The organism is Ruegeria sp. N10 (assembly GCF_056531545.1).
On sequence record NZ_JBQFLY010000008.1, the window covers coordinates 55,789 to 166,951 of the forward strand.

A 111,163-nucleotide genomic window follows, 5' to 3' on the forward strand; every position below is an offset into this window, starting at 1 on the left:
AAATATGGTTTGCGCATTCCCGATGCGGGAGCATCATCCGACACAGTAATTGTAAACAGGCTACCACAGATCGGGTCGGGACCGAGTAGAACTGCCAACAAATCTAACGGCACATATTCCGGAGCCAGAGTTATTGAAGGCAGGGTTACCCATGTGAGAGACGGAGACACGATTGAGGTGTCTGGTACTCCGGTCCGATTTTCCAAACTTGATTGTGATGAACTCGGGACGGCGTCAGGGGAAAAGGCCAAACGCCGTATGGCCCAATTGGTTTCAGGAGAACAGTTACGTTGCGCTTTGTCCGGTCGGCGAAGCTATGACCGGATGATCGGTGAATGTACGCTTTCGAATGGACGGGACCTTGGTGAAGAGATGATCCGTGAGGGTGTGTGTCGCCGCTGGTGATTATTCAATTGACTATCCTTAGTGGAGCTGCGCGAACGTCTTTGCGCACAGCCCGCGCCAATCGGGCCGCAACTGATCCCGCCGCGCGCTGAACCGCATCGTCCGCGAGGTGCGCATATCGTAGTGTTGTTGTCAGGTTCTTGTGGCCCATAATCTCTTTCAGGGTAAAAGGGTCAATCCCGTCTTTCATCGCAACCGAAGCATAGGTATGCCGCAAGTCGTGTATACGGACATCTTCTAAACCTGCTATCTTACGTATACGCCGCCATGGCTTTTGCAGATTGTTAAGCGGCCCGGTATCTGACTCACCTATTATTACATAAGGGTTTCCCGGCTGCCGGGGCAATTCCATCAGAATGTCATAAGCTTCCCTCGGCAAGGGAATACGGCGACGCCCGGTCTTGCTATCCGGCAATTCCAGATGGTGGGATGTTACATAGTCCCAGCGCAGCGTCAGAATCTCGCTGAGGCGGCATCCCGTGTAAATCAGCAGCAGCAGTGCCGACACCACGTAAACGGTCTCTGTGCCGTCTTCCAGCGCCTCTGCCAGCACTTCGCCAAGCCGTATCTGTTCCGCGTCTGACAAATAGCGTTTCTTTTCTTCTTCGCGAAACTTTTTGATTCGGCGCGCGGGGTTCGATCCCGGTTGCCGCAAGCCCCAATCCTCGGCCAGATTGAACAGCTTCGACAACATCGCTGCCGCCCTGTTTGCCTGATAAGGTGTCTCGCGCAAACCGTGATGAAAAGCCACCACGTCGGCACGGGTTACTTCGGCCATTGGGATAGGTCCAAGTTTGGGCCGGATGAATCGGCGAATGACGCTGTGATAATCGCGGGCTGTGGTCGGCTTACAATGCTGATCGACATATTCCTCAAGGAACCGGTCACACAGCCCGGCAACGGTCGGTGCGCGCCGCTTGGCCTGCTTCTCGGCAGATGGGTCTGATCCGCGCGCAACGTCGCCCAGAAGCTGCTTGGCGTGTGTCCGTGCTTCCTCAGCCGTCAGAACGCCATGCTGGCCGATAGTGATCCGTCGCGTCCGGCGACCAACTCTATATTGAACCAGATAGGTCTTTTTGCCGGACGGATAGACTCGCAGCCCAAAACCGCGCATGTCCCGGTCCCAGACAAGGTATTCCTTGGCTTCAATTGAAAGGCACTCAACTGCGCGTTTTGTCAGTTTGAACATATCCAGAACACTCCTTGCTTCCGGCCTACTTCCGGAAGCTATACGGAAGCAAATGGCGGCGAATTCTGGAGTAATTCATGAATTCAAGGCGCAACGATGGTCAATGCAATATATTGTTTTTGCTTCATTTTTGTCAGTGTGGCGAATTTTGGAGAAATACAGCGAAATGGCTCTGGCCGTTCTTTTAATCAGTGGGTCGCAGGTTCGAATCCTGCACGGCTCACCACTTTTTAACAAAAAAATATATTGCGATGCGCATGCCATTGCTTTGCGGATAAGTACGTCCGGTTTTTCGAACTAATCACGTGCGACGCCGATGCGACGGGCCAGTATCACTTTGCTTACCGCTTTCTCCGGTGTCGGTTGGGGCTGCGCAATCCTCCTTGGAATGCTCAGAGCGAACCAGATCCATCCAGTGTTGGGGGTGGGGGTACCTCGTTGGTAGGATTTCCGTTTACAGATTCATCTCCTATGCCTTCAGACCGTGCGAAACCGTTTCTCAAAATTGCTGTCCTCGTGCTGAGTCACCCGCGCTTTGGTGATTTCACCGCGGGTTACAAACTTGCGCGTAGTCTCGCCACCTTCAGCGGTTCCACACCTTGCGAATACATCAACAAAATCTGGGGCGCGCATGCGCCAAAGAAACGATGATCTGACAGGTCGGGCGCTTGTTACCCGTGATAGGCGGCCACTGTCTTGAGTTGTGAAAAGCCATAAAGCGCCTCAAAGCCTTTCTCGCGGCCGTGGCCGGATTTGCCCACGCCGCCAAAAGGCAGTTCAACGCCGCCACCTGCCCCATAGTTGTTGAGGAAGACTTGACCCGCGTGCAGCCCTTTCGCCAACCGCATCTGCCGCGCACCGTCGCGTGTCCAGACGCTGGCGACAAGGCCGTAGTCTGTGCTGTTGGCAATGATTAGAGCCTGTTCCTCGGTGTCAAAGGGGATCAGAACCTGGACCGGGCCGAAGATTTCATCGCGGGCGAGCGGGTGATCCGGTGGCACATCCGCGAACAAGGTGGGCCGGACATATGCCCCGGTTTCTGGCGCATCCTGTGTGATCGTCCCTTCTGCCGCAATGGTCAGATCGGCGCCTTTGTCCAGAAAGCTGTTTACGATATGCTTTTGCCGCTCGGAAATCAGCGGCCCAACGCGAAGATCCTGCATCGCGGGCCCAACACTAAGCTGTTCATAGGCCGCGGTCATGCGGGATTTGACCTGATCATAGACACCGCGCTGTACCAGAATGCGGGAGGAGGCCGAGCAGGTCTGCCCCGCGTTTTGAATGCCCGCATTCACCAGAAATGGCAGAGCGGCATCCAGATCGGCATCGTCAAACACCAACTGCGGGGATTTTCCGCCCAGCTCCAGCGTCACAGGCACAACGTTTCGCCCCGCAGCCTGTTGCACCAGGCCCCCCGTGGCGACCGAACCAGTGAACGAGATATGGTTGACCCCCGGATGCCCGGACAGTGCGGCTCCGGCCTCGGCCCCCAGACCGGGCACAACATTCAGTGCACCTGCTGGCAGACCCGCTTGCTGTGCGAGATGGGCAAAGGCCAGCGCGGTCAGGCAGGCCTCCTCTGCCGGTTTCAGAACACAGGCGTTGCCCATGGCCAACGCCGCCCCGACCGAACGCCCAATAATCTGCATCGGATAGTTCCACGGCACGATGTGGCCCGTCACCCCATGGGGTTCGCGCAGGGTATAGACGGTATAGCCATCGAGATAGGGAATGGTCTCACCCATCACCTTATCCGCTGCACCGCCGTAGAATTCACAATAGCGCGCCAGCGCAATGGCATCGGCGCGAGCCTGCGTCAGGGGCTTACCCACATCCATCGCCTCAAGCCGCGCCAGATCGTCCACGCGCTCCAACACCAATTGTCCCAGCCGGGTCAGGATGCGACCACGCTCCAAGGCCGCCTTGCGCCCCCAGTCGCCCTTTAACGCAGATCTGGCGGCGGAGACCGCCGCGTCAATATCCGCGCCCGAGCCGCGCGCGATCCGGCAGATCTCGGTCCCGTCTGACGGGTTGGTCAACGGCAATGTTTCGCCCGATGCCGTAGGCGTCCAGTTTCCACCGATCATGCAAAGGGTGGGGTCAAACCAGAGTGGTTGGGTCATTTTGGCCTCCATTCAGGCTCTAACAAAGGGTTTTACGCCGACAACTTCCCGATTTCAGGCAATTGGGGCGCGGCGGCGATCAAGGTTTGCGTGTAGGGATGCTGCGGGTCCGAGAATACCTGTTTGGTCTTGCCTTGTTCGACAATTCGTCCGGATTGCATCACCAGAACATGATCGGTGATGGTACGCACCACACTCAGATCGTGGCTGATGAACAGGTAAGTCAGATCATAAGCATCGCAGAGTTCGGCAAGCAGATCGAGGATTTGGGCGCGCACCGAAACGTCGAGGGCTGAGACCGCCTCATCGAACAGGATCAGTTCCGGCCGAATGATCAGAGCGCGGGCAATGGCGATCCGCTGGCGTTGCCCGCCCGAGAACTCGTGAATGTATTTGCCCGCATCATCGGGGCCGAGGCCCACTGCCGTCAGCATCTCTGCGATCCGGTCCTGGCGTTCGGAACCCTTTGGTGGCGTTTCCAACAGGTGAAAGGGTTCGGTAATCAGGCGCGCGACACGGTGGCGGGGGTTGAAGCTGCCATAGGGATCCTGAAACACGACCTGCATCTTGCGACGCACCGCAAGGTTGGGCCTGTGGCCGGTGAAAACCGGCTGACTGTCCAGCAGGATCTGTCCGGATTGGATCTCTTCCAATCCCAGAATAGCCCGTGTTAGGGTCGATTTTCCGCAACCGGACTCGCCCACCAGCCCTAAACGCTCCCCTCGGTTGAGGGTAAAGCTGACACCATCCACCGCGCGGTGGTGGCGCGGCGCATCCAGCAGACCTTTGCGGGGAAGGCGGTAATCCCGGACGACCCGCGAAACCTCCAGAAGCGGGCGTTGCTGTGTAGGTTCAGGCAGGGTGACCTGATGACCAGAGGCTTCGAACAACATGCGAGTATAGGGGTGCTGCATATCTCGAAACAGGTTTCGGGTCGCGCCACTTTCGACGACCTCGCCGTGACGCATGACGACAATCTGATCGGCCATGTCCGAGACCACAGCCAGATCATGGGTGATCATCAGCAAGCCCATATCATATTCGCGAACCAGCCCTTTCAGCAGACCAAGGATTTGCGCCTGCGTTGTGACATCCAGTGCCGTCGTCGGCTCATCCGCGATCAAAAGCCTAGGGCGCAATGCGATGGCCATTGCAATGACCACACGCTGACGCTGCCCGCCCGACAGCTCATGCGGATACCGCGACAGAGGGAACCTGTCGGGCGGCAGGCCAACCCGAGTCAAAACCTCTGCGGCACGGGTCCGAGCCTGAGCAGGAGGCATTGCCTTGTGGATCAGGATGGTCTCCATCACCTGATCGCCGATGGTTTTCACCGGGTTGAGTGCCGTCATCGGTTCCTGAAATACCATCCCGATAGACGCGCCACGCAAGGCGCACATCTCGGCCTCGGATTGCGTCAGCAGGTCTGTGCCGTCCAGTCGGATTGCGCCGTCTGCCGTTGCCCCGTTTGGCAGAAGCTGCATCACAGCCAGTGCTGTCATGGATTTGCCCGAACCACTTTCACCTGTCACCGCCACGATCTGGCCTGGATCGATAGACAGGTTCACCCGTTTCAGGATCGGCACCCCGTGGATCGACAGGGACAGGTTTTCGACTTGCAGCAACGTCATGCCCGCGCCACCCTGATCCTTGGATCCAACCAGTCGCGCAGACCATCACCCAGCAGGTTCAAACCCAGCACGGTGACAATGATGGCCATGCCCGGAATCAGAGCCAAATGCGGGGCAAAACTGACCATTGTCTGCGCGTCCGCCAGCATCCGGCCCCAGCTGGGCGTCGGCGGCTGTGCGCCCAGACCGACATAGGACAGGCCCGCCTCGGCCAGTATGCCCAATGAAAATTGGATGGTACCCTGAACGATCAGCAGGTTGGCAACATTGGGCAGGATATGTTCGGCTGAAATCCGTGCTGCGCCTTTGCCCGACACACGGGCGGCAAGTATGAACTCGCGCTCCCACAGCGACAATGCGGCCCCGCGGGTGATGCGGGCGAAGACGGGGATGTTGAAAATACCGATCGCAATGATCGCGTTGATGGCACCGGCACCGAACACAGCCGTTATCAGGATGGCGATGACCAGCGAGGGAAAGGCAAAGACCAGATCGTTGCCACGCATGATCACCTCATCCAACCACGATCCTTTGCGCGCGGCGGCTGTCAGGCCAAGGGGTACGCCCAGCGCCATGCCGATCCCCACAGCCACCAGAGCCACCGCAATCGACGTGCGTGCACCGACCATGATCATCGAGAGCATGTCGCGACCGAAGTGATCCGTCCCGAACCAGTGCCGTGCATCGGGCGTCTGAAGTTTGTTGGGGATATCCAGCGCGGCATAGTCGTAGGGTGTCCAGACAAACGAGGCCAGCGCCGCCTGCACCACCAACGACGACAGCGCCGCGCCCAGAATCAGGTTGCGGCTCATGACCGGCTCCTTAGCCTTGGGTCAACGGCTGCATAGGCCAGATCCACCAGAAAATTCACGGTGATCACCGCAAAGACCAGCAGCATCACCACCGATTCAACCACGATCAGATCGCGGGCCGAAATGGCCTGAAACACCAACCGCCCGAGGCCGGGCAGGTAAAACACCTGTTCGATGATGATCGACCCGGCCAGCAGGAAAGAAAACTGCAAGCCGATGATCGTCAGCACCGGGATCAGCGCGTTTCGCACCCCATGCCGCCACAGAGCCTGACGACGCGACAACCCTTTGGCTCGCGCGGTGCGCATAAAATCCTCGCCCAGAATATCCAGCAGCGCGGATCGCATGACGCGGGCCAGGATCGCGGCCTGAGGAAGGGCTAACGCAATGGCGGGCAAAGTCAGCGAACGCAGCCCCGCCCAAACACCCTCGCCCCAGCCAACAAACCCACCGGCATTGAACCAGCGCAGGTTAATGGCGAAGATCAGCACCAGCATCATCGCGAACCAGAAATTCGGCACAGCGATACCAAGCTGTGTCGCCCCCATCACCGCCAGATCCCCGGGCTTGCCCCGGCGCGCGGCGGCATAGATCCCGGCGGGAAAGGCGATCAGCGTGGACAGCGTGAGCGCATACAAAGCCAAGGGCAGCGATACCCACAGCCGGTCCGCAATCATCTGCGACACCGGTGTGCGATAGGTGTACGAGGTGCCGAAATCTCCGGCCACCATCCCTCCGACCCAGTTGAAATACCGCTGCACCCTGGATCCATCCAGACCCAGTTCAGCCCGCAGCGCGGCCAACGTATCCTCCTGCGCGTTGACACCCAGCATGAACGAGGCCGGGTCCCCCGGCGCGACCTCGATCACGGCGAAGATAACCACCGAGGCGACGGCAAGGCTAGCAAGCAATGAGATCAGTCGTTTAAGGGTATAGCGAAGCATTGAGGCCACGTTAGGGTTTCAGCTGTCACGGGTCCAGCATCTACGGCACCGGCAGACCTACAAATGGACCTGCGAAACCTTTGTCCCTTTCAGCCTGTCAATCCGAATGCGGGCCCTGACCCCGATTTTCGCCATGTTTGTTGCGTGTTTTTTCGATTTCGCACGTTCCGTGTTTTGCTACACTTGTTCGAACCGTTTCCGCAGGCCAGAGCGGCCAAGGACCAATTCGGGCCGAACCGAGATTTTACTGATAGTGTAGCGCTCATGCTGACAGAAAATAGAATTGAGATCGGGTTTCTGCTGTTCGACGGCTTTCCGATGGCTTGCCTGACCTCGGTCATCGAACCGCTGCGCGCCGCAAATGAGATCGCCGGGCAAGAGGCATTTCGCTGGTCTCTTGTGGCGGAAAACGGGGGAAAGGTCAGCTCCAGCGCTCATGTGCGATTTGAGGCTGAACGCAACCTCTCAGACTGCCAGCCGATTGATATTCTGTTCCTGCTCAGCAGTCCGACCTCGGACTTCAGAAACCCGACCCAGGGGAATGGTGCGTTGCGGGCTTTGTCACGACACGGGACAATTCTGGGCGGTATCAGCGGCGGCGTTTTTCCGCTCGTGCGCTCGGGGGTCATGACCGGCCATCCGGTATCGGTGCACTGGTGTTACGAAGCTGCGTTTCTGGCCGAGTTTCCACAGATCGATGCGCGGCGCGAAGTGATCGTGTCGGATGCCACGCGGTATACTGCGGCCGGGGCGGCGGCCGCGTTTGATCTGGCCCTGCATCTGATTCAGGACCGGTTGGGCGGCGAAGTCGCACATGAGGTGGCCTGCTGGTTCCAGCATCCGATGATGAGAGGGGAGGGTGTTCAGCAACAGGTGCCCAGTGCAAGCAAACCTGCCACGGGTGAAAAGCTGCCGCCGCTTGTGGCGCGATGTGTCGACCTGTTCGCAAGCCGTATCGGAAATCCGATCTCGATCGCGGACATAGCGGATCAAACGGGCGTCACCTCCCGCCAGGTCGAGCGCGCCTTCAAACAGGCCACGGGGCAAAGCCCCAGCCATTATTTCCGGTCCATGCGAATGAAGGCGGCCCGTCAGATGGTTGTCTATACCAAGGACCCTATTGCCGACATCGCTGCGGCCATCGGATACAGCTCGGTCACGCCTTTGGTGACACACTATCGGTCCGCCTTTGGTTTAAGCCCCAGCGAGGACCGGCGACGGATCAACCGGTTTCGGGTCGAAGACAACGCCCCGCTGCCCTCAAGCTGACCTTGCCTTCAAAGCGCCGATTTCATTGCGGCCACAATCGCATGATGCAGTGACCCGGCAGACGATCTTGGCCCGTAGACGCTGAACGAACCAGAAGCACGGCACAGGACGAAACACCCCAGGTGATGGATAGACGTGCGGGATGCGGCACCGGCCGCCATTTTTCGGCAATCCAGACTGCTTAGCAATTCCAGCACTGCCAACACGCCCTCTCCGTCCAGATCAAACCTGACCCATGCGTCTGTCTGTTCGGAAACCGATGCGGAGTCCCCAGTGTTTTCTTTCACCAGATGCGCCAGATCTTCATGCGTTTCAAAAGGCGCTTCGATCATCCATTGATCAGGCCCGGTCCAGAAGGCAATGATCGGTCCGCCGGTAAATTTCCCGACGGCGGGCGTTTCAGCGCCGATCAATTGGGATACGGCATTCCGGGTTTTGTCTTCCCGACCCTGCCGAGCGGCGACCGAGGCCAGCGCCACACCCGGAGTTTCGGTACAGGTCACGCTTCCGACCCTGTCGATCTTGGGTTCGGTTCCACCCAGCGCGGTTATTGCTACAAGATCATGCACGGAGCCGTTCTCCCTCGGGGTCGACGAAATGGGCCGAGACGATTTCAACCTCGACCGTCAGATCGGTCACTGGCGACACAAGGCGCATCTTTTCGCCCTGACGTGTGACGCCGTTTTTCAAAAAGCCAAGGCCGATATGGCTGTCCAGCGACGGCGAATATGCTGCCGATGTGACATAGCCCTGATCATGGGCAGCATCCACGGGACCCGTGGCATTCATCAGATGCCCTCCGGCGGTTACCTTGTCGCCAGCGTTCACAGGCTTGATGCCAACCATCATCAAAGCATCTGGTTCGTTCAGCCCTTCACGCTCGGACAGGACTGAGCCGATGCTGTCTTTCTTCTTGGATACCATCCGACCCATTCCAAGGTTCAGGGCGGTGGTGGTTCCGTTCAACTCGTTGCCTGCGGCGTGACCCTTTTCGATCCGCATGACGCCCAGCGCTTCGGTGCCGTAGGGTACGACATCGAACTCTTCACCTTCCTGCATCAAACGCCGCATCAGCGCGTCGCCGTATCGCGATGGCACCGCGATTTCAAAGGCCAATTCGCCCGAGAAGGAAATACGGAACAACCGCGCGCGCAACCCGCCGCATAAGGTGATGTTGCCGCAAGCCATGAACGGGAAGCCTTCATTCGAGATGTCGAACTCGGGATCCACGATCTTTTGTAGAAGTTTGCGCGAATTGGGCCCGGCTACCGCATATTGTGCCCAGGCTTCGGTGGTCGAGATCAGTTGTACATCCATGTCCGGGAACAGGCATTGCCGGACAAATTCCATATGCTGGTAGACCTTGACCGCATTGGCGGTTGTGGTGGTGACCACGAAATGATCTTCGGCCAGACGCGCGGCGGTACCGTCATCCATCGCAATTCCATCCTCGCGCAACATCAGCCCATAGCGGGTTTTGCCGACGGCCAGTTTGGCAAATCCGTTGCAATAGACCCTGTTCAGGAAATCCGCCGCATCCGCACCCTGAACATCAATCTTTCCAAGCGTGGTGCAGTCGCACACCCCGACCGAGGCGCGGGTCTGGCGCACTTCACGGTCCACGGATTCCCGCCAATGGGTTTCACCGGGCAGCGGGAACCACTGTGCACGCAGCCAATTGCCGACCTCGACAAACACCGCGCCGCGTTCCTTGGCCCAGTAATGTGACGGGGTCAGGCGGGTTGGATGAAACTCCTTGCCTTTCATCCGGCCAGCAAAGGCTGCAATCGGAACGGGCGTATAGGGCGGGCGGAAGATCGTTGTGCCGGTTTCCGGAATGGACTTACCCGCAAGCTCGGCCATGATCGCAAGCCCGCCCATGTTCGATGTCTTGCCCTGATCGGTGGCCATGCCCAACGTGGTATAGCGTTTCAAATGCTCGACCGAACGGAACCCTTCCTGATGGCTGAGCTTCACATCCTTGACGGTCACGTCGTTCTGCTGATCCAGCCACGCGCGGCTGCAACCCTGAACATACCAGAACGGTGTCTGCGAGATCGGGGTATCCTCGGCCTTAGGCAGATCGGACAGCGGGCCTTTCAGGCCCAGCGCCTGCGCCGCACCTTCTGCCCCGGATTGCAGGGCACCATGGGTGGACATCACACCATTCGCCGCCCCTGCTACGGACAGCCCAGGCGGCAAGTCCACGCCGGGCACAAAGGCCGCCAGATCGTCGTTCCACGCGGGACGCCCCCGTTGATGGCAGGTCAAATGCACGTTGGGGTTCCAGCCACCCGAGACGCCAAGCGCCCCGCAGTCCAGCGTGCGCGACGACCCGTCTGCCAGCTCGACCTCGACAAAGGTCAGCCCCAGTCGGCCTTTGGTGTCCCTGACCTGCGCGCCGCGCAGAACTTCATAGTCATGGCTGGTCGGGGCGTCGTCACGGACGTCGACGACAGCAGTAATCCTGACACCCTTTGCGTGCAGGTCCGCAGCGGTGCGGTGGCCGTCATCGTTGTTCGTAAATATGGCGACACGTTGCGCCGCCGTGGTTGCAAACCGATTAGCATAGCTGCGCAACGCACTTGCCAGCATGATGCCGGGCCTGTCGTTGTTTTCAAACGCGATGGGCCGCTCGGTCGCGCCAGCGCATAACAAGGCGCGTTTGGCGTAGATGCGCCAGAGGATCTGCCGCGGTTTACCGGAAGGCAGAGAAGCAAGATGATCGCCCGTCCGCTCAACTGCGCCATAAATGCCGTGATCAAAGGCACCGATCACGGTCGTGCGCGACATCATGCGAACGTTGGGCATTGCAGAAAGTTCAGCGACACTCTGTTTAACCCAATCGGTCGCATCGCTGTCGTTCAGCGAAAAGGATTCGCTGTTGAGCCGCCCGCCAAGTGCGAAATCCTCATCCGCAAGAATGATCTCGGAACCGGCCCGGCCCGCCGTCAGTGCCGCCATCAGTCCGGCTGGACCCGCGCCGATAATCAGCAGATCGCAATGTCGAAACCCCTTGTCATACTCATCGGGGTCTTCCTGCATCGACAATGACCCAAGACCTGCGGCGCGACGGATCATCGGCTCGTACAGCTTTTCCCAGAACGCGGCAGGCCACATGAAGGTTTTGTAGTAGAACCCCGCCGTCAGAAAGGTCGAAAACCTGTCGTTGATTGCCAGAGCGTCAAATCTCAGGCTGGGCCATCGGTTTTGGGAATGGGCCTCAAGCCCCTCGAACATCTCAACGGTCGTGGCACGAGTGTTGGGTTCCTGACGGCTGCCCGTGCGCAGCTCGACAATGGCGTTGGGTTCTTCCGAACCGGCAGTCAGCACGCCACGCGGGCGGTGGTACTTGAACGACCGGCCCATCAGGCGCACGCCATTGGCCAGAAGGGCCGAGGCCAGCGTATCGCCCGGATGTGCATGGTAACTGCGATTATCGAATTTGAAATTCAGGGTTTTGGTGCGGTCGATCTGACCGCCACTCAGCCTATTGTCTTGAGTCATTTGGAACGCCCCTGTGCCCGGGCCACGTCACGGGCCAGTTCCACTTTGGAAATCTCATGTGTCGCGGTGTTGCGAGTAACAACCAGCCAAGATCGGTCGCCCCCCTCGTGGAACCACAACTCGCGGTGTTCGCCGGCTGGATTGTCGCGCAGATAGGCGTAGTCATAAAACGCTTCGGCCGCGTCTTCGGCCAGCCAATCGGGCCTGTTGATCAACGAAGCGTCTCCCAGATAGACGAATTCGGAACTGTCGCGCGGGCCCAGCAAGGGATGATGGATGATCATGGTGCTGCTCCCCTCAGTGCAGGTTGGGCTGGTTGCCCATACCTTTTTCGTCGATCATGCGGCCAGTGCGGAACCGGTCGAACCGATAGGCGGTGGCTGTCGGGTGCGGTTCATCCTTTGCCAGCAGATGCGCAAAGCAATACCCCGACGCCGGAGTTGCCTTGAACCCGCCGTAACACCAGCCGCCGTTGAAATAGAGGCCATCGATGCCGGTCCGGTCGATGATGGGCGATCCATCCATGGACATATCCATGATCCCGCCCCACATCCGCAGAAGACGCGCGCGACCGATCATCGGCATCAGGGCCATGCCGCCCTCGCAGACATCTTCGACCACCGGCAGGTTGCCGCGTTGTGCGTACGAATTGTACCCGTCGATATCGCCGCCAAAGACCAGCCCGCCCTTATCGGACTGGCTGACATAGAAATGTCCCGCGCCAAAGGTGATCACGCCGGGCAGAACCGGCTTAAGACCTTCTGAAACGAAGGCTTGCAGGACATGGCTTTCGATTGGCAGCCGCATACCCGCCATGCCCATGACACGCCCCGAATTTCCGGCCACGGCACAGCCAACCTTGCCTGCGCCAATGAACCCTTTCGAGGTCTCAACCCCCAGACATTTTCCGTTTTCGATCCGGAAACCGGTCACTTCGCAGTTTTGGATGATATCGACACCGTGGCTGTCCGCCGACCGGGCATATCCCCAGGCCACCGCGTCGTGCCGAACCGTGCCGCCGCGCCGCTGGGCCAGCCCGCCCTTGATCGGGAACCGGGCATCGTTGAAGTTCAGGAATGGGTATTCCTTGCGCACCTGTTCGGCATCCAGCAGCTCGGCATCCGCGCCGTTCAGGATCATGGCGTTGCCACGTCGCGTAAAGGCGTCGCGCTGGGCGTCTGTGTGGATCAGGTTGATGATCCCGCGCTGGCTGACCATCGCGTTGTAGTTTACGTCCTGCTCAAGACCTTCCCAAAGTTTCAGCGAGAACTCGTAGAAAGGTTCGTTGCCGTCCAGCAGGTAATTGGAGCGGATGATGGTTGTATTGCGCCCGACATTGCCGCCACCAATCCAACCTTTTTCAATCACCGCCACATTGCGGAGGCCAAATACCTTGGACAGGTAATGCGCCGTAGAAAGGCCATGACCGCCACCGCCGATGATGACGATGTCGTAATGTGGCTTGGGCTCTGGCTCGCGCCAGGCCGGTGTCCATCCTTTGTGCCCGGTAAGAGCCTCTTTGATGACCTTGAAACCAGAGTATCGCATGAATCGGACCTTTTTTTTTCAGAATCTGCGAAAAAACGGGTTTTGGATACTCTTGAATCCGACATCTGTTGCGTTGAATCAGACACCACGGCAATCAGCAGGGCATGGTTAATCTTGCGATTTTCGCTGTCGCTGGCAGCGCGGTGTCCGCCACCCTATCCTGCAACGCCGACAAGGGTCAGAACAGCCGGTAGCCAAAGCTATACACGCGATTTCAGAACCACATAGATGTGGGATTCGGCGCCTAAGACGTCATCAGAAAGACAACGACGGCATAGCCGATGATGGCGGCATATCCCAACGGGTAAATCCATTTGATCGCGTAATTGTCGAGCTTTCTGGCCGTCTCTTCCCGACCGGAAACTTTCAATTTACGCAACATCACGCTGAAGACGATAATCGTTCCTGTCATCAGGAACATGCATTGCAGAATGAAATCCAGAAACGTCAGATAGCCAAGCTTGGGCAAGTCAGCGGAAATGGCCCAGTTGAAGGCCACAAAGACCAATAGGTTGCCGCCTGCGATCTCGATCCGTTTTCGGTATTCATCCAGAAAGAAAAGCGCCCATCCCACTGTGATCAGCACCAGCATCGGCAGGAATATGCGGATGGTGTAATAAGTCAGGTGCCGGGTGCCTTCAAAGACAAGTTCGACCCGGTCGCTTTCGTCGCCCGACAAACCGGTCGTCGTTGAAGTCAGAGCCCTGGCATTGCCGAGTTTCCATTCCTCTTCGCCAAGCATGTCACCCAGACCGGAGTATTCATCAAGCGAGTGATAATGAACGAACTGCGAAGGAAACACCGATACGACTTCGAAGTGAAATTCCTGTGTATCGAAAGGATATTTGCGAAAGTTGAAATGCGGAGCCTGCAAAGTCAGCGAGGATTTTTCGACAAAGGTTACATGACCGTCATGTCGCACGGCAACTGCAGATTCATGAATCCATCGGTTGGATTGTTGGTTGTGGATAACAAAAGCCGGGGTTACGACGTCCAGTTCAGCGGCGTATTTCACGAAAGCGGGCGGTTCAAAAACCCGAAAATCACGACCAAGGCTTGCCGCATCAAATGCCAGTTCCGGGTCTGTCCATTCGAACCGCAAAACAACCACGGCACCATAGTTTTCCGATTGCTGATCGACGCTGGTAATCTGGTCGATCTTGATACCAACCCCGACTTGCAGCGGGTTGTCGGGGGTTCCCACTAGCGTGTCCTGCTGTCCTTGGAACAAGCCCTGCGCAAAACCTGCGCCTGGAAGGACAGACGCGAAAAGAAAAAGAACGATTCCGGCAACAAAGCTTTTCATGATCGTTAAGAAACGCATTTCGCAATGGTGAGACTGGGCCCGTCAAGCAGGCCCAGCCAACTGGTGTCATTCCGACCAGGAAATGGCAGTCAGGTCGATAGCCGCAGTTGGTGCGTTCTCCCACAGGCCCTGAACACCGGCCTTGGCGACGCCCAGCTTGGCCAGCTGGAACAGGTACCCGTTGACATAATCGTTCGAGATGAGGCGCTGCGCCTCACCCAGAAGACGGGTCCGTTCCTCGGGGTCGGTGGTGGTGTTCAGCGTCTCCATCAGTGTCTGAAAGTCGATGCTGTCATACTGGAAGTAATAGTCAGGCCGCGCGTAGATGCCGATATCCATCGGTTCGGTGTGGCTGACGATGGTCAGACCAAATTCCTTGCCCTTGAAAACCGATTCCAGCCACTGGGCCCATTCCACATTGATGATTTCAGCCGTGATGCCGACCTCGGCCAGCTGTGCGGCGATGATTTCACCGCCCCGGCGCGCATAAGATGGCGGTGGCAAGTGCAGAGTTGTCTCGAACCCGTTTTCAAACCCGGCCTCTGCCAGCAAGGCCCTGGCCTTTTCGGGATCATACGCGGACTGGCCCGTCAGATCGACATAAGCGGGGTTGTGTGGCGCAAAATGCGTGCCGATTGGGGTGCCGTATCCGAACATGGCGCCGTCGATGATGGCCTGTCGGTCAATCGCATGGGCCAACGCCTGCCGGACACGAATGTCATCGAATGGCGGCTGTTTGTTGTTGGTGGACAGGATCGTTTCACCCTCGGTCGATCCAACCAGAACCTGAAACCGCGGGTCAGCCTCGAACTGAGGCAGGTTCTCCGGTGCCGGGAAGTTGTCGAACACGTCCACATCTTCGGCCATCATGGCCGCAAATGCGGCGGTCGGGTCCGAGATGAATTTGAACGTCGCAGTCTCTAACGCCGGTTGGTCGCCCCAATAATTGGGGTTGCGGTTCAGTGTTATGCTGTCGCCCTGAACCCAGTCGCCAAAAGTAAAAGCGCCGGTGCCAACCGGGTTTGTCTTGATGTTCTCAATGCTTTCGGGCGCGACGATCACCGCGTCACCCCAGGCAAGGTTGAACAGGAAGTTGCCGTTCGGATCGGCCAGGGTGATCCTGACCGTCAGTGGATCCACGGCCTCGACGCTTTCGATCCCTGCAAACAGAGCTTTCTGCGCGTTGGCGCTGTCCTCGGCCGTGGCCCGGTCAAGGCTGAATTTGACATCCTCGGCATCCATAGTCGTGCCGTCATGGAAGGTCACGCCGTCGCGCAGTTTGAAGGTATAAGTTTTGCCGTCTTCGGAAATCTCCCAGCTTTCCGCAAGGCCGGGCACGACCGAGCCGTCGCCCATGAAACGGGTCAGACCTTCGAAGATGTTGGTGTAGACAACCGAATCGATGGCCTGAGCTGCGGCGCTGGTCGGATCCAGATGCGGGGGTTCCAACTGCATGGCGATGGTGATGTCGGATTTGGCCAAAACCTGCGTCGCCAACAGGCTGGCGCCAATCGCCACGGTCGACGCGAATGTTCGAAGCACGTGTTTTGTCATGTGAACTCTCCCAACTGAAAATCTGCGCCCATGTTTTCCGGGCCGTTTTATCGGCAGTGTTCCTTTAAACCTGAGGTCAATCAAGGGAATGTTCGCGCAACCGGGGTTTCTTTGGCCCCGGCCGATCTGCTATGCCGCACTGCAACATAAGCCCTGCAGGAGCCAACCATGAGCGCCACCGCCCGCAAAAAGGCCCCGAACGCCGAAGATATTCGCGCCCGAAAAGGCGGCGTGCCTCTGGTCTCGCTGACCGCATACACAACGCCTATGGCGCGCCTGATGGACACGCATTGTGACTTTGTTCTTGTGGGGGACAGCGTCGGGATGGTTTTGCACGGGCTGGAATCCACCCTTGGTGTCACGATGGAGATGATGATCCTGCACGGTCAGGCCGTCGCACGCGGGTTGAGCACGGCGATGATGGTCATCGACATGCCGTTTGGCAGCTATGAGGAAAGCCCGGCACAAGCGTTTCGCAACGCGGCGCGGCTGATGGCGGAAACCGGTGCGGGGGCAGTCAAGCTGGAAGGCGGTGCCGAGATGGCCGAAACCATCCGCTTTCTGGTCAAGCGCGGCATCCCGGTGATGGCGCATATCGGTCTGACCCCGCAATCGATCAACACGCTGGGCGGCTACAAGGTGCAGGGGCGCGACGAACAGGCCGAAACCGTCATGACAGATGCCCGCGCCGTGGCCGAGGCCGGTGCGTTTTCCGTGGTGCTTGAGAAAGTGCCGCAAGGTCTGGCCGACAGGATCACCGAACAGGTTGCCATCCCCACCATCGGAATCGGAGCGTCAGCCGGTTGTGACGGGCAAATTCTGGTCGTCGATGACATGGTCGGCTTTTTCACCGCCTTCAAACCCAAATTCGTCAAACGCTATGCCGAGCTTGGCCCGTTGGCTGAAGCCGCCATCGCAGATTACGCGGCCGAAGTGCGTGCGCGAACATTTCCGGCGGACGAACATGTGTTTGCTGATCAGGCTCCGGCGAAAGGACCAAAGACGTGACCGCGCCGATCCTGCGCTCGCTGGCGGAACTGCGGACCAAGACGACAGAATGGCACCGCGCAGGTGACGTTATCGGCGTTGTTCCGACCATGGGCGCATTGCACGAAGGGCATTTGTCGCTGGCGCAGGCCGCCAAGGAGAACTGTGACCGGGTGATCGTGACGATCTTTGTGAACCCCAAGCAGTTCAACAACCCCGAAGACCTGGCGAACTATCCCCGCACGGAACATGAAGACGCCCTAAAGCTGGCCCCTTATGGCGTGGATGCGATCTATGTGCCGGACCCTCAGGAAATCTATCCCGACGGCTTTTCCACCACGGTATCCGTGACCGGTTTGACCGACATGATGGAAGGCCCGTTTCGCCCCGGCCATTTCGAAGGCGTGGCCACTGTAGTGGCCAAACTGTTCCTGCAAACGCAGGCGGATCGAGCCTATTTCGGGGAAAAAGACTATCAGCAGTTGCTGGTGGTGCGCCGCATGGCCCGCGATCTGGACATTCCCATCGAGGTTGTCGGCTGCCCAACCGTGCGCGAGCCTTCTGGGCTGGCAATGTCGTCGCGCAATCTGCTTTTGTCGCCTGAGGGCGTAAAGGTCGCGTCCCGCATGAACGAGATCATGCGGCGGGTGGCAGATAAGCTTGCCGCTGGCAAGGATTTCGCGGCGCTGGCGCAAGACGCAAAAGCCGCATTGCTGGACGCTGGTTTTACCGAAGTGGAATATATCGATCTGCGCTGCGCCGAGACGCTGGAAAGCCTGCCCAATGCCAACAAACCCGCGCGCTTGTTCGTTACGGCCTGGGCCGATGGCGTCCGCCTGATCGACAATATTCCCGTCGATCCGGTCTGATTTCTGCTCTGGCCCCGGCGCCGTTGTTTGCGCTAAAGTCGCGCAAAATGACACCGGGGAGAGCGGACATGACCTTTATTCTGGCAATTGATCAGGGCACCACGTCCTCGCGCGCGATCCTGTTCGACGGGCAGATGAACCGTGTTGGCACCGCTCAGCAGGAGTTCCCCCAGCATTTCCCGCAAGAAGGTTGGGTTGAACACGACCCCGAGGATATCTGGTCCAGCGTTCTGCATGTGTGTCGCGAGGTAATGAAAAGCGTCGGTGTTTCGGCTGACCAGATCACCGGCATCGGCATCACCAACCAGCGTGAAACCACCGTGGTCTGGGACAAGCAGACCGGCAAGGCCATCCATAACGCGATTGTCTGGCAGGACCGCCGCACCGCCGAAATCTGCGCCCGATACAAGCAGGCCGGGTGTGAGGATGACGTCACCGCCCAGACCGGCCTGCTGCTGGACCCTTATTTCTCGGGCACCAAGGTCAAATGGCTGCTGGACACCGTTTCAGGCGCACGCGCGCGGGCTGAGGCCGGAGAGTTGCTGTTCGGCACCATCGACAGTTTCCTGATCTGGCGTCTGACCGAAGGTCGTGTCCATGCCACTGACGCCACCAACGCCGCCCGCACCCTGCTGTTCGACATTCACAAAGGCGCCTGGAGCGCTGAAATTTGCGAGTTGCTGGATGTACCCGTTCATATGTTGCCGAACGTGCAGGATTGCGCCTCGGATTTCGGCGCAACCACCTTGCTTGGTGGGAACATCCCCATTCTGGGTGTGGCAGGCGATCAGCAGGCAGCCACCATCGGTCAGGCCTGTTTCCAGTCCGGTATGATGAAATCAACCTATGGCACGGGCTGTTTCGCACTGCTGAACACAGGTGCGCAGCCGGTTGAATCGAAAAACCGTCTTCTGACGACAATCGCTTACCAATTGGACGGTCAGCGCACCTATGCGCTGGAAGGGTCGATCTTTATCGCCGGGGCCGCCGTGCAATGGCTGCGTGATGCGTTGCAGATCATCGATTCGGCCCCGCAAAGCGGCGATCTGGCGGCGCAGGCCGACCCGAACCAGCATGTGATCCTGGTGCCAGCCTTCACGGGTCTTGGGGCTCCTTACTGGAAGCCGGATTGCCGCGGTGCGATGTTCGGTCTGACGCGCAATTCCGGCCGGGCCGAGATTGCCCGCGCCACGCTGGAAAGCATCGCCTTTCAGACCCGCGACCTGTGGCACGCCATGCAGGGCGACTGGGGGGCCGAGGCGGATGTCATCCTGCGCGTCGATGGCGGGATGAGTGCATCTGACTGGACAATGCAAGGTCTTTCAGATTGTCTGGGTGCCCCGGTGGATCGCCCGGTTATGCAGGAAACGACCGCCCTTGGCGCCGCATGGCTGGCAGGTATGAAAGCCGGGATATACCCGGATCAGGCCGGTTTTGCCCAAACATGGGCGCTGGACCGCCGGTTCGAGCCCACGCAAGAACAAGCCGAACGCGACGCGGCCTATGATCGCTGGCAACGGGCGGTTCAGGCGGCGATGGCGTTCTAGCTGTGATCTTTCAACAAGCGCTGCTTTTGCCGTGACCAGTCGCGCTTGGCCTGGGTTTCGCGCTTGTCGTGGGTTTTTTTACCCTTGGCGATGCCGATTTTGATCTTGGCCAGTCCTCTGTGGTTGAAATACAGAACCAGCGGCACCAGCGTCATGCCCTTGCGCTGCGTCGCGTTCCACAGGTTCGACATCTGCTTGCGGGATACAAGCAGTTTCCGGCGGCGACGTTCTTCGTGCTTGAACATCTTGGCCTGCTCATACGGCGCGATATAGCTGTTGACCAGCCACAGTTCTCCGTCATCGACCGTGGCATAGCTTTCGGCGATGTTCGAGCCGCCCGCGCGCAGGGATTTGACCTCGGACCCCTGCAGGATGATGCCACATTCAATGTCCTCTTCGATTGCGTAATCGAAGCGGGCGCGCCGGTTTTCGGCGATTACCTTGTAATTCGGGTCTGTCTTCTGCTTGGCCATGACGCGTTGATTTAGGCGGCTTGAGCCGCCCTTGCAAGGCAGGGATTTTCGGAGTGCCTCAGGATTTAGCTGAAATGATCAGGTCCGGGCCGAAAATCGTGTCCGCATGGTTGTGCAGGTAGATCTTGAGCCACGGTGTAAACCGATCCGGGTGGCGGGCCACTTCGGCCAACAGGTCATGGTAGTCGATCCAGCGGATATCCATGACTTCGTCCGGATCAGGCGCGATTTTCAGCGGTCCGCGCACATGGGCCAGAAAAACGTCGACCACTTCGTTTTCCACCATGCCGTTCCCAACATCGGCGTGGTATTCCAAACGGTGACGGTATTCAGGATAAAGACCTGTGATCCCCAGTTCTTCGTTCAAACGGCGCACGGCGCAGGTTGAGGAGCTTTCGTCCCAGTCGGGGTGTGTACAGCAAGTGTTCGCCCACAGGCCGGGCGTGTGGTACTTGCCCAGCGCCCGACGCTGCAACAAAATCTCGGTGCCCCTAACGACAAACACCGACACGGCCTTGTGCTTGAGGCCCTTTTCGTGAGCTTCAAGTTTGTCTACCGGAGTCAATTCACCATTGACCCAAGCCGGGATCATAATGCCCATCTGTCCTCTCCTGTTGCCAATCCGCCTGACGGGCGCTGATGTTGGGTTTAGCTGTTGCCGGGTCGGCTTGGCGTTGCGGCACACTCTGCGGTTTGCCGTCAGATACCAAAGTGGCGCTGTTCTACACTGGTATCAATCGCACCAAAGGCCGCAGGGGCTGCGGCCTTTGGTCCTTGTGCGTGGGTGCACAATGTTAGCGTTTATTCGCCTGATACACTGACTATATAGGCAAAGACGTCTTCACTGCCACTTTTCAGCTTGAAGGTCATTTTCGACTTGGCAGCGGTGTCGTCCAGATAAGATTGCAGGAAGCCCTTAGGGTCCTGCGTGTATTCCACAAAGGACGTCTCATCCCAGACCAAACCCTTCTCACCGGCTGCGACGATGCTGTCGCCATATTTGAAGTCTTCGTAGGTTCCGGCAGTGCGGCCAGCGACGCCATAGAGGTTGGGGCCGGTTTTTCCGCCTTTGACGATGACTTCTCCGGCCGGATCAGCGATCATGTGGCAGGACTTGCATTTGTTGAAAGCTTTCTCACCGGCTTCGGCATCGCCTTCGGCATGAGCGGGCAGCGCCAGCAGGCCAGCGATTGCGATAGTGAGGATACGATTCATAGCTTGTGCTCCGATACAAATTGGCTGCACCGAATGGACCCCCGGCGCATAAAAGTGTCAACGCGCGGATTGCCGCGCGCATCTACAGTGCCACTGCGACACATGGTGTGTCCTTAACTTAAGTCATGTACAGTGGTCCAGCAGGGCAACAGGTCTCCTTCCGCCGGGGTCGCCAGATAGACCGCCCGCGCAATGGCCCGGGACAGGCACAGCGAGGCCGCGTGCCCGATCAGAGTTAGATCGGCTTCGGATGCGATGGGGCGGGCGCCGGTACTGACGCCAAAAACCAGATCACCGTCGCCGGGTGTGTGTGCGGGAAGGATCGCCCGGGCAATTCCGTCGTGGGCGGCAACGGCCAACCTTTGGCATTGTGGTTTGGTCAATGCGGCATCCGTGGCAACGATGGCGATGGTCGTGTTTGTCCGCTCGGGTTGCGCTGGCCTCATGGCCATCGCCTTGCGGCTGCGGCGGATCCGGCTTTGATCCGGCGACATATCGGGGCCCAGCCCGCCAAATTCATCGCCAACTTCGAAGGGGGCTGCCCAGAAATGCCGGTCACCCGGTGTTGTGACACTGCCCAGCGGGTTCGCCGCAACGAGTGCCCCGACCGTGACTCCATCAGGCAGAATGGACGAGGCAGAGCCAAGCCCGCCCTTCTGCATTGCGGCCAACGCCCCGGTGCCCGCCCCGACGGACCCCAAATCAAAATCTCTTGAAGCGCCCAGATAAGCAGCCCGCCCCAGCGCACGATAGGGGTTTTCCGCCCAATCCTTTGCACCGCCATTGAGCAGGTCAAACAGGATCGCGCCGGGAATGATCGGAACCTTCGCTGAACCGACGGGAAACCCGCGCCCTTCAGCCCACATCGCATCTGAAACACCCGAGCAGGCGTCCAGTCCAAAGGCCGATCCGCCGGACAGAACCAGCGCGTCCACCCCTGTGACGGTTTTATCAGGCGCAAGCAGATCGGTTTCGCGCGTACCCGGTGCACCGCCCATCACATGGACCGACGCAACGAACGGTTTATCTGCCGTGAGGACCGTGGTCCCGGACTTCAGCGCATCGTCCTGAGCGTTTCCAACTGCCAGGCCGGGGACATCGGTAATCAGGTTTCTTGGTCCAGGGATCATCTTGAACTCGGGATTGGTGCGGGGAAGCGCGCGGGCGCGCGCTGCCTCCGGCGGGGATATTTTTGGCCAGATGAAGATCGGATCAGATACATCGGCCGCCATCGACCTCGAGCGCGGTGCCGGTGATCATGCTGGCCTCGTCCGAACACAGGAAACAGGCGGCGTTGGCCATATCTTCGGGTGTTGAAAACCGTCCCAGTGGGATGGTCGCCAGGAACTTGGCCCGGATCTCGGGCGTGTCTTCGCCCATGAAAGATTTCAACAGCGGTGTTTCGCCCGCCACTGGGCAGATCGCGTTCACGCGTATGCCGGTTGGGGCCAGTTCGACCGCCATGGTCTTGGTTGCCGTGATCATCCACCCTTTGGACGCGTTGTACCAGTTCAGATTCGGGCGCGGTGACAGGCCCGCCGTCGAGGCTACGTTCAGAATTGCACCCGCGCCGCGCGCCTTCATATGGGGAACAAATGCCCGGGCGGTCAGATACACGGACTTCATGTTCACCTTGAAGACCCGGTCGAAATCATCCTCGGTGACATTTTCCAGAGGGGTTGGCAAGTGGGTGACACCTGCGTTGTTTACCAGAATATCGAGCGCCCCAAAGGCGGCGAGTGCGGTGTCCGCCATCTTTTGAACTGAAGCCCTGTCGCCGACGTCGACCTGGTGCGCCAATACCCCGGCCCCAAGTTGCCCCGCCATATCAGCGGCTGCGTCACCATTGATGTCCGCGATCATGACGCGTGCGCCTTCGGCCAGGAATTTCTGCACGATCCCCGCGCCAAAACCCGATGCACCACCGGTGACGATTGCGGTTTTTCCCTCCAGCCTCATGACGTTGCCCTTTTGCAGCCTTTGCGGGCCAGACTATCAACGCCCCGGCAAGATGCCAGATCAATCTTCAGACACCTTGCCCCGCAGCGCCTTGACGTCGCCACGCGCCTTTTTCGCGGCAAGCCGACGCTTGACCGAACCATAGGTCGGTTTCGTTGCGATCCGCCGTTTGGGTTTGACCAGCGCGCGGGAGATCAGTTCTGCCAGCCTTGCACGCGCGATTTCACGGTTGCGGGCCTGCGAGCGTGTTTCCTCACATTGAATGATGATTGCGCCATCTTTGGTCCAGCGTCGCCCGGCCAGTCGCTTTAGCCGGGCCTTGACCGGATCGGGCAAGGACGGTGAGCGTACCGCTTCGAAGCGCAGCTCGACTGCGGTCGACACCTTGTTGACATTCTGCCCTCCGGGACCGGACGATCGTACAAAGCTTTCGGTCATTTCCCAGTCTTGCAGAGCAATATCTTCGGTGATGCGCAGCATGTCAGTGTCAGCTTGGTGACTTGGGCGAATGAAAAGGAAGAGTCGCGATCCTGACCCGAGCCGTCGGAAACCCGCAACAAGCGGGCGGGCGTAAGCCATAGCGGCACAGCATTTCAGCAAGTCTCCTCATCCTCGGTGCCTAGCGCAGTGCATATGTGCGATCAAGCCTGCTTTGGCAGTTCGCGCAATTCAGAATCCTGGCGGTGGCTGGGACGTCCGTTCGCATCAGTTGCGTTCGCCGTCAGGTATTCCAAGCCCAGCTCATTTAACGTCAGGTGCCGCCAACGCTGTGGCCATATTGCGTTACTTATGCAGAATCGAACGAGCGAAGGGCTGCAACGATCTTTCGTGAATGTTGGTTGTGAAAGGGATCGTCATGGATATGAGGCGCGTGCTCGAAGACTTTGATGAAGCGTACAATCAGGCATTTAACCGAGGCGATGCTGCTGGCTGCGCTGCGTTCTTTACCGAAGACGTCATGTTGTTGTCGCCCGGAGAACCCCTGCTGCGCGGGCGCGAGGCGTTCATCGCAGCCTATCGGGAAAGAATGAAAGAAAACACCGGTGGAACGCATACAAATGAGTTGATCGATTTCAGTGTGGATGGCGATACCGCCTATCAGGTCGGGTCTTTTGCTATCGCTGATTCTGACCCGCCGGAGAAAGGGAAGTTTGTGAACGTCCTGAAACGCCAGACGGATGGCACCTGGAAAGTCAGCATTTCCATCTTTAACAGTGACCTTCCATAGCGGCCCTGAATGTAGAGTGAGCAGACATGGAACCGGGGTGTCAGGCTATTGATTGGCCCTGAGCACCGCGGGCGATGTCACGCAACACATTCAGCTCCAACTCGTCTTCCTCATGCACCCGTGCCAGGATTTCTTTACTGCTGACGATGGCAATTGCTTTTCCATTCTGAGTTACGACAAGATTTCGGATTTTGTGTTTGGCCATCAGATTAAGACCACTGGACAACTTCGATCCCAGCGCGCAGGTGACAGGTTTTTCCGTCATCCAGTCACCCACTGTCTGCTTGTAGAAAGCTGAGCCGGAATCCGCCAGGCACAGCAGCACGTCATGATCCGTGATTATCCCGACCAGCTTCCCTTCGCTGAGAACCGCCAGCGCGTTCACATCCAGCAACGCAATGGTGACGGCCGCATCGAACACCGTTGTGTCAGTGTCGCAAAATGGCGGCTTTTTAAGGTTCTGCGTTTTGACAATGCTTGAGATCGTCATGTCTTCCTCGTGGTTGAGCGCCCGACCCCTGTGTTGATCAGGGCGCATGAAAAACACTAATTCAGGAGCGGCATCATCGCTGTTGCAAGGCTCAGGACCAGGAAAAACCCTGCCATATCCGTGATCGTTGTCAGCAAAGGGCCACTGGCGACCGCCGGGTCCTGACCGATGCGCTTTAACAGCAAAGGCAGAACGCCACCGATCGATACCGCGATGATCGTGTTCAAACCCAGCGCGCCGCCAATCACCAAACCCAGAAACGGGTTTCCTTTCCACATCCAGGCAACGAGTCCGATCAGCAGGCCAAGGACACAGCCGTTGATGATGCCGACCGAAACCTCTTTTAGCCAGACCCGCATAGCATCAATGGGCCGGACCAGACCAAGCGACAGCTCGCGCATGCTGACCGCAACGGCCTGATTGCCGGAACAACCGCTCATATCCGAGACCATCGGCAGGAACACAGCCAGAGCGATCACGGCAGAAAGGGTCTGTTCATAGGCGGCAATCACGCTGGCCGCGATTACGTTGAGCACGATGTTGGCCGACAGCCATTGAAGCCGCCGCCGCGCCCTGAGCGGCAAAGGCATCGATCGCAGTTCGTCTCCAAAGACACCATGGCGTTTCAGGCTTGCCGATTCCGCGCGCTTCAGCAGGGCCTCATTCACGGCAGAGCGGGAAACGACACCCACAAGATTCCCGTCCGTTTCGACAACCGGCAACCCAAGAAAAGGGTGCTCATCGAAAAGGTCCTCCAGTTCTTCCAGCGGCATGCTGGCCGGAACCGTGATAGGGGGCACCATGATATCGGTGAGTTTGATGCTTCGCCGTGTGGACAGCAGGCTGCGCAAGGACAGCACCCCGACAGGCACGCCATCGGAATTCAAAACGTAGGGGTGCTGGCCACGGTAACGTTCAAGGTCGTACTCTTCATGAGCGAAACGCCGCAGAACCTTTCCGACTGTATCACCATCGGAAAAGGTAAAGGCTTCGGCCACCATCAGACCACCGGCGACATCGTCGTCATACTCGACCAGTCGTCGGACATCCGCCGCATCTTCCGGATTCATCCGGGCAAGGATCGCTTCTGCATCGGCGTCTTCAAGTTCCCCGATGACATCCGCCTGAATGTCGGAATCCAGCTCGAGGATAATTTCGGCGGCCTGTTCGGAAACCATGCGCTCAACAAGATCGACCGCCAGCGCATTTGGCGCTTCTTCGACCAGTTCGGCCGCACGTTCCGGTGGCAGCAACGAGAGCGCGGCGCTTCGCTGGTCAACGGGCAGGTTGAGCAATTCCCGCAAGGCATCGCTGAGCGAAAGCGGATCAAGCAGGTCTGCCAGCGCCGCCCCGTCGCGATTTTCCAACGCCAGCTGAAGCTGCGTCCCTGTTTCCCTTGGTAAGGAGTCCGTATCGCTCATCCGCCGACCTGTGGGGGTAAAAGTTTCTTACTTTCACCCATATAACAGAAAATATTTGCCTATAGACAAAAAAATTTCTGATTTGTAAGAAAGTGCATGCAGGAAAATGACTGGATATCAGCCGCAGCCGAACGTCTGGCCGCCTTGTACGATCAGGAGTTTGGCGGCAAGGTCAGCGGACGGTATCGCATTCCGGACAAGCTGGTGCGTCGGATCGCCAGGCGCAGGCGTTTGTATGAAACAGATATCCGCTCCCTGTCGATCGCGCTTTTTGAACTTGGGTATGTGTTAATCGATATGGATAGTTTTTACGTTGTGATGAGCGCGAATTCGTTTGTGAATTACCGGCGCGCCAATGATGACTGCGTGGCTTAGTCGCCATGGCTAAACAAACAGGATACCCCGAAGTCATAGGATGGCGCGAGCGGATCAGCCTGCCCGAGTTCGGGATCGAGCATATTCCAGCAAAGATAGACACAGGCGCCAGAACCGCGGCCCTGCATGCCGTGGACCAGACCGTGTTCGAGGTTGATGGCGAACGATGGGTCGAGTTCATGATCCCGGTCCATAACCGCCGTTCATCGGGTCGGGTGCGCACGCGGGTTGTAGACGAGCGGGAAATCAAGAACACTGGTGGCATTCCGGAACGCCGGTTGATTGTCAGAACGCAACTTCTGCTTGGACGGCATCGCTGGCTGATCGACGTTTCGCTGGCCAATCGCGCGAGGATGGAGTTTGATCTGATCCTTGGCCGTACCGCCATTCGACGGCGCGGGATCCTTGTCGATCCCGGCCACTCATATCTTCTGGATGCACGAAAAGACCCGAAAAAGATGAAGAGCAAGACAAGATCCAAGGACGCAGAAGGACGACATCAATGAAGCTTGTCATGCTTGCCCGAAATCCAAACCTGTATTCCCACCAGCGTCTGAAAGAGGCTGCTGAACAACGCGGGCACCAGTTGGATATCGTGAACACGCTACGCTGTTACATGAATATCGCGTCGCGCCGACCCGAGGTTTATTACGACGGCAAAAAGCTTGGGCGCTATGACGCGGTGATCCCACGGATCGGCGCTTCGGTCACATTCTATGGGCTGGCCGTGTTGCGGCAGTTCGAAATCATGGGTGTATTTCCGCTCAACGAGTCGGTTGCAATTGGCAGATCCCGTGACAAGTTGCGGTCCATGCAGCTGATGGCACGTGACGGGATCGGATTGCCGGTCACCACCTTCGCGCATGACCCGAAACAGACCGACGAAGTTCTCAAACTGGCGGGGGACGCTCCGCTGGTGGTCAAGCTGCTGGAGGGCACGCAGGGCATCGGAGTGGTGCTTGCGGATTCAAACCGGTCGGCAAAATCCGTGGTCGAGGCGTTTCGCGGCGCCAAGGTCAACATCATGGTACAGGAGTTCATCAAGGAAGCAGGCGGCACGGATATTCGTGCGCTTGTGGTCGGTGGAAAGGTGATCGCGGCGATGCAACGAAAAGGGGCAGAGGGCGAGTTCAGATCAAACCTGCATCGGGGTGGCAGCGCCAAGCCTATCAAAATCTCACCCGAGGAACGCTCGACAGCCGTGCGTGCGGCCAAGGCCATGGGTCTTAATGTGTGCGGTGTCGATATGCTGCGCGCCAATCACGGCGCCGTGGTGATGGAAGTAAACTCTTCGCCCGGGCTTGAAGGTGTTGAAAAGGCCACCGGCATTGATGTCGCGGGCAAAATCATCGAGTTTCTCGAAAAGAATGCAGCCAAAGGCAACACAAAGACACGAGGCCGTGGGTAAAGGTGATGCGCGGTCCCTTTGAAATCGGAGGTTTTCGCGTACCGCCCGGCACACGAACCACTCTGGATTTGCCGGTTAGCGTACTGTCGGATCACACGCCGGTAAGCATGTCAGTACACGTGGTTCACGGTCGCCGCCCCGGACCGGTCCTGTTCGTCAGTGCCGCCGTTCACGGCGATGAAGTGATCGGCGTGGAAATCGCGCGGCGACTGCTTCGGGCGCCACAACTTGACAAGCTTGCGGGTACCTTGCTGGTTATCCCGATCGTGAATGCCTTTGGTTTCATGACACATTCCCGATACCTTCCCGACCGGCGCGACCTGAACCGTTCCTTCCCCGGCAGCGAGGGGGGGTCGCTGGCCGGTCGGCTGGCGCATCTTTTCATGACCGAGATCGTCGAGCGGTCGGACCTGGGGATCGATCTTCATTCTGCCGCGATTCATCGCACCAATCTGCCGCAGATCCGCGTCTCTCCGGCTTCGGATGTCACCCTTAGATACGCGGATGCCTTCGGTGCGCCCGTGGTGATGATTTCAAAGCTGCGCGACGGGTCACTGCGCAAGGCCGCGCAAGAGCGTGGTGTGGATATCCTGCTGTTCGAGGGCGGTGAGGGTCTGCGTTTCGACGAACTGTCTGCGCGGGCGGGGGTTGCAGGCATCCTTCGGGTGATGAACGCAAAGGGCATGGTTGCCAAGCGTGGCATCGCCGCTGTGCGCGAAAAGCCTGTCCATGTCCGGTCAAGCTCATGGATGCGCGCGCCCGCCGGTGGCCTGTTGCGGACTTTCAAAGCGACCGGAGAATACGTGGCCGCCGGTGACCTGCTTGGACGCATTTCCGACCCGTTCGGAGAACTCAGGACCGATATCATCTGCGAAACCACGGGTATCATCGTGGGGCGCACTAATCTGCCTGTCGTTCATGAAGGTGACGCGTTGTTTCATATTGCGGAAACGACCGGCTCGGATGTCGAAATGCGGGTCGATACAATTGCCAGCCAGCTTGACGGCGATCCGATGTTCGATGAGGACGAGATCATTTAGACGCCGGAGCCAAAAGAAACGCGGGGCAGTTGCCTGCCCCGCGCCAGCCTACAGGATCGCACGCAATCTGTTGCTCGCCAGCGCCTCCCAAGCGGCGAGCGCGATCAGCGCAGATCCCGTGAGCCAAGCATTTGCCACTGCCACACCATGACCGGTAAAATGCAGCACCTCGGGCGCGGCGATCAGCAATGCCCCGACCGCCAATACCGGAGCCACCCGTGCGAGAAGGTGGCCCCGGCCGCTAGCGCCTGACATGACCAACACACCAATACCGATCGTCATGAAGGCGAGCGACTCACGGTCAGACGAACCGTGAGCTAGGGTTTTCTGGCTGAACAGTACAAATGGGGACAGCACTAACCAGATACCCATCCCGGCAAGCATCCACCTGTAGGGTGGAGAGGGGTTTCTCATGTTCTTGGCAACCCCGGCTTATTCGTCACCTTTGGGATCAGGAAGCAACTCGGCTTCGATCGCGGCGACCATTTCTTCGTCATTGACGAAACCATCGGCATCCGTGTCAATTTCGGCAAAGCTCTCACTGGTAATATCGGGGTACTTTGTCTGTAGCTCGGTCAGCGAAGCCAGACCATCACCGTCCGTGTCCAGTCGTACCGGCAAGGCAGCGGCCGGAAGGGCAAGGAATGACGCGAGCAGAGCAACAACAGAAACTCGACTCATTTTGTTCTCCATCAGGGAATGGGCGGTTTACCCATTGAGGGGTTGGTGCAGCGCTAGGGTGTCGGAGGCTTATCTAAGGCAGACAGATTGCACCTGTTCCGCAGATCGGGTTGTCCACTTTGCGATGAAAACTGTTGATTGGCGGTCCGATCCGGTGGGGGCACTTTCGCGCTACAAAGCGTATATCGCACATTCGCATAGCGTTGAATAACGAATTTATATCGCCAATAATATCGAATATTCAAATAGGTGAACGATGGATATTGAACTCGCCCGAACCTTCCTTGCGGTCGTTGAAACCGGCACTTTTCTTGATGCGGCGGACAAGGTCCATGTTACGCAATCGACCGTTAGCATGCGAATCCGAACGCTCGAACAACAGCTTGGACAGCCCGTGTTTGAACGCAGCAAGTCTGGTGCGACCTTGACCATTGCCGGGCGGCATTTCCTCAAACATGCACAGGTTCTGGTGCGAACGTGGACCCAGGCCAAGCTGGATGCCGGTCTGCCTGCCTCGATGGCAGCTGCTTTGGAAATCGGCGCAACACCAAGCCTTTGGGACGGCTATCTGATCAACGCCCTTCCCGAGTTGATGGCGGCACTACCTGACGTCGCTATCCGGGCGACAGCGGCCCCGTCGGAAACACTCACGCGCGAGATCGAGGAAGGCAACCTGGATCTTGCCATCATGTACCGGCCGCGAAACGCACCTGGCTTGACCGCGCTCCAGCTTTTCGAGGACGAGTTTGTCCTTGTCAGCAGCGGCCCGGAAGCCCTCCCCGCTGATCTGGGTAACGCTTATATCCTGATAGACTGGGGCCCGGAGTTTCGCGCCGATCATATGCTGAACTTTCCAGGGCTTGATGCGCCGCGCCTTCAGTTGGGCATAGGCACCCTCGGCCTGCAATATCTTCGGTCGGTTCCCTCGGCCGGATATTTCCCAAGGCGCGTTGTCGAACCGGAACTTTGCAACGGGTGGCTCAAGCTGGTCGAAACGGCACCCAGATTCGCTTATGCCGCCTATGTCGTGTTCGATGAAAGTGAGGAAGAAGGATATCCAGGTCAGGCCGCTCGGCAGCTTTGCCAGACATCAAGTGCACGCGGCCAGGCACCGAAGCTTTGACAACACGTATTCACGCCTTTGCCGCGATCGGGTTCTAACAATGGATCGAACTCATCCAGCCCCCGCGCATAGTACAATTTGATCGCCCTCAGAAGGTGACGGCAACAAAAAGGGCCGCCCCAGCAGGACGGCCCTTCGAAAGTTCAGGAGGTCGGGTCGGTTAGATCAATCGACCAGCCGGAGCGAGCGCTCCGCCAAGGGCTGCCCTAACGGGCGATCCCCCCGGTTGTTCCGACACCTCTCTCCAATCTCTTTCTTGACACTGGATCACCTCCTTTTCTATCTGTTGCGGTTGAAAAGAAGCGTGCCACAAGTTGTGCCATTCTCAAAGCGTTTTTTTACACAGGCTGCGCAGTCAGCCGCGCAACGATCACCTTGAACGGGATCAGGGCGATCAGCGCCAGTGAAAGCTTCACCATCCAGTCCGCAAAAGCCAGCGTCACCCAAAGCGGTGCCATCGGGCCGGACAGCATGAAAGGAACAGGTTCCCACGCCCAGTTGATTGCAGCGTCGGCATTGGCGCCGAAGAAGGTGACCGAAGCCGAAAAGGCAAGCGTGAAGAAGATCGCGGTATCCAGTGCCGACCCTACCAGCGTCGACACCAGCGGCGCACGCCACCAGCGACCACCGCGTAGGGAATTGAACACGGTAACATCCGTCAGTTGCGCGATCAGGAAAGCGGTTCCCGATGCAACGGCGATGCGCAGCGGTACGGCAGCATAGGTGAACCCGTCACCCTGCAACATGATCTGGCTGCCGATCAGCGAACAGATGACACCGGTGACAAATCCGGCAAACACGACCTTGCGGGCCGGACCAACGCCATAGACGCGGTTCATGATGTCAGTGACCAGAAAGGCCAGCGGATAGGTGAAAGCACCCCAAGTCAGCAGACCGTCAAGGATCAGGAACTGGACCAGAATGTTCGAGGCCACAACAATGGCGGCCATGGCAATAATGCCGGGAATAAAGTTACGTTGCATGTTTTGATGCCCGTTTTGACAAGGTAGCGGCGACTTGGCCAAGGGACCGTCCCAAGGCAAGCCGTGCCTTTAGACCTTTGCCTGCGCCCTGTCAATCGGGCAGCAGGTATTCCACAAGTTCGGTCCGCTGCACCGCCAGAAAGTTGTCATCAGAGATCATCGTGGCGCGCAACAGGCCCTGCCCGTCGCGCCAGACCGACAATCCTTCGAGGTTGTCATGCGCGCCCGTTCCGGTTTCGAACAGGGTTTCCTCGGCGCCTGGGTTCTCGTTTACCACGACCCATCGCCGCAGTCGTGATCGGAAACCGACCAAGGATACCTTGCGTTCCAAAACGTAAAACCGCCCATCGGGACCGAAATCCGCGGCAACGGGTTTAAAGCCGCCACGCTGTGGCAGAACAAACGGGGTCGACCATGTGTCGCCATTCCAACGGTAAACCGGAATGTCCCCCTTAGCGGTGCGGTTCTTTTCCGGCAAAGTGTAAAGCCAGCCGCGTCCATCAATGGCCAGAGCTTCGAAAGAACCATTTTCGGCAAGGTTCCGGAACGCATTCGGGCGTGGCAATACGCGCGCGCTGGAGCCCTGCGCAGGGTAATAGGCGACACGGTGCACCCCTTCGAACGAGATGAATATCCCGCTATCCGGCGTCACTGCGATCCCTTCGGAGTCACCTACGCCGCCTTTCATGATGTGTCCTTGGCTGGACAGCACCGGCCATTGACCAAGAACGTGAATATCCGCGATATGGCCTTCGCTCCGCTCAATCAGCGCAGTCACGATCCGCGCCCGGTCGCTAAGCGCAATCATATGGCGTCCGTCGTCCGAGATGTGAAGCGCTGAAAACCCGCCAAACCAGCTTGCTGGATGCCGCCAAACGAAACTATTCAGGTGGGCTGCGGATTTCACATCCAGCGCGGCGGCCACCGGGGCAAGAAACAGCGCTACACTCAGTTGGATTGCAAAACGGCGGAGCATTGTTGCGGCAAGTCGGACAGAACGTATTCCCGGCGTTTCTTCGGCGGCGGCGCATTCGGATCGGGTGGCGGCGGGTTCAGGATGTTGTGCACCCATTGACGGGCCTCAGCGCAGCCATCGCCCTTGGGGGGTGGGTCTTGATTCACACAGCCCTTTGACCCTCTGGGACAGTTCAGTCGCACGTGGAAATGATAGTGATGTCCCCACCAGGGCCTTATCTTACGTAGATAGTCGCGGTTCCCCTTTTCATCGTCGCACATCTGAACCTTGGCCCCGGGAAACACGAAGATCCGGGCGACGCGCTTGTCTTTTGCCGCTTCGCGCAATAGCGCATGATGCTGCTTGGTCCAGTTTCCGTTGACGTAAGCGCCATTGGAACGACGAAGAGAGATGGACGAGATGTTTTCGCGCGACTTGCGGCTCAGGCGCATGTTATCGCCGGGCAACATCCAGACATCGATGTCTAGCCCCAACTGATGACTGCGATGGCCCGAGGTCATCGGCCCGCCGCGTGGCTGGCTGATATCCCCTATATAGAGACCGTTCCATCCCGGCTGGCTGGCTGCAAACCTGCTGAGGTCCTGCACGTAGTCAATCGTCTGCGGATGCCCCCAGTTGCGATTGCGCGACAAGCGCATTGCCTGCCATGTAGGCCCCGTTTCAGGCAGTTGAATTGCCCCCGCAGCACATCCGCGCGAATAACTGCCGAAAGCGGCCGGTTTTTGCTGGGAAGCTTGTTTCTGTGCCCCGAACAACTGCTTTGCCAGCGGTTCTGCCGCCGCAGTGCCTGCAAAAGCAAGCGCAGCCAAAACGATCAAAAAACGTTTTATTTTCATCTGCTCTGATCCCCTTCAGGTCTCACCCAGCGCATCAGGAATAGACCCAGAATAAACAACAGAACGATGGGTGACACCCCCAGACGAGCGCTACCGGTCACCGTGGTGGCGATCCCGATCAGAAGTGGCGCAGCAAAGGCGGTGGCACGACCCGACAGACCATAAAGGCCAAAGCTCTCGACGGGGGTTGCCGGGTCCGTATGCCGGACCATCATCGACCGGCTACAGGACTGTAGAATGCCGCCCATGCCTCCGATCAGGATACCGCAGCCAAAGAAAACCACATCCGGCAAGCCTGACCCTTCGGACATGGCGATACCGAATATCTGGGACCGATCCATTGAGACGATGGTGATGCAGACAAGGATCAACACCCAGATCGCAACGATAATCACGGGCTTGGGGCCATATTTCTTATCCAGTTTGCCGCCCACCCAGGAAAAGGCCGCTGCGGCCAGAACGCTGACGATGCCGAAAACACCGATCTTGATCAGGTCCCATTCCAACACCAGCCGGGCATAGACCCCGCCAAAACTGTAAAGCCCGTTCAGCGCATCCCGATAGAACATGGATGAGCCCAGGTAACTGGCCAAACTGGTGCGATGGCGCAGGTTAGACACTGATTTTGCCAACAGTCGCAGCGCCTCGGCAACGCTGCCCTTTTTGTTTTTCGGTTCGTCGTCATGGACCCAAAGGAAGTAGGGCACCATGAACAGAATGAACCACCCAGCAGTAAACGGGCCAACAAAGCGCGTGCCCTGCTGTTGCGACGCATCCAGCCCAAACAAGGGGTCCATTCCGATCAGCGTTTTGCCGTTGGCCTGCTCCACAAACAGCGCAAGCATGATCGCCAGCGAGATCAGGCCACCGAAATAGCCAAAAGCAAAGCCCGAGCCGGAGATTTCGCCCACTTCGCTGTCATCACCCAGATCGGGCAGTTGGGAATTGATGAAAATCAGGGCGTACTCCGCACCGATGAAACCCAGACCGAAGGCAGACAGCATCAACCACATGTTCGAGCCATCGGGCATCGTGTACCAAAGCGCGCCGGAACCTACGGCGTACATCACGGAAAAGGCGAATATCCAGGGGATGCGCCGACCCGACACATCAGCCATCGCCCCCATCAGCGGCGCACCGAAGGCAATAATCAAACCGACTATGGTCATGCAGTTGGCCCAGACCACCTGTGCCTGTGCGTCTGCAGACCCTGCGTCCAGGCCGGATGCCAGATAATACTCCGCAGCGACACCTGCGAAATAAGGGCCGAACACGAACGTTACCAAAAGGGTGTGATAGGGCTGACTGGCCCAATCGAAGAACCACCAGCCCCAGATACGCCTGCGCTTGGATATTTCTGCCATTTCTGCCCCTGTTTTCTTGTTGTGGTCATAAAACGGGGCTTTGGGGCAATTCGCAAGCGCAGAGTTCAGCCTACTTGCTCTTTGCTGAAAGGGTGCTTAGGTCTCGACCAACAAGAAAACGGAGACCCCATGCTGTCGCTGATCCAAATCCTGCTGCTGATCCTGGACATTGTCTGGTTCATCATTCTGGCCCATGTGATCATGAGCTGGCTGATTAACTTTCAGGTGCTCAACCTGCACCAACAACTGGTTGCACAAATCTGGTACGGGTTAAATCGCATTTTAGAGCCTATTTACGGGCCGATCCGCCGCGTTCTACCCAATATGGGTGGGTTGGATTTGACCCCGCTGGTGGTGCTGATCGGCGTCTATGCTTTGCGGATCATCCTTATCAACAACGCGCCCTATTTTTACTGACCACTTGTTCACTGAATCTTAGTATGTGATTGTCCTGTCTTAAGAGCAGATAAACCTTAAAACAGGGCACCCCCGCATATGTTCGACGCCGCACCCTTGCTGCGAGATGTCTTTGGATTCGACGCCTTCCGCCCTGGGCAGGAAGAGATTGTCGACGCCGTGAAGGCAGGTGAAAACGTGATGGCGATCATGCCCACGGGTGGCGGTAAATCCTTATGTTTTCAATTGCCTGCCCTGCTCCGCGACGGGGTGACGGTGGTTATATCTCCACTCATAGCCCTGATGCGCGATCAGGTACGCGGCTTGCAAGAGGCCGGGGTCGAGGCCGGTGCGCTGACATCCGGCAACACGCCCGAGGAAACCGAGGCCGTCTGGGATGCGCTGGAGGACGGGCGGCTGAAGCTGCTTTACATGGCGCCCGAACGTCTGGCTGCCGGGTCTGCGCTTGGGATGCTCCGTCGGATCAACGTCAGCCTGATCGCTGTGGACGAAGCCCATTGCGTCAGTCAATGGGGGCATGACTTTCGCCCTGATTACCTGCGGATCGGAGAGTTGCGGCGCGCCCTGAAAGTGCCGCTGGCCGCGTTTACCGCCACGGCGGACGCCGAAACGCAGGATGAGATTGTCGAAAAACTGTTCGATGGCATTGAGCCGCGCAAATTTCTGCGCGGATTTGACCGGCCAAACATTCATCTGGCCTTTGCCGCAAAGGACGGGCCGCGCAAGCAGATCCTTGATTTCGCAGATGCGCGCAAAGGACAGTCCGGCATCGTTTATTGCGGCACCAGAAACAAAACCGAGGTGATTGCTCAGGCCCTGCGCGCCGAGGGACACTCGGCCTGCTACTATCACGGTGGAATGGACCCCGAAGATCGCCGCATTGTCGAAACCCGTTTCGCGCGTGAGGACGGGTTGATCGTCGCCGCCACAGTGGCTTTTGGCATGGGCATCGACAAACCCGATATCCGTTGGGTCGCCCATGCGGACCTGCCCAAATCGATCGAAGCCTATTATCAGGAAATCGGACGCGCCGGACGCGATGGCGGCCCGGCCGAAACGCTGACCCTGTTCGGCCCCGATGACATTCGCCTGCGGCGTTCACAAATTGACGAGGGTCTAGCGCCGCCCGAGCGCCGCATGGCCGATCATGCGCGCCTGAACGCCTTGCTGGGTCTGGCCGAAGCCTTGGAATGCCGCCGTCAGACATTGTTAGGTTACTTTGGCGAGACCACAGGGCCCTGCGGCAAATGCGATCTGTGCGACAGCCCACCCGAAGTTTTCGACGGCACAACTCCGGTACGTATGGCCCTGTCCGCGATCCTGCGGACCGAGGAGCGGTTCGGTACAGGCCATTTGATCGATATCCTGTTGGGAAACGAGACCGACAAAATCTGCGCCCGCCGCCATGAGGATTTGTCCACCTTTGGCATCGGAAAGGATTGGACGCGCCCGCAATGGCAGGCCATTTTCCGGCAGATGATGGGCCACGATCTGGTCCGCCCCGACCCCGACCGTCACGGCGCATTGCGCATGACCGAGGCGGCAAAACCAATCCTGAAAGGCGAGGCGCAAATCAACTTACGCAAGGATACGTTGCGCAATGCGGTACGTCGGCCTGCGGTCAAGGCAATGGTTTCCGAAGAGGACGCCCCGCTGCTGTCAGCGCTCAAGGCCAAACGCCGTGCCCTGTCTGAAGCTGCACGTGTTCCGGCCTATGTGATCTTTCCCGACCGCACGCTTATCGAGATGGCTGAAAAGCGCCCTGTAACGCTGGACGATATGGCCCGGATCGGCGGTGTTGGCGCCAAAAAGCTGGAGCGCTATGGCGATACGTTCCTTGAAGTAATCGCGGGCGAAGCAAGAAGCGTTCATCCGGCGCGCCGAAAACTGGCTGGACGCAATCAGGGTGAGATTTACGACCGTTTGATGAAAGTTCAGTCTTTGCTGTCGCGCGGTCCGGACGGGATCGACAAGCCCCTGACCTGCTCGGCCTCGCAATTGGCAAAGGTCGCGCAACTGCGCCCAGACAATCCCCGTGGGATTGCGCAGGTGCTGGGTGATCGACGTCACGAAAGGTTTGGCGCCGCTTTTCTGGACGTGCTGCGTGAGGCGGGCTAGATACCCCCGAACAGGCAAGAAAGAGGGCGGATATGCTGATCGTGATTTCCCCGGCCAAACGGCTAGACTGGGCAGAGCGGAATGTCGGGGTAACGCAGCCCGATTTTCAGGAGGATGCGATCCGGCTGTCCAAAACCGCTCGCAACCTGACGCTGGGTGATCTGAAGAAACTGATGGACCTGAGCGACGATCTGGCACGCCTGAACCGCGACCGGTATCGCGCTTTTTCGGATGCACCCGACGCCAAGGTCACACGCCCGGCTGCGCTTGCTTTTGCTGGCGACACATATCAAGGGCTTGAAGCTGCTTCGCTGGACGAGGACGAGCTGTCATGGGCGCAAGACCACTTGCGCATCCTTTCCGGCCTTTATGGTGTGTTGCGGCCACTCGACGCGATACAGCCCTACCGGCTTGAGATGGGCAGCAAGCTTAAAACCCGAAGAGGGAAGAACCTTTACGAATACTGGCGCGATCAGCTCAGCAAGGCACTGAACGCGCAAGGAGCCGAAATTAACAGCGACATTCTGGTGAATTGTGCCAGTCAGGAGTATTTTGGTGCGGTGGATTTGAATGCCCTGAACCTGCGCGTCATCACACCGGTCTTCATGGAAGATAGGGGCGGCACCCCAAAGATTGTGAGCTTTTTTGCCAAAAAGGCACGCGGTGCCATGGCGCGGTATGTCATCCAACACCGCCTGACCGATCCTAAGGCGCTGCTGGATTTCGACAGTGGCGGCTATGAATACCGCCCTGATCTGTCGGAAGCGGATAAGCCCGTTTTCGTCAGACCTTATGCGGCCTGAAACCCAGATCACTTGAACTTGCAACCCGGTGGTAGTCGCCTGAAGAGTCAGCCAGGCGAGGTCGGGTCCGGGATTTCGTCCCGCTCACGCCGGGCTTTGACGCCGGGTATGGTGTCTGCGACCGCGCAGACGCAATCGGGTTGGTGTTGCAGGATCATCTGGTGAATGCGGTTCTTGTGTAACGGTTTGGTCAGGTAATGATCCAAGCCAGCTGACAGAATTCCCTGATCATCCCCGGCCATGGCATGGGCCGTCAGGGCAACGATGGGAACGTGGCGACCAGTTGCAACCTCGAGCCTGCGAATTTCCGCTGTTGCCTGTTTGCCGTCCATCTTTGGCATGGAAATATCCATGAAGATCAGATCTGGCTCGAACTCCTGATAGATCTCAACCGCTTCAATCCCATTCGAGGCAAAGCGAAGATCGATATTCAGATCCTTGACCATCTTCTTCAGGATCAATTGGTTGGTGCGGTTGTCCTCTGCGGCAAGAACCCTCATGTGTCGGGGGTGCGCAGATTCAGAATCTCGCTTTTTAGAGACTGTTTTGCCCACGTCCAAAGGGCACCTTTCCAACGATGGGCTGTCAAGCGCCATCAGCCTGCCATACAACTCGGACCGAGGGATGGGTTTCTGCAAGACACCGTCGATCAGGTCACGGGCAGGATGCGCGTGAATCAAACCGGGGCTTGCAGACATCACGACCACCGGAATGTCACCCCACCCGCGGTCCCTGAGCGAGATCGCAAGGTCCAGCCCATCCATATCCGGCAGGTCGTGGTCACAAAGAAACAGATCAATCTGATCATTCATCTGTGACAGTGCCTCAGTCCCCGACGTGCAAACCGTCACCTCAGCCCCCAGTCGCCCAAGCTGTTTGGCAAGAATGGCCCGGTTCACGGCAAGATCTTCGACCAGCAGGACATGTTTCAAACCATCCGCCAAGTTCGGAGGTTCGGGTTGCGGGCCTTCTACCGTGGGCAGTGTCACGCGAAAACCGAAACAGGATCCCTGGTCCGGCTCACTTTCGACCCAGACCGTGCCGCCCATCAAGGTGATCAGCCGCTTGGTGATGGCAAGACCAAGCCCGGTGCCTTCAAATTGGCGGTTACGCTCGTCTTCGACTTGATTGAACTCGCCAAAAATATGGCCGGTTTTTTCTGCGTCGATGCCAATACCGGTATCTTCGATCGCAACATGGATATCACAGATCTGCGCATCCGGATTGGGCACCCCTGTCACCCGGACCAGCACATAGCCTTCGGAGGTGAACTTGACGGCGTTGCCGACCAGATTGGTCAGAACCTGCCGTATCCGACCAGGATCGCCCACAAAAAGGGTTGGCAAGAACAAGTCGTAATCAACCAGCAATGTCAGGCCTTTATCGCGCGCACTGGGCTGTAGCAGCATCGCAACCTCAAGAATGCAGCGTTCAAGATCGAACTGCTCCGGGTGCAGAGCCAGCTTGTCCGCCTCAATCTTGGAATAATCCAGCACGTCGTTGATGATGACCAGCAACGCCTCGCCCGAATTGCGGATCGTGTTGACGTATAGCCGCTGCTCTTCGTCCAACGGTGTCTCGTCCAGCAACTCCGACATGCCTACGATGCCGTTCATCGGGGTGCGGATTTCATGGCTCATGTTAGCCAGAAAGGCCGACTTGGCCCGGTTTGCCGCTTCGGCTCGCTCGCGCGCCGCCTTAAGCTCGATTTCATGCCGGACTGACGCTGTGATGTTGAGAGCAAGGCTCACCATATCACCGCCGCTGCCGCGCTGGTCGATCAGACGGATATAGTGACCGTTCCAAAGCTGCATAACGATTGGAGGCGGGTTGGCACGGCTCCAGCGGGCCAGCATTCTGTCCTGCCAGTCTTCCGCGGATTCATCCCCGATATCGACAATACCTTCTGACGTCAGCAAATGCAGAATACGCGGGTATGATATTCCCGGCGCGACTTCGTCCAGACCTTCAAAAACGCTCAGATACGCGGTGTTTGCGCCGATCAGCCGGTTGTCACCGTCAAAATAGGCAAACCCGTCCTGAATTGTCTGAATCGAGTGCCACAAGCGGCGTTCGGCAACCTCGATCTTGGCGTTGGCCACGCAGAGGTCGGATTTGACCTTTTCGTTTTCATCCCGAACGGTTTCAACCTCAGCCTGCGTTTCGCCAATTCGTTTGGTCAATGCCATGGCATGTTGACCCAGTTTGCGATTGGCTGCCGAAAGCTCGGCCTGTTTCAGAGCCAGCATCCGTTCAGCTGCCAAACGCGCGCGCCGTTCCTGTGCCAATTTATGTGCAAGAGTCATTTGATTGATTCCAGAACGCTCTGCGCACAGCATCCCGGCAGAGGATGAAAAACTGTTTAAGCCGTTGCACAACAGGCGCACGCCATGCAACGCTGTGCCCAAAGAGGAGGGCACCATGCGCCGCTTTGTTTTTATTTCAATAACTTACATCATTTCACTTTTAGTCTTGCCCAGCGCCACCCAGGCGCAGGATGCAGTGCCTGATTTCCGCTATGTCACGACGCGGGACGCAGATTTTTACGGCTCGGATCTGGATGCCCTTTTCGATACCGATCTGAAGTCCTGCATTCAGGCCTGTTCCGCCAATACGCTTTGCACTGCGTTCACCTACAACACCCGATCCAATGCCTGTTTTCCAAAAAGCGGTGTAAACCGGCAAGAGGCCTATCAGGGGGCAGTATCTGCGCAGAAAGTAACTACCCCAGATCAGACCCAAGCATTGGCTGATGCGCGTGCAAACGCGTTAAGCGCACTTGGTGCCGCCGACCTGAAGCAAGCCGTTGATCAGGCGCGCGATCTGGGCTTTGTTCATATGGCGCAAGGTAACGACCTGCAGGCTGTTCTGGACGCGGCACGCAACGCAGGCAGCCCGCGACTGGCGATGAATTGGACTGGTGTGGCCGTATCGCTCAGTGACGCGCCCGATCTATGGGTGGAATACGCGCGCTTGTTATTGGCGATAAACCCTACGGACCGGAGTGAAGGGCGCGATCTGCGCAACCGTGCGCTGAATGCCGCAACCAATGGCTATTTGCGCGCGGACGCTCCCGGCACACAGATTGCCGCCCTGATGACATTGGCCCGCGCCTTGGAAGAGGTCGAGCGCGGGCGCGATATGATCCCCGTGCTGCGGCTGGCCCAGGAAATCCAACCGCGCGAGGATGTACTGGCCGCGCTGAATGATGCCATCGGGAAATACGGGTTTCGCGTGGTCGACAGTTCTGTTGAAAGCGACGCCGCCGCGCCGCGGATTTGTGTTGAGTTTTCGGAACCGCTGGTCAAGGCAGGAGTCGACTATGACCCGTTTGTCCAGCGCAATGATGACGGGTTGGTGGTACAGGCTGAGGGCAGGCAGCTTTGCGTTGACGGTGTCGCCCATGGTCAGCGTTATCGCCTGACGCTACGCGAACGCTTGCCCTCCGCCTCGGGCGAGGCGCTGAACCGCAATGTTGAGCTTGCCCATTACGTGCGCGACCGGGCGCCTTCGGTCCGGTTTCCCGGGCGCAGCTACGTTTTGCCGAAATCCGCTGACGCCGCTTTGCCTGTTGAAACAGTCAACGTCACCGAGCTGGATTTGATCCTGCGGAGGGTCAGCGACCGGAACCTGTTGCGCGCGGTTCAGCAGGATTTCTTCGGCCGCCCGCTCAGTGAATGGCAGGAAGCAGAATTTTCCGATGAAATTGCCCAGGATATCTGGGCCGGCACCGCCGAAGTGGCCAACGAACTGAATCAGACCATGACTGCGCGCCTGCCCATGGCAGAAGCGATCGCGGATCAGCCCGCTGGCATCTATGCGCTGACCGCCCGTGTTCCGGGGGCCGATCCCTATGACGACCCGGGCGCGACGCAATGGTTTGTTCTGTCCGATCTTGGGATCAGCAGCGTGCTTGGCACTGACGGGCTGCACGTCACGGTGCGCGGGCTGAGCGACGCGGCTCCCCGTGAAGGTGTCGAGGTTTCACTGGTCACAAGCGCAAATGCGGTCATCGCCCAAGCGCGGACGGATGAATCAGGTTATGTCCGGTTCGACCCCGGTCTGACGCGCGGCAAGGGGGCCAGCGCGCCCGCACTGGTGATGGCTTCGACCGGGGACAGCGATTTCAGCTTTCTATCCCTGACCGATCCTGCTTTTGACCTGTCAGATCGCGGTGTTGAAGGGCGTGCCCCCGCGGGGCCGGTCGATGTTTTTCTAGCCACGGATCGCGGCGCTTACCGGGCCGGAGAGGTGATCCACCTCACCGCCCTGTCGCGCGATGGTGAGGCGCAGGCTATCGAGGGTCTGCCCCTAACCGCAATTCTGTATCGCCCTGACGGCGTGGAATACCGCCGAACCGTCTCGGATGGCGGCGTCGCCGGGGGGCATATCTTTCGTCTGCCTGTTGCGGCAGATGCACCACGCGGCGCTTGGCGGATCGAGATCAGATCAGATCCCAAAGGCGATGCGCTGGCGCGACAAACAGTGCTGGTAGAAGACTTCCTGCCGGAACGTATAGATTTTGAGCTGAACCTGCCGGACGCGCCCCTGCGTCCCGGCGACAGCCCACCGCTTTCGATCGACGCGCGCTATCTGTTTGGTGCGCCGGGGTCCGACCTGAGCATCGACGGTCAGGTTATCGGACGCCCGGCGGACACAGTGGCAGGCTACGAGGGGTATCGCTTTGGCCGCTATGACGCCGAGACATCGATCAAAAGCACCTATTTCGGTGACACGCGCACAGACGCAAACGGCAAAGCATCCATAGCTGTTGAAATCCCTGCATTAGAGACGGAAGGGCAGCCAATTGAAGCCGAGGTTATTGCGCGACTGGCCGATGGCTCGGGCCGCCCTGTTGAACGTCGCCTGAGCGTTCCTGTCCTGCCGTCGCAACCTGTGATCGGTGTCAAACCCATGTTCGAGGACGTAATCCCCGAAGGTACCGAGGCCACGTTTCAGATCATCGGCCTTGCACCCGACCTGACCCCCAGCCCGATGCGCCTGCGCTGGACGCTGAACAAGATCGAAACGCGGTATCAATGGTATCAGCTTTACGGAAACTGGAATTGGGAACCGACAACCCGACGCACTCGAGTTGCCACCGGAGAGATTGACGCCGCCACTGATCCTTTGACGTTGTCCCAGCCCGTGGACTGGGGCCGTTATGAACTGGTGGTCCAACGTATTGATGGCACCTTTACGGAAACCGCTGTCGATTTCCACGCAGGTTGGTATCAGGCCGCAGATGCTTCGACCACGCCTGACCGGCTTGAGATGTCGCTGGATCGCGACAGCTATCGGGCCGGGGAAACCGCACAACTGCGCATCGTTTCGCGCATGGCAGGTATCACCCAGGTCGAGGTGCTGTCGAACCGCCTGATCCATCGCCAAATGGTTGCCGTGCCGGAAGGCGAGACAGTTATCCCGATAGAGGTGACAGAAGATTGGGGTGCAGGTGCCTATGTCACGGCCACAGTGATCCGACCAATGGATGTTGCCGCCGGTCAGAACCCGGCACGCGCTATGGGCGTCGCCTATGCCGCCATTGATCCTGCGGATCGCACGCTGTCGGTTGCCATTGAGGTGCCCGAGGTTAACTCACCCCGTTATACACAGAAGGCCCTTGTTAGGGTCGAAAATGTTACAAGCGATGATCCAGTCTGGCTAACCCTTGCCGCTGTGGATGTGGGCATCCTTAACCTGACGGAGTTCGAAAGCCCAAACCCGCAAGAGTACTATTTCGGGCAACGCCGGCTGGGTGTGGACCTGCGTGATGTTTACGGGCGGTTGATCGACGGCATGAACGGAACGATGGGTACAGTTCGCTCTGGCGGCGACAATGACAACGGGATGCGCCGCCAGTCCCCGCCACCGACGCAAGATCTGATGGCAGTGTTCAGCGGCCCGGTTCAGGTCGGTGTGGGTGGCGAGGTTGAGGTCGACATCCCCCTGCCCGCCTTCAATGGTACGGTCCGCCTGATGGCCGTCGCGTGGTCACAAAAAGCCGTCGGGCAGGCCGAGGCTGACATGATCGTTCGCGACCCGGTGGTGGTTACGGCCAGTCTGCCGCGGTTTCTGGCCCCCGGCGATCAAAGCCGGATGCGGCTTGAGATTGTCCATGCGGATGGTGCATCCGGAGACATGGCGCTTGGCCTGACCACCACCGGTGGGTTGGAACTGGGCCCGGTACCGGCACGCTTTTTGCTGGAGGATGGTGGCAAAGCGGTGTTCGACATCCCCGTAACGGCCCATGTCATCGGCGATCCAGAGATCAACGTTTCCATCACCACACCAGACGGGCGCGATCTGTCGCAAACCCTGCGGATGCCGGTGCGGGCCAATGATCCAGTGATTGCCCGGACACGGCGCTTTGCGCTGGGTGCGGGTAACAGCTTTCTGTTTTCGCAGGATGTTTTTGATGGGTTTCAACCCGGCTCAGCCAAGGCCATTCTGTCAGCCGGAGCGTTGGCCAAATTTGACACGCCCGGTCTGCTGGATCAGTTGAACCGTTACCCTTATGGCTGCACCGAGCAGATCACCAGCAAGGCACTGCCGCTGCTTTACCTGTCATCCGTCGCGCAGGCATCGGGGCTGGGCAATGGCCCGGAGGTGAATCAACGCATCACGGAATCAATCCGAAGCATCCTGACTCGTCAGGCTGCAAACGGTGCCTTTGGCCTGTGGCGTGCAGGCAGCGGTGATTTCTGGCTGGACGCCTATGTGACCGATTTCCTGTCACGCGCCCGCGTGCAGGGACACCCGGTGCCGGATCGGGCTTTTGCGCAGGCCATGGATAACCTGCGCAATCGGGTCAATTATGCGCCGGATTTTGACGAAGGTGGTCAGGATATCGCTTATGCCCTGATGGTTCTGGCGCGGGAAGGCGCGGCGGCGATGGGCGATCTGCGCTATTATGCGGATGTCAAAGGGGATGCTTTCGACACGCCGTTGGCTGCAGCGCAACTGGGCGCTGCGCTGGCCTCGTACGGGGACCAGACCCGCGCAGACGCGATGTTCGTCCGTGCGGCGCGGATGCTGCAACAGGTGCCGAACGATCAGGAAAACCACTGGCGCGCGGATTACGGCACCCGCCTGCGGGATGCGGCGGGCCTGCTGACCCTGGCCATAGATGCAGGCAGCGAGGCGATTGACCGCAACGCATTGATCCAACGGGTAAGCACGGGCCGCACTCCCCTGTCCACGCAAGAGGCCACATGGTCCCTGCTGGCGGCGCACGCGCTGGTGTCTGATCCGTCCGGCTCCGGTTTGACGGTCAATGGCGTGTCAGTATCCGGCCCCTTTGTTCAGGTTCTGCAATCCGGGCAGGCGGAAGAGGTCAACATCACTGCGACCGACGGTCAGGCAACCGATATCACCCTGACGGTGACCGGAATTCCCGAAGATCCGCCTGGGGCCGGTGGCACCGGCTATGCAATCGAACGGCAGTATTATTCGATGGACGGCGATCTGATTGACGCGGGCCGATTTGCCGTGGGGGACCGGTTCGTCACGGTTCTGACGGTCACGCCGTTTGAAAGCGGTGGGGCGCGTCTGATGGTAGACGATCCTCTTGCCGCTGGGATCGAGATTGACAACCCGAACCTGCTGCGATCGGGCGATGTACGGTCGCTGGACTGGTTGAATCTGTCTGATGCCACGCATACCGAGTTCCGATCGGACAGGTTCCTGGCTGCGGTTGACCTGTCGGGGCGCCAGACCGTGACGCTGGCTTACGTCGCCCGTGCCGTCACACCGGGCGTGTTCCACCATCCGGCGGCCTCGGTCGAAGATATGTATCGCCCCCAGAACCGCGCACGAACGGCGACGGGACGGGTCGAGGTGCAGTGACCGGCCATCGTTCATATCCTTGTTTGGGCGGCGCTCATGCCTAGGGTGCCGCGCCTGTTATTTGCGTTGGCCGGCGCTCTCTATCTGGCGGCATTGGCGCGGGATGGCGTTGACCGCTGGGTCGACGCCACAGTGCTGCCGCCTGTTCTGACTGAAACTTCGGTCGAGATACGGGATCGTAACGGTGACCTCCTGCGCGTGTTTCCGGTTGCAGATGGCATCTGGAGGCTGCAACCCGGTGCGGTCGATCCCAATTTCACCGCCATGCTGCTCCGGTACGAAGACAAGCGTTTCTGGACCCACGCGGGCGTGGACCCTGTCGCATTGCTGCGCGCAGCCGGGCAAAGCCTTTGGAATGGGCGCGCGGTTTCAGGCGGTTCAACCCTGACCATGCAGGTCGCGCGGCTGATTGAAGATGGATCGACCGGACGCTGGAGTGGCAAATTTCGCCAGATTAGGGTCGCATTGGCGTTAGAGCGGCAGCTGAGCAAGACACAGATCCTGAACCTCTACCTGACCCATGCTCCCTATGGCGGCAATCTGGAAGGTATCCGTGCCGGTGCCCGTGCCTGGTTCGGCAAAGAAGCAACCCGGTTGACGGCCGCACAGGCGGCCCTGCTGGTCGCTTTGCCGCAATCGCCGGAAGCGCGACGCCCGGATCGCAGACCCGAGGCAGCCCAAATTGCCCGAGATCGGATTTTGCGCAGGCTGGAGCGCCACGGCGTATTGACCAAGGCTGAGATGCACGCAGCCCTGACGGAGACCATTCCTGATCGAACGGTCCCGTTCCCGCGTCTTGCACCCCATCTGACCGACCGTGTGAAAAGCCAAACCTTTGCAAACGGTGTATTTGATCTGACCCTGGATGCAGGGGTGCAAGCCCGGTTGGAAACTTTGGTCGCTCGGGCCGCGGCGCGCATAGGGCCGCGCGTGTCCGGAGCCCTGATCGTAGCAGATCATCGCGACGGCAAGATTTTGGCCTCGGTCGGGTCTGCCGGGTATCGGGATGCGCGACAAGGTTTCGTGGATATGACGCAAGCCGTGCGGTCGCCCGGATCGACGCTGAAACCTCTGGTTTACGGGCTGGCATTCGATCAGGGGCTGGCCCATCCGGAAACCCTGATCAGCGACAGCCCGGTGATGTTCGGGCGCTACGCCCCGCGAAACTTCGATGGCGTTTTCCGGGGCGATGTAAGGGTTCGGGACGCGCTGCAATTGTCGCTGAATATCCCTGTCGTGCGCCTGACACACGAGCTGGGCTCTGCGCGCGTGATGGCGGCACTGCGGACAGCAGGATCAGAACCGCGCCTGAGCAGTGGTACACCCGGATTGGCAATATCCTTGGGTGGTGTCGGGCTGAGCCTGCATGATCTTGTACAGATCTACGTGACGCTGGCCGCTGGTGGGCAAGGCCCGATCCTGCGCCATGACGCTCTGGCTGATGCACGGCTCACCTCTCGTGTTTTGTCCGAAACCTCGGCATGGCAGATTGCGGATATCTTGTCCGGTATCACAGCACCCACGGGCAGCACTTCAGGGGCGCTGGCCTTTAAAACGGGAACCTCTTATGGGCACCGCGATGCCTGGGCCCTTGGTTTTGACGGGCAGCATGTCATCGGGGTCTGGTTGGGACGCGCGGATGGCACACCTGTTCCCGGCGCATTCGGAGGGGACGTTGCCGCGCCGCTTCTGACCGAGGCTTTTGGCCTGCTAAAGCCTGAACTCACGCCCTTGCGCCCACCGCCGCCATCAACACTGTTGGTTGGCGCGGCGCAATTGCCGCAACCGTTGCAACGTTTCCGGCCCCGCGCGGCGGCTTTCGAAACGGACCAAACCGCACCTGATCTGTTGTTTCCACCGGAAAACGCTCTGTTAGAGACTTTCGGTAGCCCTCTGACAGTGAAACTACGCGGTGGTGTCGGGCCGTTTTCCGTTCTGACTAACGGCGTGCCTGTATTGACCGGGCAACGGCAACGAGAATTCGAAATTCCCAATCCCGGACCCGGGTTTACCTCACTTGTTGTGGTGGATGCACAGGGCCAATCCGACCGGGCCTCGTTCCGGATCGACCAGAGCGCGCCCGGTTCCCGTTAAAAAACAGCAACGGGCCAGCGTTAACGCCGCCCTTCCCGCAGCCAACCACCTAGCAGGAACCCCCCAGCCAGCAGCAAGACAAGCCAGGGTGGCAGCAACCCGGCCTGCGTGACATCCCGCGTTTCATACGCGTTGCGTGGGGTCAGCCCGATCCAGCCCCGACCGGCGGCGGGGCGTCCGGCGCGCACGTTGCGGATCGATGGCATCCCATCTTCCAGCCGGATCACACCGCCCCGCAACCCGGCCAGCACCGGTTCGAGGACATCACCTGTCGCGATGGTACGCTCGAACTCTTTCGGTGCAGCAGGGCCAAGGCCGATCACAGCCATGTGGTCACCTTCCTGCAAACGATAAAGGCCGATCTCAGGGCCGTAATACTGCGCTTCAAACCGACCCGGAGAAACCTCTTTCAAAGTAATCTCCAACGTCTCGCCATTCGGCAAGGTGACTGTCACCGGGCCGACCTCTGTCCCAAGCGTCTGACGAATGATGCGCATGGACTGACCGTTGGCCTCGGCCCACAACACTTCTTCTTCCAGTTCCGGTTCTTTCATCATCCAATGGGCCAGCCTGCGCAACAGCTCCAGCTGCGGGCCACCTCCTTCGAAACCGCGACTCCAAAGCCAGGCGTGGTCGGACGCAAGCATCGCAACGCGCCCTTCGCCAACACGGTTCAGGACAAGCAGCGGACGATCCTCGACCCCGGTCATCAGCACGTCGCCCGAGCGGTGTTTCACGTCGATCTGACGCAACCACGCCCCCCAATCCTCGGACTCTCCAAGATTGGTCGTGACCGGGTGACGATGCCCCAGATCACTGACCATCGGCACATATCGTTCCTCGATCACCCGCGCGGTTGGCTGGGCCGGCAGAACTGGCGCCAAGGGAGAGCGGAAGATGCTGTCGGCACCGGCGAAATCGGGACCGGCGGCAACCAGGACCGCGCCGCCTTCGTTGATGTAGCTTGTGACATTGTCCAGATAGATCGCAGGCAGAATCCCGCGCCTCTTGTAGCGGTCAAAGATGATCAGGTCGAAATCGTTGATCTTTTCCAGAAACAACTCACGAGTCGGAAAGGCGATCAGCGACAGCTCGTCCACCGGCACACCGTCCTGCTTTTCAGGCGGGCGCAGGATAGTGAAATGCACCAGATCAACAGAACTGTCAGATTTCAACAAGTTACGCCACGTGCGACCACCCGGATGCGGCTCGCCCGAGACCAACAGCACACGCAGGCGGTCCCTTACGCCGTTCATCTGGATCAGGGCCGTGTTGTTGCGATCAGTCAACTCGCCTTCAGCCTGAGGGACAGAAAACTGGATCACGTTGCGCCCACCATGGGGCAAAGTGACGGGCAGTTCGACATCGCGACCGATTGGAATGCTGAACTGCTCGGGCTCGCCCCCATCCACCGAAATTTCCAACGGCGCAGATGTTGCACCTGCAGGGGCTGCTCCGCTGTCTTCCACGCGCAGGGTCAACGTCACCGATTCACCAATGATGGCGAAAGCAGGGGCGTTTCGGACAATAAGCCTGCGATCCCAGTCGCTTTCTCGCCCGGTTTGCAGCAGGTGCATCGGTGCGGGCAGATCCGGGGCCTGATCGACATCATGCACAATCCCGTCGGACACCACGAGGATACCGGCGATGCGCGCGCGCGGCTCTTCCGCCAGGGCTTCGTTCAGGGCTGCCATGATCTGCGTGCCCTCATCGCCTTCACCATCGCCGACCCGGATGCGTCGCAGTTCTGTATTGTCGCGTGCTTCGATCTCGGCGGCCAGATCTTCTGCGGCCATTGCCGTTTGTACCACCCGGTCTGAAAGCGTCTGGCTGGCGCTTTCATCCTCGAACATCAGAACGATATCTGTCAGCGGTGCACGATCCTCAATCTGGTAGACCGGGCCGGACAGCGCAGCGATGATCACCAGCACCGTCAACCCACGCAAAGCCCATCCCGACAATCCGCGCCACAAGGCCAGCACGACCCCGGCCACGGCAATCATACCCACGACAAGCAGTATCGCCCACGGGATCAGCGGATCAAAGATGACGGTTCCTGTCATTGTCCCAACCTGTCCAGAAGGGCGGGCACGTGAACCTGATCGGATTTGTAGTTCCCCGTCAGCACATGCATCACCAGATTGACACCAAAACGATTGGCCAACTCGCGTTGCCTTTCCCCGGCATAACCGCGCCCGACGGGCAACAGGGCCTGCCCGTTGCGATCCACCGCCCAGGCACCGGCCCAGTCATTGCCGCCAATGACCACCGGCGTCACATTGTCGTTCAGATTGCGGAAGGGCATCCCGTCGATCTGTTCTGCATCCAGCGGCGCGGCTTCGACCCAAACCTCGGTGCCTGAATATCGGCCAGGAAAATCCCGTAAAAGGTAGAACGTGCGTGTCAGAACATGATCACGCGGAATCGGCTCTAATGCGGGTATATTCAGCGGTGTGGCCAGTTGTTGCAGTTTGCGGCCATTTGGGCTGGAGGCACCGAAACCCGCGATATCCGCGTCACGCGTGTCAAACAGGATCATCCCTCCGGACCGCAGATAGGCGTTCAGCTTGACATAGGCTTCGGCCGAAGGTTGCGACTGGTTCGCTGAGATCGGCCAATAAAGCAACGGAAAGTACGCGAGTTCATCCCGTTCCAGATCAACACCGATGGGGTCTGCTGGTTCAACCGATGTCCGATAGAGGAGGGTTTGACCAAGCCCCCGCAACCCGGCTTGCGCAATATCATCTACTTGCGCATCGCCAGTCAGGACATGCGCCAATACCAGTTCGTGGGTCGCAGCCAATGCAAACTCGGTGTCCTCAGGCGTTTGTGCGTGACCTTCGGGTACCAGAAGGAAACCGGCCAGCGCCAAGGCCGTCGTCCGGGCCAGACCCAACCTGCCCGACAAAGCAAGCGATGCAATAACATCGATCGTCAGCAAAATCAGCGCAAGGCTGAGCAACAGACCGCCGAGCGGCATTTCCGTGCTGACCTCCTGCCCTTTGATCGGCACATTTGCGGGCCAGACAACAGGACGCAGCTGAGTTTCTTCTGAGACGACGTTCAACGCCAGCTTCTGCTTGCCACTTTCATAAAGACCCGGGCGCAGTTCCGGCCCGATCTGGCGCGATATCAGCTCAACCCCGTCGACACCGGCCAGGGTTCCGGCATCTGACAATGTGCCAAACCCGTCCATGATCTGTACCGGCTCCCATGTTGTTCCCAGTAACTGAGCCTCTTGCCGTGACTTTGCGGCCGAGGCCACGGCCAGCCGATCCAGCATTTCAACGAACAGGCCCGACAGTGGCAGGCTGGACCATTCTGCATCGGCGGTCACATGGAACAACACCACCTGCCCCAATCCCAGCGCCTTACGTGTCACCAAAGGCGTGCCGTCAGACAGCGAGGCAATCACACGATCCGCCAAGTTAGGGTCTGGTTGCGCCATGACCTGAGTGGAAACGACCACGTCATCAGGGATGTCCAATCCATAGAAAGGCGAGGTTTCGGGGAATGGTGCCAGGGTCTTGGCCTCACCCCAGCTCATCGCGCCGCCGACAGATCGCCCACCGCTGCGCAGCCGCGCAGGCAGCAGGGTGTCTTCGGTGTCACGCCCAAGATCGCTGGCCGCCATACGCGGGCCGGCAAAGCGCAGCAGCAAACCGCCCTGTTCGACCCATTCAATCAGGTCCGCCTTTTCAGGTTCCGACATCTGGGCCACATCTGACAGAACAATGACATCCGGATTGGCGGGCAGAACCTCAGTCAGACCGCCATCGACGAAATCCGCCGTGGGGCTCAGGACCTGAGTCAGATAATGCAGGGGTGACAGCAGCTCCAGACCTTCGCGGTTCAAACTCCCGGCAATCAGCGCGACCTCACGGCGACGCAGGCTGTCATCGGTCAAGGTCACGGTCCCGGCGGACCTTTGGCCCTGGATTTCGAACCGCGTGATCCGGGCGCGGAGTTCGGATGGCAGCGCCAGATCGACCTGCGCCGATGAATCCCCGGCTTCAAGGGTCAGTTCCACAGAATGCAGCACTCGGGCGGTTCCCGCCGGGTCGCGCCCTTGTGCCAATACTGTCACACGTTCCTCGGGGCCGGGGCCTGCGCGCTGCACTGTCACTTTGATCAGCCCATCCTGATAAGCCGCTGGCAGGATCGCCATGGGCCGGGACGCCGCCTGATACACCACGACATCGCCACGAGCCTGCAAGCTGGAGACCAGCGCCGCATGATCCACATAATCCAGCCGGTCACTGAACCAATGGGTGTCAAACCCCCCATCAATCGAATTTATAGCCGCAATGGCCTGTGCGATCTGAGGTTCGGTCGGCTGCCATGGGTTGGGCATCAATCCCGGCAAATGTCCCCGCCAAGCCTCGGCCCCCTGAAAAACGGGTGTTTCCGGTTCGGTCAGGCGCAGGATAGCCACCGTGCGCCCTGCGCGACCGGCCTCGGTCAGTTGCGCATCGATCTGATCCAGCGTGGCCGACCATCGGGTCGCGCCTGCCCAACTGGCGTCCAGCACCATCAGCAGCGGCCCGGACCCGATCTCATCCCGCGACGGGTTCAGAACCGGACCGGCCAGACCTATGATCACCGCTGCAGCTGCCAGCATCCGCAGCAGCAACAGCCACCACGGCGTGCGGTCCGAAACGCTTTCGTCATCCTTCAGGCCCAGCAGCAGCGTCACCGCCGGGAACATCCGGCGGATCGGCGCGGGCGGCACCGCGCGCAGGATCAGCCACAGGATCGGCAGGGTCAGAAGACCCAGCAGCACCCATGGAGCGGTAAAGCCGATGCCTGCCAGAACCGTCATCGCGTTCCCCCGTCCAGCGCACGGTATATCCACAACAGAGCCGCTTGTGCGCTATCGCCCGTGTGATGCAGGCCCAATTGCCAGCCAGTCGCCCGGCAAAGCTGCGTCAGCGCATCCTTACGGTGGGCGAGGCGTTTCAGATAGCGATCCCGCAGCTCTGCGGCCTTGAGCGTTTCGTGTCGGACGGACCCACCGACGCTTTCGAAAATCGTACGTCCACGATAGGGAAATGTCTCTTCTCCCGGATCCAGCACCTGAAGGATCACGCCGCGAACACCACGGTCGGCAGCTTTGGTCAGGGCCAGTTCAACTTCATCCATTGGACCAAGAAAATCCGAAATGAACACGGCACGGGCATGCGGGATCATGGCGCGATGTTCGGGTGGCGCGTAATCCGATTGATCATCCTCGGACCAGGCTTGCGCCAGCCGGATGATCTGTGCATTGCCACGCCGGGGTGGCAAGGTCGTCCCTGTCAGGCCCACACGTTCACCGCCGCGGACCAGCAAGATGGACGTTGCCAGCCCCAATAGCCGGGCGCGATCCGCCTTGGTCGGCAACGATTTGTCGGACGCAAACCGCATCGACGCCCCCTGATCGACCCAAAGCATTACCGATTGCGCGATCTGCCATTCGCGTTCCCGCACATATTGCTGATCTCCACGCGCCGAACGACGGTGGTCGATCATCCGGCGGCTGTCCCCGATCTGCGCAGGGCGGTATTGCCAAAAATCATCCCCCATGCCAGAGCGCCGCCGACCATGGTCTCCCAGCAGAACGGTGCCAGCCAGATGTTCGGCCCGCGCCAAAAGGGGCGGCAGCCGCGATGCCTCGGCCTCGGATCTTTCGCGAAGGGTCAGCGCGGCATTCACGCCGCCGCCTCGGTCCGGATCAACCCGACAGCGGTCGAGTCGATCAGGTCAGCCAGACTGTCACCGCGTGCCCGTGCCGCAAAGTTGAGAGCCATCCGGTGGCTAAGCACCGGGCGCGCCATATCCAGCACATCCTCGGCATTGGGTGCCAGACGCCCCTGCAACATCGCACGTGCCCGAACCGTCATCATCAGCGCCTGCGCAGCGCGTGGACCAGGACCCCACGCGACGGTTTCGGCAACCCGTTCGGATATGCCAGCTTCTTCCGGGCGGAAGGCCCGCACCAGATCAAGGATCAGCTCCACAACCGAGTCCCCGACCGGCATCCGACGCAACAGGACCTGCGCTGCCAGCAGTTCTTCCTTGCTGAAAATCTGGTACGCTTTGTCTTCTTCAACACCGGTCGTGGCCAGCAGAATATCCCGCTCGGTCTGGCGGTCGGGGTATTCTACATCGATCTGCACCAGAAACCGGTCCAGCTGCGCTTCGGGCAGGGGATAGGTGCCTTCCTGTTCGATCGGGTTTTGCGTGGCCAGAACATGGAATGGCACACCAAGGGAACGGTCCTCACCGGCTACTGTCACCGTACGCTCCTGCATCGCTTGCAGCAGCGCGGATTGCGTTCGCGGGCTTGCCCGGTTGATCTCGTCCGCCATCAGCAGCTGACAGAAGATCGGGCCGGGAATGAAACGGAAATGGCGGCTTCCATCGTCGGCCGTATCCAACACCTCGGACCCGAGAATGTCAGCGGGCATCAGGTCGGGCGTAAACTGAATGCGATTGCCATGCAGGCCCATCACGGTCGACAGTGTCTCGACCAACCGTGTCTTACCCAAGCCCGGCAGACCGATCAGAAGCGCGTGACCACCGCACAAAAGCGCAGCCAGAGTCAGGTCCACGACCCTTTCCTGCCCGATGAAGCGGCGGGTGATCGAGGCCTTGGCCTCTTGCAGCTTGTTTTCCAGCGCTTCGATCTCGGCTACGAGGTCGGCAGGTTCGTTCATGACTTTCCCTTCCGTGGACGAATATGATTGAAGTGTATCGCGCTGAGAGGAAATGGCAAAAGCAATGAGCGGACAAAAACCTGTGAAACCCTCGCCCGACGGATTGGCCGCATCGGTAAAAGCCGCCAAAACCCGGGGTTTACCGCCCGTTCACCTGTGGAATCCCCCGTTTTGTGGCGATCTGGACATCCGTGTCGCAAAAGATGGTACATGGAGTTATTTAGGCTCGCCCATCAATCGGTTCGAGCTTGTGAAGCTTTTTTCCTCAATTCTTAAGAAAGAAGACGGGAAATACTATCTGGTCACGCCGGTTGAAAAGGTGGGAATCACTGTCGAAGACGCGCCTTTTATCGCCGTGGATTTCGAGCAAACCGGCGAAGGTCACACGCGGAACCTGACCTTTCGCACACAAGTGGACGACGTCGCTGTTGCAGGGCCCGCGCATCCGATCCGGATTGTTATCGATCCTGAAACAGAAGAACCGTCACCCTACATACTGATCCGCACGAACCTCGAAGCGCGCATAGATCGCAAAAGCTTCTATCGCCTTGTCGAGATTGGTAGCCACTATGAGGGCTGGTTTGGTGTCTGGTCAGGCGGGCAGTTCTTCCCGCTGATCCCTTCAGCCGATTTTGGTTGACCGCGGTGCGCGGTCCTGAGCCAGCACGACGGCCAAAGCGACCACGCCCGCGCCCAGCGCACGGGTCCAGTTCCAGCCCTCCCCCAGCATCAGCATGATCAGCATCACGTAAAACGGGGCAATATTGATGTGAAACGAAGCCAGCGCCACGCCCAGCTTTCCCACAGCCGAGATGAACAACACCTGGCTGAGCCCCAGTGATATCAAGGCATAGATCCCAAGCATCCCCCATTGCTGTCCATCAATGGCCGCGGTTGGCAGCACATCCATGCCCAGCTGGGCCGCCCCAAAACTCAGCACCGCGGCCATGAGCAACCCACCGACGAAGGTAATCGTGCAGCGCCCGATCTGACTAAGCTCCGGGAAGTCGCGCGCAGTGGCCATGCTACCCCAACAAAACAGGCCCGTTGCAAGGATCGCCAGAACCGCACCCAGCCCCAGCTGTTCGGGCGCGGCGGTGCTGGTTGCAATCAATCCACCCAGAACCGACACCAGAACACCCAACGCAAAGGTCCACTTCAGCCGTCGGGTTCCTGCCATCAGTTCCAGTACTGTTGCAAGCAAGGGCGCACAGGATGCAATGATCGCGACCGTCACCGGATCCGTCATTTTCTGCGCGACGATCAGCAAAAACATGGCAAAGCCAAAACCAAAGCCGCCGACAACCATCGCCCGACCCCATCTGGCGCGTAACACTCTGCTTGGACCGTCCAGCAGAATCCAGACCGGAATCAGAACGGCAACCGCCAGCACCAGGCGCGCGGTCAGCAATGCAACAGGGGGCCAGGTTTGCAGCAGAACTTCGGCCGCCGGGAAACCCGCTGCCCAGGTAATCATGGAGGCAACCGCCAACCCATTCCCTGACAACGCAGAGTTTTGACCGCCGGGCAGAGCAGTAGTTGCCCCGCGTACGGGTTCCGGGCTCATCGCCATTGGATTCGAACCTTTTGTTAAGGCGGCACCCGTAATGACGCGCCGCGCTGAGCGGACCCTTGCTGATTCGGTGCAGGCGATCTGGTCGATTTTCGACAATCTGTCGTTTTCGATCCCTTCCCCAAAAATCATCCCTTGGTTATGGTCGGATAACCACAACCGCTGACCGCCTATGCCCAAATTTGCCGCCAACCTTTCGCTTCTGTTTACCGAAATACCTTACCTGGAGCGGTTTCAGGCGGCGGCAGATGCCGGGTTCACCGCAGTCGAGGTTTTGTTTCCCTACGACATCGCCGCGACGGAAACCCGTCGCGCTTTGCTTGCCAGCGGGTTGGAGCTTGTGCTGATCAACGCGCCACCGCCCAACTACACCGGCGGTGCGCCGGGTTACGCAGCGATCCCCGATGGTCAATCGCGGTTCCAGTCGGATATCCGCCGTGTCCTGCGATATGCCGGGGTGCTGCGCCCCGGCCTGATCCACATCATGTCCGGATACGCCACAGGGCCGGATGCATTGAATTGTTTAGTGCAAAACCTGCAATGGGCCGCCGAATTCGCCCCACAGCAAAAATTCACCATCGAACCGCTCAACCCGGTTTCACAGCCCGGGTATTTTTTGAACGATTACGATCTGGCAGCAGATGTGCTCAACCAGGTGGATCGCCCGAATGTCGGCCTGCAATTTGACAGCTTTCACGCTCATATGATCCATGGCGACGCGCTGGCTGTCTGGGACCGCTTTCATCCGCAGGTGGTCCATGCCCAAGTTGGCGCAGCCCCGAATCGCACGGAACCGGGTCGCGGACCAACGGATTTCAAGGCCTTGTTCTCGACCATGGACGCGGTAGGTTATAGCGGCTGGGTCAGCGCGGAATACACACCCACAACACAACGCACCTGCGACACACTTGACTGGATGCGGGACTGACACTGGTAATTTTCATTCAAATACCGCACATCAGCGGCATTGTGACCATTAGGATGCCTGCCATGATACCAGCCCGCTATGCCCGTGCCGTTTTCAGCCTGATCATGTCCGGCCTCATGTCCTTGATTGTAACAGGGATCGCGACGGTCAAAGCGATTGGGTTTAACCCTGGCACAGTTGGCGACTGGATGGCGTCCTGGGCTTTTTGCTGGCCCATCGCCTTCACCGTAATCCTGCTGTTTGGCCCGTCTGTGCAACGAATGGTGAACCGCATGGTCAGGCCACAGGGCTGACCCGCTGCTAGGACAGCCCGCCGAGACCTGATGAACAACGCCGCTAGTGCGCCTCGGCCCAGTTCGCACCCTTCCCGGCATCCACGACCAGCTTCACATCCAGCTTGACCGCAGGGTCCGAGGCGCCCTCCATCACGTCACGGGCCACGTCGATCACCTGATCCACCGCATCTTCGGCCACCTCGAACAACAACTCGTCGTGAACCTGCAACAGCATCCTGGCAGGCAATCCGGCGATCGCGTCCGGCATTCGCACCATCGCGCGCCGGATCACATCCGCTGCCGTACCTTGAATTGGTGCATTGATCGCCGCGCGGCGCGAGAACCCGGCATGTGGCCCCTTGGCATTGATCTCGGGCGTGTGGATCTTGCGCCCGAACAGGGTTTGCACATAGCCGTGCTCTTTCGCGAATTCGACTGTGTCGTCCATATAGCGGCGAATGCCTGGGAAACGTTCGAAATAACGATCAATAAAGCCCTGCGCCTCGGCCCGTGGAATACGCAGGTTCCGGGCCAGTCCAAAACCCGAAATGCCGTAGATCACACCGAAGTTGATTGCCTTTGCCTGACGGCGGATATCAGGCGTCATCTCACCCAACGGCACATCAAACATTTCGGACGCAGTCATGGCGTGAATATCCAGCCCGTCCGAAAACGCCTGTTTCAGAGCCGAAATATCAGCAATATGGGCCAGAATCCGCAACTCGATCTGGCTGTAGTCGAGGCTGACCATCACATTTCCCGGCTCGGCGATGAAAGCCTCACGAATACGCCGCCCTTCTTCTGTCCGCACCGGAATGTTTTGCAGGTTCGGATCGGTCGAGGCCAGACGCCCCGTGTTCGCTCCGGTGATCGAATAAGACGTATGCACCCGGCCTGTGTCGGGGTTGATATGGGTCTGTAGCGCATCGGTATAGGTCGATTTCAGCTTGCTCAGCTGCCGCCAGTCCAGAACACGGCGCGGCAACTCGTGTTCGGTTGCGAGGTCTTCCAGAATATCTGCCCCGGTCGAGTATTTCCCGGTCTTGCCTTTCTTCCCGCCTTCCAGACCCATCTTGTCGAACAGGATTTCGCCCAGCTGAGCGGGTGATCCGACATTAAAGCTTCCCCCGGCCAACTCGTGAATTTCAGCCTCTAACCCGGCCATTTTCTGGGCAAATGCGTTGGACATCCGGCTCAGGACATCTCGGTCGACCTTGATGCCATGCATCTCCATCTCGGCCAGCACCGGCACAAGCGGCCGTTCCAGCGTCTCATAGACCGTTGTCACCTGCGCCCGATGCAATTGCGGTTTGAACAGCTGCCACAAACGCAGGGTGATGTCCGCATCTTCGGCGGCATAGGCCGTGGCCTCGTCAATCGCGACCTTGTCGAAGGTGATTGCCGACTTCCCCGACCCCAGCAGCGGTTTGATCGGGATCGGTGTGTGGCTCAGATAACGTTCGGACAGAGTGTCCATCCCATGCCCATGCTCACCGCCATGCATGGCGTAGGACATCAGCATCGTATCGTCGAGGGGTGCCAAGTCGATGCCATGCCGCCTGAAGATCTTGGCATCATACTTCATGTTCTGCCCGATCTTGAGGACCGACGGATCCTCGAGCATCGGTTTCAAAAGCCTCAGGGCTTCTTCCAATGGCATCTGCCCCTCGGCCAAAGCATCCGACCCAAACAGATCATCCGCTGATCCATCGCGGTGGGTCAACGGGATGTAACAGGCTTCTCCGGCCTCGACACACAGCGAAATACCCACCAGACCGGCAATCATCTCGTTCAGGCCCGTGGTCTCTGTGTCTACAGCAACCCAACCACGCTCATAGGCCTGGTCAATCCACTTTTGCAGGGCCGCTGCATCACGCACGCATTCGTATTTCGAACTGTCAAACGGGATCACCTCGGCCTCGACCTCTTCCACCGCTGGCGCAGGGGCGTCGGCAATCACCGGAGCCTCAACCCCCAGCTTGTCAGCGATACGCTTGGTGAGGGTGCGGAACTCCATCTCGGCCAGAAACGCCAACAGCGTGTCTGCATCGGGGTCCCTCACCTCAAGGTCATCCAAGGTGAAATCCAGCGGAGTATTCTCATCCAGTTGAACCAGTTTCTTCGAAAGCTCGATCTGGTCTCGCATTTCGATCAGGGTCTGGCGGCGTTTGGGCTGCTTGATCTCATCTGCCCGGTCCAGCAGGGTTTCCAGGTCGCCGAATTCATTGATCAGCAAGGCCGCCGTCTTGACCCCGATCCCCGGCGCGCCAGGAACATTGTCGACGCTATCACCAGCCAACGCCTGAACATCGACCACACGTTCCGGTCCGACCCCGAACTTCTCGACCACGCCATCCCGGTCAATGCGTTTGTTCTTCATCGCATCCAGCATTTCGACGCCGTCACCGACCAACTGCATCAAGTCCTTGTCGGAACTCACGATGGTCACGCGGCCACCGGCATCCCGTGCCTGAACAGCAAGGGTCGCGATGATGTCGTCAGCCTCATAGCCCTCCATCTCCTTGCAGGCGATGTTGAACGCTTTCGTCGCCTCACGGGTCAGTGGCATCTGTGGGCGCAGGTCCTCGGGCATCGCCTCGCGGTTGGCTTTGTAGAGGTCGTAAAGATCGTTCCGGAAGGTATGGGAGCCCTTATCAAAGATCACCGCCACATGGGTCGGCGCATCTGGCCCCGTATTTCCCTCGACATATTTCTGCAGCATGTTGCAAAAGCCCGAAACAGCCCCAATTGGCAACCCATCCGACTTGCGGGTCAGTGGCGGCAGCGCATGATAGGCCCGGAAAATAAAGGCCGATCCATCGATCAGATGCAGGTGACACCCTTTTCCGAAATTCGTGGTCATTTCGCGCCCTCTCTGATCACTTGCGAAAACACTAATGCCACGGGCGCAACGATAGAGCCACCCGCACCGCGGTCGCAATCTTCATCTTTTCATAAATACTCAATGCCCGCACCGGGCAACACGGGCTCAGGCGTCAGTCTGATGCCCGGCCAGAACATATTTGCAGTCGCAATAGGGGCACTCGACCCAGCCCGTGTCTTCGGGGATCTGCAGCCACACGCGCGGATGACCCAACGCACCTTCGCCGCCATCACAGGCAACACGGGCGGTTTCGACGATCTTGGTTTCCGGCGCTTCGATGGTCACGGCTGGCGATCCTTCTTCGGTTGTCGGCCTCGCGGGCATGTATTAGGTGCGTTTATGAGCGATGATCAAACCGGGGGCAAGTGCCACATGTATGACGCGGCAATCAGGATCGAAGGGCTGCGCAAAACCTATCGCGGTGGCAAGGGTCAGCCCGAGAAACATGCGCTGAATGGCATTGACCTGACCGTCCCGCGCGGCTCGGTTTTTGGTCTGCTGGGTCCGAACGGTGCAGGAAAATCGACCCTGATCAACATCCTGGCTGGTCTGGTGGTGAAATCGGCGGGCCGCGTAGCGATCTGGGGCTTCGATCAGGATCAGAATCCACGCCAGTCACGATCGGCCATTGGTGTGATGCCGCAAGAGCTGAACCTCGACCCGTTTTTCACCCCGCGCGGCGCGCTTGAGGTTCAGGCCGGCCTCTATGGCGTTCCGAAGTCCGAGCGGCGCAGTGATCAGATTCTGGAACTGGTCGGTCTCAGCGACAAGGCCGAGGCCTATGCCCGCACTCTTTCGGGCGGTATGCGGCGGCGGTTGCTGCTGGCCAAGGCACTGGTGCATCACCCGAAAATCCTTGTGCTTGATGAACCCACAGCGGGTGTGGATATCGAACTGCGCCAGATGCTCTGGGCCAATGTGCGCAAGCTGAACGAACAGGGCATGACCATCATCCTGACCACCCACTACCTGGAAGAAGCGCAGGAGATGTGCGGCGAGATCGCCATTATCAACCACGGTGAAAAGGTCGCGCAGGACAGCACCGCCAACCTGCTGGGCCGCATGGACAGCCGCACCATGGTGATTGTGCCCGACAGCCCGATCACTGATCTGCCTGCGTCAGAAGGCGTCGAGGCAGCTCTCCGCGATGATGGCAGCCTTGTCCTGCAATACCGAAACATCCAGACCAGCGCCGAACAGGTTCTGGAATCGGTGCGCGCCGCGAATATCCGCATCCGCGACGTCCGCACCGAAGAGGCCGATCTTGAGGATGTATTCCTTGCCCTGACCTCGTCCCGTACCGAAGATCATCCGGCGGATGATCAGGATCAGCCACGCCGGGGCATCCACCGCGTCAAGCTTTAAGCCCGGTCTATTCGCGCCTGATAGCAGTTATTCCGCGCAGATCGCACGTGAATATAGGCAACGTCGGATCGGGAAAAGATATCCCTGACTTTTGTGCCGATCTGATCCGTCGGCGTGATCGCCCCGGTGCCATAGACGATCCTGTCATCCGTACCGTAGCCCTTGATCAGATAGTCGGGCGAGGTGGTCAGAATTTCGGGCAGCGCGTCTTCTTCGTACCGATCACATGGTGTTGCGCACAGAAAGATCGGGCCGGTTTCTGCATAGGGATGTGTCTTTGAAAAAGGTCGATGTGCCAATATCAGCATCTCATCGCCCTCGGGGATATGTCGCAGGCAGTGGCGGCACGGGTTACCTGCACCCGTCGAAACAGCACGTTCCGGCGTTGAACCATATGCATCCGCGCCACCTGTCTGAAGGGCGCGTACATCGTTGGTGGGCAAAGCGGTGATTTTGAACATCTCGGATCTCCTTTTTTGCTGACCATGCCCGTGCGGCCGGACCCAATCGACCCGTTTCCTGCGCAAAGGACTCGAAAAAGAACAAAACGTGAATATAATGTGGAATCGCCATGTATGCCGAGCTGTCGATCACGTCGAATTTTACCTTCCTCACCGGGGCGTCGCACCCCGAGGAGTATATGGAGCGTGCCGTCACCCTGGGCCTACCCGCCATTGCGATTGCCGATGACAACTCGGTCGCCGGGATCGTCCGCGCCCACACTCAGGCGCGCGAGATCGCCCGCAAGGTCCGCGAACGGCTGGCGTGGGAGGCGCAGAATACCTCAATCGGTCCACCCTGCCCCGATCATATCCCCAAGCCGCCCTCCTATCCCATCGACGCGGTTCCCCGCCTGATCCCGGCGGCGCGGCTGATCTTCACCGATGCGCCCACTGTCACCGCCTTACCCCTGAACCGACAGGGCTGGGCCAACCTGTGCCGCATCCTGTCCAGGGGTCGCCTGCGCGCCGAGAAAGGTGATTGCATCCTGCACCTGTCTGACCTGCTCGAATTTTCCGATGGCCTCCACCTGCTACTGTGGCCACAGGCGGCGGGCTCTCCAGGCGGCGCGGGCGCGTGGCGGACACAGGCGCAGCAGCTGACGCGCCGCTTTGCCGGGCGGATGCATCTGTTGATGCGCCCTCGGTATGATGGCGCCGATGGTTCGTATTTCTCTTTATTAGAGATTGAGGCAAAACAGCTTGGCATCCTCACGCTCGCCAGCGCAACACCGCTGATGCACCACGGCACCCGCCGCAAACTGGGCGATGTGCTGACCGCCATCCGCCTGCGCCGCAAAGTGGACGCATTGGGCCGGGACGCTTTGGCCAATGGTGAACAGCGCCTGCGCTCCGAGGCCGAGATGCTACGCATCTTCAAGGGTCATGAAGGTGCCGTTGCCCGCGCCCATGTGCTCAGCGAAGAGTTGAAGTTCTCGCTGGGTGAGCTGCGTTATGAATACCCCAGCGAGGGCAGCGAACAGGAAACCCCGACCCAGCGCCTGCACCGTCTGGCGCATGAGGGGCTGAAATGGCGCTATCCCGCCGGGGCGTCCGAAAAGGCGAAAAAAATGCTGGCGCATGAGCTGACGCTGATCGGCAAGCTGAAATACGAACCCTACTTCCTGACCGTCCGCGATATCGTCCATTTCGCCCGTTCGCGCAGCATCCTGTGCCAGGGGCGCGGGTCAGCGGCCAATTCGGTCGTCTGCTTTTGCCTCGGCATCACCGAGGTCAGCCCCGAGATGGGCACCATGGTGTTTGAACGCTTCGTCTCCGAGGCGCGCGATGAACCGCCAGACATAGACGTCGATTTCGAACATGAACGCCGCGAAGAGGTGATCCAGCACATCTATGACCGCTATGGCCGCGAACGCGCAGGCCTTTGCGCCACTGTCGTGCATTATCGCGGCAAACGCGCAATCCGCGAGGTTGGCCGCGCCATGGGCCTGACCGAAGACACGATCTCGGCACTTTCCTCACAGCTTTGGGGGTTTTTCTCGGCCTCGGGGCTTGAGGCACAACGGATGCGCGAAATTGGCCTCGACCCCGAAGATCGGCGCCTGAAACAGACTTTAATGCTGGTTTATGAGATCGACGGCTTTCCTCGTCACCTCTCGCAGCATGTCGGCGGGTTCATCATCACCGAGGGTCGGCTGGATGAGCTTGTCCCCATCGAAAACGCCACGATGGAGGGCCGCACTGTCATCTGCTGGGACAAAGATGACATCGACAGCCTTGGCATCCTTAAGGTCGATGTCCTCAGCCTCGGGATGCTCACCTGCATCCGCAAGGCGTTTGACCTGATCGGCCAGCATCACCAGACCAGCTACACCCTTGCCACCCTGCCGCCCGAGGATCCGGTGGTCTATGACATGCTCTGCAAGGCGGACAGCATCGGCGTGTTTCAGGTGGAATCACGTGCACAGATGAACTTCCTACCGCGAATGCGGCCGCGTAATTTCTATGATCTGGTGATCGAGGTTGCCATCATCCGCCCCGGCCCCATTCAGGGCGACATGGTCCACCCCTATATCCGCCGCCGTAATGGCGAGGAGGAGGTCTGCTTCCCCTCGGACGCGCTGGGCGAGGTATTGGGCAAAACGCTGGGTGTGCCGTTGTTTCAGGAACAGGCGATGCAGATCGCCATTGTCGGCGCGGGCTTCACCCCGGAACAGGCCGATCGGCTGCGGCGGTCGCTGGCAACCTTCAAGAAACATGGCAATGTCAGCGAATTCCGCGCGCTCTTTTTGCGCGGGATGAAACGCAACGGGTATGAACAGGATTTCGCGGAACGTTGCTTTTCCCAGATCGAAGGCTTCGGCTCGTACGGTTTCCCGGAAAGCCACGCGGCCAGTTTTGCGCTGCTGGTCTATGCCTCTGCCTGGATCAAATGCCACCATCCGGGCATCTTCGCCTGCGCCCTGCTGAACTCGCAGCCGATGGGGTTCTACGCGCCGGCCCAGATTGTGCGGGATGCGCGCGAACATGGGGTGCAGGTGCGCCCGGTCTGCATCAATGCCAGCTTTTGGGACAATGTGATGGAGCCTGATGGCCATGGCGGTCTGGCGCTGCGGCTGGGCTTTCGCCAGATCAAGGGCCTGAGCGAGGAAGACGCCAGCTGGCTGACCGCCGCACGCGGCAACGGCTACACCCAGGTCGACGATGTCTGGCGCCGCGCAGGCCTTGGGCCGTCGGTGATCGAACGGCTGGCCGAGGCTGATGCCTTCGCCGCCTGCGACCTGACCCGGCGCGAGGCGCTCTGGCAGGCTAAGGCAATTGCCACCGCCAAACCTCTGCCACTGTTCTCGCAGGACTTGGAGGGCGAGGCGCTGGATGAACCCAAGGCTTACCTGCCACAGATGACGCTGGGCGAGCAGGTGGTCGAAGATTACGTCGCCACCCGCCTCAGCCTGCGGGCGCACCCGGTGGCCCTGCTGCGGCATCTGCTGACGCCGGATGGGCGCGACAAAACCACCTCTGTTCCGTAACGCCGGAACACCCTATCTGCCGAAAACAGAGTCGAAATTCAGGCTGTCATGACCAGACCCATCCTTCCCCCGCGCTTTCCCGCGACGCCCGAGCAGATCAACGCGCAAGTTCGCGCCTTTTATGCCCGTGTCCGGCAAGACGCGGTTCTTGGGCCCGTATTCGCAAACCACGTCACCGACTGGCCCGCGCATGAGGACAAGATCGCCGCCTTCTGGCGCAATGCCATCCTGTATGAGCGCTGTTATGACGGTAATCCGCAACGGGTCCATATCGAACGGCCCGATGTGAAACCGGAATTCTTTGCCCATTGGCTGGATCTGTTCGAAGAGGTCGCCACCCGGACCCTGCCCGCGGAAACGGCCACCCCATGGGTCGCCTTGGCCCGCCGCATCGGTGTCGGTATGAAGGCAGGTGTTCAATCCGCACGACAGCCCAAAGATGCGCCGCCGATCCTGCGATGATCCCAGATCATGGTGGTTTTGACATGTTAGCGGTAAAATAAGGGCTATTCGTGCCCTCAGAATAGGGTTAAGCAGCAATAAAGACAGCCGGGAACCCTGCCTGCGCTGCCACGATGTATCGTCACCACACCAACATAGGCCGAGGCCGGATCGATGAGCGCTCAAAACAACACCCTTCGGGGGCTTGGCTATGCATTTCTGGGATTTGCCGTCTTTGCCAGCCACGATGCGCTGATCAAGGTGCTGGGCGGCACCTATTCAGTGATGCAGATCATCTTTTTTGCCACGCTGTTTTCTTTCGTTCCAATGGCGGTCACGATCCTGACCGACCGAACGACGGGAAACTTTCTGCCGCATCACCCATGGCTGGTATTGCTGCGCTCGGGCCTGATGGTTACGGCTATGTCCTGCGCGTTTTACGCGTTTTCGGTTCTGCCACTGGCCGAGGTCTATTCCCTGCTGTTCTCATTCCCGCTGATCGTCACGGTACTGTCGATCCCGATACTGGGTGAAGTGGTCCGCGTTCAGCGCTGGGCTGCGGTTGGTGTCGGCCTGATCGGCGTCCTGATCGTTCTGCGCCCCGGTGCAACGGATATCACACTGGGCCACATGGCCGCCCTGATGGCCGCCTTCTGCAGCGCCTTTGCCTCGGTCCTGGTGCGCAAGATCGGGAATGAGGAGCGCTCGGCCGTGCTGATCCTCTATCCGATGTTGCTGGCTATCGTTGTGATGAGCCTTGCCCAACCGGCTGTATATCAGCCGCCGTCCCTGCTGCATCTGGCGATGATGGCGCTGGTTGGGGTGTTCTCGGTCATCGCGCAACACCTGATCATTCTGGCCTACCGCGCCGCACCCGCCGGTGTCGTCGCCCCCAGCCAGTACAGCCAGATCATCTGGGCGACGCTGTTTGGCATGATCTTCTTCGACGAGCGCCCTGACATCTGGGTCGCCGTCGGTGCCAGCATCATCATCGCATCCGGTGTCTATGTTGTTTGGCGAGAAAGCCGGGCCAACACCACCTCGGTCAACACCCCGGTTCTGCGGGTTCGTTCACCCCGGGCAGACACAGGGGCAACACGGCCTGGAAAGTAGGTCTAAAAAACGGCGCGCCGATCAGCGCGCCGTGGTTGGAAAACTGTGGATTTTACTCTTAGTAGATAACCACCGAACGGATACTTTCGCCCTTATGCATCAGGTCAAAGCCGTGGTTGATGTCGTCCAGACCCATGGTGTGGGTGATCATCGGGTCGATCTCGATTTTGCCTTCCATGTACCAGTCGACGATCTTGGGCACATCCGTGCGCCCACGTGCGCCGCCGAACGCGGTACCGCGCCATGAACGACCGGTAACCAGCTGGAATGGCCGGGTCGAGATTTCGGCCCCTGCAGGTGCCACGCCGATGATGATGGATTCGCCCCAGCCCTTATGCGCCGATTCAAGTGCTGCGCGCATCACGCCGACATTGCCTGTGGCGTCAAACGTATAATCCGCACCGCCCTTGGTCAGGTTGACGAGATACGGCACCAGATCGCCTTCAACCTCGGACGGGTTCACGAAGTCGGTCATGCCGAACCTGGTGGCCATTTCCACTTTGGAGGGGTTCAGGTCGACGCCGACGATCTGGTCTGCTCCGGCCAGACGCAGACCCTGAATGACGTTCAGGCCGATACCGCCCAGACCAAACACGATTGCGCGGCTGCCGATTTCCACCTTGGCGGTGTTGATGACCGCGCCGATACCGGTCGTGACACCACAGCCGATATAGCAGATCTTGTCGAACGGCGCGTCCTCGCGCACCTTGGCCAGCGCGATTTCAGGCAGAACCGTGTGGTTCGAGAAGGTCGAGCAGCCCATGTAATGCAGGATCGGATCGCCATCCAAGGTCGAGAAACGAGAGGTGCCATCGGGCATCAGACCCTTGCCCTGGGTTTCCCGGATCGCCTGACACAGGTTGGTCTTGGGGTGCAGACAGTATTCACACTCGCGACATTCCGGCGTGTAAAGCGGGATCACATGATCGCCCGGCTTCAGGCTGGTTACGCCCGGACCCACTTCAACCACCACGCCTGCGCCTTCATGGCCCAGAATGGCCGGGAACAAGCCTTCGGGGTCGGCACCCGACAGGGTGAATTCGTCGGTATGACAGATACCGGTGGCCTTGATCTCGACCAGAACCTCACCCGCCTTGGGGCCTTCGAGGTTCACATCCATCACTTCCAAAGGTTTGCCTGCCTGAATGGCGACGGCGGCACGGGTACGCATGCTACTTATCTCCCTGTCACTTTTGCCCCGACCCTGCGTCAATTACAGGGTGTTTTCAACCGTGCTTTCATGGCAGGTTGGCTAATTAATTGATATTGCAGAAACGACATTGCCAGAATGAGGAACGCCAATGCACCGATTTTTCCCGATCCTGTTCTTTCTGGCGGCCTGCGCTGAGACCCCGCCCGCGCCCGAAGACGCTTTGCTGCCGCCGGAACCTGCCCCGGTCGATCTGGCCTTTTGTCAGGGAGAAGATTTTTCCGATACCGTTGGCCAGCCGGTTTCGAACATTCAGGCAAACCTGCCTGCGCGGTCGCGCGTGCTGGGCCCGGATGGCATCGCCACACAGGATTACCGCATCGACCGGCTGAACGTGTACGTGAATGGCGACGGGATCATCCTGCGGCTGACCTGCGGATAAGGGCGGACTCGACTCAGGCATCGATTCTCACTTAAGAACAAAGAAAGAACATTGTGATGCCTGCAAATGCCCAAACGCCGAATACTTTCGCTATGGTTCCCCCGTCTGGGGGCTGAACGGCTGATCCGCGCTGCGCGGGGGCTGCATACCGGGCCTTTGGCCATCGTGGCCGAGCAGTCGAACATGCAGGTTATTACCTCGGTGAATGCCGATGCGCAGGCTGTCGGGCTACGTGTAGGCCAGCCGGTGCGGGATGCTCATGCCATGTGTGCCAACCTGATCACGCGCCACCGTAACGCCCCGGCCGAAGCCGCGTTCCTGGCCGCGTTGCGTCGCTGGGCGGGAAAGTTCAGCCCATGGGTGGCCGAAGAGGCCCCGGACGGGCTGATCGTCGATCTGTCAGGTTGCGCCCATCTGTTTGGCGGAGAGGAGGCGTTGCTGAACGTTCTTGAAACCGATTGCGCGGATATGGGCCTCAGCGTACAGATTGGCATCGCCGACACGCTGGGCGCAGCCTGGGCTTTGGCGCGCTATGCGGGGCAGGCGGCCACATCCGACCGCAATGGCGACGCCATCAGTCAGGAGGCCCGCGCCACCCGCGCCCGGGCGGGCAAACGGCGGCACTGGACCAAAGGCGGCACCGCGCCGCAAGTGAGGGCCCTGGGTGGAGGCGCGCGGATCGCACCGCCGGGGCAATCTTATGGCGCACTCAGCCCCCTGCCTATCGCCGCGCTGCGGTTGGAAGATCAGGTTGTCGTGCAGCTGAACCGTCTGGGCCTGCGCCGCATCGGCGATCTGCTGGGTCAACCCCGCGCCAGCCTAGCGCGGAGGTTTGGACGCGGGCTGGTTCTGCGGTTGGATCAGGCCATGGGCAGCGCGCCCGAGCCTGTCTCGCCCGCCCGCCCGCCGCACCATTTCGCGGTGCGGATGACCCTGCCCAACCCGATTGGTCTGGTTGAGGATGTCATGGCTGCGGTTGATCGGGTTCTGCCAACGCTTTGCACCAAGCTGGAAGAAAAGGGGCGCGGTGCCCGCACCCTGCGGCTGGAGGCGCACCGCGCCGATCAGGCAGCTGAGGTTATCGAGGTTGGCCTGGCCCGCCCAACTTACGATAAATACCGAATTCGCCCTTTGTTAGAGATGAAAGTTGACAAGATCGACGCAGGCTACGGCATCGACATGCTGCGGCTTGAGGCGGTTCAGACAGAACCCATCCACGCCCGTACCGTGGCCGGCCATGCCGAAGCCTGCCGTGTGGCCCGCAACCGGCTGGCGGGCAACACCGCCGTGGATGATCTGATCGGCAAGCTGGGCGCGCGGGTGGGGCTTGAGGCGATCACCCGGCGCCATCCCGCGGCCTCGCACATCCCTGAGAAAACGGCGCAAACGCTGGCGGCGGCATGGTCGGAACCTGCCCGCGACTGGCCTGCGCCGCCACGCCCCCGCCCCCTGCTGATGTGGCAGCCTGAGCCGGTGATGGCACCGGAAACCCCTGACGTGCCCAGCGCCTTTCGCTGGCGCGGGCGTAACTGGCAGCTGGCGCAGGCCACCGGCCCGGAACGGATCGCACCGGAATGGTGGCTGGATGACCCGAACTGGCGCAGCGGCGTGCGGGACTACTGGGTTGTGGTGACACAGCAGGGTGAGCGGTTGTGGCTGTTTTACGGCCATGGCGGAACCATGTCTGCAGGCTGGTTCTGTCACGGGCAGTTTGGTTAGGGTCTATTTCCCTCGGTACACCAACAGATCCGGCGAGCGGCATTGCCGTTTGTAAACAGCCAATCCCGTCCAGACCTTGCCATCAGAAGAAAATGAACTCGTCCACCGGTATCTGCACCAACCTTCTCGTTGCGCCTGCCATGTTAACACTTGAACCGTCCGGCGTTGCAGTGTCCTGACGGCCTCCGTCTTCAATTTTCAAACGGGCGCGCTCAATCTCGCCCCACAAGAAAAAAAGACCGTCCCGTTTGCCTACAAGACCGGCAGGTATCGTGGTCCGCAAAACACGAGTTTTTGCCTGTGACATCTGCTCTCTTACTGCCTCCGGTGTTTTCCACCTTTTACAGAAAATCTACCGGTTATTTCGGGAAAAGCCAATTTTTTATGGGCGGAACCCAATTTTCAACCCTCCGTTGACAGGCGTGTTCGCAGCTCTCGCTGAAGAGCGTTGTCTTGACTGAGAATTTGCAGATACCGCCGATTGCCGCTCCTTCGGTTGACGGCGGGTTTCCCCGCCTTGTCGACAGTGGTCCCTGCTTTGATAACCTCTAGGCTATGGAAAGCTCCGGATCATGCAGCCGACTGCTCTGACACGATCTCTCCGAACCGCGTAAAAAACTTTGCCGACAACTTCTTGGCGGTTCCCGCAATCAACCGACTGCCGAGCTGAGCAATCTTGCCACCAACATCAACCTTCGCCTTGTATTTCAGCACGGTTTCGTCCCCTTCTTCGGTCAACGATACGTCTGCGCCGCCCTTGGCAAATCCAGCCGCCCCGCCCTTGCCTTCACCCATCAAGGAAAACCCATTTGGTGCATTGGCCGTGTCCAATGTGACCTCACCTGCAAAGCGCGCTTTGACCGGGCCTATTTTCAGAACAACTTTCGCCTCAAGCTCGGTTGGTGATTTCTGCGTCAGTTCCTCACATCCCGGGATGCATTCCATCAATATGTCGGGATCGTTAAGCGCGCGGTAAACGACGTCCCGTGGCGCTGCGATACGGATTTCATCAGTCAGTTCCATTCAGGTCTTTCCTTTGTTCAACAACATCTTCGGAATACGCACGTTGCAACCTTGGCTATCCTTTGTTCCAGCCACGCAGGCCACATGCGGTAAAGGCGTTCAAGCAAGCTTTTCATCATGCGACACCTTTGCTGCCTTTTCACCGTTCCGCCACATCACGATCTCGGCCAAAATCGACAGGGCGATCTCATGCGGGTCTATGGCATATATGTCCAAGCCCGCCGGAGATTTCAGGCGCGCAACCTTCAAAGGGTCCAATCCCTGGGCGATAAGCTTTGCAGTCAGGGCAGCTGCCTTGCGGCGACTGGCCACCATCGACACGCGTGCCGCGTCGGTTTCCAATGCCGCCTTCAAAGCGGACGCATCGCTGCGCCCCTGCGCAGCCACCACGACATAGTCCCGCGGCTCCACGCCCAACACATCGACCTGTTCCAAGGCGAACCGCACATGGTTTCCAGCAATATCAAGCCCATCCTCGACAACCGTACGAAACCCCGCCAAAGATCCATGCGCCGCCAGAGCTTTGGCAATCAACCCCTCGCCGAAAATCACCAGCCGGGGCGCGTGTTGATAGGGCTCGACCAATAGATCAACGGTACCGCCGGACGGGCACCCACTTTTGAATGTTTGTACACCATCGGGATCCGTCATGTTCACCACCTTTTCCGAAGGTTTGACACGGATTATCTGCGGCATTCCGGACGCCCAAGCCTGTTGCGCCGCTGCCCGGACCGCGCGTTGCACACAAGCCCCACCAAGATGACCCAGAATTTCACCCGCCTGGGTAACCGCCGCCTTCCCCCCAGCTTTGGCCGAGGTCGCATCCGCCGTGCGCAAAACCGTCGCCACACAAAAGGCCTCTCCGGTTCCGCGCAGCTGATCGATGGTGTCAAAAATGTCGAAATTCGCCAAGGTCAGACTCCTTTCACAGCTTTTGGAACTGCAGCTCAAGCGCCGCCAATGCATCCAGCGTATTGGCCGGTAAATGCGCATCCAGATAGGGTTCAGCCGCCTGCATCGCTGCCGCAATTGGTTGATAGTCCTTCCAGCCCTTCAAGGGGTTCAGCCAGACGATACGGCTTGCCTTGCGCCTGATACGCGCAAGCATATCCCCCAGAGCCTGCGGATCAGAACTGCAATATCCGTCCGACAGGATCAGAACGACAGTACGCCCGTTCAGTGCCCGCGCGCCGTATCCCGACAGAAATCGCTCAAGACTGCCGGAAATATCGGTGCCGCCGCCGAAGCCTTCGGCCATCAGCGACAACCGACCCGCGGCCCGGAGAGTATCATGGTCGCGTAACGCATCTGTAACCCGCATCAATCGCGTGTGAAACAAATACGCATCTGCTTTGATCCCGCTGCCGATCAACCCTTTCAGGAAAGCCAGAAACACACGTGAGTACACGGTCATCGAGCCGCTCACGTCGCACAATGCCACAATCTGCATCGGGCGCGGCGGCCGCGCTCGGCGATACAGGTCCAGCGGCTCACCGCCACGCGCCAGACTGGCGCGCTGTATTCGGCGCATATCCAGAACAGCCCCGCGCAACGCCCGTTTCCGGCGGCGCGATCGCCTGTCCCGAAATGCCCGCGCCAAGGTCAGCGCGGCTGTTTCAGCCTGTTTTAGGGCCTCTTCATCCATCAACTCTCGCAAGTCCCGGCGTGACAGGTTGGCCGTTCGCGTGGCGATCAACTTGCCGTCCACCCCTTCGGCTTCCCCTTCACCGCAGTCAGGCAGAGTGGCTTCTTGCTCCGACCCGGATCGTGGTTCGTCCTCACCCTGAGTTCTGGTCTGCCAGATCATTGGCTTGGCGGACTGCACCCGCACATGCTTGTTTTTCGCTTTTCCCGAACGCTGTGCGCCAGCGTTGAACCAATAGGCGTCAAACAGTTCATCAAACCGGCGCCAATCTTCCGCATCTCCGGTCAATACCGCGCACATGGCTTGCCGGGCCTGTTTGGCATCCGTTGCATCCACTTCGGACAAGGCGGCAAGCACGTCCCCCGCATCCGACGCGCCCAATTGCATACCGTTCATTCGCAAATGCGCTATGAAACCCGACATACGGTCGGCAAGACCCGAGGCCCGAGAGGGAAAGCGCGTAACCTGCATCACGCGACCTTTCCAATCAGGCGATCCATCACCTCGGGCGGTGCCGCATTGTAATCTGCGGCAGTTTTCAGCAAACACACCAGCGTCGCCTGGACGTCTTCGCGGGATTTGGCCAGATCATTGACACCCAACCCGGACAGGGCTGCTGCCCAATCCAGCATTTCGGCGATGCCCGGTTTCTTCTCAAGGTCTTCCTGACGCAGCGCCTGTACAACACCGATGATCTGACGCGCCAGAATCCCCTCGATTTCAGGCAGTCGCGCCCGCAGGATTGCCAGTTCGGTCTCCCTCGAAGGATAGTCAAGAAAGCTGTACAAACACCTTCTGCGCAGCGCATCCGACAAATCCCGCGTCCCGTTGGCCGTCAGAATGACAACAGGCCGCACATGTGCCTGCACCGTTCCCAACTCGGGTATGGTGATCTGAAAGTCTGACAGGATTTCCAGAAGATAGGCTTCGAACTCCTCATCCGCCCGATCAATCTCATCAATCAACAGAACCGGAGGTTTCGTTTCCGAGATAGCCTCTAACAAAGGCCTTTTCAACAAATATTCATCCGAAAACAGCTGCGCCTCCGCGACGCCGCCTTGCGCTTCGCTCGCCCGGATCGCCAATAGCTGTCGCTGATAGTTCCATTCATAGATGGCATGACTGGCATCCAGACCTTCGTAGCATTGCAGACGTATCAATCGCGTATCGCGCCAGGCTGCCACCGCTTTCGCAACTTCGGTTTTCCCCACACCCGCCGGCCCCTCCAGCAACAAAGGGCGCCCAAGTTTCCGCGCCAGATGCAGCGCCATGACCAACCGATCATCGGCAACATAGCCCTGCGCGGCCAACCCGTTCTGCACGTCGTTCAAGGTCAAAACCAGGATCCTATCTTCATCTGGCCCCAAATATCCCGGGGGAGGTTCGGAGGGAGCTGAGCCCCCTCCGTCCAGTCGGACCGGCAACAGCCGGTCCGATCCCATTCACCCATGCATCCCCAGACCATTGGCAATCTTCCAAATCCGCCAGTGGTCGTGCGGCATATGGCTCTGCACCAGTCCAAAGGGTCGGAACGCGTCATGCACTGCGTTAGAGAAAGCGGGCACACCGCCGACATTTGGGCTTTCCCCCACACCCTTTGCGCCAATCGGATGGTGCGGGGACGGGGTCACCGTATGGTCGGTGGTATAGTTCGGCGTCTCCCACGCGGTCGGCAGGAAGAAATCCATCAGCGTACCGGTCTTCACATTGCCCATATCATCATAGGCAATCTCCTGACCCATCGCGATGGCCAACGCCTCGGTCACACCCCCATGGACCTGCCCCTCGATGATCATCGGGTTGATCCGAGTGCCACAGTCATCCAGCGCATAGAACTGCCGGACTTCCCATTCACCAGTATCCACGTCAATCTCCATGACACAGATATAGGCTCCGAACGGATAAGTCATATTGGGCGGGTCATAGTAACTGACGGCCTCCAGACCCGGCTCCAGCCCAGGAATGGCCTGATTATAGGCGGCGAATGCGATTTCCTTCATGGTCTTGAACCGCTCAGGCGCGCCTTTGACAGCAAAGCGATCCACGTCCCATTCGACGTCATTGTCGTGCACCTCCAGCAGATAGGCCGCGATCATCTGGGCTTTTGCCCGAATTTTGCGGGCCGCCATCGCCGTGGCCGCGCCAGCCACCGGAGTGGACCGGGATCCATAGGTCCCAAGCCCGTAGGGCGCGGTATCCGTGTCACCCTCTTCCAGCGTGATGTCATCGGCGGGCAGGCCGATTTCACTGGCGATGATCTGGGCAAAGGTTGTGGCGTGGCCCTGCCCTTGACTGATCGTCCCCAGCCGCGCAATCGCTGATCCGGTCGGATGAATGCGAATCTCGCAGCTGTCGAACATCCCCAGCCCGAGGATATCGCAGTTCTTCACCGGTCCGGCTCCGACGATTTCCGTGAAATGCGTCAGGCCGATGCCCAGCAGCTTGCGCGTTTTTCCTTCCTTGAAATCCGCGATCCGCTGCGCCTGTTCCGCCCGCAGACCCTCATAGTTCACAGCCTTCAGCGCTTTGTCCCAGGCGGTGTGATAATCGCCCGAGTCATATTCCCAGCCCAGCGCGGATTGATAGGGAAACTGATCTGCCGTGATGAAGTTGATCCGGCGCAACTCGGCCGCGTCCATGTTCAGCTTGATGGCCAGAACCTCGATCATGCGTTCGATGAAATAGGCAGCTTCGGTTACGCGGAAAGAACAGCGATAGGCCACACCGCCCGGCGCTTTGTTGGTATAGACACCATCCACCGCCAGATAGGCAGTCGGGATGTCATAAGACCCGGTGCAGATATTCATGAACCCAGCAGGGAATTTGGTCGGGTCGGCACACGCGTCGAAACCGCCGTGATCTGCCGTGGTATGACACCACAATCCAGTGATCTTTCCATCCTTGGTGGCGGCAATCTTCCCCTGCATCCAGTAGTCACGGGCAAAGGCAGTGGACATCAGGTTTTCCATCCGGTCCTCGACCCATTTCACCGGTTTGCCGGTAACGATCGAGGCCACCACCGAGCACACATAGCCTGCGTAGGCCCCCACCTTGTTGCCAAACCCACCACCGATATCGGGGCTGATCACGCGGATATTATGCTCGGCCAACCCCGAAATCAGCGACACAACCGTGCGGATCGCGTGCGGAGCCTGGAACGTTCCGTAGAGCGTCAGCTTGCCGGTCACCTTGTCCATCGACGCCACGCAACCGCAGGTCTCAAGCGGGCACGGGTGGGTGCGGTGGTAATAGATCATCTCTTCGGCGACCACGTCAGCCTCGGCCAGCACAGCTTCGGTCGCGTCCTTGTCGCCCTGTTCCCATGTAAAGATGTGGTTGTGATGCTTACGCGGCCCATGTGCGCCTTCGGTCTGACCTTCCAGATCTTCGCGGAGCACCACGTCCGACTTCAACGATTCGAACGGGTCCGTGATAACTGGAAGCTCTTCGTATTCGACCTCGACCAGTTCAACGGCATCCGCCGCGACATAGCGGTCTTCGGCCACGACATAAGCAACTTCCTGACCCTGAAACAGCACCTTGCCATCGGCCAGCACCATCTGCTTGTCACCGGCCAAAGTCGGCATCCAGTGCAAACCCAAAGGCGACAGGTCTTCGGCGGTCAAAACGGCGATCACGCCGGGCAGTGCCAAGGCCGCCTCTTTGTTCACGCTGACGACGCGGGCATGGGCATAGGGGGATCGCACAAAATCACCAAATAGCATCCCGTCCAGCTTGATGTCATCGACGTAATTACCCTTGCCCTGGGTGAAACGCACGTCCTCGACGCGCTTTCGGGCGCAACCCATACCTTTGAGGTTGGCAGCGCGTTCTTCGGGGGTCAGAGTCTGGTCGTTCATTCCGCGGCCTCCTTCTGTGCATTGAGCAAGTCAGCCGAAGCCGAGATCGCCTTGACGATATTCTGGTATCCTGTGCAGCGGCACAGGTTTCCGGCCATACCGAAACGGATTTCCTCCTCGGTCGGGTTCGGATTCTCCTGCAACAGACGATGCGCCCGGGTGATCATGCCCGGCGTGCAGAACCCACATTGCAGCCCGTGATGTTCGCGAAACATTTCCTGCAACACTCCAAGGCTGCCATCATCATTGGTCAGGCCTTCAACGGTTGTGATCTCAGCACCGTTTACCTGCGCTACAAAGGCGGTGCAGGATTTGACCGACTTGCCGTCGATATCCACGGTGCAGGCACCGCAATGGCTGGTTTCACAACCGATATGTGGACCGGTGATTTTCAGGTCTTCCCGCAGGAAGTGGATCAGCAGCGTACGTGGCTCGGCCAGACCTTCTACCTGCTTGCCGTTTACGGTCAGTTTGACATGCATTTTAGACATTGGTTCCCTCCCCCTCAGCCTGCGCGGCTTTGCGCACGGTCGATGGCGCGGCGCAGCACCACGGCGGCCACGTGTTTCTTGAATTCGACGGGGCCGCGGTTGTCAGCGACCGGATCGATCGCCTCTAGCATTGCGACAACGCACCCTTCGACATCGCCCGCAGCCAGCGCGGTGCTGGCCTCATCCGACCAGATGGGCGTGTCGGCCAGATTGGTCATCGCAACTGAGGCATGACCGTTGCCAACCATCACAGCCGCGGCGGCGGTCGCATAATCCCCTATCTTGCGCTTTTGCTTTTGATAGGCCTGCCCCACGCCCGTACCCGGTACAGGGATCGAAATCCGGGTCAGGATTTCTTCATCTTCGCGGGCGGTAAAATACGCGGCCTCATAAAAATCACGCGCGGCAACTGTCCGCTTCCCGTCCGGGCCGGACAACTCGAACGCGGCGTTCAAGCACTGCATCAGCCCCGGCATGTCATTGCCCGGGTCACCATTGGCCACATTGCCACCGACAGTACCCATGTACCGCACTTGCGGATCCGCAATCTGAAGAGCCGCCTCGCGGATCAGCGGAATGGCATCGGCCAGATCCCCATGGGTGATCAGCTCGTGCTGCGTGACCATCGCACCCAAAGTAACGGTGTCAGGCCCGACCTCAATCCCCTTAAGCTCTTCGATGGCCTGAAGATCGACCAGATGACCCATCTCGGCCATGCGAAGCTTCATCATCGGGATCAGGCTATGCCCGCCCGCGATCACGCGCGCCTCGTCCCCGTATTCCTGTAGAATGCCGATGGCCGAGGCAATGTCGCCTGGCCGGTGATACTCAAAGCCGGCTGGTATCATGTTTTTCCTCCCTGGGTCCGGGCGATATGCCTTGGGGGACCTGAGGTAAGGAAAGAACGGCGGATTTAACTGATCCAGTTAAGGAAAACGGAGCGCGCGGCTTGTTTCACGAAATGCGAAAGAACTGCACGAGTTGCGCCTACAATCCCAGTGCTTCGCGAATATCCGTCAGGCGGGACCGGCTGACCGGCACCTTGCTCAGCGCGTCAACGCCATCGAAATAGCAGGTGCCATTGTCCTTGTGACGTTCAAAGCGCGAGACGTGTTTCGGGTTCACCAGATAGCTACGATGCGCCCGCAGGAAGCCTTCGGGCAAAAGTCGCGTTTCCGCATCCGTGATCGACCAGGGGCAGAACAGTTTCTCTGCATCCATATAGAGAACCGTGTAATGCCCCTCGGCCCGAATGGCGGCGATCCGCGCGGGATGCGCAAAAAAGGTCTGGCCTTCGCGCTCATACGGAACACCAGCGCGCATTGGGGCGGGTTCCGACACAGGTCCCGAGGCAGGTGCAGCAGGTGCAGCCACGGGCTTTGGTTCTATGAACGTGATACCGGTCAATAGGAAAGCGCCACAGATCAGGAATACGGATACCGTCACCCCCATTGCCAAAACCTGATTATCCAGCGCTGGACCCGCCCCGCCGAGGCTGTCGCTCGCGACGAAATCAGTCAGGCCCGTGGCAACAAAGTGCATTGTGAACACCGCCAGTCCGAAACAAACCGTGCCAAGCAGGATGTTCCGTTGTGTCCGGTTGCCATAAGCCACCCAAATTGCAGCCACCGACAAGATTACTGATGCCAGTGCTGACAGAGCAACATCGAAAATGTCATAGACAGGGCGGCAAAGCTGCATACCAGCCATCCCGACAAAGTGCATCGCGACGATGCCCAGCCCGACAATCACACCAGATCCGATCATCGTCTGAACCGAGCGAGGCCGGAAATGCAGCAGCAGCAACGCCAGCCCGACCATCAGGATCGCGACCAGTGCCGACATCAGAGTGATCAGGGCATCATAGTAAAACAGAATTGGCAGTTGCAGCCCCAGCATCGCCACGAAATGCATCGACCAGATGCCGCCGCCCAGAATGACAGCGGCCAATGCCACCACGAACTTGCGTCGCTGGCTATCCAGCCTGGACGCGCCATGCGTCAGGTACAGACCCGTGAACCCGGCCATGAGCGCCACGGCAAGCGAAGCCACCACCAACCAAGTGTTGTGAGAGTAGTCCAGCATTTGGATTTGAACGCCCTCCCCGACGCGAGGATGACGTTAGCAAACCGAATTGATTGCGACAATTCACAGTTAGCAACAGCAGGGCTCAGACCTGTTTCTGAGCCTCTGCATCGTCCGCGACCTCTACGGCATCCACTGTGACTTCAACCACATCGTCGTCTTCCGCAGGCTCGACTGTTTCGGGTTCTTCAGTCTGGTTTTCAAGTGCACCGACGATCAGGGGCAACATGTGAACCCCAGTTGCTGTTGAAATCTCGGGTGTCTGTGGCGTCTGCCAGCTGAGCGTATCGAAGCTGTGGCAGTTCTGACAGACAGGTCCCCATTCGGGTTGAATGTCATGACAGTTGTCGCACACCCATTGCGGGCCGCGCGGCGCGTTCAGTGCCTTGGCAAGCCAACCTTGGACAACAGCGTCCGTGGCACCCTCGCCGCGCTCAACGGCAGCCATCAATGTATAGGCGCGCGCATCACCCCGTTTTTCGACAACATCACCCAAGGCACGGCGGGCTTCGGGAAAGTCTTCGGCCACAATGTTCAGCTCGGCCAGGATCAAACGGGTTTCCATGTTTTCAGGATGAATGCGGGTCAGTGCCGTGAAACGCCTGACCCTTTGTTCCGGGGTTTCATCCGGCTCGATCTCGGCAAAGGCATGGGCCAGATCCGGATGCGGACGAACCTCCCACGCTTTTTTCAAGATCTTGGTCGCTGCCCGGGACTTCCCCTTGGCGATATACGCGCGGGCCGCCATTGCGGCGGCAGGCACCAGATCGGGCGACAGGCGATTGGCTTCGATCGCGCGCTCCTGTTGCTCGACAGTTGCGCCTTCATCCAGGATTCCTTTGGCTTCGGACAGCGCCAGAACCGCATCGCGGCGTTTGAATACGTCGCGCGGCAGATACCCTGCTTTCAACTTGGACGTCAGCGTCGACCGGGCACCGGCCCAATCCTGCGCCTTGGTCTGCAAATTAAGCAGAACATCCTGTGTTTCTTCGTGGCGCGGTTTGATGGCCAGTGCCTTTTCGGCCAGCTTGCGGGCGGTTTCATCATCCCCTTCGGCCAGCTTCTGTTTCATGATACCGCGTACCCCGACAAACCGGGTCGCACTGTTTGTCACCAGTTTCTTGTAGGTGTCCGAAGCTTTCTTGGTGTCACCCGTCATCTCGGCAGCTTGGGCCACTAGAAGATCCGTCAGTTCCGGCTTGTTCAACAGCTTTTCGGCCTTACTGGCCTTGGTCATGGCTATGCGCCCTTCGCCCGAGGCCAACGCCATCAACCCATCGGCCAGCGCCTGATAGCCGCGCTGTTCCCGACTGCGATCGAAATACCGCGACAAGGCGGTTTCGTCGCCGTTAAGGAATTTGAGTGTCGCAACCAACAGGCTGAGCAGTTTGAAGAACAGCCAGACCGCAAGCACCAGAACACCCAATGCAATCACCGACTGAAGCGGCCCAAGGGTGAATTCCGTGCCCGCGACGGTGATCTGCACCCCACCGCTGGTTTGCATCAGGAAGTGACCGCCCAGCGCCAGCAGGCCGATAATCGCAACAAAAACGAGGATCTTAAACAATGACCACAGCATGGCAGGTCCTTCAGTTCGAGTTCAGGCTGGAAGCCAGCGTATTCACGGAGTCAACGGCGGCGGCTCGTGTCCCGGCCGCCTGCTCCCAATCGGCCATCGCAGCCTGCGCCACTTCGGGAAGTGATTTCAGTTCATTCAAAGCTTTGGTCAGGTCGCCATCTGCCAGCGCAGCCTGCGCGCGCGACAGAACAGCGTCTGGACCATCACCTTCCTGAGGCGTGACGGAACGGGCGCCCGTTTGACGTTGCAGGAAGGCGACCAAACCCGTTCCTTTGTCAGCCTCGCGCGCCTCGGCCAATGCATTTCGCGCAGCAGGCTCGAACGACGCCCGAAGCGCGGTCAGAGTTGCCACGCCTTTTTCCGACGGGCCGGACAGGGCGTCCGGCACATTCACGCCGCCTGCCTTCAATTCAGCAACCAATTCCGAAAAAGGCTGGCCGGTGTCCAGCTGCCCACGCAGACGCGCCAGAATGGCAGCATTCGTTGCGGCTTGTGCTTCTGCCGAGGCTTTCGCTTCAAGAGCCTGAGCGTCCGAAACCATTTTTTCGACTTCAGCCCGTTGAGCGGCCAGCGAGTCCTGAAGTTTCTTCAGTTCCGCCTCAAACGCGGCGGTTGCCTCGGGTGAAGCCGTGGAGGCAATCGGGGCTTTTTCCAGCGCGGCGATCCGGTCCGTCAATGGCGCGACCTCACCGGACAGCGCATCAACCGAGGATTTTACCGTGCTCAGGTCGCCTTCAACCGGTGTCAGCTTGTCCGACAATGCTTTGATCTGATCTGCCAGTCCAGACACATCAGGGCCGTTTGCAAGCGCCTGTGACAGCTTGGCGATCTGGTCCGATTGTTCTGTCAGCTTTGCTTCCAGCGCCGCCAGCGCCCCCGAGTTGTCCGGGCCGGTTGGCAACAGCCCTCCATTGCCCAGCGCGAAACCTGCAACGGCAGCCAGCGCCCCACCCAACAGGGCCGGAACGAAACCGCCGCGTTTTTCGACTACGCGTTCGACGGTCTTTTCATCGACCGGGGCTTCGGCTTCGGCTTCGGCTTCGGCTTCGGCTTCGGCTTCGGCTTCGGCTTCGGCTTCGGCTTCGGCTTCGGCTTCGGCTTCGGCTTCGGACAGGTCTTCTTCTACGGGTTCAGCCGGGTCAACAGGCGTATCTTCCTGCCGCAGATCAGTTTCAACTGCATCATCCGCTACGAGGGGTTCCACCGGCTTTTGATCGGATTTCTTCTTACCAGCCACCGCAATATTCCCCTTATCGAATCCAAATTCAGATGAATAACAGCCCAGGTTAAGTTAATCGGGGACCTCGCCACCCTCAACCCGCAACACATGTTTCACAAGCTTTTTAACAGCTTTACGCATTTTCTTGGGTGTCGGATGTTTTGCGATCTTCAGGTGCTCATAGCCCAAGGAATAAAGGGGATCAGCCGTAGCCTGGCTGATCGCAACCAGCCAAAGGGGGGCTGATCCGGCCCAGATATCGGCAAAATGTCGCGCCGTACGCGGCGAGAAAAGCGGAGCAATAATAGGCAGATCTCCTCTGGCGGCCTCGGTTGCCTCGGGTGTTAGCGGCAACAATCGCTGCTGATAGACCGGCTGTTCCCGAACGGTCAGACCAGATTCGGTCAGGCTGCCAGCGACATTGCCCCGTGTATGCTCACCCCGCAGGTGCAAAAGGGGGCTTTTGGGCCGATGCTTGAGCAGATGCCCGACCAATTCTTCTGCCGTGGTTCCAACCATCTTGGCCTGCCACCCATACCCTTTCGCGGTACCGGTTGTTGCGGGTCCCACGCAATAGGCCGGCAGAGTGCGATCAACACCTTTCGAGACCGCCGCATTCACCGCATTGGCCGATGTAAAGATCAACCCCTTTACACCTTTGGTATCCACCGCAACTGGCAGAGGCCGGATTTCCATGATCGGCGAATAGAGGACCTGAACCCGGGATCTGACGCCGGTTGGCAGCTGCTCGACAAACCTTTCCGAGGCGGAGCGAGGGCGGGTCATCAACAAAAACAACGTTTGGCGCCTTGACCCTTCAGGATTGTTTGCATCCGCGCAGGGTGATACCCCGCCGTATATACATGATGCAACGGATCAGGGTGATGGTGCAAACACTTACCGTATTGGGTTTGGAAAGCAGCTGTGACGACACAGCCGCAGCCGTCGTGCGCCAGACCAAAGGTGCCAAAGCCGAAATCCTGTCTTCTGTGGTACACGGTCAAACCGATCTGCACAGCGCCTTTGGCGGTGTCGTGCCCGAGATTGCGGCCCGTGCGCATGCCGAAAAGCTGGATGTCTGCGTTGTGCAGGCGCTGGACGCCGCCGGTCTGTCGCTGCGCGACATGGACGCTATTGCCGTCACCGCCGGGCCCGGTCTGATCGGAGGGGTCATGTCCGGTGTCATGTGCGCCAAAGGGCTGAGCGCCGCCACGGGCCTGCCGCTGATTGGCGTCAATCATCTTGCCGGTCACGCCCTGACACCCCGCCTGACGGACGGCATCGCCTTCCCTTACCTCACGCTTCTGGTGTCGGGTGGCCATTGCCAATACCTGATCGCCCATAGCCCCGAGCAGTTTACCCGCCTGGGCGGTACAATCGACGACGCACCTGGGGAAGCCTTTGACAAGACCGCTCGCCTGCTGGGCCTGCCGCAACCCGGCGGCCCGTCTGTCGAGGCTGAGGCCCGTGATGGCAATCCCCAGCGGTTCCGTTTTCCCAGGCCACTGCTGGACCGGCCCGGCTGTGACTTGTCTTTTTCGGGCCTTAAGACGGCACTTATGCGGATGCGCGACCAATTCGTGGCCGACAAGGGTGGGCTGACCCGTCAGGACCGAGCTGATCTGTGCGCAGGATTCCAGCAGGCCATAGTGGAAACATTGGTCGAGAAAACCCGCCGCGCGCTTGATCTGTATCTTGATCACAACCCTGCTGATCCCGTTGTCGCGGTTGCAGGTGGGGTGGCTGCCAACTCGGCCATTCGGGCAGCGTTAGAGTCTGTTTGCGCGCAGCAAAGTGCCCGGTTTACGGCACCTCCGCTGGCTTTGTGCACAGACAATGCCGCGATGATTGCCTATGCGGGCCTTGAACGCTTTCGCACCGGCGCGCGCGACGGTCTGGACCTGACTGCCCGCCCCCGCTGGCCGCTCGATCAACGCAGCCCGGCAATGCTGGGCAGCGGTAAGAAAGGGGCCAAGGCATGAACGTATCTGTCCTGGGATCCGGCGCGTTTGGTACCGCTTTGGCAATCTCGCTATCAGGCAACGGGCCAGTAACGCTGTGGTCCAGAAACGCCGATCAGGCGCGGCAGATGCATGAGACGCGCGAAAACTCCACCAGGCTGCCTGGTGTTTCCTTACGCACGAACATCGCCGTAACCGCAAATATCGCTGAGGCGTCGAAGGCTGACATTCTGCTTTTGGCCGTTCCTATGCAGCAATTGCGCAGCGCCTTGCAAGATCGCGCCCCGGTGCTGCACGGCAAGACACTGGTCGCTTGCTGTAAGGGGATAGAGTTGGATTCTGGCCTCGGGCCCGTTGCGGTCATCAGGGATGTTGTCCCCGACGCCCCGATCGCTTTGCTGACAGGGCCCAGCTTTGCTGATGACATAGCGCGCGGTTTGCCCACTGCGTTAACGCTGGCTTGCGGTGATACGAATCTTGGCAAAGCATTGCAGATCAAACTGGCCACTGCGAACCTGCGTCTCTATCGGACCACTGACACCATAGGTGCTGAACTTGGCGGGGCGCTGAAGAACATCATGGCCATCGGTTGCGGCGCAGCAATCGGCGCGGGGCTGGGGGACAGCGCCCGAGCCGCGTTGATGACTCGCGGTTTTGCGGAAATGCAGCGCTTTGCCGCCCTGCGGGGCGCGCGTCCTGACACCCTGATGGGCTTGTCCGGGCTTGGAGATCTGGTGTTGACCTGTTCCTCAGAGCTGTCCCGAAACTACCGTTTTGGTCTTAGTTTGGGCCTGAACCAACCATTTGACCAACATACTACTGTCGAAGGCGTCGCCACCGCGCGCGCCATGTCAGAGATTGCCGTCAAGGAAGGGCTGGACATGCCCATCAGTACAACGGTGGCGGATCTGAGCCATGGTGCCTACAGTGTGACCGAGGCCATCCAAAACCTGCTCAATCGCCCACTCAAGGAGGAATAACATGCTGATCGCACTCATCGCCCGTGACAAAGCCGGGGCACTGCAAACCCGGTTGGACAATCGCGCGGCCCATCTGGCCTATATCGAAGAAACGGGTGTTGTATCGCAGGCAGGGCCGCTGCTGGATGGCGACGCCATGATCGGTTCGCTGGTTGTGCTCGACGTCGAAGATCTGGCTGCTGCGCAAAACTGGGCAGATAATGACCCCTATGCGAAGGCTGGATTGTTCCAGTCGGTTGAACTGATTCCCTGGAAAAAGGTGATCGGCTGATGGCATATTGGCTTTTCAAGTCCGAACCTTCGACCTGGAGCTGGGAACAGCAAATGGCCAAGGGGGATAAGGGCGAGGAATGGGACGGTGTGCGCAACTATCAGGCGCGCAATTTCATGCGTCAGATGGCCATTGGGGATTGGGGGTTCTTCTACCACTCTCAAAAGGACAAGTCAGTTGTTGGTATTGTCGAAGTATGCGCCGAGGCACATCCCGACAATTCCACCGATGATGAGCGCTGGGAATGCGTGGATATCAAGGCCGTCCGGTCCTTTTCCAAACCCGTGACACTGGACCAGATCAAGGCCGACGAACGGCTTGCCGAAATGGTGTTGGTGAAAAACTCTCGTTTATCGGTGCAGCCGGTAACTGACGATCAATGGAAGGCGATATGCGCCTTGGGTGAAACGCAGCCGGATTGACCTGCCGTCCTGTACAAGGTGCAAAACTTCTCAAACGCCCGGCAAGGTGTTATGTTTCCAAGGGCTACGCCGGGTAGGGACCTGAAGGTTATGATTGCTCTGGTCGTAACCGCTTGGTGTTGTTCGGATAAATTCGATATGTTTTGAAAGTATGAACCCCGTGTCTGACACTGAAAACGGCAACGGGACACTCGATAACACCGTTGCTGCGAAAAGCACGAGAACCTGGGAAGCGCGCCTGAAAGAGGCGCGGGAGAAGCGCGCGTCGGTGCTTGCGGGGGCGCAAGAAGAGGCGCTGAAAGAACCTGCTTCGACCTCTGCGCAATCGGACGTTCTGCCCCCACCGGACGATACAGATACTGAGCAGATCGTTTCCGAACGGGTCCGCTCGCTAAATCTGGACAAGCCACGCGTCAGAAAAAAACAGAAAACTCGGGTCGCGTTAGTACTGGTTGCCCTTTTGTGTGGGGCCGCCTTGCAATGGGTCGTTGCAAATCTTTTAGATGACTGGCCACCCGCAGACGCAGAAGATCAGGCCGTTCTGAATGCGCTTTCTGAAACCTTTCTGGCCCCCGAAGAACCGCCTGAGGCCGCAGCCACCAGCCTGCCGGACCCGAAAGACGCCCCTATACCAGAGGATCTGTTGGTTTCAGGGCCCCCTGAGCCTGAGCCTCTCTCAATACCCGCTGACGTCAGCGAACCCTTGGACAAGCCAAATAGCGAGTCAGTCGATCCGGTTGTTTTGGATCAATCCAGTGTAACCCTTTCCCAGGAACCGGAAAACACTGTCATGCCGGAAAGCGAGTTTGCAACCGGCCCGAATCCCGAAGCGGTAACGGAGAAGCCGGAGATTTCCTTGACGCCGCCCAAGATTTTCATTCCTGCCCGGATGGAACCCACGTTGGCCGCCGCGATCGCCTCAGGCATTCAAGCCGCGATTCCTGCCTGGTATGATCCACGACTTCGCAATCTCAATCCGCTGAACAAGGACGGGTTATCGCAGATATCACAGATAACCAATGATCCCGTTCCGCAAGAGATCGACACACCCGCCAACCCGCCCTACGCCGAGGTGAAACCGCTTCTTGTGACGCCGATCATTGATCTTGAGGTCTCGCTTTTTGTACCGTCGAGAGTTTCGCAAGAGACCAGCAACCGGGCGTTGGAACTGCTTGTCCGAGGTCAGGCAACAGTGGTGGCAACAGCTCGGGTGGGATACCGGGTCAGAGAAACCCAGGTCCGGTTTTATCACCCCGATGACGCCGAAAACGCCGCGATGGCCGCCGATGCACTGGGGGGTATTGCACGGGACTTCACAAGCTCGGGCAGCAAGACGCGCCCGGGGCGGATCGAGGTTTATCTGGAAGGCATCGGCGGAAATGCGGACGACAATTCAACCGTTCAACCTGACAACGCAGAAAACCTCATCGCGCGTATTCTTAAAGAGTTCCGATGAGTAATGAGGGAAGGCTCTGACGATACAGAACCTTCCCTACCCCCGCGTGCTCCCTACTCACCACACGCGTATGGAAATATCTGGTTCTGACCGTCCTGGTCACGGATTGACCTTAGCCCAACCGCGCGCAGCGTTTCAAACGCCAAGTCCTTAAAAAACAACTCAAATACGAAACGCCTGCCGGAAAGACGGCAGGCGTTTTAGGATTGCGCGGTAAGATCAGCCGTAAACGGCTTCTTTCCCGAAATGCTTGGTCAGCATGTAATAGACCACGGCGCGGTATTTGTTGCGCTCGGACATGCCATAAGTTTCCATGGCTTTGTTGATCGCTGCCATCAGCTCGGGACCATCTGACAGGCCCAGTTTCTTGATCAGGAAGTTGTTCTTGACGGTTTCCAACTCGGGCGCCTGGCTGGCTGCAACAGTTGCCGCATCTGCGTCATAAATTGCCGGACCGCAACCGATTGTGACCTTGGTCAGCAGGTCCATATCGGGGTTCATCCCACATTTGTTTTTCAGATCTTCAGCGTATTTGGCGATCAACTCGTCGCGCTTGCCCATGTCCCAATCTCCTTTATCCGTTAATCCGGCACCAATCACCGATAGCCGAGACTAGACGTGTCACAGGTCAGCCCAAAAGGATAAAATATTGCGTTTCCTCCCCCTTAACGAGGGCTGGAATGCACGGGCTACAAGACCTATCTACAATACCCCCAGCCCGAACCTTGCAGGTGAAAATGATCCGCGTGCAAGCGATTGAAGTCCGGGCCCAGAACCACACGAAACCAATCGCACGCGCCCCGCCAGATTTGCCGCAGGAATGCGGGTTCGGGTCCGGAGCCCTGCCAGTCATTTAACAGGGTCAGCACGCGGCCATCGGTCGTCTCCACACCGATGATATCGATCGAGTCCGCACGGGCATGGCTGCTCCATCCGTTGTTTTCACCTCGTAGGGTGCGCATGCGCCTGCAATTGTAGCTTCCGACATGGCGCAATCGGGCAATGCCGGTTCCAAGCAGTTCGTACGCGGCCGGCTGAACGACATGGTGTTCCCACATCGTCAGCCGCAATGTTGTGGCGCAACTGGTTTCAACGGCTTCGATGTGCGAAGTGGCCAGCCGGGTCAGAAGGCCCCGTGCGGCAATGCCACAGTTCTGATCAATGACCAGATCCTCCATCGCCTCGAAATGAACGCCTGCTTCGGTCAATGTAGCCCGACACTGGGTTTCATCCGCCAAGGCCCGGTTCAGTTGATACCTGGTGACCGGCGTGACCGGCGCGCTGACTTTAAGGTCATGCAATGGGTTCCAGTGAGATGGCACCGGTGTCTTTGGATGCGCCAGCAGCACCCAGCCACCGCCACCCAGCACGATCGCCACAACCAGAACCCTGAAAACAAAGAACGCCGCCGAGTAAAGAAACCGGCGGCGTCCGTTATTCTGTGTCATCGTCAGACGACAATCAGTAGCGGTAGTGTTCCGGCTTGTATGGACCTTCTGGTTTGACACCGATGTACGCGGCCTGATCCGCATCCATCTTCGTCAGCTTCACGCCGATGCGATCCAGATGCAGGCGGGCTACTTTTTCGTCCAGATGCTTGGGCAGGATGTAGACCTTGTTCTCGTACTGATCACCTTTGGTGAACAGCTCGATCTGTGCCAGAACCTGGTTGGTGAACGAGGCCGACATCACAAAAGACGGGTGACCTGTGGCGTTGCCAAGATTGAGAAGGCGGCCTTCAGACAGCAGGATCAGACGGTTGCCCGAAGGCATCTCGATCATGTCCACCTGCTCCTTGATATTGGTCCACTTGTGGTTCTTCAGGCTGGCCACCTGAATCTCGTTGTCGAAGTGCCCGATATTGCCGACGATGGCCATGTCCTTCATCTCGCGCATATGCTCGATGCGGATCACGTCCTTGTTGCCGGTGGTGGTGATGAAGATATCCGCGCTGGCAACTTCGTCTTCCAGCAGGGTTACTTCGAACCCATCCATCGCAGCCTGCAGCGCGCAGATCGGGTCAACTTCGGTCACCTTCACGCGCGCACCCGCGCCACGCAAGCTGGCGGCTGAACCCTTGCCGACGTCGCCATAGCCGCAAACCACGGCAACCTTACCGGCCATCATTGTGTCGGTGGCGCGGCGAATACCGTCAACCAGCGATTCCTTACAGCCGTATTTATTGTCGAATTTCGACTTTGTGACCGAGTCATTCACGTTGATCGCCGGGAAGGGCAGGTGGCCGTCTTTCACCAGTTGATACAGGCGGTTCACGCCGGTGGTGGTTTCCTCGGAAACGCCTTGGATCTGGTCACGTATCTTGGTGAACCAGCCGGGGCTTGCCGCCATGCGCTTGGCGATCTGCTTCTTGATCACCTCTTCCTCTTCCGAACCCGGAACAGGGATGACGTCTTCGCCCGCTTCCGCACGTGCACCCAGCAGGATGTACAGGGTCGCGTCGCCACCATCGTCGAGGATCATGTTCGGGCCGTCTTCGAACAAGAAGGATTTATCCAGGTAATCCCAATGCTCTTCCAGCGTCTGACCCTTGATGGCGAAGACGGGAATGCCTGCCTCGGCAATCGCGGCTGCTGCATGGTCCTGGGTCGAGAAGATGTTGCACGACGCCCAGCGCACATCCGCGCCCAGCGCAACCAGCGTTTCAATCAGAACAGCTGTCTGGATGGTCATGTGCAGCGATCCAACGATACGCGCACCTGTCAGAGGTTTGCTTTCCCCATATTCCGCACGCAGGGACATCAAGCCCGGCATCTCGGTTTCGGCAATGTCCAATTCCTTGCGGCCGAACCCGGCCAGCGAAATGTCTTTAACGATATAGTCCACGGCCATCTGGCGCTCCGTTTTCGGTAAATCACAGTCCCGGCTGCCCCTAGCACTCCTTGGGGCAGGTGGCAACTTTGAAGACTGTTACCGGAAGCTTGGTGGCCGCTTTCAGCTTGGCGTGCCTTCGATTTTTATCTTTGGTATCGCTTCAAAAAAATCGGTGCCAACGGCAACAATACAACTGATTCCGTTCGCATTGGTTACCAAAACGGTATAGCTGCCCGTTTCCTTCGAGGCCCACACCTCCATCACAGACTGCGCGTCGCGCGTCTTTTGCAGGCCGCCAAAGGCCAATTCCTCGGCATAGTTTTCCTGCAATTTGGTGACGATGTCGCCGCGCTCTGCACAACTCCGGGCAAAGGCTGGTGGGGCGGTCGCAGCCATTCCAAAGGTCAGGGCAATGGCGAATAAACGCTTGAACATGACAAACTCCTATCGTTTCGCGTTTCACGGTCGAGAGGAGCACACCGGGAGAAGCATGTGCCCCCCTCGGTTTTGATGTCGGGATCATGGCGCGCCGTTTCAAAGCACAAATGCTCAAGAAACTGTTGGCAGCAAGTGATCCAGACAGGTACATCATAGCACAAAAATATGGCGCAATCGCGTCCGGTCAGGCGAGGCATAGCAAAATGGCAACACAACCCAGGGCATGGCAGCGCATGTTATCGGGGCGTCGGCTGGATCTGCTGGACCCGACCCCGGTGGATATCGAGATCGAAGATATCGCGCATGGGCTTGCTTTTGTGGCACGTTGGAACGGGCAGACACGCGGCGATTTCGCCTATTCCGTGGCCGAGCATTCCCTATTGGTTGAGGAACTCTTCGGAAGAATTGCGCCCAAGACACCCGTCAAATGGCGGCTGGCAGCCCTGTTACATGATGCGCCGGAATACGTGATCGGCGACATGATTTCGCCGGTCAAATCTGCCGTGGGCCCCGGTTACGGCGCGCTGGATGACCGGTTGGCGGCGGCGATCCACATCCGGTTCGGCCTGCCCGCTGAAGTGCCGAAAACGGTGAAACGGCAGATCAAAAAGGCCGACAAGATCAGCGCCTGGATGGAGGCAACCCAGATCGCAGGCTTTTCCGAGGCCGAGGCGACGAAATTCTTTGGTCGCCCGGATAAAGCGGTGATGGAGGGATTGGAGATCACGCTTAGGCCACCGGTTAAGGTGCGGCGGGCATTCTCTGATCGGTATAAAGTTTTGTTGTCAGAGTTTTAAGGACAGTTTGAGTGATTAAGTTTTTTCTTTCAGTTAGTTTAATATGCTGTGCTGCATTCAAGGTTTCCGCATCACCAGAAGACGATGCAAAGTACATTGCAAGTCAATTTCTACTGGAAGAACAGATTCTTACGTTGCGGAAAAATGCCTCAATATATTATGTTGAATACCTCAAGGAACTGTTGGGTAAACACAACATCCGTGTAACAGACACTAAGCGCCTTGTAAGCCTTGTACCCGAAGAAATTACGGATATTGCCATCAACGGGCATCTTGATGAAATTGCGCAATGGCAACTTGATGCATACACCACACAGCAGTTGAGCAAGGTCAAAGAATTTTATCTCACCGGCACTTGGCAGAAACTAAGAAAGCTAAGTTACAAAGAATGTAAGGCTGGATGGGTAGAAAAAACTGTCATTGTTCCACAAGTGCACGGATATGAAGAAGCCCGAATTCAAAGACATCTTTCCCCAAAAGAGTTCCAGAGTTATCTGGATTTCTTTGGCAGCGAAACCGGAAAAGCCTTTGGTAAACTGCATGAATACGAGGTTGTGTGCAGTGAGCAGTATACATCTACAAACGTTTTCATACTAAGACGTGGAGAAACAACGTTAAGAACAGAATTTGTACTTAGTGCGCTTAAAACAAAAGGGCTATTTCAGTTCTCAAACCCAGTTGCCCGTAAAGAGTTTATTGCAAAAATCGAGAGTGAGATTCGATAAACCTCACTCTGCGAACAAACGCTCGATTTAAATTCACCGCGGACTGCGCTTCGCCAAAATCCGCTGCAAGGTCCGGCGGTGCATGTTCAGCCGCCGCGCCGTTTCGCTGACATTGCGGTCGCACAGCTCATAAACGCGTTGGATATGTTCCCAGCGCACACGGTCCGCGCTCATTGGGTTTTCCGGCGGCGGGGGCAGTTCGTCACCTTTAGCCAGCAGCGCATTCGTGATGTCGGTGGCGTCGGCGGGTTTCGACAGATAATCGGTTGCGCCGATTTTTACCGCGGCGACTGCGGTCGCAATCGCCCCGTACCCGGTCAGAACCACGACCCGGCTGTCGGGGCGCTTTTCGCGCAGAACCTCAACCACATCCAGACCATTGCCATCCTCCAGTCGCAGGTCAACAACTGCGTAAGCCGGTGGGCGGGCGGTGGAAATTGCACGACCTGCGGCGACGGATCCTGCGGTTTCAACCTCGAACCCACGCTTTTCCATGGCCTTGGCCAAACGTCTCAGGAACGGCTCGTCATCATCCACCAAAAGCAGGGATTTGTCAGGGCCGATATCAAGCTGAGAACTGTCTGCCATATGTTAGGTCTTTCCGCTATTTCATGCCTTTGGCTTAAACATGAGTAATAGCAGCGCAGAAACAAAGGTCAAACAACCTTGTTAATGCGCAGCCTGGTCCAGAAAGCACCCGACCTTGTCAGCCATCTGTTCGGCCGTGTCATCGCGCTTGAAGAATTCAAGGAAACCATGTTCGGGCGTCACCAGATAGGTGAAGGTGGAATGGTCAACAAGATAGAATTCGTCGCTTTTATCCTGTGCCTTGTAAAAGGTCTTGTAAGCCTTGCTCGCCGCCCTGACCTGTTCGGGTGAACCGGTCAGCGCAATCGTCTTACCGCCAAGATTGAAGGCATAATCATCCACAACCTCGGGCGTGTCCCGTTCGGGATCGATCGAGATGAACAGCGCCGTTGCCGACTGCCCGCGCTGGTTCAGGATATCCACGGCCTCAACATTGCGGGACATGTCAAACGGGCAGACATCAGGGCAGAATGTGTATCCGAAATAGACAAGTGTGGGTTCGGTGATAACGTCTTTGTCGGTCACCGTCTCACCTTTGCCATTCACCAGTTCAAACGGCCCGCCGATTGCAGCGGTCCCCCCGGCGATCTGCCCGGATCGGCACTGTGCAAACTGGTCGACGGATCCGCCCCCACGCGTCAAAAGCCACATCGCACCTAGGCCAATAGCCAGAACGAGAGTTGCAAGAATTGCGTATAGGCGGGTCATTTCGGTTTTCCGGTCGCAAGGAGTTGTTGATCGTTTCGGCCGGGACACCTAACAAGATGACCAGCCTTTGCAACAGGACATAAGCGACCAATGGCAGATTCCAATCAGACTTTTTGGCGCGGCCAGGAACGCAGCAGCTGGATCCGCCTGCGCACTCTGATCCTGTTGCGATGGGTTGCCATCTTTGGTCAGATCACCGCCATCACCGTGGCCCAGCAATACTATCATGTGCAGCTGGAACTGGGCCTGTGCTATCTGGCCATCGGGATCTCGGTCATGGGTAACCTGACCGCCATTCTGTTGTTTCCACAGAATAAGCGGATGTCCGAGTTCGAAAACTTCCTGATGGTTCTGTTCGATCTGTTGCAACTGTCGATCTTGCTGTATCTGACAGGCGGGCTGAACAACCCCTTTGCCCTTCTGCTTCTGGGGCCGGTCACGATTTCTGCCAATGTGATGAGCACACGGTCGACCTTGATTGTCGGGGCTGTTGCAATTGTTCTGACCACTTTGCTGGCGGAATTCCACCTGCCGCTGCGGACCAACATCGGAGTGTTTCTGGACATTCCGGAAATCCTGCTGTTTGGCAACTGGGCGGCTATCATTATCGCCATCGTCTTTATCGGTGCTTATTCTCACCGCGTCAGTTCCGAGGTTCAATCCATGTCCGAAGCGCTGGCTGCCACCCATATGGCGCTGGCCCGCGAGCAAAAATTGACCGATTTGGGTGGCGTGGTAGCCGCTGCCGCGCACGAGTTGGGCACCCCCTTGGCCACGATCAAACTGACAAGTGCGGAACTGATCGAAGAGCTGGACGACCGTCCCGACCTCAAGGAAGACGCCGCCTTGATCCGCGAGCAGGCTGATCGGTGCCGCGACATTTTGCGCGATATGGGTCGTGCCGGTAAAGATGACCTGCATTTGCGGCAGGCTCCGCTTTCGACGGTGGTGAACGAAGCCGCCGAACCGCATGTTGACCGCGGCAAGGTCGTTCATTTTTCCGAAGGCCCGACGCAGGGCGGAGACGTGCTGCAACCCTCGATCCTGCGAAAGCCCGAGATCATACACGGGCTCCGCAACCTGATCCAGAATGCCGTGGATTTCGCCCGCGCGAATGTCTGGGTCGAAGCCGAATGGACAGACAGCAGGATCACCGTCAGCATCATGGATGACGGGCGCGGCTACCCGTCGCACATGATTGGACGCATCGGTGATCCCTTCATGCGCCGCAGACGGGCCGAAGCCGACCTGCGGACCCGGCCGGAATACGAAGGCATGGGACTGGGACTGTTCATCGCAAAAACGTTGCTGGAACGCAGCGGTGCCGAGCTGAAATTCGCAAATGGCACGGACCCGTATCAGCATCTGACTGATCACAAGGACCGGACAGGCGCGATCGTCAAAGTCTCGTGGCCACGCAACCTGATTGACGCGCAAAAGGGTGACACGCCGGTTCCATCCGGTTCCAACAAACGCATTCAAGTATGAGTTAAGGAGCCGTTAACCTATCCTGCCCATAGTCAGCCGGGGTTTGTTCTACCTTGGGGATATTCATGGCCGACTGGATCATTCTGGCCGCGATCAGCCTGGTATCGGGATGCTTTGCTGTGCAGTGGTTATTGCCACGCCAGACGCGACGCGACGATGTCTTTGGTTTGTTTTCGACAACATCCCTGTTCGATGCGGTATTCCTGTTTGATGGTGATCACCTGATCAGCCACTCCGATATCGCGCTTGCCGGGTTCGAACATGTTGGAAGCTGGCAGGACTTGCGCCGCCTGCTGCAAAGGGATTTCCCCACCTTCCCCGAAACACCCGAAAAGGTTCGTGATCAAAATGTACTGGTAATCTCGGCCATTGATTGCACAGTCGAACGCGAAGTCGTGTGTGAATGGATCGACGGGATTGTCCGCGTGCGTCTGCACGAACCGGCCAGAATTTCTCCGACTGGGTCAAACACGCTGAGTGAACCGAGCCGTCTGGCCATGGAACAGGCCCCCTATCCGGTATGGTTGCTGGATCACAACAGCCAGGTGCAATGGTGCAATGCGGCTTATGTCACGCTTGTTCGCCGGGCGCGTGGTCAGGATGCCGATCTGACTGCCCCGCTGTTTCCGGGCTCCTCTGATGCGCCGTCGCTTGGAAAATCAAGGGTTTCGGTAGATGTGACTGGGTCCAACAGCAAGTTGTGGTTCGATCTGACGCAGATCGAACAGGAAGACGGGCGGTTATGTTACGCCACAGACATCAACGCCATTGTCGAAGCGGAAACCGCGCAACGCAAGTTCGTGCAGACCATGACCAAGACGTTTGCTCAACTTTCGATCGGCCTGGCCATTTTCGATCGCAACCGGCAACTGGCGCTGTTCAACCCGGCCCTGATCGATCTGACCACGTTGCCGCCGGATTTCCTCAGCTGCCGCCCGAATATCAGCAGTTTCTTCGACCGGCTAAGGGATCAGCACATGATGCCAGAGCCCAAGAACTACCGTACATGGCGGCGTCAGATGAACGACCTGCTCGAAGCAGCCGAGGGCGGCAATTACCACGAAACATGGTCGCTGCCCTCTGGCTCGGTTTATTCTGTAAGCGGCAGGCCGCACCCCGACGGGGCTGTTGCGTTTCTGTTCGAAGATATTACGGCCGAAATCACGTTAACGCGCCGCTTCCGGTCCGAGATGGACTTGATGCAATCCATATTGGACAAGCTGGCCGATGCAATCGCTGTATTTGCCGATGATGGCACCCTGGCCCTTACCAACTACGCCTACGAAAAGCTTTGGGGCGACGCACAGGAAATCGGCTTTCAGACAGACACGGTCACCGATGTCACGCGGCGGTGGCAGGACCATTGTGTTGCTACGCCGATTCTGGGAGAGATCCGGGATTTCGTCGAAATGCGGGATAACAGGGCGGAGTGGACGGCTGAAATCCGGATGCGGTCGGGCATCACTTTGGACTGCACGGTTTCACCGGTTCATAACGGTGCGACGATCGTGCGGTTTGCACCCGTGGATCTTCTGACAAAAACCGCCCCGTTGAAACAGATCAGCGCCTGAACCGGGGTTGCAGCCGATTGGGCAGAACGTCATTGTGGCGCCATGACGACGCCCCCCCAAACCCTGACCTTCAGATCGCCCGATGAAACCGCAGATTTTGCGACCCGTGTCGGGTCTTCGCTTGATGCCGGGGATGTCCTGTTGCTTAGTGGTGCAATCGGCAGCGGCAAGACGCATTTCGCACGCAGCCTCATTCAATCACTCATGCCTGAACCGGAAGATGTGCCGTCACCCACATTCACTTTGGTTCAGACCTACGACACCCCGGCCGGTGAGATCTGGCACTGCGATATTTATCGGCTGAACGCGTTAGAGGAAGTGGATGAACTGGGTTTGGTCGATGCCTTTGACACAGCAATCTGCCTTGTGGAATGGCCGGAAAAGCTGGGCGCACTAGCCCCTGCCGCTGCGTTAAAGCTGGCCTTCGAAACAGACCCTGACACAGAAGATACCCGCCACGTGTCCTTGTCATGGGCCGATCCGAAATGGGTAAAAAAGCTGGAGAATGCCGGATGACAAACAGGACAGTCCTGGCAGAAGCCCTTATTGCACAAACTCCTTGGGCCGGGGCAACGCGTGCACCACTGGCCGGCGACGCATCGAACCGCCGGTACGAACGTGTGACCGATCCGGTCAGTGGGCGAACGGCTGTCCTGATGGATGCGCCACCTGACAAGGGCGAAAGCGTCGAATCGTTTGTGCGCATTGCCGAGTATCTGCGTTCGATTGGACTGAGTGCGCCCGAGATTTACGCAGAAGACGCTGAATATGGATTTCTGCTGCTGGAAGATCTGGGTGATGATCTGTTTGCACGTGTTCTGAAAAAAGACCCGTCCAAAGAACGCCTTTTGTACGAGGCCGCAACAGACGTGTTGCTTCACCTGCATCAGGCCCCATTATTGTCGCTACCGTCCTACGACCCGGCCCTGATGACGGACCTGGCGGCGCTGGCGCTTACGAAATATGCCGCTGGAATTCAGGGCAATGTTGATCAGGACGTTCTGGACCGGTTCGAACTTCGGTTTGCCGATATTCTGCACCGTGAAACCTCTGGGGGCAAAGTTGTCATTCAAAGGGACTATCACGCGGAAAACCTTCTTTGGCTGCCCGAGCGCGACGGCATAAGGCGCGTCGGATTGCTGGATTTCCAATTGGCCATGCTGGGGCACCCCGCCTATGATCTGGTGTCCTTGCTTCAGGACATTCGCCGCGATGTTTCGGTCGGGACAGAAATGCAGATGATCAACCGTTATATTGCAGGGTCAGGTATGGATGATCACGAGTTTCGGACCGCGTACAGCGTATTGGGCGCGCAGCGAAATCTTCGCATCCTTGGCGGTTTTTCGCGGCTGGCAACCGATTACGGCAAGCCGCAATATCTGGACATGATCCCGGCGGTCTGGTCGCACCTCATGCGGGATCTGGAACACCCTGCCCTTGTTTCGGTGGCCTCGCTGCTGCACGACGCTCTGCCCCGACCAACACCTCAGAATTTGGCCAGGCTGAGGCCCCAATGACCGGATCACCCTTTGCCGTAATGTTGTTTGCCGCCGGGTTTGGCACCCGTATGGGCGCGTTGACCAAGGACCGACCCAAACCGCTGATCGAAGTGTCCGGGCGCGCCCTGATCGACCACGCGCTGGATCTTGTCGACAACCTTGGCCCTGTTCGCACAGTGGCAAACGTGCATTACCACGCCGATCAGCTCGACGCGCATCTCAGGCCCAAAGGCATTCTGATATCGCCGGAAGAGCCGGAGATTTTGGAAACCGGCGGCGGGTTGCGCGCAGCCCTGCCATTGCTGGGCACCGACCCTGTGTTCACACTGAATACCGACGCAATCTGGTCCGGCCCAAATCCATTGATGCTGCTGCAAAACGCATGGGACCCGTCCCGCATGGATGCGCTTTTGATGTGTGTTCCGACTGCGCAGGCCATTGGTCACGACAGGCCGGGTGATTTTACCGCCGATCAGGTGGGGCGGATCACGCGTGGGCCCGGCTTGGTTTACGGGGGCGCGCAGATCCTCAAGACACAAGGGTTGCACGCCATTTCGCAACCGGCGTTTTCGTTGAACCTGCTTTGGAACCAGATGCACGATCAAGGGCGTTTGTTCGGCATTGAGTACCCCGGTCGCTGGTGTGATGTGGGCCACCCAGATGGGATCGCTCTGGCCGAGGATTTGCTGGCAGATGTTTGACCCCGGACCCCTGCCCCGCGTCTTCGCCGTCCCGCCCGGTACGGATTTCCCCAAGGCGTTGGTCGACGGCCTGAGGCGGCGTTGTTCAGGCCCGCCCGAGGCTTTGGCGCGGGTGGGGCTGGTGTTGAACACGCGGCGTATGGAACGGCGCGTACGTGATCTGTTCAATCAGGGGCCACCATGCCTGCTGCCCCGCATATCGCTGCTAACCGATCTGGGGGACAACGCTGATCTGGCGCATATTCCACCTGCCATCCCGCCCCTTCGGCGGCGTCTGGAATTGTCTCAGCTGGTGGCCAAATTGTTGGAACAACAACCGGATCTGGCCGCCCGGTCGTCGATTTTTGACCTGTCCGACAGTCTGGCGGCGCTGATCGACGAAATGCAGGGCGAAGGTGTGTCACCGGACACGATCCGGGGGCTGGATGTCAGCGACATGTCCGGCCATTGGGCGCGGGCTCAGAGCTTTATCGGTATCGCAGATCATTTCATTGACACGGGCTCGCAGGTGATGGACGCGCAGGCCCGCCAACGTCGCGTGGTCGAAAACCTGATCGCCCGCTGGCAAACCGATCCCCCCCTGCATCCGGTTATTCTGGCCGGGTCAACCGGTTCGCGCGGCACCACGCTGATGCTGATGGACGCCGTCGCGCGCTTGCCGCAAGGGGCGCTGGTACTGCCCGGATACGATTTCGACCAGCCGGATCACGTTTGGGAAGGGTTGGATGATGCGTTGACTTCGGAAGATCATCCGCAATACCGGTTTCGCAAGTTGATGCGCGGGCTGGGCCTGTCACCCGGCCAGATCACCCCCTGGACAGACCTGAACGCCCCCTCGCCTGCCCGTAACCGTCTGGTTTCCCTGGCTTTGCGCCCGGCCCCGATCACCGATGCCTGGATGAGCGAAGGCCCGAAACTGGCTGATCTACTCGGCGCAACCAAAGACCTGACACTGGTCGAGGCGCAATCACCGCGGGACGAGGCTTTGGCCATTGCCCTGCGCCTGCGACAGGCTGCTGAAACCGGTCAGACCGCCGCCCTGATCACGCCCGATCGCATGTTGACCCGTCAGGTCAGCGCCGCGCTGGACCGGTGGAACATTCTGGCGGATGACAGCGCCGGCCTGCCGCTGCAACTCTCGCCTCCGGGCCGGTTTCTGCGACATGTGGCTGGTCTGTTCACGCGCCGTCTGGAGGGCGAGGCGCTGCTTACCTTGCTAAAACACCCTTTGTGCCATGACGGCAGTGAACGCGGTAACCATTTGCTGCACACGCGTGATCTGGAACTGGACCTGCGCCGCAATGGCCCGCCATTTCCGGATGGCACCAGCCTCGCAGCATTTGCAGTACGCAAAGAAGCCCCCGAAAGCTGGGCCCACTGGGTTGTTCACCACTTCTGCGATCAACAGATCTGTGGCGAGTTGGCGCTTTCCGACTGGGTAGATCGGCTCACAACACTTGCCGAGGCGATCTCGGCCGGCAGTGCAGGTGAAACCGGCACGCTTTGGGACAAGAACGCGGGTCAAAAAGCGCTGGCAGTGCTGAATTCCCTCAGGGATGAGGCGCAACATGGCGGGCCGATGACAGCCCATGATTTTGCCGATCTTCTGGGCGCGTTGCTTGCAGGGGAAGAGGTCCGCGACCGCGACGCGCCACATCCGCATATCATGATCTGGGGCACACTCGAAGCGCGGGTACAAGGTGCGGACCTGTTGATCCTTGGCGGATTGAACGAAGGCAGTTGGCCAGAAGCTCCGGCTCCTGACCCCTGGCTGAACCGGCAGATGCGTGACAAAGCGGGGTTGTTGCTGCCCGAACGGCGGATTGGCCTGTCGGCGCATGATTTTCAACAGGCCATCGGCGCGCCCGAGGTCTGGCTAACCCGCGCAACCCGCTCGGACGATGCGGAAACGGTGCCGTCCCGTTGGGTGAACCGGCTGACAAACCTGTTGCAAGGCCTGCCTGAGCAGGGTGGCCCCCAAGCGCTGGCCGAAATGCGCGCCCGTGGCCAAAACTGGCTGAATTGGTCCGACGCTCTGGAAGACGCGCCGCGCATTGACCCCGCGCAACGCCCATCCCCGCGCCCGCCAGTTGCCGCGCGTCCACGTCACCTGTCAGTAACGGAAATCAAGCGGCTAATTCGCGATCCTTATGCCATCTATGCCAAGCATGTGCTGCGTTTGAAACCTCTCGACCCGCTTGTCCAGGCACCCGACGCGTTGCTGCGGGGGATCGTAATCCACGAAATCCTCGAACATTTCGTCAAGGATAGCGTGCTCGACAACGCCTTGCTGACGCGTGAGAATTTCCTGAAGCGCGCGCACGCATTGCTGGAGCAGCATGTCGCCTGGCCCACGGCGCGGCACCTGTGGCTTGCGCGACTGGAACGGATCGCAGACGACTTTATCAGCGCCGAACTTTCGCGCCGGGGTGATGGCGGGCCAGTGGCCTTTGAAGCGGCGATGAAGCTGGTGCTGAACCCGCTGGATTTCACCATAACAGGGCGCGCCGACCGGATCGATCACAACAGCCGGGGGGCCTTGCGGATCATCGACTATAAAACCGGCGCGCCTCCGACAGAAAGCCAGCAGTCCAAATTCGACAAGCAATTGCTGATCGAGGCCGCAATGGCCGAGCAGGGCGGTATCGAAGGGCTTGACCCGATGGCGGTGGCAGAGGCGATCTTCATCGGGATGGGTGGTGCCTATAAAGAGGTGCCCGCGCCGCTGCTGAAAGAACCCGCCGAGAAGGTTCTGGCCGAACTAAAAGAGCTGATTTCAGCCTATTTAGAGCCTGATCAGGGATATTCATCCCGCCGAATGCTGCACAAGGATACGGATATCGGTGACTATGATCATCTGGCCCGGTTCGGCGAGTGGGACCGGACAGCCGAAACGCGCCCCGAGGACCTGGTATGAGCGCGCGCAACGAAGCCACCGAACGGCAGGTGCAAGCCGCGCGACCCGATGCCTCGACCTGGCTGGCCGCCAATGCGGGGTCAGGAAAGACACGGGTTCTGACCGATCGGGTGGCGCGCCTGCTGTTGGGTGGCGTCCAGCCACAACACATTCTTTGCCTGACCTATACCAAAGCCGCTGCCAGCGAGATGCAGAACCGGTTGTTTGACCGTCTTGGCAAATGGGCCATGCTGGAAGATGCCAGGCTGCAAAAGGACCTGGCCGAATTGGGCGTGACTGGCACCATCGATTCAGATCGATTGGCCCAAGCGCGCACCCTGTTTGCCCGCGCCATTGAGACGCCGGGTGGCTTGAAGATTCAGACAATTCACTCTTTCTGCGCCTCGTTGCTGCGTCGTTTCCCGCTCGAGGCCGGGGTCAGCCCGCAGTTTTCGGAAATGGAAGACCGTGCGGCAGCTTTGCTAAGGGAAGAAATTGTTGAAGATTTTGCAGAAGGCCCGCAGGCCGGGCTGATCGAAGACGTGGCCCGGTTTGTCACCGATACAGGCTTTGACAAGCTGACTGCGGCGATCGCCCAAAAGCGCAACCTATTCGCGCAGCAACTGGATTGGCCTGATCTGTTGCAACGCTTCGAACTGCCCTCGCATTTCGACGATAATGCGTTGTTTCAAAGCGTTTTCCTGGGTGGTGAGGTTGAGCTGATCCAGTCAATTTTGCCCCTGTTGCTCGAAAGTGGCGGCAATAATGCCAAGGCAGCGGCAAAGCTGGCAGGGTTCACCGAAGCACGATTGGCTCACTTGCCCATGCTGGAAGACGTGCTGCTGACAGGAAAAGGCGCAAAAGAACCGTTCACCGCCAAGATCAACGGCTTTCCCACCAAACCCCTTCGCGAAGGTGCGCTGGCGGACCGGATGCCTCAACTCGAAGCTCTCATGCTGCGGGTCGAAGCTGCACGCGAACGCCGGCTGGCGCTGGTTGCAGCCCAGAAAACCGCTGTATTGCACCGCTTTGCCGCTGCATTCCTACCGGAATATGAACGCCGCAAGCAGTTGCGGGGGTGGCTGGATTTCGACGATCTGATCCTGCGCGCACGTCAGGTTCTGAATGACCCGGCAGTGGCCGAATGGGTGCTATACCGTCTGGATGGGGGTATCGACCACATTCTTGTCGACGAAGCGCAAGACACCAGCCCCGATCAATGGGATGTGGTCGAAAAACTGGCTCAGGAGTTCACCAGTGGGGAAGGGGCCCGATCAGGGGTCGAGCGCACGATTTTTGTGGTCGGCGACAAAAAACAATCGATCTATTCCTTTCAGGGCGCCGACCCGCAGGCTTTTGACCGGATGCAGGAGGAGTTTGACCGAAAACTCACGGAATCAGGCTCTAAACTGTGGGGTTCGACGCTGGAATATTCCTTCCGATCCTCCAGCGCGATCTTGTCTCTGGTCGACACGCTTTTTGATAACCGAACCGATGCAGGATTTCAGAAGGAAAGCCAGCACCGCGCCTTCAAATCCGATTTGCCCGGTCGGGTTGATCTTTGGCCCGTTGTCGAAAAAGTCGAAGACGCGGAGGAGGGGGACTGGACTGATCCGGTGGACCGACCCGGATCACGGCATCATACCGTTATTCTGGCCGAACGGGTGGCTGCGTCGATCAAAAAAATGATCGATGGCGGCGAAACGATCCCTGAAGACGGGGACACACAGGGCCAGTTTGTTCGACGCAAAGTGCAACCCGGTGATTTTCTGATCCTTGTGCAACGCCGGTCCGACCTGTTTGCCGAAATCATTCGCGCCTGCAAGGTTGCCGGGCTACCCATCGCCGGGGCGGACCGGCTTAAGGTGGGGGCCGAACTAGCGGTCAAGGATCTGGCTGCGCTGCTTGGCTTTCTGGCGACGCCCGAAGACAGCCTGTCGCTGGCGACAGTTCTGAAATCCCCGCTGTTCGGATGGTCCGAGCAGCAGCTTTTCGATCTGGCCCATCGGCGGGAGGAGCAATTCCTGTGGGCTGCTTTGCGCAAACGCGCTGACGAATTCCCCGAAACCCTGGGCGTGCTGAACGATCTGCGCAGTCAGATCGACTTTCTGCGCCCCTATGACCTGATCGAACGCATTCTGACCCGACATAACGGGCGGCGAAACCTGTTGGGCCGACTGGGTCCCGAGGCTGAAGACGGTATCAATGCCCTGCTGTCGCAGGCGTTGGCCTACGAGCGGACGGATATCCCCAGCCTGACGGGATTTCTGGTCTGGATGCAGACCGACGATCTGGAAATCAAACGACAGATGAGCGGGGTCGGCAATATGATCCGGGTGATGACGGTGCACGGCTCGAAAGGTCTGGAGGCTCCGATCGTCATTCTGCCGGATACCGGCAAACGTCAGCCGCCACGCGACGCCGAAATCATGGTGGCAGACGGGACACCGCTGTGGAAGGTTTCGGCAGACCAATCGCCAAACCTGATCACTCACGCCCGGTCAGAGGCGCGCACCCGCGAGGAAAACGAACGGCTTCGCCTGCTATATGTGGCTCTAACACGGGCCGAAAAGTGGCTGATCGTGGCGGCGGCGGGTGATTTGGGTAAAGATGGCAACAACTGGTACCAGATGGTAGAAGCGGCGATGGAAAAGGCCGGGGCAACGCAACTGCCTGGTTCAGATACACGTCGGCTGTCCCATGGCGACTGGGATGGGTTGCCATTGGTCGAGCAGTCAGTTGCATTGGCCAAACATGCAGAACTGCCCGACATGTTCCTGCACCCCGCACCAGAACCAGTTGTACCGGCGGCCTCTATCAGCCCTTCGGATCTGGGTGGGGCCAAGGCGTTGCCGGGTGACGCTGGTCTGGATGAAGACGCTGCCAAACTGCGCGGAACCCGCGTGCACCTGCTGCTTGAGCATCTGCCCAAAGTCACGCAGAACCACTGGCCAGAGCTTTGTGCCCGCCTGCTGCCCGAGGTGAGGCAAGAGGATCAGGGCGCATTGCTGACCGAAGTCACAGGCGTACTGGCATCCGAAAGCCTGCGACACATTTTCACGCAGGACACATTGGCCGAAATACCTGTTACTGCCGACCTGAACGGGCAGCGAATGTATGGGATTATCGACCGCCTGATCGTGACAGACACCGAAGTCCATGTGATTGATTTCAAATCAAATGCCACCGTTCCGAACCGGGTCGAAGATTGCCCCGAAGGGTTGCTTCGCCAAATGGGCGCGTATGCGCAGGCCCTGTCGCAGATCTATCCAAACCATAAGATACGCACCGCAATCCTCTGGACAAGAACGGCAAATCTTATGTGGCTGCCACACGATCTTGTGACGGATGCCCTGGCCTGCACCCAGATATCTTGACCTTGCCTACTGCCGCCCCTACCTTCACAACCCAAGCGCATTTCATTCAGGAGACATAATATGTCGACCGTAGCCGTCACCGACGAAACCTTTGACGCCGAAGTCAAGAACTCGGACGTTCCAGTTGTAGTGGATTTCTGGGCCGAATGGTGCGGACCCTGTAAGCAGATCGGTCCGGCACTGGAAGAGCTGGCCGCCGAATATGGCGGCAAGGTCAAGATCGCCAAGGTGGACGTGGACAACAACCCGAACTCTGCCGCCGCCATGGGCGTGCGCGGCATTCCGGCGCTGTTCATCTTCAAGAACGGTCAGGTTGTATCGAATCGCGCAGGCGCTGCCCCCAAAGCCGCGCTGCAAAGCTGGATCGACGAATCCATCTAATCTGGCGATAACGAATTGTTCGAAAGGCGCCTCTGATCGGGGCGCCTTTTTTGTTGAATCGGCGGGGAAACCAATGGCGAAAACGCGCGTTCTTGTAGAGTTCGGGATGGGCACATCCCTGCGCCGGATGGACTATACCGAGGCGTCGCTGCGGGCGATCAGAGACGCGCTGTGGCACAACTCGGTCAATATGGCCGAGCTGTTTGGTTTCCCGAAAGAGGTGATGATCATCGATGCCGAGATCGGCGTGCAGCAGCCGGATCAAGTGGATACAGACGCCCTCAAAGCCGTTTTCCCTTATGGCCAGCCCAACATTACTGTCACAAAGGGTGGGCTGGACATCGAAAAACCGCATGGCGACGGCCACACGGTCATCGCCAACGCCGCACTGATCGTTTCTTGCGACATGGACCCTGCGCAATGAGTGAAAAGCGGATCATCCTGGAAATGGGCACCGGCAATGACCTTTATGGTCAGGATTATACCAAAGCAGCCCGCCGCGCGGTTCAGGACGCGCTGCATCATTCATCCATCACGCTGTTTTCAAAGCTGGGGATCGATCACAACGAAATGCGCGTGCGTGTGACAATCGGCGTTCAGAATCCGGAACAGGTGAACTGCGAGCTGGTTGCTGCCGACTTGCCACGGGGCCGGGCCGAGGTTCGCGCGGTCAAAGGTGGTCTGGATGTCGCCGATGAAGAGACTGGCACTCTGCACGTCATTGCAACTGCTGCGGTCGAGGCCTTTTTGCCCGATCTTGCCGGGAAATACGCCCAGGGCTGAGCAACGAAAAAGCCGCTCGGAAATCCGGGCGGCTGGTTCGGTTTGACGATCTGTCGGTTGGATCAGATTTTAGCGATATCCGCGCGGCTCAGACCGATATCGTCCAGCTGCGTGTCGCTGAGTTCCGACAGAAGGTTCCGTGTTTTACGGGCTTCATTCCATGCGACAACATTGTCGAATGCATTGATGAAAACGTCCGCCACGTGCAGGATGGTAGCTGCTCCGAGCGGCGCATGAATATTAGCTGTAGTTGCCATGTGCGCAGTCCTTATTGAAGAAACAGCCGACCCGTCGTCGGTTGTGAGCCTCATCTAGTACCGCTTGGCCGGACTCACAATTGCTGGTCCGGTAACCCCGAATTGCATTTTTTGCATATCTTTTGGGCAGTTTGGCAATGGGTTGCGCCAACAACAGGTCCGGCCCATATATACCGCCAGCAAAAGCGGAGACGATCATGGCAGATAACGACTTTCCCGGTTGGCACGGCACAACGATTATCGGCGTCAAGAAGGACGGTCATGTCGTCATTGCCGGCGACGGTCAGGTGAGTCTGGGTCAGACCGTGATCAAGGGCACCGCGCGCAAGGTGCGTCGCCTGTCTCCCGGAGGGTTCGAGATCGTGGCAGGTTTTGCCGGATCGACAGCGGATGCCTTCACGTTGCTGGAACGGCTGGAAGCCAAGCTTGAGGCTACGCCCGGCCAACTGGCCCGCGCCTCAGTTGAACTCGCCAAGGACTGGCGCACAGACAAGTATCTGCAAAAGCTTGAGGCGATGCTGATCGTGACAGACGGCAAGGATCTGCTTGTCATCACCGGGGCAGGGGATGTTCTGGAACCCGAACACAATGTGGCTGCCATCGGGTCGGGAGGCAACTTCGCTCTGGCCGCCGCGCGTGCCATGATGGACAGCGACAGATCCGCAGAGGACATCGCCCGGCAATCCATGGCCATCGCAGCAGATATCTGCGTCTATACCAATGGCAACCTGACGGTTGAGACGATCTCAGGCTAAAAGCGCTTTGATCTCTTTGCCTTTCCATCGACGGTGCATGCCGATCAACCCCAGGACCGCCGCTACGATCACGATGTAATAGGGCACGCGGATATCGATGCTCATCAATCCGCCACCGATCAGTGACATGATCCCGCCCGCAAGGCAGAACACGGCAGTGGCCACGCCCATGGCCCAGCCCTGATCCGCCTCGCTGACGCTTGAGGAGAACAGGCCCAACAGCGTTGGATAGGCGACCCCGAACAGGAAATAGAAGAAAAACACCGGGACATAGCTGAATACACCGCTTGGGCTGAAGGCAAAGGCAAACCCGCAAATGACCATCACCACAAGCGACGTGTAAATGATCGCGTGTTTGCTAAACCTTTCCTGGGCAGGCTTCACCAGGAACGTGCTGGAAAAGGCCAGCGCCACACCGATGACCACCATCGCCACGCTGCCCCCGATGACCCCATACCCGAATGCGCTGGTTAGGAAATTGTCGACAAACACGTAGAATGTGACATTGGCGATCATGAAAAACGAATAAACCGGCAGGATTTTCAGAACCAGTGGGTGTTCGCCAACTGCGATCAGGCTGTCGGTAATATCACGGGGGCGAAACACAAAGGGCTCGCGCTTGGTTCGGGTGTCCTTGAAAAAGAGCAGCACCAGAAATATCGCCACCAGAACCAACACGAACGCGCCATAGAACGGGGTTTTCAACGTGGCAAAGCCGCCGAATAACGCCGAATCCGACAAAACCGCGCCTATGATCGGCCCGCCGACAAGGCCAAAGCTAACACCTGTCACGATGTAGCCCATGTTTCGGTCCCGGTCAGACGCGTCGGTGCTGCCATCGATCATCGCCGCCTGCGCGATGGGCTGATTACCCGCAGTGAACCCGGTAATCGAACGGCCAACGATCAGCAGAAGCAGGTTATTGAGATAAAGCGCCACAATGGTCAACGCATATCCGGCCAGCGCCCCCCCAAGGCAGACCAGCAATGCATTCTTTCGCCCAATCGAGTCAGACACTTTCGAGACATAAACAACGCCCAGAAACCACGACAGGAAAAAGCATCCGATCACCAGACCATAATAAAAATGCCTGCGGCCGACAGGCGTGCTTTCCGGCAGGAAACCGGAGCTCGTTTCCATGATCAGCGAGTTGATGATGGGAAAGACCAGACCTTGTCCGATCAGGTCCACGAACACCACGAACAGCAGGGTGATCTTGGCAATTTTCGTCATACACTCGCCCCGTGCTCAAATGCTTTGGGGCGAGTGTAGCAGATATGCGCCGTGTCAGCTAACGACGGATTAGAGGCCGGATGATCCGGCCTCTGTCGTTCAGATTATTTTAGCGACGCAACACCCAGCGGGACGCCAGCGACCTCACACCAGATGTAAACTTCGTTGTAGCCCGAGATGTCCATAGTTGGAGGCACCGCATAAGATTGCTTGCCTTTCAAATTCAGCAGTGCACCCAGCTTAGATGACGGGTCGTATTCGCCATCCTTACCGAATGCCACACGCGGGTCGGGGCCACCGTCCAACGAAAAGTCGTTGCCTAATTCAACGATATAACGATCGCCATCCTTTTTTACTTTGACCGAGCCGCTGGTTTCGTGCTTCGAGCGCCCCTCGAAATGACCCTTTTTCTTGTCACCCCCGGCCAAAGCCGCATTGGTGCCGACCAGAGTCAGAGCCGCGCCAGTGGCAGCCGCGTTCAGAAAAAGTGAACGACGAGTCATCATTTTACGTTCTCCATTAGATAAGTGCGGGCGACTTTGCCCGTTGACGCAGACTATGCGCAGCAAATATCTGTGTGGCGATTAACATCACCTCGAATTTCCGTGTTCGGTTCGTGTGTTGGCGTGAGTTTTTTGTGATCAGCTTGTGTTTTCGCAGCTTATGATTAGGTTCCGGTGCGAAACAAACGGATAGAACACATATGACCGACCTGACCCCGCGCGAGATTGTCTCGGAACTGGATCGTTTCATTATCGGGCAAAAGGATGCCAAGCGCGCCGTGGCCGTTGCACTGCGCAACCGCTGGCGCCGCAAGCAGTTGCCGGACGATATTCGCGAAGAGGTGTATCCAAAGAACATCCTGATGATCGGCCCCACCGGTGTCGGCAAAACCGAGATCAGCCGCCGTCTGGCCAAGCTTGCGCGCGCACCCTTTATCAAGGTCGAAGCCACGAAGTTCACCGAGGTTGGCTATGTCGGTCGCGACGTGGAACAGATCATCCGCGATCTGGCCGATGCCGCCATTCTGCAAACTCGGGAATTCATGCGCGAAGATGTCAAGGCCAAAGCCTATCAGGCCGCCGAAGACCGCGTGATTGACGCCATCGCTGGTACGGATGCCCGTGAAGGCACACGAGAGATGTTCCGCAAAAAGCTCAAGTCGGGTGAGCTGGATGAGACGGTCATTGAACTGGACGTCGCGGACAGTTCAAACCCAATGCCGATGTTCGATATTCCGGGACAGCCTGGCGGTCAGATGGGGATGATGAATCTGGGCGATATCTTCGGTAAGGCGTTTGCCGGGCGCACTGTTAGAAAACGTCTGACTGTCGCCGAAAGCTATGACGTGCTGATCGGAGAAGAGGCAGACAAGCTGCTGGACGATGAGACGGTCACCCGCACCGCATTGGAATCGGTGGAGCAGAACGGCATCGTTTTTCTGGACGAGATTGACAAGGTCTGTGCCCGCACAGAATCGCGTGGTGGTGATGTAAGTCGTGAAGGGGTGCAGCGCGACCTGCTGCCTCTGATCGAAGGCACAACCGTCTCGACAAAGCACGGTCCGGTTAAAACCGACCACATCCTGTTCATCGCATCCGGTGCGTTCCATATCGCCAAACCATCAGACCTTCTGCCCGAATTGCAGGGTCGTCTGCCCATCCGGGTAGAGCTGCGCGCGCTGACCGAGGAAGACTTCGTGCGTATCCTGACCGAAACCGACAACGCATTGACCCGTCAGTACACGGCCCTCATGGCCACCGAAGAGGTTACGGTTGGGTTTACCGAGGATGGTATTGCCGCCCTGGCGCGGATCGCAGCCGACGTGAACCAGAGCATTGAAAACATTGGTGCGCGGCGACTTTACACAGTCATGGAACGGGTCTTTGAAGAGCTGTCATTCACTGCACCAGACAGGGCCGGAACAGAAATAACTGTCGACGCACAATTCGTGGACGACAATCTGGGTGAATTGACCAAATCAGCAGATTTGAGCCGTTACGTTTTGTAGCAGCTCGGATCCGATACTGCCGCTTTTCTGCGTTTCTTTCATCCGCTCTTTCGTTCCAAGCAAAGCGGTTTACTATTTGTGTGATTATATTTATGGCCACCGGCAAGGACTGGACAACCAGAAATTTAGCAAAGAGCCCAATCAAGAAGGTCGCCGAAACCATCAGACGCATAACTCGACAAAAGAGCTTGCCCATTCAATTTGTTCGCGCAGTCAGTTAACTACGCTCTGAAAATTTCGAATCGAAGTCACATTTCATACACGTGTGGCAAAGCCAAAACACAGGCAACAGGTGGTTGAGGTTAGGTGTTATGGAGATTGAGCAGACGGGGTTGTCGGGTGTGTTGGTTATTCGCCCGCAGCGGCATGGGGATTTGCGCGGGTTTTTTTCTGAGAGCTGGAACAAGGCGCGGCTGGAGGAGGCTGGGGTTGTGTTGCCGGAATTTGTGCAGGACAACCATTCGCTGTCGTCCGCGGTGGGGACATTGCGCGGCCTGCATTTTCAGGCGC

General features: G+C 58.6%; 100 protein-coding genes (1 of these 100 cut by a window edge). 45 read left to right on the forward strand and 55 right to left on the reverse strand.

From position 1 onward, the window contains the following. Positions 1 to 405, forward strand: the 3' portion of a protein-coding gene (locus ACR0JI_RS12440) for a thermonuclease family protein (RefSeq protein WP_480494949.1). It extends 273 nt beyond the left edge of the window; only the last 405 of its 678 coding nucleotides appear in the window; its start codon lies beyond the left edge, outside the window; it ends in the stop codon at positions 403 to 405. Positions 406 to 409: 4 nt separating this feature from the next. On the opposite strand, the gene ACR0JI_RS12445 is transcribed toward ACR0JI_RS12440, so the two are convergent. The 5 genes from ACR0JI_RS12445 to ACR0JI_RS12465 all read right to left on the reverse strand — a co-directional run bounded on the left by ACR0JI_RS12445 (position 410) and on the right by ACR0JI_RS12465 (position 7,104). After that, positions 410 to 1,594 carry a tyrosine-type recombinase/integrase gene (locus tag ACR0JI_RS12445; RefSeq protein ID WP_480494951.1) on the reverse strand — a complete coding sequence of 395 codons (1,185 nt, stop codon included), beginning with the start codon at positions 1,592 to 1,594 and terminating at the stop codon, positions 410 to 412. A 671-nt stretch (positions 1,595 to 2,265) separates the two neighbouring features. Further along, the gene (locus ACR0JI_RS12450) at positions 2,266 to 3,717 is read right to left on the reverse strand and encodes an aldehyde dehydrogenase family protein (RefSeq protein ID WP_480474544.1); all 1,452 of its coding nucleotides are present in this window, start codon (positions 3,715 to 3,717) and stop codon (positions 2,266 to 2,268) included. A 32-nt stretch (positions 3,718 to 3,749) separates the two neighbouring features. Next, positions 3,750 to 5,348 carry an ABC transporter ATP-binding protein gene (locus ACR0JI_RS12455; RefSeq protein WP_480474543.1) on the reverse strand — a complete coding sequence of 533 codons (1,599 nt, stop codon included), beginning with the start codon at positions 5,346 to 5,348 and terminating at the stop codon, positions 3,750 to 3,752. Further along, complete coding sequence (locus ACR0JI_RS12460) at positions 5,345 to 6,160, reverse strand: ABC transporter permease (RefSeq protein ID WP_480494953.1); 816 nt, start codon at positions 6,158 to 6,160, stop codon at positions 5,345 to 5,347. The genes ACR0JI_RS12455 and ACR0JI_RS12460 overlap by 4 nt, the downstream gene beginning before the upstream one ends. Next, positions 6,157 to 7,104, reverse strand: a complete 948-nt coding sequence (locus ACR0JI_RS12465; RefSeq protein ID WP_480494955.1) for an ABC transporter permease — start codon at positions 7,102 to 7,104, stop codon at positions 6,157 to 6,159. Before ACR0JI_RS12465 ends, ACR0JI_RS12460 begins: the two co-directional genes overlap by 4 nt. A gap of 264 nt (positions 7,105 to 7,368) precedes the next feature. On the opposite strand from ACR0JI_RS12465, the gene ACR0JI_RS12470 reads away from it, so the two are divergent. Continuing rightward, the gene (locus ACR0JI_RS12470) at positions 7,369 to 8,373 is read left to right on the forward strand and encodes a GlxA family transcriptional regulator (RefSeq protein WP_480494956.1); all 1,005 of its coding nucleotides are present in this window, start codon (positions 7,369 to 7,371) and stop codon (positions 8,371 to 8,373) included. Positions 8,374 to 8,381: 8 nt separating this feature from the next. Here the strand turns inward: ACR0JI_RS12470 and ACR0JI_RS12475 are convergent, their stop codons facing one another. The 6 genes from ACR0JI_RS12475 to ACR0JI_RS12500 form a co-directional block, all read right to left on the reverse strand. Continuing rightward, the gene (locus ACR0JI_RS12475; RefSeq protein WP_480494958.1) at positions 8,382 to 8,942 is read right to left on the reverse strand and encodes a sarcosine oxidase subunit gamma; all 561 of its coding nucleotides are present in this window, start codon (positions 8,940 to 8,942) and stop codon (positions 8,382 to 8,384) included. After that, positions 8,935 to 11,880 (reverse strand): sarcosine oxidase subunit alpha family protein, encoded by a 2,946-nt coding sequence (locus ACR0JI_RS12480; protein WP_480494960.1) that lies wholly within the window; start codon positions 11,878 to 11,880, stop codon positions 8,935 to 8,937. The genes ACR0JI_RS12475 and ACR0JI_RS12480 overlap by 8 nt, the downstream gene beginning before the upstream one ends. Continuing rightward, positions 11,877 to 12,164, reverse strand: a complete 288-nt coding sequence (locus ACR0JI_RS12485) for a sarcosine oxidase subunit delta (RefSeq protein ID WP_480474536.1) — start codon at positions 12,162 to 12,164, stop codon at positions 11,877 to 11,879. Before ACR0JI_RS12485 ends, ACR0JI_RS12480 begins: the two co-directional genes overlap by 4 nt. Positions 12,165 to 12,177: 13 nt before the next feature. Further along, positions 12,178 to 13,428, reverse strand: coding sequence for a sarcosine oxidase subunit beta family protein (locus tag ACR0JI_RS12490; protein ID WP_480474535.1), 1,251 nt, complete (start codon positions 13,426 to 13,428; stop codon positions 12,178 to 12,180). A 244-nt stretch (positions 13,429 to 13,672) separates the two neighbouring features. Further along, positions 13,673 to 14,632 (reverse strand): ligand-gated ion channel, encoded by a 960-nt coding sequence (locus tag ACR0JI_RS12495; protein WP_480474534.1) that lies wholly within the window; start codon positions 14,630 to 14,632, stop codon positions 13,673 to 13,675. 168 nt (positions 14,633 to 14,800) lie between these two features. Further along, positions 14,801 to 16,288 (reverse strand): ABC transporter substrate-binding protein, encoded by a 1,488-nt coding sequence (locus ACR0JI_RS12500; RefSeq protein ID WP_209505161.1) that lies wholly within the window; start codon positions 16,286 to 16,288, stop codon positions 14,801 to 14,803. Positions 16,289 to 16,456: 168 nt separating this feature from the next. On the opposite strand from ACR0JI_RS12500, the gene panB reads away from it, so the two are divergent. The 3 genes from panB to glpK all read left to right on the forward strand — a co-directional run bounded on the left by panB (position 16,457) and on the right by glpK (position 19,691). Continuing rightward, the gene (gene panB / locus ACR0JI_RS12505; protein ID WP_480474533.1) at positions 16,457 to 17,296 is read left to right on the forward strand and encodes a 3-methyl-2-oxobutanoate hydroxymethyltransferase; all 840 of its coding nucleotides are present in this window, start codon (positions 16,457 to 16,459) and stop codon (positions 17,294 to 17,296) included. Then, complete coding sequence (gene panC, locus ACR0JI_RS12510; protein ID WP_480474532.1) at positions 17,293 to 18,144, forward strand: pantoate--beta-alanine ligase; 852 nt, start codon at positions 17,293 to 17,295, stop codon at positions 18,142 to 18,144. The genes panB and panC overlap by 4 nt, the downstream gene beginning before the upstream one ends. A 68-nt stretch (positions 18,145 to 18,212) precedes the next feature. After that, positions 18,213 to 19,691 carry a glycerol kinase GlpK gene (gene glpK, locus ACR0JI_RS12515; RefSeq protein WP_480474531.1) on the forward strand — a complete coding sequence of 493 codons (1,479 nt, stop codon included), beginning with the start codon at positions 18,213 to 18,215 and terminating at the stop codon, positions 19,689 to 19,691. Here glpK and smpB read toward each other — a convergent pair. From smpB to arfB, 6 genes are all read right to left on the reverse strand, one after another. Further along, positions 19,688 to 20,164, reverse strand: a complete 477-nt coding sequence (gene smpB, locus ACR0JI_RS12520; RefSeq protein ID WP_209505165.1) for an SsrA-binding protein SmpB — start codon at positions 20,162 to 20,164, stop codon at positions 19,688 to 19,690. The genes glpK and smpB overlap by 4 nt on opposite strands. Before the next feature lie 58 nt (positions 20,165 to 20,222). Beyond that, positions 20,223 to 20,765: an isopentenyl-diphosphate Delta-isomerase gene (idi, locus tag ACR0JI_RS12525; protein ID WP_209505166.1), complete on the reverse strand. Its 543-nt coding sequence runs from the start codon at positions 20,763 to 20,765 to the stop codon at positions 20,223 to 20,225. A 200-nt stretch (positions 20,766 to 20,965) separates the two neighbouring features. Next, positions 20,966 to 21,379: a c-type cytochrome gene (locus ACR0JI_RS12530; RefSeq protein WP_480474528.1), complete on the reverse strand. Its 414-nt coding sequence runs from the start codon at positions 21,377 to 21,379 to the stop codon at positions 20,966 to 20,968. Positions 21,380 to 21,492: 113 nt separating this feature from the next. Further along, the gene (locus ACR0JI_RS12535) at positions 21,493 to 22,509 is read right to left on the reverse strand and encodes a P1 family peptidase (protein ID WP_480495018.1); all 1,017 of its coding nucleotides are present in this window, start codon (positions 22,507 to 22,509) and stop codon (positions 21,493 to 21,495) included. Between the two features lie 82 nt (positions 22,510 to 22,591). After that, a complete protein-coding gene (locus tag ACR0JI_RS12540) occupies positions 22,592 to 23,338 on the reverse strand; it encodes an SDR family oxidoreductase (RefSeq protein WP_480474526.1) in 747 nt (248 codons plus the stop codon). Positions 23,339 to 23,398: 60 nt separating this feature from the next. Then, entirely contained in the window at positions 23,399 to 23,818 is a 420-nt protein-coding gene (gene arfB, locus ACR0JI_RS12545; RefSeq protein ID WP_480494963.1) for an alternative ribosome rescue aminoacyl-tRNA hydrolase ArfB, read from the reverse strand. A 376-nt stretch (positions 23,819 to 24,194) separates the two neighbouring features. On the opposite strand from arfB, the gene ACR0JI_RS12550 reads away from it, so the two are divergent. Then, positions 24,195 to 24,566 carry a YybH family protein gene (locus ACR0JI_RS12550; RefSeq protein ID WP_480494965.1) on the forward strand — a complete coding sequence of 124 codons (372 nt, stop codon included), beginning with the start codon at positions 24,195 to 24,197 and terminating at the stop codon, positions 24,564 to 24,566. 40 nt (positions 24,567 to 24,606) lie between these two features. Here the strand turns inward: ACR0JI_RS12550 and ACR0JI_RS12555 are convergent, their stop codons facing one another. Both ACR0JI_RS12555 and mgtE read right to left on the reverse strand, forming a co-directional pair. Then, positions 24,607 to 25,056, reverse strand: coding sequence for a CBS domain-containing protein (locus ACR0JI_RS12555; RefSeq protein ID WP_480474520.1), 450 nt, complete (start codon positions 25,054 to 25,056; stop codon positions 24,607 to 24,609). A 56-nt stretch (positions 25,057 to 25,112) separates the two neighbouring features. Then, the gene (gene mgtE / locus ACR0JI_RS12560) at positions 25,113 to 26,477 is read right to left on the reverse strand and encodes a magnesium transporter (protein ID WP_480494967.1); all 1,365 of its coding nucleotides are present in this window, start codon (positions 26,475 to 26,477) and stop codon (positions 25,113 to 25,115) included. Positions 26,478 to 26,573: 96 nt separating this feature from the next. On the opposite strand from mgtE, the gene ACR0JI_RS12565 reads away from it, so the two are divergent. The 4 genes from ACR0JI_RS12565 to ACR0JI_RS12580 are packed head-to-tail and all read left to right on the forward strand — an operon-like array spanning position 26,574 to position 29,300. Then, positions 26,574 to 26,852: a hypothetical protein gene (locus ACR0JI_RS12565; RefSeq protein ID WP_480494969.1), complete on the forward strand. Its 279-nt coding sequence runs from the start codon at positions 26,574 to 26,576 to the stop codon at positions 26,850 to 26,852. A gap of 5 nt (positions 26,853 to 26,857) precedes the next feature. Then, positions 26,858 to 27,358, forward strand: coding sequence for an ATP-dependent zinc protease family protein (locus tag ACR0JI_RS12570; RefSeq protein WP_480487871.1), 501 nt, complete (start codon positions 26,858 to 26,860; stop codon positions 27,356 to 27,358). After that, a complete protein-coding gene (gene rimK / locus ACR0JI_RS12575; RefSeq protein ID WP_480487873.1) occupies positions 27,355 to 28,260 on the forward strand; it encodes a 30S ribosomal protein S6--L-glutamate ligase in 906 nt (301 codons plus the stop codon). The genes ACR0JI_RS12570 and rimK overlap by 4 nt, the downstream gene beginning before the upstream one ends. A 5-nt stretch (positions 28,261 to 28,265) precedes the next feature. Continuing rightward, entirely contained in the window at positions 28,266 to 29,300 is a 1,035-nt protein-coding gene (locus ACR0JI_RS12580) for a succinylglutamate desuccinylase/aspartoacylase family protein (RefSeq protein WP_480487875.1), read from the forward strand. A gap of 48 nt (positions 29,301 to 29,348) precedes the next feature. Here ACR0JI_RS12580 and ACR0JI_RS12585 read toward each other — a convergent pair whose 3' ends face one another. After that, positions 29,349 to 29,714 carry an SPW repeat protein gene (locus tag ACR0JI_RS12585; RefSeq protein ID WP_480546905.1) on the reverse strand — a complete coding sequence of 122 codons (366 nt, stop codon included), beginning with the start codon at positions 29,712 to 29,714 and terminating at the stop codon, positions 29,349 to 29,351. A gap of 18 nt (positions 29,715 to 29,732) precedes the next feature. Then, a complete protein-coding gene (locus tag ACR0JI_RS12590; RefSeq protein WP_480494971.1) occupies positions 29,733 to 29,981 on the reverse strand; it encodes an EF-hand domain-containing protein in 249 nt (82 codons plus the stop codon). Between the two features lie 256 nt (positions 29,982 to 30,237). Between ACR0JI_RS12590 and ACR0JI_RS12595 the strand changes: the two genes are divergently transcribed. Next, entirely contained in the window at positions 30,238 to 31,104 is an 867-nt protein-coding gene (locus ACR0JI_RS12595) for a LysR family transcriptional regulator (protein WP_480494973.1), read from the forward strand. A 338-nt stretch (positions 31,105 to 31,442) separates the two neighbouring features. Here ACR0JI_RS12595 and ACR0JI_RS12600 read toward each other — a convergent pair whose 3' ends face one another. From ACR0JI_RS12600 to ACR0JI_RS12615, 4 genes are all read right to left on the reverse strand, one after another. Next, positions 31,443 to 32,087: a queuosine precursor transporter gene (locus ACR0JI_RS12600; protein ID WP_480494975.1), complete on the reverse strand. Its 645-nt coding sequence runs from the start codon at positions 32,085 to 32,087 to the stop codon at positions 31,443 to 31,445. Positions 32,088 to 32,178: 91 nt separating this feature from the next. Next, entirely contained in the window at positions 32,179 to 33,063 is an 885-nt protein-coding gene (locus ACR0JI_RS12605; RefSeq protein WP_480494977.1) for an esterase-like activity of phytase family protein, read from the reverse strand. Next, positions 33,036 to 33,899 carry a penicillin-insensitive murein endopeptidase gene (gene mepA, locus ACR0JI_RS12610; protein WP_480474498.1) on the reverse strand — a complete coding sequence of 288 codons (864 nt, stop codon included), beginning with the start codon at positions 33,897 to 33,899 and terminating at the stop codon, positions 33,036 to 33,038. Before mepA ends, ACR0JI_RS12605 begins: the two co-directional genes overlap by 28 nt. Next, entirely contained in the window at positions 33,896 to 35,263 is a 1,368-nt protein-coding gene (locus ACR0JI_RS12615; RefSeq protein ID WP_480474496.1) for an MFS transporter, read from the reverse strand. Before ACR0JI_RS12615 ends, mepA begins: the two co-directional genes overlap by 4 nt. Positions 35,264 to 35,392: 129 nt before the next feature. On the opposite strand from ACR0JI_RS12615, the gene ACR0JI_RS12620 reads away from it, so the two are divergent. The 3 genes from ACR0JI_RS12620 to yaaA all read left to right on the forward strand — a co-directional run bounded on the left by ACR0JI_RS12620 (position 35,393) and on the right by yaaA (position 38,601). Next, the gene (locus tag ACR0JI_RS12620) at positions 35,393 to 35,680 is read left to right on the forward strand and encodes a YggT family protein (protein WP_170382138.1); all 288 of its coding nucleotides are present in this window, start codon (positions 35,393 to 35,395) and stop codon (positions 35,678 to 35,680) included. 78 nt (positions 35,681 to 35,758) lie between these two features. Beyond that, positions 35,759 to 37,798: a DNA helicase RecQ gene (gene recQ, locus ACR0JI_RS12625; protein ID WP_480494979.1), complete on the forward strand. Its 2,040-nt coding sequence runs from the start codon at positions 35,759 to 35,761 to the stop codon at positions 37,796 to 37,798. Positions 37,799 to 37,830: 32 nt separating this feature from the next. Continuing rightward, the gene (gene yaaA, locus ACR0JI_RS12630; RefSeq protein WP_480494981.1) at positions 37,831 to 38,601 is read left to right on the forward strand and encodes a peroxide stress protein YaaA; all 771 of its coding nucleotides are present in this window, start codon (positions 37,831 to 37,833) and stop codon (positions 38,599 to 38,601) included. Positions 38,602 to 38,648: 47 nt separating this feature from the next. Here yaaA and ACR0JI_RS12635 read toward each other — a convergent pair whose 3' ends face one another. Next, positions 38,649 to 40,907 carry a response regulator gene (locus ACR0JI_RS12635; RefSeq protein WP_480494983.1) on the reverse strand — a complete coding sequence of 753 codons (2,259 nt, stop codon included), beginning with the start codon at positions 40,905 to 40,907 and terminating at the stop codon, positions 38,649 to 38,651. 115 nt (positions 40,908 to 41,022) lie between these two features. Between ACR0JI_RS12635 and ACR0JI_RS12640 the strand changes: the two genes are divergently transcribed. Then, positions 41,023 to 46,449 (forward strand): alpha-2-macroglobulin family protein, encoded by a 5,427-nt coding sequence (locus ACR0JI_RS12640; RefSeq protein WP_480494985.1) that lies wholly within the window; start codon positions 41,023 to 41,025, stop codon positions 46,447 to 46,449. Between the two features lie 36 nt (positions 46,450 to 46,485). Next, complete coding sequence (gene pbpC / locus ACR0JI_RS12645) at positions 46,486 to 48,543, forward strand: penicillin-binding protein 1C (protein ID WP_480494987.1); 2,058 nt, start codon at positions 46,486 to 46,488, stop codon at positions 48,541 to 48,543. Between the two features lie 20 nt (positions 48,544 to 48,563). Here the strand turns inward: pbpC and ACR0JI_RS12650 are convergent, their stop codons facing one another. From ACR0JI_RS12650 to ACR0JI_RS12665, 4 genes are read right to left on the reverse strand one after another with little or no spacing between them, the layout of a single operon-like run. Further along, the gene (locus tag ACR0JI_RS12650; RefSeq protein ID WP_480494989.1) at positions 48,564 to 50,606 is read right to left on the reverse strand and encodes a hypothetical protein; all 2,043 of its coding nucleotides are present in this window, start codon (positions 50,604 to 50,606) and stop codon (positions 48,564 to 48,566) included. Beyond that, a complete protein-coding gene (locus ACR0JI_RS12655; RefSeq protein ID WP_480474485.1) occupies positions 50,603 to 53,365 on the reverse strand; it encodes a DUF4159 domain-containing protein in 2,763 nt (920 codons plus the stop codon). Before ACR0JI_RS12655 ends, ACR0JI_RS12650 begins: the two co-directional genes overlap by 4 nt. Further along, positions 53,362 to 54,237, reverse strand: a complete 876-nt coding sequence (locus tag ACR0JI_RS12660; RefSeq protein ID WP_480474484.1) for a DUF58 domain-containing protein — start codon at positions 54,235 to 54,237, stop codon at positions 53,362 to 53,364. Before ACR0JI_RS12660 ends, ACR0JI_RS12655 begins: the two co-directional genes overlap by 4 nt. Next, positions 54,234 to 55,241, reverse strand: a complete 1,008-nt coding sequence (locus tag ACR0JI_RS12665) for an AAA family ATPase (RefSeq protein ID WP_480474483.1) — start codon at positions 55,239 to 55,241, stop codon at positions 54,234 to 54,236. The genes ACR0JI_RS12660 and ACR0JI_RS12665 overlap by 4 nt, the downstream gene beginning before the upstream one ends. Positions 55,242 to 55,305: 64 nt before the next feature. Between ACR0JI_RS12665 and ACR0JI_RS12670 the strand changes: the two genes are divergently transcribed. Further along, on the forward strand, positions 55,306 to 55,881 hold the full coding sequence (locus ACR0JI_RS12670) for a DUF1285 domain-containing protein (protein ID WP_480474482.1): 576 nt from the start codon (positions 55,306 to 55,308) through the stop codon (positions 55,879 to 55,881). Here the strand turns inward: ACR0JI_RS12670 and ACR0JI_RS12675 are convergent. Continuing rightward, on the reverse strand, positions 55,864 to 56,718 hold the full coding sequence (locus ACR0JI_RS12675) for a DMT family transporter (RefSeq protein WP_480474480.1): 855 nt from the start codon (positions 56,716 to 56,718) through the stop codon (positions 55,864 to 55,866). The genes ACR0JI_RS12670 and ACR0JI_RS12675 overlap by 18 nt on opposite strands. A 268-nt stretch (positions 56,719 to 56,986) precedes the next feature. Here ACR0JI_RS12675 and ACR0JI_RS12680 point away from each other — a divergent pair, with 268 nt between their 5' ends. Together ACR0JI_RS12680 and ACR0JI_RS12685 are read left to right on the forward strand one after the other, a co-directional pair. Further along, positions 56,987 to 57,742 carry a hydroxypyruvate isomerase family protein gene (locus ACR0JI_RS12680; protein WP_480474478.1) on the forward strand — a complete coding sequence of 252 codons (756 nt, stop codon included), beginning with the start codon at positions 56,987 to 56,989 and terminating at the stop codon, positions 57,740 to 57,742. A gap of 62 nt (positions 57,743 to 57,804) precedes the next feature. Further along, a complete protein-coding gene (locus ACR0JI_RS12685) occupies positions 57,805 to 58,035 on the forward strand; it encodes a DUF2798 domain-containing protein (RefSeq protein ID WP_480474477.1) in 231 nt (76 codons plus the stop codon). 43 nt (positions 58,036 to 58,078) lie between these two features. On the opposite strand, the gene polA is transcribed toward ACR0JI_RS12685, so the two are convergent. Together polA and ACR0JI_RS12695 are read right to left on the reverse strand one after the other, a co-directional pair. After that, positions 58,079 to 60,880: a DNA polymerase I gene (polA, locus tag ACR0JI_RS12690; RefSeq protein ID WP_480474476.1), complete on the reverse strand. Its 2,802-nt coding sequence runs from the start codon at positions 60,878 to 60,880 to the stop codon at positions 58,079 to 58,081. Positions 60,881 to 61,006: 126 nt separating this feature from the next. After that, positions 61,007 to 61,186 (reverse strand): zinc-finger domain-containing protein, encoded by a 180-nt coding sequence (locus ACR0JI_RS12695; RefSeq protein ID WP_480476870.1) that lies wholly within the window; start codon positions 61,184 to 61,186, stop codon positions 61,007 to 61,009. A gap of 87 nt (positions 61,187 to 61,273) precedes the next feature. Between ACR0JI_RS12695 and ACR0JI_RS12700 the strand changes: the two genes are divergently transcribed. Further along, positions 61,274 to 62,266, forward strand: a complete 993-nt coding sequence (locus ACR0JI_RS12700) for an ABC transporter ATP-binding protein (protein WP_480495021.1) — start codon at positions 61,274 to 61,276, stop codon at positions 62,264 to 62,266. Here the strand turns inward: ACR0JI_RS12700 and ACR0JI_RS12705 are convergent. Further along, complete coding sequence (locus ACR0JI_RS12705) at positions 62,263 to 62,727, reverse strand: DUF1203 domain-containing protein (protein WP_480474475.1); 465 nt, start codon at positions 62,725 to 62,727, stop codon at positions 62,263 to 62,265. The two genes, ACR0JI_RS12700 and ACR0JI_RS12705, sit on opposite strands and share 4 nt — an antisense overlap. Positions 62,728 to 62,837: 110 nt before the next feature. Between ACR0JI_RS12705 and ACR0JI_RS12710 the strand changes: the two genes are divergently transcribed. From ACR0JI_RS12710 to ACR0JI_RS12720, 3 genes are all read left to right on the forward strand, one after another. Beyond that, entirely contained in the window at positions 62,838 to 65,756 is a 2,919-nt protein-coding gene (locus ACR0JI_RS12710; protein WP_480494991.1) for an error-prone DNA polymerase, read from the forward strand. 48 nt (positions 65,757 to 65,804) lie between these two features. After that, entirely contained in the window at positions 65,805 to 66,218 is a 414-nt protein-coding gene (locus ACR0JI_RS12715) for a group III truncated hemoglobin (RefSeq protein ID WP_480474472.1), read from the forward strand. A gap of 153 nt (positions 66,219 to 66,371) precedes the next feature. After that, a complete protein-coding gene (locus tag ACR0JI_RS12720; protein ID WP_480494993.1) occupies positions 66,372 to 67,310 on the forward strand; it encodes a DMT family transporter in 939 nt (312 codons plus the stop codon). A 58-nt stretch (positions 67,311 to 67,368) separates the two neighbouring features. On the opposite strand, the gene ACR0JI_RS12725 is transcribed toward ACR0JI_RS12720, so the two are convergent. Then, entirely contained in the window at positions 67,369 to 68,481 is a 1,113-nt protein-coding gene (locus ACR0JI_RS12725; RefSeq protein ID WP_267364409.1) for an S-(hydroxymethyl)glutathione dehydrogenase/class III alcohol dehydrogenase, read from the reverse strand. A gap of 130 nt (positions 68,482 to 68,611) precedes the next feature. On the opposite strand from ACR0JI_RS12725, the gene ACR0JI_RS12730 reads away from it, so the two are divergent. Next, positions 68,612 to 68,902, forward strand: a complete 291-nt coding sequence (locus ACR0JI_RS12730) for an I78 family peptidase inhibitor (RefSeq protein ID WP_267364411.1) — start codon at positions 68,612 to 68,614, stop codon at positions 68,900 to 68,902. A gap of 66 nt (positions 68,903 to 68,968) precedes the next feature. Next, the gene (locus ACR0JI_RS12735) at positions 68,969 to 70,621 is read left to right on the forward strand and encodes a DUF6504 family protein (RefSeq protein ID WP_480494995.1); all 1,653 of its coding nucleotides are present in this window, start codon (positions 68,969 to 68,971) and stop codon (positions 70,619 to 70,621) included. A gap of 570 nt (positions 70,622 to 71,191) precedes the next feature. On the opposite strand, the gene ACR0JI_RS12740 is transcribed toward ACR0JI_RS12735, so the two are convergent. The 11 genes from ACR0JI_RS12740 to ACR0JI_RS12790 form a co-directional block, all read right to left on the reverse strand. Next, entirely contained in the window at positions 71,192 to 71,644 is a 453-nt protein-coding gene (locus tag ACR0JI_RS12740) for an SRPBCC family protein (protein ID WP_480494999.1), read from the reverse strand. 99 nt (positions 71,645 to 71,743) lie between these two features. Continuing rightward, positions 71,744 to 72,556 (reverse strand): XdhC family protein, encoded by an 813-nt coding sequence (locus ACR0JI_RS12745; RefSeq protein WP_480495001.1) that lies wholly within the window; start codon positions 72,554 to 72,556, stop codon positions 71,744 to 71,746. Positions 72,557 to 72,569: 13 nt separating this feature from the next. Then, positions 72,570 to 73,760 (reverse strand): vWA domain-containing protein, encoded by a 1,191-nt coding sequence (locus tag ACR0JI_RS12750; RefSeq protein WP_480495023.1) that lies wholly within the window; start codon positions 73,758 to 73,760, stop codon positions 72,570 to 72,572. Then, entirely contained in the window at positions 73,760 to 74,626 is an 867-nt protein-coding gene (locus ACR0JI_RS12755) for an AAA family ATPase (RefSeq protein ID WP_480495003.1), read from the reverse strand. The genes ACR0JI_RS12750 and ACR0JI_RS12755 overlap by 1 nt, the downstream gene beginning before the upstream one ends. A gap of 105 nt (positions 74,627 to 74,731) precedes the next feature. After that, on the reverse strand, positions 74,732 to 77,149 hold the full coding sequence (locus ACR0JI_RS12760; RefSeq protein ID WP_480495005.1) for an aerobic carbon-monoxide dehydrogenase large subunit: 2,418 nt from the start codon (positions 77,147 to 77,149) through the stop codon (positions 74,732 to 74,734). Continuing rightward, the gene (locus tag ACR0JI_RS12765; protein WP_480474462.1) at positions 77,146 to 77,640 is read right to left on the reverse strand and encodes a (2Fe-2S)-binding protein; all 495 of its coding nucleotides are present in this window, start codon (positions 77,638 to 77,640) and stop codon (positions 77,146 to 77,148) included. Before ACR0JI_RS12765 ends, ACR0JI_RS12760 begins: the two co-directional genes overlap by 4 nt. 14 nt (positions 77,641 to 77,654) lie before the next feature. Further along, positions 77,655 to 78,488 carry an FAD binding domain-containing protein gene (locus tag ACR0JI_RS12770; protein WP_480495008.1) on the reverse strand — a complete coding sequence of 278 codons (834 nt, stop codon included), beginning with the start codon at positions 78,486 to 78,488 and terminating at the stop codon, positions 77,655 to 77,657. A 139-nt stretch (positions 78,489 to 78,627) separates the two neighbouring features. After that, entirely contained in the window at positions 78,628 to 79,725 is a 1,098-nt protein-coding gene (locus tag ACR0JI_RS12775; RefSeq protein WP_480495010.1) for an MHYT domain-containing protein, read from the reverse strand. Between the two features lie 85 nt (positions 79,726 to 79,810). Then, the gene (locus ACR0JI_RS12780; RefSeq protein WP_480495012.1) at positions 79,811 to 81,304 is read right to left on the reverse strand and encodes a heme biosynthesis HemY N-terminal domain-containing protein; all 1,494 of its coding nucleotides are present in this window, start codon (positions 81,302 to 81,304) and stop codon (positions 79,811 to 79,813) included. A 10-nt stretch (positions 81,305 to 81,314) separates the two neighbouring features. Continuing rightward, positions 81,315 to 82,541 (reverse strand): COG4223 family protein, encoded by a 1,227-nt coding sequence (locus ACR0JI_RS12785; RefSeq protein ID WP_480538428.1) that lies wholly within the window; start codon positions 82,539 to 82,541, stop codon positions 81,315 to 81,317. 54 nt (positions 82,542 to 82,595) lie between these two features. Beyond that, positions 82,596 to 83,309 carry a uroporphyrinogen-III synthase gene (locus tag ACR0JI_RS12790; protein ID WP_267366542.1) on the reverse strand — a complete coding sequence of 238 codons (714 nt, stop codon included), beginning with the start codon at positions 83,307 to 83,309 and terminating at the stop codon, positions 82,596 to 82,598. Positions 83,310 to 83,407: 98 nt separating this feature from the next. Here ACR0JI_RS12790 and tsaD point away from each other — a divergent pair, with 98 nt between their 5' ends. From tsaD to ACR0JI_RS12815, 5 genes are all read left to right on the forward strand, one after another. Beyond that, on the forward strand, positions 83,408 to 84,505 hold the full coding sequence (gene tsaD / locus ACR0JI_RS12795; protein ID WP_480496369.1) for a tRNA (adenosine(37)-N6)-threonylcarbamoyltransferase complex transferase subunit TsaD: 1,098 nt from the start codon (positions 83,408 to 83,410) through the stop codon (positions 84,503 to 84,505). After that, positions 84,502 to 85,464, forward strand: a complete 963-nt coding sequence (locus ACR0JI_RS12800) for an NAD(P)H-dependent glycerol-3-phosphate dehydrogenase (RefSeq protein WP_480496371.1) — start codon at positions 84,502 to 84,504, stop codon at positions 85,462 to 85,464. Before tsaD ends, ACR0JI_RS12800 begins: the two co-directional genes overlap by 4 nt. Position 85,465: 1 nt before the next feature. Further along, positions 85,466 to 85,735 (forward strand): YciI family protein, encoded by a 270-nt coding sequence (locus tag ACR0JI_RS12805; protein ID WP_480482615.1) that lies wholly within the window; start codon positions 85,466 to 85,468, stop codon positions 85,733 to 85,735. Further along, positions 85,735 to 86,157 carry an EVE domain-containing protein gene (locus tag ACR0JI_RS12810; protein ID WP_480474453.1) on the forward strand — a complete coding sequence of 141 codons (423 nt, stop codon included), beginning with the start codon at positions 85,735 to 85,737 and terminating at the stop codon, positions 86,155 to 86,157. The genes ACR0JI_RS12805 and ACR0JI_RS12810 overlap by 1 nt, the downstream gene beginning before the upstream one ends. Positions 86,158 to 86,317: 160 nt before the next feature. Further along, positions 86,318 to 87,613: a hypothetical protein gene (locus ACR0JI_RS12815; protein ID WP_480496373.1), complete on the forward strand. Its 1,296-nt coding sequence runs from the start codon at positions 86,318 to 86,320 to the stop codon at positions 87,611 to 87,613. A 219-nt stretch (positions 87,614 to 87,832) separates the two neighbouring features. Here the strand turns inward: ACR0JI_RS12815 and ACR0JI_RS12820 are convergent, their stop codons facing one another. The 4 genes from ACR0JI_RS12820 to ACR0JI_RS12835 all read right to left on the reverse strand — a co-directional run bounded on the left by ACR0JI_RS12820 (position 87,833) and on the right by ACR0JI_RS12835 (position 90,880). Continuing rightward, positions 87,833 to 88,174, reverse strand: a complete 342-nt coding sequence (locus ACR0JI_RS12820; RefSeq protein ID WP_480496375.1) for a DUF2853 family protein — start codon at positions 88,172 to 88,174, stop codon at positions 87,833 to 87,835. A 137-nt stretch (positions 88,175 to 88,311) separates the two neighbouring features. Further along, entirely contained in the window at positions 88,312 to 89,061 is a 750-nt protein-coding gene (locus ACR0JI_RS12825; protein ID WP_480474449.1) for an extensin-like domain-containing protein, read from the reverse strand. A 13-nt stretch (positions 89,062 to 89,074) separates the two neighbouring features. Next, positions 89,075 to 90,463, reverse strand: a complete 1,389-nt coding sequence (gene ahcY, locus ACR0JI_RS12830) for an adenosylhomocysteinase (protein WP_480474448.1) — start codon at positions 90,461 to 90,463, stop codon at positions 89,075 to 89,077. Between the two features lie 102 nt (positions 90,464 to 90,565). Further along, positions 90,566 to 90,880, reverse strand: a complete 315-nt coding sequence (locus tag ACR0JI_RS12835) for a hypothetical protein (protein WP_480474447.1) — start codon at positions 90,878 to 90,880, stop codon at positions 90,566 to 90,568. 206 nt (positions 90,881 to 91,086) lie between these two features. On the opposite strand from ACR0JI_RS12835, the gene ACR0JI_RS12840 reads away from it, so the two are divergent. Continuing rightward, the gene (locus ACR0JI_RS12840) at positions 91,087 to 91,680 is read left to right on the forward strand and encodes an HD domain-containing protein (protein ID WP_480474445.1); all 594 of its coding nucleotides are present in this window, start codon (positions 91,087 to 91,089) and stop codon (positions 91,678 to 91,680) included. 11 nt (positions 91,681 to 91,691) lie between these two features. Then, entirely contained in the window at positions 91,692 to 92,405 is a 714-nt protein-coding gene (locus tag ACR0JI_RS12845; RefSeq protein WP_480474443.1) for a hypothetical protein, read from the forward strand. Positions 92,406 to 92,438: 33 nt separating this feature from the next. On the opposite strand, the gene ACR0JI_RS12850 is transcribed toward ACR0JI_RS12845, so the two are convergent. Both ACR0JI_RS12850 and ACR0JI_RS12855 read right to left on the reverse strand, forming a co-directional pair. After that, positions 92,439 to 92,993 carry an ActR/PrrA/RegA family redox response regulator transcription factor gene (locus ACR0JI_RS12850; protein WP_050604676.1) on the reverse strand — a complete coding sequence of 185 codons (555 nt, stop codon included), beginning with the start codon at positions 92,991 to 92,993 and terminating at the stop codon, positions 92,439 to 92,441. Between the two features lie 81 nt (positions 92,994 to 93,074). Next, positions 93,075 to 93,701 carry an SCO family protein gene (locus ACR0JI_RS12855; RefSeq protein WP_480496376.1) on the reverse strand — a complete coding sequence of 209 codons (627 nt, stop codon included), beginning with the start codon at positions 93,699 to 93,701 and terminating at the stop codon, positions 93,075 to 93,077. 90 nt (positions 93,702 to 93,791) lie between these two features. Here ACR0JI_RS12855 and regB point away from each other — a divergent pair, with 90 nt between their 5' ends. The 10 genes from regB to ACR0JI_RS12905 all read left to right on the forward strand — a co-directional run bounded on the left by regB (position 93,792) and on the right by ACR0JI_RS12905 (position 106,397). Then, entirely contained in the window at positions 93,792 to 95,189 is a 1,398-nt protein-coding gene (gene regB, locus ACR0JI_RS12860; protein WP_480496378.1) for a sensor histidine kinase RegB, read from the forward strand. 65 nt (positions 95,190 to 95,254) lie between these two features. After that, positions 95,255 to 96,760 (forward strand): PAS-domain containing protein, encoded by a 1,506-nt coding sequence (locus ACR0JI_RS12865; protein WP_480496380.1) that lies wholly within the window; start codon positions 95,255 to 95,257, stop codon positions 96,758 to 96,760. Between the two features lie 42 nt (positions 96,761 to 96,802). Next, positions 96,803 to 97,276: a tRNA (adenosine(37)-N6)-threonylcarbamoyltransferase complex ATPase subunit type 1 TsaE gene (gene tsaE / locus ACR0JI_RS12870; protein WP_480496382.1), complete on the forward strand. Its 474-nt coding sequence runs from the start codon at positions 96,803 to 96,805 to the stop codon at positions 97,274 to 97,276. Continuing rightward, complete coding sequence (locus tag ACR0JI_RS12875) at positions 97,273 to 98,277, forward strand: aminoglycoside phosphotransferase family protein (RefSeq protein ID WP_480496384.1); 1,005 nt, start codon at positions 97,273 to 97,275, stop codon at positions 98,275 to 98,277. Before tsaE ends, ACR0JI_RS12875 begins: the two co-directional genes overlap by 4 nt. After that, positions 98,274 to 98,960, forward strand: coding sequence for a nucleotidyltransferase family protein (locus tag ACR0JI_RS12880; RefSeq protein WP_480474431.1), 687 nt, complete (start codon positions 98,274 to 98,276; stop codon positions 98,958 to 98,960). The genes ACR0JI_RS12875 and ACR0JI_RS12880 overlap by 4 nt, the downstream gene beginning before the upstream one ends. Further along, positions 98,953 to 101,877, forward strand: a complete 2,925-nt coding sequence (gene addB / locus ACR0JI_RS12885; protein WP_480496386.1) for a double-strand break repair protein AddB — start codon at positions 98,953 to 98,955, stop codon at positions 101,875 to 101,877. The genes ACR0JI_RS12880 and addB overlap by 8 nt, the downstream gene beginning before the upstream one ends. Continuing rightward, complete coding sequence (addA, locus tag ACR0JI_RS12890) at positions 101,874 to 105,233, forward strand: double-strand break repair helicase AddA (RefSeq protein ID WP_480496388.1); 3,360 nt, start codon at positions 101,874 to 101,876, stop codon at positions 105,231 to 105,233. Before addB ends, addA begins: the two co-directional genes overlap by 4 nt. Before the next feature lie 60 nt (positions 105,234 to 105,293). Further along, a complete protein-coding gene (gene trxA / locus ACR0JI_RS12895) occupies positions 105,294 to 105,614 on the forward strand; it encodes a thioredoxin (protein ID WP_480496390.1) in 321 nt (106 codons plus the stop codon). Between the two features lie 73 nt (positions 105,615 to 105,687). After that, positions 105,688 to 106,038: a Lin0512 family protein gene (locus ACR0JI_RS12900; RefSeq protein ID WP_480474426.1), complete on the forward strand. Its 351-nt coding sequence runs from the start codon at positions 105,688 to 105,690 to the stop codon at positions 106,036 to 106,038. Continuing rightward, entirely contained in the window at positions 106,035 to 106,397 is a 363-nt protein-coding gene (locus ACR0JI_RS12905) for a Lin0512 family protein (protein ID WP_480474425.1), read from the forward strand. The genes ACR0JI_RS12900 and ACR0JI_RS12905 overlap by 4 nt, the downstream gene beginning before the upstream one ends. 62 nt (positions 106,398 to 106,459) lie before the next feature. On the opposite strand, the gene ACR0JI_RS12910 is transcribed toward ACR0JI_RS12905, so the two are convergent. Further along, positions 106,460 to 106,654, reverse strand: a complete 195-nt coding sequence (locus ACR0JI_RS12910; RefSeq protein ID WP_209505251.1) for a DUF1127 domain-containing protein — start codon at positions 106,652 to 106,654, stop codon at positions 106,460 to 106,462. Positions 106,655 to 106,851: 197 nt separating this feature from the next. Here ACR0JI_RS12910 and hslV point away from each other — a divergent pair, with 197 nt between their 5' ends. Next, entirely contained in the window at positions 106,852 to 107,409 is a 558-nt protein-coding gene (hslV, locus tag ACR0JI_RS12915; RefSeq protein ID WP_480496391.1) for an ATP-dependent protease subunit HslV, read from the forward strand. On the opposite strand, the gene ACR0JI_RS12920 is transcribed toward hslV, so the two are convergent. Both ACR0JI_RS12920 and ACR0JI_RS12925 read right to left on the reverse strand, forming a co-directional pair. Further along, positions 107,401 to 108,642 (reverse strand): MFS transporter, encoded by a 1,242-nt coding sequence (locus tag ACR0JI_RS12920; RefSeq protein ID WP_480496393.1) that lies wholly within the window; start codon positions 108,640 to 108,642, stop codon positions 107,401 to 107,403. The genes hslV and ACR0JI_RS12920 overlap by 9 nt on opposite strands. Before the next feature lie 104 nt (positions 108,643 to 108,746). Further along, positions 108,747 to 109,148 carry a DM13 domain-containing protein gene (locus ACR0JI_RS12925; protein WP_480482580.1) on the reverse strand — a complete coding sequence of 134 codons (402 nt, stop codon included), beginning with the start codon at positions 109,146 to 109,148 and terminating at the stop codon, positions 108,747 to 108,749. 197 nt (positions 109,149 to 109,345) lie between these two features. Between ACR0JI_RS12925 and hslU the strand changes: the two genes are divergently transcribed. Together hslU and ACR0JI_RS12935 are read left to right on the forward strand one after the other, a co-directional pair. Beyond that, a complete protein-coding gene (gene hslU / locus ACR0JI_RS12930) occupies positions 109,346 to 110,653 on the forward strand; it encodes an ATP-dependent protease ATPase subunit HslU (RefSeq protein ID WP_480496395.1) in 1,308 nt (435 codons plus the stop codon). A 311-nt stretch (positions 110,654 to 110,964) separates the two neighbouring features. Then, positions 110,965 to 111,163 (forward strand): dTDP-4-dehydrorhamnose 3,5-epimerase family protein (locus ACR0JI_RS12935; protein WP_480496397.1); only part of this gene is annotated, 199 nt, incomplete at its 3' end.

Excerpts from the sequence above, each read along its gene's own strand:
- ACR0JI_RS12675 (WP_480474480.1), bottom strand. The coding sequence starts at position 56,718 with ATGATTACCTGGGCAGCGGGTTTCCCGGCGGCCGAAGTTCTGCTGCAA.
- ACR0JI_RS12840 (WP_480474445.1), top strand. The coding sequence starts at position 91,087 with ATGGCAACACAACCCAGGGCATGGCAGCGCATGTTATCGGGGCGTCGG.
- ACR0JI_RS12705 (WP_480474475.1), bottom strand. The coding sequence starts at position 62,727 with ATGTTCAAAATCACCGCTTTGCCCACCAACGATGTACGCGCCCTTCAG.
- addA (WP_480496388.1), top strand. The coding sequence starts at position 101,874 with ATGAGCGCGCGCAACGAAGCCACCGAACGGCAGGTGCAAGCCGCGCGA.
- ACR0JI_RS12700 (WP_480495021.1), top strand. The coding sequence starts at position 61,274 with ATGTATGACGCGGCAATCAGGATCGAAGGGCTGCGCAAAACCTATCGC.
- ACR0JI_RS12820 (WP_480496375.1), bottom strand. The coding sequence starts at position 88,174 with ATGGGCAAGCGCGACGAGTTGATCGCCAAATACGCTGAAGATCTGAAA.
- smpB (WP_209505165.1), bottom strand. The coding sequence starts at position 20,164 with ATGGCCAAGCAGAAGACAGACCCGAATTACAAGGTAATCGCCGAAAAC.
- ACR0JI_RS12740 (WP_480494999.1), bottom strand. The coding sequence starts at position 71,644 with ATGGAACTGACTGATGAAATCCGTATCGCAGCGCCACGGGACGTCGTT.
- ACR0JI_RS12760 (WP_480495005.1), bottom strand. The coding sequence starts at position 77,149 with ATGAACGACCAGACTCTGACCCCCGAAGAACGCGCTGCCAACCTCAAA.
- ACR0JI_RS12450 (WP_480474544.1), bottom strand. The coding sequence starts at position 3,717 with ATGACCCAACCACTCTGGTTTGACCCCACCCTTTGCATGATCGGTGGA.
- hslU (WP_480496395.1), top strand. The coding sequence starts at position 109,346 with ATGACCGACCTGACCCCGCGCGAGATTGTCTCGGAACTGGATCGTTTC.
- ACR0JI_RS12765 (WP_480474462.1), bottom strand. The coding sequence starts at position 77,640 with ATGTCTAAAATGCATGTCAAACTGACCGTAAACGGCAAGCAGGTAGAA.
- recQ (WP_480494979.1), top strand. The coding sequence starts at position 35,759 with ATGTTCGACGCCGCACCCTTGCTGCGAGATGTCTTTGGATTCGACGCC.
- ACR0JI_RS12655 (WP_480474485.1), bottom strand. The coding sequence starts at position 53,365 with ATGACGGTTCTGGCAGGCATCGGCTTTACCGCTCCATGGGTGCTGCTG.
- ACR0JI_RS12615 (WP_480474496.1), bottom strand. The coding sequence starts at position 35,263 with ATGGCAGAAATATCCAAGCGCAGGCGTATCTGGGGCTGGTGGTTCTTC.
- ACR0JI_RS12710 (WP_480494991.1), top strand. The coding sequence starts at position 62,838 with ATGTATGCCGAGCTGTCGATCACGTCGAATTTTACCTTCCTCACCGGG.
- ACR0JI_RS12920 (WP_480496393.1), bottom strand. The coding sequence starts at position 108,642 with ATGACGAAAATTGCCAAGATCACCCTGCTGTTCGTGGTGTTCGTGGAC.
- pbpC (WP_480494987.1), top strand. The coding sequence starts at position 46,486 with ATGCCTAGGGTGCCGCGCCTGTTATTTGCGTTGGCCGGCGCTCTCTAT.
- ACR0JI_RS12595 (WP_480494973.1), top strand. The coding sequence starts at position 30,238 with ATGGATATTGAACTCGCCCGAACCTTCCTTGCGGTCGTTGAAACCGGC.
- ACR0JI_RS12850 (WP_050604676.1), bottom strand. The coding sequence starts at position 92,993 with ATGGCAGACAGTTCTCAGCTTGATATCGGCCCTGACAAATCCCTGCTT.
- ACR0JI_RS12490 (WP_480474535.1), bottom strand. The coding sequence starts at position 13,428 with ATGCGATACTCTGGTTTCAAGGTCATCAAAGAGGCTCTTACCGGGCAC.
- tsaE (WP_480496382.1), top strand. The coding sequence starts at position 96,803 with ATGACGACGCCCCCCCAAACCCTGACCTTCAGATCGCCCGATGAAACC.
- tsaD (WP_480496369.1), top strand. The coding sequence starts at position 83,408 with ATGGTGCAAACACTTACCGTATTGGGTTTGGAAAGCAGCTGTGACGAC.
- ACR0JI_RS12535 (WP_480495018.1), bottom strand. The coding sequence starts at position 22,509 with ATGATCCCTGGACCAAGAAACCTGATTACCGATGTCCCCGGCCTGGCA.
- ACR0JI_RS12875 (WP_480496384.1), top strand. The coding sequence starts at position 97,273 with ATGACAAACAGGACAGTCCTGGCAGAAGCCCTTATTGCACAAACTCCT.
- ACR0JI_RS12805 (WP_480482615.1), top strand. The coding sequence starts at position 85,466 with ATGCTGATCGCACTCATCGCCCGTGACAAAGCCGGGGCACTGCAAACC.
- ACR0JI_RS12880 (WP_480474431.1), top strand. The coding sequence starts at position 98,274 with ATGACCGGATCACCCTTTGCCGTAATGTTGTTTGCCGCCGGGTTTGGC.
- ACR0JI_RS12825 (WP_480474449.1), bottom strand. The coding sequence starts at position 89,061 with ATGACACAGAATAACGGACGCCGCCGGTTTCTTTACTCGGCGGCGTTC.
- ACR0JI_RS12445 (WP_480494951.1), bottom strand. The coding sequence starts at position 1,594 with ATGTTCAAACTGACAAAACGCGCAGTTGAGTGCCTTTCAATTGAAGCC.
- addB (WP_480496386.1), top strand. The coding sequence starts at position 98,953 with ATGTTTGACCCCGGACCCCTGCCCCGCGTCTTCGCCGTCCCGCCCGGT.
- yaaA (WP_480494981.1), top strand. The coding sequence starts at position 37,831 with ATGCTGATCGTGATTTCCCCGGCCAAACGGCTAGACTGGGCAGAGCGG.
- panB (WP_480474533.1), top strand. The coding sequence starts at position 16,457 with ATGAGCGCCACCGCCCGCAAAAAGGCCCCGAACGCCGAAGATATTCGC.
- ACR0JI_RS12455 (WP_480474543.1), bottom strand. The coding sequence starts at position 5,348 with ATGACGTTGCTGCAAGTCGAAAACCTGTCCCTGTCGATCCACGGGGTG.
- ACR0JI_RS12770 (WP_480495008.1), bottom strand. The coding sequence starts at position 78,488 with ATGATACCAGCCGGCTTTGAGTATCACCGGCCAGGCGACATTGCCTCG.
- ACR0JI_RS12580 (WP_480487875.1), top strand. The coding sequence starts at position 28,266 with ATGCGCGGTCCCTTTGAAATCGGAGGTTTTCGCGTACCGCCCGGCACA.
- ACR0JI_RS12600 (WP_480494975.1), bottom strand. The coding sequence starts at position 32,087 with ATGCAACGTAACTTTATTCCCGGCATTATTGCCATGGCCGCCATTGTT.
- ACR0JI_RS12780 (WP_480495012.1), bottom strand. The coding sequence starts at position 81,304 with ATGCTGTGGTCATTGTTTAAGATCCTCGTTTTTGTTGCGATTATCGGC.
- idi (WP_209505166.1), bottom strand. The coding sequence starts at position 20,765 with ATGGGCATTATGATCCCGGCTTGGGTCAATGGTGAATTGACTCCGGTA.
- ACR0JI_RS12635 (WP_480494983.1), bottom strand. The coding sequence starts at position 40,907 with ATGACTCTTGCACATAAATTGGCACAGGAACGGCGCGCGCGTTTGGCA.
- ACR0JI_RS12670 (WP_480474482.1), top strand. The coding sequence starts at position 55,306 with ATGAGCGGACAAAAACCTGTGAAACCCTCGCCCGACGGATTGGCCGCA.
- ACR0JI_RS12570 (WP_480487871.1), top strand. The coding sequence starts at position 26,858 with ATGGCTAAACAAACAGGATACCCCGAAGTCATAGGATGGCGCGAGCGG.
- ACR0JI_RS12465 (WP_480494955.1), bottom strand. The coding sequence starts at position 7,104 with ATGCTTCGCTATACCCTTAAACGACTGATCTCATTGCTTGCTAGCCTT.
- ACR0JI_RS12730 (WP_267364411.1), top strand. The coding sequence starts at position 68,612 with ATGCACCGATTTTTCCCGATCCTGTTCTTTCTGGCGGCCTGCGCTGAG.
- ACR0JI_RS12620 (WP_170382138.1), top strand. The coding sequence starts at position 35,393 with ATGCTGTCGCTGATCCAAATCCTGCTGCTGATCCTGGACATTGTCTGG.
- ACR0JI_RS12905 (WP_480474425.1), top strand. The coding sequence starts at position 106,035 with ATGAGTGAAAAGCGGATCATCCTGGAAATGGGCACCGGCAATGACCTT.
- ACR0JI_RS12485 (WP_480474536.1), bottom strand. The coding sequence starts at position 12,164 with ATGATCATCCATCATCCCTTGCTGGGCCCGCGCGACAGTTCCGAATTC.
- ACR0JI_RS12565 (WP_480494969.1), top strand. The coding sequence starts at position 26,574 with ATGCAGGAAAATGACTGGATATCAGCCGCAGCCGAACGTCTGGCCGCC.
- ACR0JI_RS12800 (WP_480496371.1), top strand. The coding sequence starts at position 84,502 with ATGAACGTATCTGTCCTGGGATCCGGCGCGTTTGGTACCGCTTTGGCA.
- ACR0JI_RS12810 (WP_480474453.1), top strand. The coding sequence starts at position 85,735 with ATGGCATATTGGCTTTTCAAGTCCGAACCTTCGACCTGGAGCTGGGAA.
- ACR0JI_RS12835 (WP_480474447.1), bottom strand. The coding sequence starts at position 90,880 with ATGTTCAAGCGTTTATTCGCCATTGCCCTGACCTTTGGAATGGCTGCG.
- ahcY (WP_480474448.1), bottom strand. The coding sequence starts at position 90,463 with ATGGCCGTGGACTATATCGTTAAAGACATTTCGCTGGCCGGGTTCGGC.
- rimK (WP_480487873.1), top strand. The coding sequence starts at position 27,355 with ATGAAGCTTGTCATGCTTGCCCGAAATCCAAACCTGTATTCCCACCAG.
- ACR0JI_RS12925 (WP_480482580.1), bottom strand. The coding sequence starts at position 109,148 with ATGATGACTCGTCGTTCACTTTTTCTGAACGCGGCTGCCACTGGCGCG.
- ACR0JI_RS12650 (WP_480494989.1), bottom strand. The coding sequence starts at position 50,606 with ATGACAGGAACCGTCATCTTTGATCCGCTGATCCCGTGGGCGATACTG.
- hslV (WP_480496391.1), top strand. The coding sequence starts at position 106,852 with ATGGCAGATAACGACTTTCCCGGTTGGCACGGCACAACGATTATCGGC.
- ACR0JI_RS12790 (WP_267366542.1), bottom strand. The coding sequence starts at position 83,309 with ATGACCCGCCCTCGCTCCGCCTCGGAAAGGTTTGTCGAGCAGCTGCCA.
- ACR0JI_RS12605 (WP_480494977.1), bottom strand. The coding sequence starts at position 33,063 with ATGCTCCGCCGTTTTGCAATCCAACTGAGTGTAGCGCTGTTTCTTGCC.
- ACR0JI_RS12685 (WP_480474477.1), top strand. The coding sequence starts at position 57,805 with ATGATACCAGCCCGCTATGCCCGTGCCGTTTTCAGCCTGATCATGTCC.
- ACR0JI_RS12725 (WP_267364409.1), bottom strand. The coding sequence starts at position 68,481 with ATGCGTACCCGTGCCGCCGTCGCCATTCAGGCAGGCAAACCTTTGGAA.
- ACR0JI_RS12720 (WP_480494993.1), top strand. The coding sequence starts at position 66,372 with ATGAGCGCTCAAAACAACACCCTTCGGGGGCTTGGCTATGCATTTCTG.
- ACR0JI_RS12540 (WP_480474526.1), bottom strand. The coding sequence starts at position 23,338 with ATGAGGCTGGAGGGAAAAACCGCAATCGTCACCGGTGGTGCATCGGGT.
- ACR0JI_RS12585 (WP_480546905.1), bottom strand. The coding sequence starts at position 29,714 with ATGAGAAACCCCTCTCCACCCTACAGGTGGATGCTTGCCGGGATGGGT.
- ACR0JI_RS12460 (WP_480494953.1), bottom strand. The coding sequence starts at position 6,160 with ATGAGCCGCAACCTGATTCTGGGCGCGGCGCTGTCGTCGTTGGTGGTG.
- ACR0JI_RS12500 (WP_209505161.1), bottom strand. The coding sequence starts at position 16,288 with ATGACAAAACACGTGCTTCGAACATTCGCGTCGACCGTGGCGATTGGC.
- arfB (WP_480494963.1), bottom strand. The coding sequence starts at position 23,818 with ATGCTGCGCATCACCGAAGATATTGCTCTGCAAGACTGGGAAATGACC.
- ACR0JI_RS12900 (WP_480474426.1), top strand. The coding sequence starts at position 105,688 with ATGGCGAAAACGCGCGTTCTTGTAGAGTTCGGGATGGGCACATCCCTG.
- ACR0JI_RS12480 (WP_480494960.1), bottom strand. The coding sequence starts at position 11,880 with ATGACTCAAGACAATAGGCTGAGTGGCGGTCAGATCGACCGCACCAAA.
- ACR0JI_RS12865 (WP_480496380.1), top strand. The coding sequence starts at position 95,255 with ATGGCCGACTGGATCATTCTGGCCGCGATCAGCCTGGTATCGGGATGC.
- ACR0JI_RS12750 (WP_480495023.1), bottom strand. The coding sequence starts at position 73,760 with ATGCAGGTTACGCGCTTTCCCTCTCGGGCCTCGGGTCTTGCCGACCGT.
- ACR0JI_RS12715 (WP_480474472.1), top strand. The coding sequence starts at position 65,805 with ATGACCAGACCCATCCTTCCCCCGCGCTTTCCCGCGACGCCCGAGCAG.
- ACR0JI_RS12775 (WP_480495010.1), bottom strand. The coding sequence starts at position 79,725 with ATGCTGGACTACTCTCACAACACTTGGTTGGTGGTGGCTTCGCTTGCC.
- ACR0JI_RS12735 (WP_480494995.1), top strand. The coding sequence starts at position 68,969 with ATGCCCAAACGCCGAATACTTTCGCTATGGTTCCCCCGTCTGGGGGCT.
- ACR0JI_RS12590 (WP_480494971.1), bottom strand. The coding sequence starts at position 29,981 with ATGAGTCGAGTTTCTGTTGTTGCTCTGCTCGCGTCATTCCTTGCCCTT.
- mepA (WP_480474498.1), bottom strand. The coding sequence starts at position 33,899 with ATGAAAATAAAACGTTTTTTGATCGTTTTGGCTGCGCTTGCTTTTGCA.
- ACR0JI_RS12470 (WP_480494956.1), top strand. The coding sequence starts at position 7,369 with ATGCTGACAGAAAATAGAATTGAGATCGGGTTTCTGCTGTTCGACGGC.
- glpK (WP_480474531.1), top strand. The coding sequence starts at position 18,213 with ATGACCTTTATTCTGGCAATTGATCAGGGCACCACGTCCTCGCGCGCG.
- ACR0JI_RS12555 (WP_480474520.1), bottom strand. The coding sequence starts at position 25,056 with ATGACGATCTCAAGCATTGTCAAAACGCAGAACCTTAAAAAGCCGCCA.
- polA (WP_480474476.1), bottom strand. The coding sequence starts at position 60,880 with ATGACCACGAATTTCGGAAAAGGGTGTCACCTGCATCTGATCGATGGA.
- ACR0JI_RS12550 (WP_480494965.1), top strand. The coding sequence starts at position 24,195 with ATGGATATGAGGCGCGTGCTCGAAGACTTTGATGAAGCGTACAATCAG.
- ACR0JI_RS12640 (WP_480494985.1), top strand. The coding sequence starts at position 41,023 with ATGCGCCGCTTTGTTTTTATTTCAATAACTTACATCATTTCACTTTTA.
- mgtE (WP_480494967.1), bottom strand. The coding sequence starts at position 26,477 with ATGAGCGATACGGACTCCTTACCAAGGGAAACAGGGACGCAGCTTCAG.
- trxA (WP_480496390.1), top strand. The coding sequence starts at position 105,294 with ATGTCGACCGTAGCCGTCACCGACGAAACCTTTGACGCCGAAGTCAAG.
- ACR0JI_RS12855 (WP_480496376.1), bottom strand. The coding sequence starts at position 93,701 with ATGACCCGCCTATACGCAATTCTTGCAACTCTCGTTCTGGCTATTGGC.
- ACR0JI_RS12910 (WP_209505251.1), bottom strand. The coding sequence starts at position 106,654 with ATGGCAACTACAGCTAATATTCATGCGCCGCTCGGAGCAGCTACCATC.
- ACR0JI_RS12530 (WP_480474528.1), bottom strand. The coding sequence starts at position 21,379 with ATGAATCGTATCCTCACTATCGCAATCGCTGGCCTGCTGGCGCTGCCC.
- ACR0JI_RS12665 (WP_480474483.1), bottom strand. The coding sequence starts at position 55,241 with ATGAACGAACCTGCCGACCTCGTAGCCGAGATCGAAGCGCTGGAAAAC.
- regB (WP_480496378.1), top strand. The coding sequence starts at position 93,792 with ATGGCAGATTCCAATCAGACTTTTTGGCGCGGCCAGGAACGCAGCAGC.
- ACR0JI_RS12680 (WP_480474478.1), top strand. The coding sequence starts at position 56,987 with ATGCCCAAATTTGCCGCCAACCTTTCGCTTCTGTTTACCGAAATACCT.